We start from the raw sequence: 115,343 nt of genomic DNA, 5'->3' as shown, positions 1-115,343 counted from the left end.
CAGAATCGTCCCGTCATAAAACACCAGAATCCGGTCCGCCATCTCAATCGCCAGTTCCAGATCATGAGTAATCAGAAGCACCGCTGCCCCGTCCTGTGCCATCTCTTTTAAATGACGGATTACATGGCGCGCGGTCATCGCCTCCAGCCCCGGTGTCGGTTCATCCGCCACAATCAGCCTCGGCTCCTGCATCAGTGCCGCTGCCATCAGGACGCGCCGCGCCATGCCGCCCGACAGCTCAAATGGATAACATTTTTCCACTGATTCATCCAGCCCGTACCGCTTCAAAAGCTGGCGGCATTTTGCCCGCGTCGCTTCATCTTTTCTGCCGCCGCAGATCTGATCCCCGACCCGCATCAACGGATCGAGGTAGGAAACCCCCTGCGGAATCAGGGAAATCCCATTGCCCCGCAGCCCGGCAAGCCGCGTCTCATCCAGAACCTCTCCCTGATAGGAAATTTTTCCTTCCATCCGGCAGTTGTACGGCAAGATCCCCAGAATCGCGTGCGCCAGCAGGCTTTTTCCCGAACCACTCGCCCCGACCACCGCCGTCAGCTCCCCACTAAAAAGTTTGCAGGAAAGGTCGCGGAGCGGATGGAGTTCGCGCCGTCTAAGCCCACGCGCGTACTGCGTAAAATATAAGTTTAGATTTTGAATTTTCAATATCGGCATTTCCATGGAATCACGATTTTCACGCAATCTCCGTTCCTTGAGAACGTCTGTCTGTTCCAAATCTGATAGCCGCATCGTTTTTGATTGTTTTTGTCTTAATCGCATCATTTTATCAAAATATATGTTTTTCTGCCTCATTCCCAGCATCCTCTACTCATGCGCGCTCCCCGGATCCATCAGCCGCCCCAGGCTCTGCCCGATCGCCTGAAATCCCAGCGTTACCAGCACCAGTGCCGCGCCCGGAAAGAGCGCCAGCCACCATTTTCCGGTAATCAGGTACGACATACTCTCGGATAAAATAACACCGATCGCTGGTTGCTCGGAGGAAAGACCGAAGCCCAGAAAGGTCACGCCCGCCTCATGCAGAATCGCATGGGGAAAGAGAAGAATTAACCCGGTCACAAATTGCCTTGATACCTGCGGGACGATGTGGTTCCAGGCAATCCACCAGGGCTTTTTCCCCAGTTTTTCGGAGATCTGCACATACGGACTTTCCCGGATCTGTAAGATTTCCGCCCGCAAAAGCCTCGCCAGCGACGCCCAGTGCGTCAGGGCAATCCCGGCTGCTACACCCCGGAATCCCTTTCCCAGACTGTAGGAAATCAGGATCAGGAGAAGCATGTGCGGGATTCCCATTACCAGATTAATCAGCCCGCATACCAATGAATCCATCAGTCCCCCGCCAAGCGACGCCAGCAATGCAAGCGCCAATGCCACCGCGGCGCTGATCGCCGCGGTCAGAAGCCCCAGCCGGATGCTTAAAGAAAGCCCTGCAACCGTCCGTTTCAGCATATTCCGCCCCATCCAGTCGGTTCCAAACAGCCCGCCGGTTCCCGGAGGCAGGTTTTTTCTCGCAAAATCGACCTGCTGTGCGGCATCCTCCCAGACGATTCCAAGCACTGTCACCAGAATCAGGAAAAGGAGGGAAATTCCCAGCAGCCAGAGTGTTTTCTTTCTCATGCCCTGCCTCCTTTCCTAAGTCTCGGATCGACCAGCCGGTACAGCCCATCCGCCGCTGCATTTCCTGCAAATACAAGCACGGCACTGATGAGTGTAATTCCCATCAGAAGCGGGATATCGCTTCCCAGCCCCGCCGTGACCGCCGCCTGTCCGAGTCCCGGATAGGAAAAGACCTGTTCCACCAGCACCGAACCGCCGAAAATCTCGCTGATCGAGCCAAATTGGAGCGTAATTACCGGGAGAAGCAGGTTGCGGAGTCCATGCCGAAAAATCAGCCGCCAGCCGCTCTCGCCCCGCGCCCGCGCATAGAGTACGTAATCACTTTCCAGAATCTCAATCACTTTTTCGCGCGTGTGCATCGCAATCGAAGAAATCCCTGTCAGTCCCAGCGTACACGCCGGCAGAAATGCGTGATACAGGCGATCCGCCAGGCTGACCTCGTCCGCCGCCATTCCCACCGGGACACTGAACCCGATTGGGAAGACGGGAAGCTGCACTGTAAAGAGAAGCAGCAGCACCAGCGCCAGCCAGAAGGACGGCGTTCCCGCGATCACGATGCAATAGCCCGTAATCAGGCGATCCGCCCACTTGCCCCGTTTTGCCGCCGCTGCAATTCCTAAAAATATCCCCACGATTCCCGAAAACAGCCACGCAGACAGAAGGAGCCACACTGACGCAGACGCCTTTTCCGCGATCACCTCCAGCACCGGTCTGCGATACAGAAGGGAAATGCCAAAATCACCATGACAGATGCCCGAAATCCAGTTAAAGAAGCGCTTCCAGACCGGCACACCAACGCCCCAGTACGCCTGCAGCTTCTCGATCTGCTCCGGCGCCATCGAGCCGAGCGCCGTCTGCCCGACATTCGTCTGCAGCGGATCGACCGGAGACATCGACACCAGCAGAAACGATACCAGACTGACTGCCAAAAGCAGCAGAATCAGGTGCAGCAGACTGCGCCCAAACCATTTCATCCTACTCATAGTACCACCGATCGACATTGTTGACGATGGACCAGCCGTGACCGTGCGGATGCACCTTCTGCTCTGCGACATGAAGCCCGTCTCTCACCCAGTACAGATGATCGACATTCACCAGCCAGATCCACGGAAGATCACCCTCGGCTGAAACGCCCGTCTCGCCGTCCCACTGCGCCTTTTTCCACAATTCATACGAACTTTCCAGATCCGGTGCTGCCAGGGCCTCATCCATATAAGCGTCCACGGTCTCATTCGCATACGGCGAATATTCTGCCAGCCCCGTATCTGCCTTTGTATGGTAAATATTATAAAATTCCATCGGCGTGTGCGCGCCCCAGCCCCAGAGAAGCGGCTGCGACTGTGCCTCGTCATACGCAGTATCCCAGCCGGTGCCGCGGATCGATGTGTCAATTCCAATCTCTTTTAACTGCTGCGCCGTATCGGCTGCCAGCGCCTGACGCACCGAATCCCCGGTCGGATAGAGAAATTCCAGAATGGCTTTCACTCCACCCTTTTCGCGGATGCCGTCGGCATTTTTCTTCCATCCCGCCGCATCCAGCATCTCTTCCGCCTTCTCCACATCATAGGAAATTTTCTCCATTTCATCGTTGTACCACGGCATCTTGTCACAGACACTATATGCCGGGCTGCCATAACCATTTAACACATGATCGATCATTTCCTGCCGGTCAATCGCCAGGTTGATCGCCCGGCGCACCTGCACATCCGCGGTAAAATCATTGCCGATTTTTACGCCATCCCCCCGTACCGTCTCCGGCACTGCCGGGAGGTTAAATCCACGGTTGTCCACCGTCTCACAATCCAAAAGACTGAATTCTGGAACCGACTGGTCTGCATAGGACGCCGCCGTGTACGCCACATCCACCTGCCCGGCGCGCACCGCCGCAAATGCCGCATCCTCTTCCATAAAGAGAATCGTGACCTGCCGCATCTTCGGCGCATCCCCATAATAATCCGGGTTGGCTTCCAGAATCACCTGCTGCCCCTTGTCCCACTGTTTCAGGATATATCGCCCGGAACCGATCGGATGTGTGCCGTAATCCGTTCCATATGCATGCTCCGGCACAATTCCCGTCACCGCCATCGTGTATGACCAGATAGCAAACGGGCGTTCCATCTCAAACACAACCGTCACATCATCGATCGCCTCCGCCTGTTTCAGCATTGAAAAATCGTTGACGGAACTCGTCTCTTTCAATGTGTTATAAGTAAATGCCACATCCTCCGCGGTCAGCGCCTCGCCATCCGTGAATTTCGCATCATCGCGGATCGTCACCGTCCATGTCATTCCATCCTCGGAGGTCTCCACATCCGTCGCCAGATCATACCCGATACTCAAATCTGCTTCTGTCACCGTCAGGGTGCTCTGGATCAGCGGTTCATGCATATGCTCGCCCGCGCCCCAGCCATATGTCGGATCAAAGCCCGCCTTCGGCTCTGAAGTCGGCGGCATCGCGATAATAACGCTTGTTTGGGTATTTTCCGCTGCATTTTCGCCGTTTTCAACATTTTCCGTCTGTTCTGCGCCGGAACCGCCTTTCTGCGCCTGATTTCCAGCGTTTCCGCATCCGGAAAGCATGACTGCCGCCGCTAAGGCAGTGACGCCAAGTGCCCTGGCTTCTCCGAACACCTTTCCAATGATTTTGCCTGTATTTTCTCGTTTTTTCATATTTTCTGTTGTACCCCTATATTTTTCTTTATGAAACAAAAGGATATCAGAAAAGTGCGGTCCCTGCTGAACCGCTGTACCTTCCTGGTATCCTTCTCCATTTTTCTTATTTATCTCAGTTAAAAAAGAATGTGCCTTGGCACATTCTCGTGCCGAGCGCGGTCGCTTGCGACATGTTTCTTCTTCGCGCGAGTGCGCATCCCGCGGAGCGTTTTTTGTTTCATAGAACGCAATTTCCTATGAAACGAGAAGACTCCCACCTCTTTAGGTGGTGAGTCCTGATTCCTATTTTTTCGTTCCCCCGCTTCTGCAAGGCAGCATCTGCTTGTGCAGCGCTGTTTTCTTTTTCTTATATACATTTAGACTCATTTTAGATGTCTGTTATCTTATTATTATTCCGTCGGCGTCGTCTTTCTCACATTCGTCTCCAGGAAACGGTTATATCCGAGCCAGCCCGGATTCTCCCCGCCGCTCTTTAAGACTTCCAGCATCGTCTCCATCTTCGCATCGGTATTGTCCGCGAAATTCAATGCCAGCGCCTCCAGAAGCGCCGGTTTCTTCGGGGAACCGTACTCTAATTCGCCGTGGTGCGCAAGGATGCAGTGCTTTAACTCCGCCGCTGTCTTTGCCGGGAATCCCGGAATCTCCTTAATACGGTCTGCAACCATCATCGTGCCGATCACGATATGACCTAAGAGCTGACCGTCGTCCGTATAATCATTTTCCGGAAATGCGGATAATTCCTGCACTTTTCCGATGTCGTGGAACAGCGCCGCCGTCAGAAGCAGATCGCGATTCAGCGCCGGATATGACTTCGTGTAGAAATCACAGAGTTTCATAACACTTAACGTATGTTCCAAAAGTCCGCCCACAAAACCATGATGCACACTCTTCGCCGCCGAATGGAAGCAGAATTTCTTCACAAATGCCTTATCTTCCAGGAAATAGCTGGATGCCAGCTTTTTCAGGTACGGATTCTGGAAAGACTGCACCAGAGCCGTCAGCTCCTGATACATTATCTTGATATCCTTTGAGCTGACCGGAAGGTAATCGCTTTCCTGATACTCGCCCTCGTCCGCCTTGCGTATGCGCTTGATATTTAACTGGTTGGAACCCTGGAAAACCGTCACATCGCCGTCCACATAGACGTACTGCAACGGCTCAAAATCATTGATGCCCGGGGAACTTAAATCCCAGATTTTGCAGTCTACCGTGCCTGTTTTATCCTGAAGCAGCACGGAAGCGTACTCTTTTCCGTTTTTCGTCACCGCGTGCTGTTTCGTCTTACATAAATATACGTCCGAGACTCTCATTCCTTCCCGGAACTGTTCAATATATCTCATTCTGCCTATATCCTCCTGAATTTCTATCTGGCGCGCAGAGATACCAAAAATGGAATTTCCGTGTAGCCGTCGCGCCCTTTCCGCATCACATTTACCGATACAGACACGCCGCTCGCGGAATTTTCAATCTGCGCCTGGAGATCTTTGAAACTTCCGATCTCCTTTGTGCCAAATTTCACAATAATATCGCCGGGCTGGATGCCAGCGTCATATGCCGGGCTGCCGGAGACTGCCTCCGTCACGTAAACGCCCGCCGGAATGCCGCTCCCCTGCATCGCACGGCTCACATCCTGTCCCAGGATGCCCAGATATGCCGCCGAAGCGCCATTCGTCAGCCGCTCCAGAATCGGCTTGTAGCTGGAAATGGTGTACGCCGCCGTCCGATCCGTACAGCTCTCGCTGCGGCAGGACTCCGATGTCCAGCCGACCATCTCTCCGGCTGTATTGATCAAAAAGGTACCCGTCTGCGAATTGCTGCTGATATCCGCATACAGGATCCGCGTCAGTCCATCTGTAATCTGCACATTGCGCGCCACGTAGGATACCGTTCCGAACGAAAGCGAATGCACCTGTCCGGACGGACCGCCGATACCTACGAGGACATCGCCTGCCTTGACCGTATATGAATTGGCAAGTGAAAGCACCTGCACCTTTTTCCGCTCTTCTTCCGGCAGATTGCCGGACGGCACCGCCACAACTGCCATTCCGAGCACTTCGTCAATCTGGCGCACTGTACCAGCGATCTTCGTTCCATCCGAAAATCTCACATTGATCGAATCTGCCGCCCGCACCGCATCGGCGTAAGTAAAGATCAGAAATTCTCCATCACTCTCCGCGATGACTGCACCTGCATAATCACCCGTATTTTCCACCGGATTTCCAAATATATCCGTATCCTGTTTGCCGGAGCTGACCGTCACGATCGACTTATCACCCTGTTCCCCGATTCCACGCAACACCGACGTCATCGAATTGAAATTGTCTACGGAAAACTGATAGCTGGAAAGCGCCTCGCTGACCGCCTCATCAATCTCCTGCTCCATTTGTTCCGGCTGCGCTGTCATATCCGCATCTGCACCGTCCGACGGCGAAACAGAGTCCGGATCGTCCTTGGAAAACTCGACTGAGGATGTCTCCTGCATCCCATTTTCCTGAAAACACCGATCCGCAAACGGCTTTACCGCCGCAAACGAAACCGCCGCGACTCCTCCAAATGCGGCTGACGCGCATACAAAGAGAGCCACCCGCTTCGCAATCTGTTTTCTGGTCAGCGGCGGCTTCACTATCGTTTCTCTCATGAATTCCCGTTTTTCCTTTTTTTCAAGTTCTTCTGAATCCGGCATTTCACTTTCCCCTTTGCATAACATATCCTAATTATACTTTCCTTCTTAAGGTTATGCAAGAAAAAAGTGCGAATGCTTGGCTAGACGGCGGGGAATGTGATATAATGTGAACACTTGACGAGGTCTTTTCGAGTCTAGTGAGAACTTATACCTGACCACTTAATGAGGTCTTTCACGAATTTAGTGGTCACGGTATCATGTGAACACCATTTAAATAAGAGGATTACCACAACATGAATGAAAAAGCATTAAAAACTCTCGAATATACAAAGATCATCGACCAGCTCACGGAGTACGCCTCCACGGAGATGGGAAAACAGATGTGCCGGGAACTGCAGCCGTCCTGTGATCTGGGGACGATCCGGCAGAGCCAGACGGAGACGACCGATGCCCTGACGCGCGTCCGCATGAAGGGAAGTCTCTCCTTCGGCGGCGTGAAGGATGTGCGTGGTTCCATGAAACGTCTGGAAATCGGAAGTTCCCTGGGGATCCCGGAGCTTCTCTCTGTCAGCTCCCTGCTGACAGTCGCTGCCCGCGCGCAGAGCTACGGACGCCATGAGAAATCCGAAGAATTTCCAGATGATTCCCTTGATGAGCGCTTCCGCGCCCTGGATCCGCTGACGCCGGTCAACAATGAGATCAAGCGCTGTCTGCCATCCGAGGATGAGGTCAGCGATGACGCAAGTCCGGGACTTGCCAAAGTGCGCCGCTCCATGAAGATCGTGGGCGGACGCGTCCATACCCAGTTAAATTCTATTTTAAATTCCAGCCGGACCTATTTACAGGATGCCGTCATCACAATGCGCGACGGGCGCTATTGCCTGCCGGTCAAGGCTGAGTATAAATCCCAGGTTCCAGGCATGGTGCACGACCAGTCCTCGACCGGTTCGACTGTATTTATCGAGCCGCTCGCGATCGTCAAGCTGAACAACGAACTGCGCGAGCTGGAAATCCAGGAAAAACGGGAAATTGAGTTCGTTCTGGCAGCTCTTTCCAGCCAGCTTATGCCTTACACCGACGCGATCCTCTCGGATCTTTCGATTCTGGCAGAGCTCGATTTCATTTTCGCAAAGGCAGCTCTTTCCCGCCACTATAACTGCGTGGAACCGAAATTTAACAACAAACGGTATATCAATATCAAGGACGGACGCCATCCGCTCTTAAATCCGAAACAGGTCGTTCCGATCAACATCTGGGTTGGCGATTCGTTTGACCTTCTGATTGTGACGGGTCCAAACACGGGTGGTAAAACCGTTTCTTTAAAAACCGTCGGACTCTTTACCCTGATGGGGCAGTCAGGACTCCATATCCCGGCATTTGAGGGATCCGAGCTGGCTGTTTTTGACAATGTATTTGCCGACATTGGCGATGAGCAGAGCATTGAGCAGAATCTGAGTACATTCTCCGCCCATATGACGAATATCGTTTCGATTTTAAACGAGGCGGACGCCAATTCGCTCTGTCTCTTCGATGAGCTCTGTTCCGGTACCGACCCGACTGAGGCGCGGCGCTGGCGATTGCGGTTTTAAATTTCCTGCACAACATGACCTGCCGGACGATCGCAACCACGCATTACAGCGAATTAAAAGTCTTTGCGCTGACCGCGCCAGGCGTTGAAAATGCCTGCTGCGAGTTCAACGTCGAGACTCTCCGCCCGACCTACCGCCTGCTCATCGGTATTCCAGGAAAAAGTAATGCATTTGCCATTTCCCGCAAGCTGGGGCTGCCGGATTATATCATCGACGAGGCGAAAAACCAGATGGAGCAGAAGGACGAATCCTCGAGGATCTGCTTGCCAATCTGGAAAACAGCCGCGTGACCATTGAAAAAGAGCGCGAAGAGATCGCCTCCTATAAACAGGAGATTGAAACGCTGAAGAACCGCCTCCAGCAGAAGGAAGAACGTTTCTCCGAGCAGAAGGAAAAAATGCTTTCCAAAGCCCGCGAGGAAGCTCAGAAGATCCTTCAGGATGCGAAGGACACCGCCGATCAGACGATCCGCAACATCAACAAGCTTGCCAAGTCTTCCGGCGTCAATAAAGAACTGGAAGCTGAGCGGACCAAGCTGCGCGGCAAGATCCAGGATGTAGACAAGAAACTGGCAGTTAAGAAAACCGCCGCACCGAAAAAAGCCGTTTCCGCGAAAAAGCTGCGTCTCGGCGATACCGTGCGCGTTCTCTCGATGAATTTAAAGGGAACCGTCAGCTCCCTGCCGAACGCCAAGGGCGATCTGTATGTACAGATGGGAATTCTGCGCTCCCTCGTCAATATCCGCGATCTGGAAATGGTCGAGGAAGCATCCATCACCGGACCGGGACTTTCCGGCACGCATACGGGCGGTTCCCGCGGATCCGGAAGCGGAAGCAGCAAGATCAAGATGTCCAAGTCCTTCAGCGTATCGCCGGAGGTCAACCTGATTGGCATGACCGTCGATGAGGCGATCCCGGTACTAGACAAATACCTGGATGATGCCTACCTGGCGCATCTTCCGCAGGTCCGCGTCGTACATGGTCGTGGAACCGGCGCTTTGAAAGCGGGCGTACACCGCCACTTGAAGAAATTAAGCTATGTCAAGGAATACCGGCTTGGCGAGTTTGGCGAAGGCGATACAGGCGTTACAATCGTGACATTTAAATAAGAAATATCCATAACTGTGAAGGTACTGAACAGTTACAAATATCCAAAAAAACAGGAGGAATCAACATGGCTGAAAAGCAGCGCATTCTCATCGTAGATGACGACTACAACATTGCTGAACTAATCTCACTTTACCTGACGAAAGAATGTTTTGAAACGAAAATTGTCGGAGACGGGGAAGAAGCTCTCCGGGTATTTCCCGAATTTCAGCCCAACCTGATTCTCCTTGATCTGATGCTTCCGGGCATCGACGGCTATCAGGTCTGCCGGGAACTGCGAAGCACCTCCCAGGTGCCAATCATCATGCTCTCCGCCAAGGGCGAAATCTTTGATAAGGTGCTGGGGCTGGAGCTGGGCGCCGATGACTACATGATCAAACCATTCGATTCGAAAGAGCTGGTTGCCAGAGTCAAAGCCGTTCTGCGGCGCTACCAGCTGCCGGCGCAGATGCCTGCATCGTCCGTGACCGAACAGCATGGCAATTTTGTCGAATATCCGGATCTCATCGTCAACCTGACGAACTACTCCGTCATTTACAACGGACACTCGATCGAGCTGCCGCCGAAGGAACTGGAACTGCTCTATTTCCTCGCGTCCTCACCAAACCAGGTATTCACAAGGGAGCAGCTTCTCGACCATATCTGGGGATATGAATACATCGGTGACACGCGGACGGTAGATGTCCATATCAAGCGGCTCCGTGAAAAAATCAAGGGCAACGACAAGTGGGCGCTGACGACCGTCTGGGGGATTGGATATAAATTTGAGGTAAAACGGTAACTGTTAGTAAAGGAACTGAACTGTTGCGCGAAGAGGTAACCGGAGGTTTACCATGAAATCAAACCACTACACACATTCTCTTTATTATAAACTGCTGATCGGCTATCTCATCTTCGGTCTGCTTGGATTCATCACGATCGCGACCATCTCATCTGAGATGACCTACCACCATCTGGTGGAACGCGAATCGGAGGTTCTGTATGACGAGGCGACAATGATTGCCGATCGTTGTAGCAAAGCCTACGAGGGCAAAACCATCAATCTCGACTCGGCATACCCACAGATCGAGGCGGTTTCCGCCTATCTGCAGTCGGATATCTGGATCCTGAACCATGAGGGCACCATCGTTGCGGACAGCAGCGACAGTCGTACCGGCATCGCAATCGACGATTTCGACCCGACCGCACAGGGCAACCGGCTCTATTCCATCGGACAGTATTACAACCTGTTTGACAGCAAAGTACTCTCCGTTTCCGCCCCGATCACAGGCAATATGAAGACCTACGGCTACATCGTGATTCATATGCCAATCCAGAACATTGAGGCGGAACAGAACGGATTTCTAAATATTATTTACATAACATCGATCATCCTGTTCTTCCTATCCCTGGTGGTGCTTCTTGTTTTTACAAAAGTGGTCTATTTCCCGCTCAAAAAGATTACGGTCGCAGCCAATGAATATGCAGCCGGAAACCTGGCACACAATATCCCGATTACCACCCACGACGAGATCGGCTATCTCGCCAGCACATTAAACTATATGTCCAGCGAGTTAAATGAAATGGAACAGTACCAGCACAATTTCATCGCGAACGTATCGCACGATTTCCGCTCGCCGCTGACCTCCATCAAGGGCTATCTCGAGGCGATTCTCGACGGCACAATCCCGCAGGAACTCTATCATAAATACCTGCACATCGTCATTTCCGAAACCGAACGCCTCAACAAGCTGACCCAAGGCATGCTGACACTCAACTCCTTGGACAGCAAAGGCTACTTAACCCGGACAAATTTCGATATCAACCGGACGATCAAGGATACCGCCGCAACCTTCGAGGGCACGTGCAGCGCGAAAGGCATCACGTTTGACCTGACCTTTGCGGATAGCATCCAGATGGTCTACGCCGATCTCGGAAAAATCCAACAGGTTCTCTACAACCTGATCGACAACGCGATCAAATTCAGCCACGAGGATTCGATCATTTACATCCAGACCTCCATCCGGTATGAAAAAATCTTCATTTCCGTCAAAGACACCGGCATCGGCATCCCGAAGGACAGCCAGAAGAAAATCTTTGAACGTTTCTACAAGACCGACTTATCGCGCGGAAAAGATAAAAAGGGGACCGGACTGGGGCTTGCGATTGTCAAAGAGATTGTTCAGGCACATGGGGAAAATATCGACGTTGTCAGCACCGAGGGCGTGGGGACGGAATTTATTTTTAGTCTGCCGAAGGCGACTGCGCTATAGCAAATTGAAACTGTCCAATTCCTTCGCAATTACAGCAAATCTTCCATCTGGCATCCCAGTGACCGTGCAAGCGCACGCACGGTTTCTGCGGATGCTTTTTGAATCTTCTTTTTTCCCTGTTCATACTGCTGAATACTCCGCAGCGTAACCCCCGATTGCTCTGAAAGATCCTTTTGGGTATATCCCGCCATCTTCCGGATCCGCCGCAACGCGTTTTTCCCCTGCTCTTTTCTTCGAATGATTCTGTCTGCCGCCTCAACAAATTTATCCTCCGGAGCTTCATGAAGTGCCGGATACATTTCCACAACCTCCCGGACCGGAAGCCCTGCTTCAATTTCCTTAAATTTCTTCTCACTGTACCACTGATAATACGCCAGTATCCAGCCACTCCAATACTCTCTGGAACAGGTAAATTCTACCTGCGGTTCCGGCAGTTCGTCCTTTTTTCCCGCTTTTCGAAGCACTTCCTCCGCAAGCTCCGTTCCAGAAAAGCCGCTCACTACTCTTGGTACACCTTCCCCAAATTTTTCTGCATACCCGGTTGTAAGAAACAATTTCCAAAAATCTTCCAGATCCATCCCACAGGCATTGACCGCATAATCTGTCATTTCCCCCAGATTCCTCATCGCATCATCCAGATATTCAATCCCATAAGCGCTCATCCTCAGCCGACACCTCCCCTCGAATCAAATCCCGCATATAAATACCGTCGATATCATCCTCTTCCACCTTTTTCCGGTATGCATTTCTAGCTTGCTCATCTCTGGCTCTTCGTTTTACATAATATTCCACTGAATCTACTCCTTCATAAGAAAGAAAGTGTATCGCCTGAAATGCCTTCTGACTCTTTAATACATACTGCTCTCCCAATTTTCCCAGCCGCATCGCATACGAAAGCTGCTCTAACGATATTTCATTATTTACAAACGCCCTTGCAAATGAAAAATACGAATCATCCGCCCGGTACCCAATCACCACATCATATCCGTCCACATCCGGGAGGAAATGTTCCAGCAGCCACTCTCTTCCCCGTTTCATGACCGCCGAAGAAAGGCGGATTTTCCGGTATTTCATCAAAATCGCCAGCCAATGAAGAACGCTGTAGTGCTTCTCCATCAAATTTAAAATCAAAAGACCGGTTTCATCCATTTCATACTGATTCACATAGCCGTCCTCCCGCTCGGCGCACGACCACTCCTTCGCCAGCTCCAGACTCTCCGTACAATAAAAGCCCTGTCCGTAGTCATTATAGACCTTTCCCTGACCATACATAGGAGTAGAAATAATTTCCAAGGAACCGTGATATAAAATTTTTCTCATTCTGAGGAACCTCCTTATCTATTATGGGAGCAAGTAGAAACATGTGGTATATAAAAAATAGATTCGTTTTAATGGAAATAACTCTATAGAGATATTTTTATTAATATTATATCTCTATAGAGTTATTTAATCAATTTTTATTTCAGATCTTAAAAAGATATGCCACCTTACAGTACGCACCTTACACAAACTGTAACTGTCCTTTCACGATGTTTCGAATTACACCTACCGCGCCTCTTCCCCCGGAAAATGCGCGTCGGACCGCTTCAGAATCTCCCGGGCAGTCTTTGTCTTTCCAAGACCACCAAAGGTACAACGCAGTTCCAGCGGCAGCGACAGACCGATCTCATAGATCGCGCCGATCGTCTCATCCAGCGGGATCACCTTGTCGTAGCCTGCCAGAATCATATTGGCGCTGGCGAGCGCATTGCTTCCGCCCATGATATTTTTGCCGAGGCACGGCCATTCAACACGGTTTCCAACCGGATCGCAGGCAAGTCCTGTGATGTTCTGGAGTCCTACAGACGCCGCATCCATACAATTTTCGATGGTTCCGCCCATCATCGCCGTGAGTGCCGCCGCTGCCATACCAGAACCGGCACCGCACTCTACCTGACATCCTGCTACTTCCGCCGAAAACGTCGCTTCCTCTGCGAAAAAGACACCGACCAGACCCGCAACCAGAAGCCCCTGTACTACCGTTTCTCTCGGAAGTAACAGCGCCCGCGCCAGTCCGATGACCGTTCCCGGCAGGCATCCGCAGGAACCACAGGTCGGTGCCGCTACGATCACGCCCATGGAGCTCTTGCTTTCCATCACCGCCGTGATACAGCGGATGATCTCATTAACAATCGGATCCGGAATCAGGCGTCCTGCCTGCTCGGCTGCTGCCACCTTGCTGACCTGCTCGCCCAGAATACGGTCCTGATATTTCGTCCCGGCTAATCCCGTCTCAACCGCCTGTTCCATGACCGACAGAATCTGTTCCATCTGATGGTAAACCGCTTTCTTCGACTGACCGCCCCGACAGGCCTCATATTCCAACGCATACTCCCAGGAATCCATCGGATGCTCTTTCGCATAATCAACCAGGGCGGCTGCCGTCGAAAATGGAACCTGACACGTACTGCTGGAATGCGTCGGAAGCACCGGTTCAAGATAGCACGCCTGACCGACACCCGCCACACCGCGGACGGCTTGAATCACCTCTTTTGTCAGCGGAACAGCTAATTTCCAATTATATAAAATCTGACCTTCCTTCTGATCGCTCTGGAAAAATTCAACATCCGGCAAAAGTGCTTCTATCTTTTCCCTAATTCCCGGTGCCACCTCCGCAATCACCAGAAGCTCATAGAAATCTCCGGCTATCTGCACCGAAAATTCCTCGTATTTCTGCATCTCGACCATACCGCCGCCGACTGCGATCGCCTCCCAATGCACGACATTTCCATTCTGGTCCCAGACCTCTGCCCGGTAATTGCCCGGATGCTCTGCCCCATAATCAAGGATCCGGTATTCGATCTCCAATCCCCGTTCTTTCGCAATCGCCTCATACTGTGCGACATCCGGCGCATCCAGCTCCATATTCAAAAGCCCGCTGGCAAATCCCATATCCGTTCCGTGTCCCGTGTGCGATGCCGCCAGCGCACCATTGACATCAAAATCAACAATCGCTTTTTTCACCGGTGCATCCAGAGATTGCCGGATCATGGAGCGATCCGCGCCGCCCCCGCCACATGGGAACTGGAAGGTCCGCGCATCACCGGACCGAGTACATCATTGAAGATACTGCAGGGTAGTTTTTCCATGGTTTGTCCTCCTTTTTGTATCAATCATTCCATGTTTTTTATTCATCATTTTTGATTCGTGTTTTTGTAAAGGAAAAGGGAACGTCCAACTTCAACGTCCCCTCTCGTTTCTATCGTCCCATTAAAATAAATGGAATTCTGGATACTACCGGAACATTCGTAATAATCGCTAATGCTGCCAGCATCGCTACCAGGAATGGTATTGCATTTCGAACCGTATCTCCAAATTTACATCTTGCAATATTGGTTGCCGTGTATAAGCAGACACCTACCGGCGGAGTTGCCAGACCGATGGTCAGGTTCAGGCAGACAATCATACCAGTCTGAATCGGGTCAACGCCCAGGCTTGCCATCGCCGGTGCCAGAATCGGCGCTACCAGCATGATTGCCGGAGCACTATCCATAAACATACCAACAACCAGAAGAACCAGATTGACCAGTAACAGTTTCACTGCTAAAGAAGTATGAAGACCAACCAGCATATTCGTTACAGAAACTGCCCATCTCTCATTGGAGATAACCCATCCAAACAGATAGCAGCCGCCGACAATCAGCATAACCGTACCACTGTCGATCGCGCTGTCGATAATCGATTTCCAGAGCTCTTTCCAGCCAACGGTCCGGTATACAAATGCCGACAAAATCAGGGAATAAAGAACCGCTGCCGCCGCTGCCTCGGTCGGAGTAAAGAAACCACCCATGATACCGCCAACAACGATGATCGGAAGTCCGATACATGGAAGTGCCTGTCTGGTTGCTTCCCATTTTTCCTTCCAGCTTGTCTTAGGACCTGCTGAAAAATCACGTTTCACTGCAAATACATAAACAACCAGCATCATGATAATACCCATCAGGATACCCGGTACTACTCCGGCGATAAACATATCGCCAACGGATACCTTCGCTGCCGCACCGTAAATAACGAATGCCAGACTCGGTGGGATAATCGGGCAGCAGCAGGATGCACACGCGGTCAGACCTGCTGTAAACGCCGGATCATACTTTTCATCCTTCATTGCCGGAATCATCAGGCATCCAACTGCCGCCGTACCAGCTACCGCCGAGCCTGAAACTGTACCAAACATCATACATACCAGGATGTCTACCATCGCCAGACCACCCTTGATATGTCCAACGAATGCCTGTGCGAAACGAACCAGACGCATGGTAATACCGCCGTGATTCATAATATTTCCTGCCAGAGCGAAGAATGGAAGACAAAGCATGGTAAAACTATTAATACCATAGATAATTCGCTGCGGAACCAACGCCAGGTTGGCATCACCGGTACTTAAAAGCGCATAGGAGACCGTCGCTACGATCAATACAAAAGCAATCGGAACGCCTAATGCAAGAAACAAGAAAAAGCTTCCAAATAAAATTATACTGCTGAACATATTGACCTCCTACTCTTCATCCCCCGGAAGAGGAATCTTTTTCGCTTCCCCGTAACATATATTTTCAAGAAGCTGCACAAATGTATAATAAATCATAATGAGACCGCTGACCGGAAGGGCTGCATAAAAGAGCGCCAGCGAAACCTTGATCGTCGTTCCCAGATGTGGAATCTGTGCAACTGTATAGTTCCAACCTGAAATTGTAAATAAAACAAGTGCAAATAATAAAATCACATCCGCCAGAACCAGCATAAACTGACGTGTTTTTCCATGGCACAAGTTAATTACCATGTCAACACCGATATGAAGCAGATGACGGCTTGCTACGGCACTGCCAAGCATCGTGGTCCAAACGAAGATATAACAGGAGAACTCCGTTGCCCATGGCATCGTAGCTCCAAACCATCGCAAAATAAACTGGCCGATTACCGCGATACATAAAGCAATTGACGTAACCCCTAATGCAACTCTGGCAACCGTATTGATCACGTCGCCAATCTTGTGAAGTTTTTCAATCAATCCTGCCATTTTTCTCCCCTCTTTGTAAATGTACTCCCGAAAACAGGCTCCGGGAGTACATGATAGTTCAAAAATTATTGTACTTTATTTCGCTGCGCGAACCATCTCAACCAGACCTTCCCAGGTCGGATGTGCCGCGTACATTTTATCATATACCGGAGCAACTTTTTCTTTCCATGCATCAATATCAGTCGGACGTGTTACGGTATAACCTTTTTCTTCATACTCAGTAATCTTTGCCTCGTCATTTTCCAGGAACCAAGCTCTCTGCTCTTCGCCTGCTTTTATAGCTGACTCTTTCACGAGTTTCTGGTCTTCTTCGCTTAAACCCTCATACCATTTTGAAGAAGCAACAATGATACCGCTGGAATAGTAATGATGAATATCGCAGATATTATTAACAACCTCAATATAACCATCTGCTACTGCATATAATGCACTATTGTCTGTTCCATCTACAACGCCATTCTGAAGTCCTGTGAACTGCTCGCCAGATGCCAATGCAACCGGTGTAGCACCAAGTGCTTCGTAGGTTGCCACGCAAACTTCATTCTGCATGGTTCTCATACGAACGCCCTTCATATCATCTACGGTATTAATTGTCTTATCTTTAGTCAGGATATTTCTCCAGCCATCCTCATGGAAACCAAGTCCTGTAATTCCATCAACCGCGCTTAACTGTTCCAGAAGGGAATTGCCAAATTCTCCCTCCAGCGCTTTATTGACATTATCCTCATCCTCAAACAGGAATGGAAGCTCAAAAATGCCTAAATCTGGTACAAATCCGCCCAGTGCACCAGTTCCTACCCAGCCGATTTCCAGGTTATTATTCTGAACCATCTCAACACACTCAACCTCGTCGGTTGTCATATCGCCTGCATAAACCTCTACTTTAATCCGTCCGTTGCTGCCCTCCTCGACCAGCTTTTTAAAAGCATTCGCACCGTAATCATACGGAGAACCGGTTCCACATACATGTGCTACACGGATCGTCATCTCCGCTCCGGAAGTATCTACGCTGGAACCACTATCTGCTGCTTCGGTTCCGGCTGCAGATGCGGATGAAGAAGAATTTCCGCCTGAACACCCCGCCATTGCCATCGCTCCGATTACCAATGCCATCGTACCGCAAAGCCATCTCTTTTTCATAAAGTATCCTCCTTTATACTGTTTTTATGTGAACTCCCGAGGTACTTCTTTCCCTCAGAAGTACCTCCCTGTACCTTTAAACTCTTATTTTGTTTCTATCAATTTAGCCTAATAAGAAACCTTCCGGGAATGGATCGTCCGGATCGAATAACCATGTACTCTCTCCCATCACAAACGCCCGTCCGCTGATCTCCGGTACTACTGCCGGAATTCCTGCCACCTCTGTCTCTTCAACGATATGGCAGTGGAATAAACTTCCAATCAGGCTCTCATGCACAAACGGCTGTCCGACTGCCAGCTTTCCTTCCGCATGAAGAAGTGCCATCTTCGCTGATGTACCGGTTCCGCAAGGGCTTCGGTCAATCGCTGACGGGGGAATGACAACTGCATTTTTTACATCCGAAACCCCTTCTGTACCCGGTTCGAAAAATTCCACATGCGTTACCTGGTTCATGATTTCCAGATACGGATGCTTGACTGTTACCTGCTCATTGATAAACTTTTTAAGATAATTTCCTTTTTCGACAATCTCTTTTGCATTTTCTTTATCCAGCTTTAAGCCCATTGCCGATGCCGGTACTAACGCAAATACATTTCCGCCGTATGCGATGTCTAACGGAATCTCACCATATCCAGGAACCTGTACCTTTACATCCCGATTCATCACAAATGCCGGGGCATTTTTAAAGGATACCCGCACCGCCTTGCCATCTTTCACCTCAATTTTCACTTTTACCAGTCCAGATGGTGTATCTAAGGTCGCATATGTATACGGTTCCTCCGCTTTTAAGAGTCCGCTTTCAATCAGTGCCGTTGAAACTCCGATCGTATCATGTCCGCACATCGGCATCCAGTTTCCAACCTCGTAATATAAAACACCAAAATCTGCCTCCGGATTGCACGGCTTGGTAACAATCGTTCCGGACATTACGTCATTTCCACGCGGTTCAAAACAAATTGCTTTTCTCATCCAGTCCTGTTCCTGCATCATATAGAGCATCTTTTCTTCCATCGTGTTCCCCGGAATTTCCGGAAATCCCGATAAAATGGTTCGGGTTGGCTCTCCCTCTGTATGTGTCTCGATACAGGTTACTGCCTTTCTCCCCTTAATCTCCTGCAAACAAAATTCATTCTTTTTTTCCATAGGCTCCTCCGTATTAAAAATTTTGTCCGTTCTCTTTCAGTTTTCTGAAATCTCGTTGTTAAAATCATATCATGATGAAACTTTCAAAAAACATCATTTTTAATACAAAGTTTTTTGTGTTTTGGTTATTATGATGCATGACGTCAGTTAACGGTAGATACTTTCGGTTCTATCATAGTATACTTTTGGATACTTTTTCTATTTTCAAAGTTTTTCCACTTGCAATAATCATAACAACATTTTATTATGCTTTATATATTATCAGTCTATTAAAAATAGTTTAAAACAATAGTTGGACTATAGTCTAGTATTGATTCCATTTTGTTTTCACTAATTGAATACTCACGGGAAAGGAGGCATCTTCATGAGTGCTGAAAATCTTTTTACAACATCACGAATTGAAAACGTCAATCAGATCATTGCTGAACTTTACGACGATTCAATTCTTCTTGAAAAACGGATGGAGAGTTTTTTCCTGAACCTGAACAATATTGTTTTCTTTGAAAAAGCAAATTTTTTGTTTTACCAAAAGCAGGGACAGAATTACAAAACCCATTCCATCTACACCATCAACTGGAATGATGAACAGAAACGGCGGTATCAGGAAGAATACTGCCATATGGATGATGTTCTGTCGATTCTGGACTCCGACAGCAATGTAACTTTCCTGACTAACCAGCTGTTCAATCAGGAGGTTCGAAAAAATTCTCTTTATTTTCAGGAATTTCTACTTCCCATGGGGCTGCATGATTCCATTGAAACGAATTTTTCGATTCGGAACCGGGATCTGCGGGGTGTGTTTTCCATCCACCGATCCAACGATAAAAAAAATTTCCTGCCAAATGAATTAAGCCTTGTCCGGTTATTCCAGCCGCATTTCTGCAACGTATTTAAAAATTACGGGCGGGAGCTCAACATCGGACGGGCATTTCATGTACTGGAAAATTACAACTGCATCGGAATCGGCTGTTTTGACGATAAACTGAATTTTATCGGGTGCAACACAACCTACCATACATACATGGAGAATCATGGATTTGCAGATTTATCCAACAACCCCATTTCCAATTGTTTTCGCTCTCTTTGCCGTCAGCTGCTCCGTTCTGGAAGCATTACCGGACAAAATATCGAATACAAGATGGAAAACAGCCCTTTGTTTCTGGAGGTAAGCCGCTCCCATCTTAAGGAGGGACCAGACAACGACTGCTTTGTATGTCTGTTCTTCGATTTATCCTATGTGATGGATCGTACTCTTTCCCAGATCAGCCGGGATTTTTCCCTGACGGACCGAGAAGTAAATGTTTTAAGCCTTTTACTGCGCGGCTATTCCAACGATCAGATATCTTCCACCCTCTTCGTCAGCATCCCTACTGTCAAAAAGCATCTGGCTTCCATTTATTCCAAAATGGAAATCAAAAGCCAGAAGCAAATTCTGGAACGCCTTCATTTCTACGACAAATATTTTTCGCATTAATCTTGTTTAACCACGAAAAAAGGGAGTCCGCTCATCCTGCAGACTCCCTTTTTCGTGCCCCTTTTTACTCTAGCTTTCCTCCTTGCTCTTCCTGGGTTTCTCTTTTTTCGTTCTTGATCTCCCAATGAATCAAAAATGTAAGCATTGCCCGAAGGACAATGATGGCTCCCAAAATTCCAAGTTCCGACCATTCCCGTACCACAACCGTCCTGAGTACCTCGCCGCCCATCTTAAATTCCAACGCCAGCGCAATTCCCTGTGCCAGATTCAGGCGGATCAGCTGACGCTTGTTTCGTATCCACTGAACAAAGCAGGATACCGCTGTCGAAACCAGCACAATGATTCCAAACAATTCTAGCACGACCGTGCATATCTGTACCAAATTCTCTAACAACCAGTCTAATACTTTAATTACTTCTCCCATTACCCCTTCCTTTCCAGGTATTCTTCCTTTCTCGCTTGTACTAATTTTATCCATTTCCTGTAGCTCAGTAAATGCATAAACCCACTGAACCGCTACAATTTTCTTTACTATACACGCCCCATTTCAAATATGCAACTTGATTTTTATTCTGTTTTCATCTTGACAATGAAACGTGAAACTGCTACAATCCAGCTATACAAACCACATTTGATTTGTGATAAATCTATTTTTAGTATATATGTTTTATTTCATTCATAAATATTCAGGAGGTTTTGATATGTTATTTCTCAGCGAACAAGAAATGTGGCAGTCCGTCACCTTAGAGGATGTCATGGACGCGATCGAAGATGCGTATGCGATTCACAAAAGCGGCAATTATAAGATGCCGGATCGTTTTATCGCACAGCGTGATAAAAATATGATGCTCTATATGCCGTGTTTTCTGGATTCCGTCATCGGTACAAAGATGTTATCCGAATTTCCGGACAATCCCTCTCTGGGAATTCCGTATCTGAACGGACTTATGATTTTAAATAACGCAAAGACCGGTCTGCCGAAGGCGATTATGAACGGAAGTGTCCTGACCGCAATGCGGACCGGTGCGGTCGGCGGTGTCGCACTGCGCTATCTGGCTCCAGAGGATGCTGCCTCAGTTGGTCTGGTTGGCTGCGGTATGCAGGGACTACACCAGCTTCTCTACGCCTGCGAGGTGCGCCCGATCACAGATATTTATCTGTATGACGCATACGCTAAGGATCTTTCCGGCTTTATCGAGCGCTTATTGGCGCGTCTGGCATCGTTTGGAAAAAACGCCATCCAGATTCATACCTGCGCGGATACCCGTGAACTGGCTGAGTACAGCCGCGTCCTGATCTCCGCCACCCAGGCGGTCGATCCGGTCTACCCGGATGATGAAGAGCTGCTTCGCGGCAAATGCTTTGTTGCCATCGGCTCCTGGCGTCCGGAACGGCGCGAACTGCCGGATGCGGTGTGGAAACTCGTCAAGAACGTGTACACCGAGCTTCCGTATGCCTGCGAGGAGAGCGGCGATCTGAAAATTCCGCTGGAAAAGGGCGTTCTGACACAGGAGCGCGTCCACTTTATCGAGGATCTGATCGAAGATACCAAGCAGGGACATCCGCATGAGCAGAACGAGACCCGCTGCTTTAAATCAGTCGGCATGGGACTCTTTGATGTGCGGACGGCACAGCTTATCTATGAAAAAGCATTGGAAAAAGGAATTGGACAAAAACTTAATTTCTAGAAAAAATGGTTGGTATAGAAAAGGCTGTATCACCTACCGCGCACTTCCATGCGGCAGGCAATACAGCCTTTTTCTTATTGTTATATGTGCATTAATTTTCCAGCATTTTTCTGAATCTATAGACCGGCAAATTTTTCGCTCCATATTCTTCTCTACTTATTTATATAACGGATACTTCTCACACAGCTTCGTCACTTCCGCACGGATGTAATCAGCCTTGTTCTCAAAGTCGGTAGCTGCCAGCCAGATGCACTCTGCAATCACTTCCATGTCCTCTTCTTTCAGTCCACGGGTGGTAACAGCCGGAGTACCGATGCGGACACCAGAAGTAACAAACGGGCTTCTCGGGTCGTTCGGAACGGTGTTTTTGTTCAGGGTGATGTATACTTCATCGCAGCGGTTCTGCAGCTCTTTACCGGAAATATCCATGCCGCGCAGATCAACTAACATCAGGTGGTTATCGGTTCCGCCGGTTAGAATCTTGAATCCCTGCTTCTGAAGTGCGGCTGCCAGCGCTGCTGCATTCTTCTTTACCTGAAGCTGATACTCTTTAAATTCTGGTTTCAGCGCCTCGCCGAAGCAGACTGCCTTGCCAGCAATGATGTGCTCTAACGGACCGCCCTGGGTTCCCGGGAAAATCGCCTTGTTGAAGTTGAACTTCTCAGCTGCTTCCTTATTTGCCAGAATCAGACCACCTCTCGGTCCGCGCAGTGTCTTATGAGTGGTTGTCGTAACAACATCTGCATACGGAATCGGGCTCTGGTGAAGACCGGCTGCTACCAGACCAGCGATATGAGCCATATCGACCATCAGGTATGCGCCTACTTTGTCTGCAATTTCACGGAAACGTTTGAAATCAATCTCTCTTGCATAGGCACTTGCACCTGCAATGATCAGCTTCGGTTTTGCTTCCAGTGCAATGCGCTCTACCTCTTCGTAATCAATCACGCCATTGTCATCGACACCATACGGCACAATGTTGAAATATAAACCGGAGAAATTGACAGGGCTTCCGTGTGTCAGATGTCCGCCGTGATCCAGATTCATGCCCATAACAGTATCACCCGGTTTCAGCATTGCGATAAATACCGCCATGTTTGCCTGCGCGCCGGAATGCGGCTGTACGTTTGCATAATCACAGCCAAACAGTTTTTTCGCTCTCTCGATCGCGATGGACTCTACAACATCGACACACTGGCATCCGCCGTAGTAACGTTTTCCCGGATATCCCTCCGCATATTTGTTGGTTAATACCGATCCCATCGCCATCATAACCGGCTCCGATACAATATTCTCCGACGCGATCAGCTCCAGGTTTCTTCTCTGACGGGCTGCCTCTGCTTCAATGGCTTCTCCCACTTCCGGGTCTGCCTCTGTAATGAACTTCATTACCTCATCTACCATGTCTGTTTCTCCTATTCTTTTTCTGTCATCCATACAAAATCATCAAGTGGATTTTTCATATATAAATATAAAACCACACTTTTGTCTCTCCGGATTTTTTATTTAAAAAAGCCTTTTTCAGGTCTCATTAAATACTGTCACCAGACGCTTCTTATGCCAGCAGCGCTTCCGCCATCTGCTCCAGCGACGGAATATCGCTCTCCTTGAGCGCCCCGCGAACCGTAACGATCGGTTCAACCACCGTGATCTCCTTCATCGCATCCAGCATTCCCTTCATCGTGCGCGCTGCACTCGGCGCCCAGGAACCGTTTTCAATCAGGGCAACGGTGCGTTTCTGGTAATTCTTGCTCTGTAAGTGGTGCAGGAAATCTGCCATAACCGGCATCACACCCGCGTCATAGGACGGTGCTGCCAATACAATTTTTCCATACCGGAATGCATCTTCCAGCGCCTCCGCCATATCACCGCGCGCCAGATCCGCGATTGCCACCTTCGGGCATCCTTTTTTCTCAAGAATTTCCTTGCATTTCTTCGCCGCATCCTCGGTGTTGCCATGCAGGGACGCATATGCGATAAATACACCCTCAGACTCAACGCCGTAGCTGCTCCAAATCTGGTATTTTTCAAGCACATGACCGATCGTTTCTTTCAGAACCGGTCCATGCAGCGGGCAGATAATCTGGATCTCAAGACCGGCTGCTTTCTTAAGAAGTGCCTGCACCTGCATTCCATATTTTCCTACAATATTGAAATAATACCGTCTCGCCTCGCAGTCCCAGTCCTCATCCACATCAAGCGCACCGAACTTGCCGAAACCGTCGGCGCTGAACAGCACCTTGTCGAAGGAATCATAGCTTACCATAACTTCCGGCCAGTGTACCATCGGTGCCATGATGAACGTCAGCTCATGGCGCCCCAGTTTCAGGGTATCGCCCTCCTTGACCGTCAGCGCACGGCTGGTATCAAGATCAAAGTACAGTTTCAGCATCGGAAATGTCTTCGCATTGCCTACCAGTGTGATTTCCGGGTACCGTTCTACGACTGCCTGGATACTTGATGCATGATCCGGCTCCATGTGGCTGATTACCAGATAATCCGGGGTTCTTCCAGCCAGTGCGGTTTCCAGATTTCCCAGAAATTCCGTCTGTTTGCGCTTGTCTACCGTATCCATGATCGCGATCTTTTCATCCATAATCACGTATGAGTTATATGAAATACCATTTGGCACCTGATGCTGCCCCTCAAACAAGTCAATGTCATGGTCGTTTACACCGATGTAGCGAATATCTTCTGTGATCATTTCCTGCTTCCTCCTGTTCTTTTCGCAGCTGCTCCATCTCTTTACAGCTGCCTCTTTTTGTTCTCACAGGCATCCCGCATCCTGCTGTCAGCCTGCCTTATGATTTCATCCGTTACCTCTGACTCTGAATCAGTCTTTCTCCTCAATCGCCATAATCATATCCACGCGTCTCTGATGGCGTCCGCCCTCAAATTCTGCGTTGATCCACTCGTCAACGATCATCTTCGCAAGCTCACTTCCTACCACGCGGGCGCCGAAGCAGAGTACATTGGCATCGTTGTGGCGGCGGGACATCACCGCTGTGTACGGCTCGCTGCATACGCAGGCGCGCACGCCTTTTACCTTGTTAGCTGCCAGTGAAATACCAAGACCGGTACCGCAGATTGCGATACCCAGATCGGCTTCGCCGGAAACAACTGCACGGCCTACCTTCTCTCCGTAAACTGGATAATCACAGCTCTCGCTGCTGTCTGTACCCAGATTTAACACTTCGATTCCTTTTTCTTTCAGGAAATCCACAATAATGTTCTTCAGTTCTACCGCCGAATGGTCATTTCCAATCGCAATTTTCATCTCATCTTCTCCTCATCTGACTGACTTCCGGAACAAATGATATAGTCCGGTCATTATGGAATCATTTTAGTAAAGTTGCCGGGCAATGTCAAGACTGTGAAAATCTCAGAAATACATAAAAAGAGCGCAGAGGAAGCTCTTTCGCACTTCTCCGCGCCCTATTGTTTCTTCTATATAATAGTTATAAATCCGCCGTAAGACGTTTTCCGCTTACGCGCTATGGACAGCCGAAGCCGTCAGCTTGCCATCCGAAAGCCCGATCTCTATCGTATCGCCCGCACGGACGCCGTCCGCCAGAATCAGCTTCGCTGCCAGTGTCTCAACGTTCTTCTGCAGGTACCGTTTCAGCGGTCTTGCACCGTAAACCGGATCGTAGCCATTTTCAATGATGAAATCCTTTGCCTCGTCCGTCAGGGCAATCTTTAACTCCTTATCCGCCAGACGTTTGTTGACATCTGCAATCAGAAGCTCAATGATGCCTCCGATGTTGCCTTTCGTCAGCGGCTTAAAGAGAATAATCTCATCCAGACGGTTCAGGAACTCAGGACGGAAGTGAGCTCTCAAGTCATGCATAACGGAGCTTTCCGCCTCCGGCTTGATCTGTCCCTTTTCATCGATGCCGTCCAGCAGATACTGGGAACCGATGTTGGAGGTCATAATCAGGATCGTATTCTTGAAATCGACAGTTTTGCCGGTCGAATCCGTGATACGTCCATCATCCAGAACCTGCAGCAGGACGTTAAATACATCCGGGTGCGCTTTCTCAACCTCATCGAAGAGGACAACAGAATACGGTTTGCGCCGTACTGCCTCGGTCAGCTGACCGCCCTCGTCATATCCGACATATCCTGGCGGCGCTCCGATCAGACGGGAAACGGAATGTTTCTCCATGTATTCACTCATATCGATACGAACCATGTTGTTCTCATCATCAAACAATGCCTCCGCCAGCGCTTTTGCAAGCTCTGTCTTGCCGACACCGGTCGGACCTAGGAACAGGAACGAACCGATTGGTTTCGTCGGATCCTTGATGCCCGCTTTGGAACGGATAATCGCCTCCGTTACCTTGGTAACGCCCTCATCCTGTCCGATGACACGTTTATGCAGCAGTTCGTCCATATGCAGGGTCTTGCTACGCTCGCTCTCGGTCAGTTTGGCAACCGGAATACCGGTCCACTTCGAAATAATCCGGGCAATCTCATCCTCGGTGACACTCTCATGTACCAGACTGAGATCCTGATTTTTCACTTTCTCTTCCTCTTCCGCCAACTGTTTCTGCAGTTCCGGCAGCTTGCCGTACTGGAGTTCAGCCGCTTTGTTTAGGTCATATGCCTGCTGCGCTGCCTGAATCTCGCCATTTACATGCTCAATCTCTTCACGCAGTTTGGACAGCTTATCAACGGAAGATTTTTCATTCTCCCACTGGGCTTTCTGGGTCGAAAAGCTGCTCTTGAGCTCTGCCAGTTCTTTCTGCAGTTCTGCCAGGCGATCCTGACTTAAGCGGTCAGTCTCTTTCTTAAGCGCAGCCTCTTCAATCTGCAGCTGCATGATACGTCTCGACAGTTCATCCAGCTCCGCCGGCATTGAATCCATCTCTGTCTTGATCATCGCGCACGCTTCATCAACCAGATCGATCGCCTTATCCGGAAGGAAACGATCCGTGATATAACGATCCGAGAGAATTGCCGCCGATACAAGCGCAGAGTCGGTAATCTTGACCCCGTGGTAAACCTCATATCTCTCTTTCAGACCACGCAGAATGGAAATCGTATCTTCCACGGTCGGCTCATCAACGTGAACCGGCTGGAAACGACGTTCCAGAGCTGCGTCTTTTTCGATGTATTTACGGTACTCATCCAGGGTCGTCGCACCGATACAGTGCAGTTCACCTCTCGCCAGCATAGGCTTCAGCATATTCCCGGCGTCCATCGCGCCCTCGGATTTGCCCGCGCCGACGATCGTATGCAGCTCATCGATAAACAGAATAATCTGTCCCTCGCTCTTCTTGACCTCGTCAAGCACCGCTTTCAGTCTCTCTTCGAACTCGCCGCGGTACTTCGCGCCCGCCATCAGAGCTCCCATATCCAGAGCAAACAATTTCTTGTCCTTCAAGCCCTCCGGGACATCGCCGCGCACGATACGCTGTGCCAGTCCTTCGACAACGGCTGTCTTACCGACGCCAGGTTCACCAATCAGAACTGGGTTGTTTTTCGTCTTTCTGGAGAGAATCATAACCACATTACGGATCTCACCGTCACGGCCGATGACCGGATCGAGCTTCTGATCTCTCGCACGTTCCACCAGATCGTAACCGTATTTATTTAAAGTGTCATACGTTGCCTCCGGATTATCGCTGACAACACGCTGGTTGCCGCGCACTGTCGAAAGCGCCTGCAAAAAGCTCTCTTTCGTAATGCCGTAGAGACGGAACAGTTCTTTGACCGCCTTATTCGGCTGTTTTAACATCGCCAGAAATAAGTGCTCGACGGAAACATACTCGTCCCCCATCGCCTTGGCTTCGTCCTCCGCGTTCACCAGCACCTTGTTGGCATCGTTGGAGAAATACACCTGACCGCCGGATACCTTCGGCAGCTTTCCAATCGCCTGCTGCACCTCATCACGGAACTGGTCGCCCGAGATTCCCATCTTTGTTATTAATTTAAAAATCAAGCTGTCTTCCACAGTCAAAAGACTGTACAGCAAATGTTCCTGATCAATCTGCTGGTTTCCATATTCATACGCCAGCTTTTCCGTATTTTGAACGGCTTCCAGAGACTTCTGGGTAAATTTACTGATATTCATAAACCTGCCTCCTTTCGAACAATCTGTGAAAACCTTTTGGTCTTCTTTTGTTCTAGCAGTAATATAACACTTGTTGTTAGCACTGTCAAGTGTAGAGTGCTAATTTTTTATGAAGAATTTGTGAAATTTTTTTTTAAAATTTTCATGTAAGCATATCTTTCTTGCTGATTTACCTGTTTTATGTTACATTTATTATCAACAACTCGATCTGTTTTTTAACTATAAACCCTGCATTTACATGAAAGTTGAATCTAACTTATGAACCATCCATCCAACGAAAATATCCCATCAAGAAGCTTTTCTTATCATGCCTTTAACTTTACCTTTTTGCTTCTTCTGGCAATATTTTTCATTTCCTTATACACCGTTGCACTGCTGAAAAGCAACAGCCGCATCACCCTGACCGCCGCCGTAGAACGGAATATTTCCTGTTCGGACGCGGTTCACCGGGCGATATCGAGCCGGCTGACGCGGGCAGATTTTGAACAAATCAACACAAAATCCGATATAGCTCCGCGCAGTATCGAAGCCTGCAGTCTTATTTAAATGAGCTTCGCAGCCTCAATTCGACGCGCTACTTATACACTGCCAAGCGTGGACCGGGCGGAAAACCCATCTACCTGATCGATGGCCTGGATCTGGAAGCACCTGATTTTGCTTATCCGGGCACCTACCTGGAAGAGGAAATGGTTCCGTATCTGGAAGCTGCCCTCTCCGGCAAAACGATCCACTCACAAAAGATCATTGATACCACATGGGGGCATATTTTTACCGCCTGCTATCCGGTCATTGCCTCCGACGGAACCAATGACATTCTCGGTGCCCTCTGTATCGAGATTGATATGGAAGACACTTACCGATCGATTGAGGCGATCAACCGTTCCTCCTTTGGAATCGCCGCTGCCGCGAGCATGATAGCACTTCTGCTAATTGTTATTTCCTATTTTTATACAAAGAAACAGAAGTCCAGAGAACTCACCCAGCAGCAGCTTCTGGAACAGACCGCAAAAGCAGCAGAGGCAGCCAACAAGGCGAAATCGACCTTCCTGTTCAATATGTCGCATGATATCCGGACACCGATGAATGCGATCCTCGGTTACGCAGAACTTGCCAGAAACCATCTGCAGGAACCGGAAAAAATCGGTGAATATATGGACAAGATCCATATTTCCGGTGAAAAGATGCTCTCTATCATCAACAATATTCTTCAGTTTTCACAGATTGAGAATAACCAGATACACATTGAAGAAACCTCCATCCAGACTGAGAAAAGTTTTGATTCCTGTATCGTCATGGTTCAGACTGCCCTGGAAGAAAAACAGCAGCATTTTCATGTGACTAAGGACATTTCGTACCCATATATCTACATTGACACGACGTATATGTCCGAAATTGTATTGAATATTTTGAGCAATGCGATCAAATATACCGCAAAGGGCGGGACGATCTCCTGTGCCCTCCGCCAGGAGCCTGGTGAAACGGACGGCTGGTGTATCACAGAAATCGCAATCACCGATACCGGCATCGGCATTTCCGAGGAATTCCAGTCGCATATTTTTGAATCATTTTCACGGGAGCGTTCTTCCACCGTCAGCGGCATTGAAGGCACCGGGCTTGGCATGGGAATCGTGAAAAATCTGGTGGATCTGATGCATGGAACGATCGAGGTAAAGAGCAAGCTCGGAGAAGGTTCAACGTTTACCGTCCGGATCCCATGCCGGATTTCCTCGCGGGAGGAAACAGAGCCTACCGCATTCGATGAAACAGCTGCCCAGACTCTATCCGGCTGCCGGATTCTTCTTGCGGAGGATAATGATCTGAACGCCGAAATTTCCATCGAACTTTTGACCCGCGAGGGGCTTTTGGTCGAACGGGCAAATGACGGGGTTGCCTGCCTGGAAATGCTGCAAAAAGCGCCGGAAGATTATTATGATTTGATTCTGATGGATATCCAGATGCCGATCATGGACGGCTACAAGGCAACGCGGGCGATCCGGCGGTTTTCGGATAAGAAGAAGGCTGGCATTCCGATCGTTGCGATGACAGCGAATGCATTTACAGAGGATAAAGAGCGGGCGCTGGAATCCGGAATGAATGATCATATGGCGAAGCCGATTGATATGAAGGTGCTGATGAGTGTGCTGGAGGAGCAGATTTGTGGGCATAAAGGTTTATAAATGATGAAAAACGGCACACCGCATTCTCATCACTAAGTAACGAGAATGCGGTGTGCCGTTCTTCAAATCCTATTTTGTAAAATATTTCTCTTTAATGATCTCCACCGGCATCTGCTGTCCTGTCCAGAGTTCAAAGGATGCAGCTCCCTGATAGAGAAGCATGTACATACCGTTGCTGGTCTTGCAGCCTGCCGCTCTTGCTTCGCGCAGTAAACGGGTCTCCTGAGGATTGTAGATGACATCGAATACGAACAGGTCTTTGTGGAACATCGTTGTATCAGTAATGATCGTGTTGTCTGTCTTCGGAGCCATGCCGACGGAAGTACCATTTACCAGAATCGCGCTGTCTGCGATGGACTGGCGCAGGATCTCCGGATCGGAGTAATCATGCAGGGTTACCTTGCACCCTGTGCGCTCGTTCAGTTTCTTTACAATCTCCTCGGCTCTCGGATAGAACGCGTCCTTGACGTTAAATACGTTAATTTCTGCCACGCCGTCTAAAGCTGCCTGTACAAGAATCGCGGTTGCGGCGCCGCCAGCACCTAAAAGCGTCATTTTCTTGCCAATGATGTCTACACCATTTTCTGCAACTGCACGCATAAATCCGACACCATCGGTCGTATAAGCAGTCAGAACACCGTCGTCGTTGACAATCGTATTGCAGGCGCCGGAAATCTCGGAAGCCGGTGAAACCTTGTCTGCCAGCTTGCACATGATATTTTTGCCCGGCATCGTGATATTCCAGCCGCGCGCGCCCATCGTCCGCAGTCCCTCAACCGCCTGCGGCATCTTCTCTTCCGGCACATCAAACGCCAGATATGTATAATCCAGACCCAACTGGCTGCACGCCTCGTTGTGCATCTCCGGCGAAACACTGTGTGCGACCGGGCTTCCCAGTAAACAAAGTAAACCTGTGTGTCCTGTGATATGATTCGACATCTTTTTTCCCCTTTCGTTTTCTCTGTCAGAACTTTCTGAGCAGTCACATTATTTAAACTTCTTCACCTGTGCAATGATCTCCTCGCAGATCTCATTCGCTGATTTTCCATCGGTCGCGATCACAATATCCGCTGCCGCTTCATACGCCGGTCTGCGCTTCTCCATCAGTTCGGAAACATATTCCACTGTCTTATTATTTTCCAGAAGCGGACGGTCATGGTTCTCTTTGACACGCTCCAGAATCGTCTCCGGCTTCGCGGTCAGAAGTATAATCTTGCCGCTCTTTCGCATCTCCTGTACATTGATCTCGCGCATCGCTACGCCGCCGCCGCAGGATACAATCTTGTTCTTCTCGTTTCCTACCTCTTTGAGCAGGTTTGTCTCCTCGTTGCGGAAATATGCCTCGCCGTGCAGATCGAAGATCTCGGAAATGCTCATGTTGTTCTTTTTCGCGATCATTTCATCCATTTCCAATACATCCATCGCAAAGGTATTCTGCAGTGCATTCGAAACGGTGCTCTTTCCGACTCCCATAAATCCGATCAGGAAAATATTGAACCCAAACAGCTCATGGGACTGAATCCGTTTGCTCCGGTAGAGGACGCTGTCGTAAACTGCCATGATTGATTTTTTGTATTCATAATCATCCAGCTTCGCAAGCATCTTGCTCTTCTTGCGCTCTTCTTCCTCTGCCTGGTAAATCGGAAGTCCGTTTTTCTGTTTATAATTTGTAATCTCCTGGATAATCTGGCAGCGCATCCGCAGGGCGTCGATCAGAATCTCGTCGCACATGTCCAGATCATTTCGCAGCTTCTTTAATTCATCCATCTGTCTCATCCTTCTCCACTTGTATTCATTCAGATCACTTTTGCACTTTACATTGAAAGTGTGTTTTATTATTATACCCGAATCAGGATATGAACGCAAGTGCTAATGCGGAATAGCAGGTATAACTGTGGGGGATAGGTGTTGCTGTTCGAGCTATATTTTTATTAGATTCCCAGCTTCTCCTTCATGTAATCCACCGGTGTTGATTTTCCTGTATACAGTTCAATCGCGATCAGCGCCTGGAACAGCATCATGCTCATACCGTTGTATACACGGGTGCAGCCAGCTTCTTTGGCCTGCTTCATCATCACGGTCTCACGCGGTGCATATACCGTATCAGTTACGATCAGATCCTTGCGGAAATAGGACGGATCCGGGATATTGGACAGATCCTCCAGCGGGTGCATACCAACGCCGGTTGCATCACAGAAAATGTCTGCTTCGTGCATTTTCTCTTTTAAGAGTGCCAGATCGCCCAGGTCATGCATCTCGGCCTTGCAGTTAGAGTTCTTGTTGATGATGTCAACGATCTCCTCTCCGCGTGCATAGAACTTATCTTTGATATTGAAGATATGCAGCTCTGCAATGCCGTCCAGTGCGCCGCGTACTGCAATGGCGGTTGCTGCGCCGCCGGTACCGATGAGAACCATCTTCATTCCCTTGAAATCAATACCTTCTTCCTTGATTCCCTGCCAGTAGCCCATACCGTCGGTGTTGTAACCCTTCAGGTATCCGGTTACATTGCCGTCTTTGTCACGGGTGTTGACTACAGTGTTGATCGCGCCGCACAGCTTTGCAGCCTCGTCTACCTCATCCAGATATTTGTGAACGACGGTCTTGTTCGGCATGGAGATGTTGGAGCCCAGCATCTTCAGCGCACGGATACTCTCAACCGCTGCTTCCAGGGTATCGTTGTCTACCTCGAACGCAAGCTGGATAACATCGTCTCCATTTTTGTCATAGGCAAGGTTGTGGGTGGTCGGAGACTGTGTATGACGGATCGGGTAAGCCATTAATCCTACTAATTCGGTATGTCCTGTAATGTTTGGCATGATAATTTCCTCTTTTCTTCTCTATTTTTATAATCAAATAAAACGATATCATTCGTTCAGCGAACAGTCAGAATCTTTCAAATGCAATATTCAATTTCTTACTCCAACGGTGCCAGCTCTAAAAATCCTCTCGCTTCCAGCACGTTCAGAATCGCACGTCCTTCCATCGTTCCCTCCATGATACGGCGGGCGCGGACGGAATCTCCGATCGGGTAAATGAATGTATCTGTGTTGTCAAATGCCTCTTCGAGCTGTGCCAGAATCGGATTGTTGGCGCGCATTCCCAGGCAGTTGAAACCGAGGTCAAAGTTCAGATCCTCGATCGTACCATCCGGCAGCTTCACGGTAAATGCGTTCTCTTTGACTTCCTGCAGCGCAGTATTCACATACTCTTTCACATCGTATTTGTCGTGTGTCTCACGCATGGAACATTTCGTAATCGGATCTGCCATCATACCAATCTGCGGAAGCTATCCACGATGGTACACTTCGCGCCGCGCGGTGCGAAATACTCCACAACATCCAGACCAACGGAGCCGCCGCCGACTACAACCACTTTTTTGCCCTTGCAGAAATCATCCGGGTATTCTCCGGCTTTTACTTTCTGAATCATCTCGAAAATGGTATCGACATGACCGGCTGCGATGTTTTCCTTGAGTCCCTTGATCGGCGGAACGACTGGAACGGAACCGGTTGCGTTGACAATGATATCCGGCTTGAACTGTTTGATCTTGTCCACGGTTGCCTCGCAGTTCAGGAATACATACAGATTTTTCAGTCTCTTCGCACGTGCTTCCAGATATTTCGGGAAGTCTTTCATACGGTTCTTGCTTGGCAGGTCGGAGATAAAGGTGGAAAGTCCGCCTAATTTACCACTCTTTTCTAATAAGAATACGTTGCATCCAACCTCGGCTGCCGTGCAGGCTGCTTCCAGACCGGCTGTACCGCCGCCTACTACAACTACGTTGCAGTTTTTATTGACTTTCAGCTTCTTGTAGATATCGCCCTCCGGAACAGCCGGGTTGACGGTACAGCGGATCGGACGGTTGACGCCAATTCGGTTGCCCGCACAGCCAACGTTACAGGAGATACATTTACGGAGAATCTCTTCCTCGCCGTTCTGCACCTTGCTGACCCAGTTCGGCTCTGCAATGAGTCCGCGTCCCATGCCGACAATATCCACATCGCCGCTCTCCAATACTTTCTCAACGACCTCCGGATCGCGGTAGTTGCCCGCATTGATAACCGGTTTACCAAATTTATCCTTCACGCTCTTGCCATGTAGGAACGCCAGCCATCCGGCAGGAAGTTCGAGTCAATCTGATACTGTAAGGACGGGTTCAGACCGCAGGATACATCGTACATATCTACGTACTCATCCAGATATTCGAGGTATTCCAGTGCGTCTTCCAGCGTGTTGCCGCCCGGCACGCGCTCTTCCGCAGAGATACGGACGATGATCGGGAACCACGGACCTACATTTTTCCGCACCTCTTCCAGAACCATCTTCGGGAAACGGAGACGATTCTCGACGGATCCGCCGAATTCATCGGTTCTTTTGTTGTAATACGGGGAAATAAACTGACTCATCAGATAAGAATGACCACAGTGGATCTCAATCGCATCAAATCCGATCGCCTGTACACGTTTTGCCGCCTCGCCGTATTTTTTTACGGTCGTCAGGATCTCTTCCTTTGTCATCGGACGCGGAATCTCACCGCCTGCCTTGGTCGGGATATTGGAGGAAGACACCGTCTCCATACCGGTTCTGGCAGAGGATGCAGAAGCGCCCGCATGGTTGACCTGAATCGCTACCATCGCGCCATTCTTGTGAAGATTCTCGACTAACTGATAGTAACGTGGCATAAAGCTGTCGTGATCGATGCGGATCTGGCTTGTGCCATTGGAACCAACCGGATATTCGATATTGGCATTCTCCAGAATAATCAGACCAGTTCCTCCCTTGGCACGCAGGGAATAATAATTCATATGGCGGTTGCTCATCTCACCGCTCGTCTCGCCATAGTTAGTACCCATCGGCGTCATGGCAACACGGTTTTTGATCGTCATGCGCTTAATGGTAATCGGTTCAAAAATTTTCGGGTATTTGCTCTTCATGATGAAATTCTCCTTCTCCATTGCATGAGAGGCATCCCTGTGTTTGTGACACTTTTATCTTAACCGTTTTGCTTAAAAATTAACAATATCTTTCAAGTAAATTTTCAATACGTTTTTGCTATCGGTTTCCCGTTCCGCCTGCAGACCGTCCTGACGCGCCTGCTGTTTCATATATTCAATAAAGCGTTCCACCGCCGGAAGCCGGTAGCGTTCTTTCATCCAGAACATAAAAATCTGGTGATAAATGTCCAGATTTTCAATCGGGTGAATGCAGACTCCCTGAGAAAGCTCCAGAATGTCCGTGCGCGGCATCAGTGCGATGCCAAAACTCTCCCGCACCAGTGCGACGATCGAATATTCGTCCGGACACTCCACTATGATGTCCGGCTGGATGTTGTATTTCGCATAGAGCGCGCGGGTGCGCGTCCCCATCCAGGAGTCCTTATCGTATCCAATTACCGGATACCGGTTCAGCTCCGCAAATGGAATACTCTCCCGCTCTGCCAGCGGATGATCCTTCGGCGTGATGATGACAAGCTTCTGGTTCGCCACCGGGAAAAATTCCATGTCATCCTTTTCCAGACAGCCGCCAAAGCCTACATCTAATTCACCCGTTTTTACCTTTTTTGCAATCGCCGGTGTGTGATTCTGCCAGAAATTAAACACAACCTTTTGATTTTCCGGCTGTTCTAAAAAGAGCTTGACCCGGTGCGGGATATAGTGACCGGCCAGCGGAAACACGTAACCGATGTCGATCTTTCCCCCATTCATCGAAATTTCCCGCATTTTCCCGACCGCGATGTGGCAGTCTGTGAGAATCCGGTCCGCGTACTCCAAAAACATCCTCCCCGCCTTCGTCAGGGTCACCCCGCGTCCTTCTTTTTCAAAGAGCGTCACGCCCAGCTCATTTTCCAGTGATGCCATTGACCGGCTCAGGGATGGCTGTGATATATATAATTCCTCCGCCGCCTGATGATAATTTTCCAGATTCGCTATCTTCTGAAAATATAAAATCTGATTCAATGTCATTCCTAACGTCCCCCATCTTTATGTATCCTAGTATTAACTCTTCGCAATATCAACCGTAAATGCATCGCACCAAACGTTCATAATCGTTACTGTTCACGCATACGTGCCCAGTAACGGAATTTGCCGTGGCTTCGCATTTAAATACGGCAAATTCCTGCTGCCACCACGTTTTCTTACGGCACTTTCGGTTCCAAAAGTGCCTACCCGTGAACAGTAACCCATAATCATATTTATAACACATTAATGCTTAAAATGCATTGTTTTTTTGCTATAAAAGTATTAGACTTCGGCTATAATAATTATTAGAATAAAGGCATCAAACGTGTTATTTTTCTAACACTAAAACAGAACTTTTTATATCGGCATCTCCTTTGTGTTTGTGACAGAACATCAGCCATCATCCGCCCGGTTTCCGAAACGGCAGCACGACAGGCGGATCTTGAATTAAGGAGAAAATCATGAACAAGAAATATCTGCCAAGTGCACTTATCATGTACTTAAACTACTTTATCCATGGCGTCGGCTGTTCGATTCTCGGACAGGCAGTCATCAAGGAAGCGCTTGCCGCAGCCTGGGGCGTTGAGGCAATGGCGATCACCGCGATTTCCGCTGCTTTAGGACTCGGACGTCTGATTGCACTTCCATTTGCCGGACCACTTTCCGACAAACTGGGACGCCGCATCTCAACCGCGATCGGCAGCGCCTCCTACGCGGTTTACCTGATTGGACTTGCTTTCGCTTTCAGCGCCGGACAAAACGGCGGCTATCAAATCGCTTATGTATGTGCAATCATCGGAGGTATCTCCAATTCGTTCCTTGATACCGGTATCTATCCGGCGGTTGCCGAGATTATCAGCAGCGCTCCGGGTGTCGCTACCATGGGAATCAAATTTTTCATTGCGATCGCGCAGATGCTTCTGCCGTTCGTACTCGGTGTTGCTGTGACAACCACCGCCACCGGCATGGTATCTTACAATCCGTTATTTATCGGATGCGGTATTATTTACGCTGTTTTATTTGTACTTATTTTCCTGTTCCCGCTGCCAGATTCTGAGCAGAAGGCAGAGGGCAAATCCGAGGGACTCATCGCCAGCTTAAAACACACAAATTTTTCGTTTGAGTCCATCGCCATGATCGTGATTGGTTTCACCTGCACCGGTACCTTCCAGCTATGGTTAAACTGCGCGCAGAACTTCGCAAAAGAAAATGCAGGCTGGGCGAACCCGTCCATCATGCAGACCTACTATTCAGCAGGTACCCTGATGGCGCTCGTTGTCACCTCCCTGCTGACCCGTAAAATCAAGGATGTACGTTTCATCCTCGTTTACCCGGTTATCTGCCTCGTTACTTTGGTTGCCGTACTCATCGGTCACAGCCAGACCCTTATGATTGCAGGCGCTTTCATCATCGGCTGGGCAGGCGCGGGCGGTCTGTTACAGATTGTAACCTCCGTCTGCAACATGCTGTTCCCGAAGATCAAGGGAACCGTAACCGCACTGGTTATGATTGCTTCTTCCTTATGTAATTACACAATTTTGACTGCCGCTTCCAAAATGGCACCATCCCATGTTATGATAATGAATATCGTACTGACTGCCATCGGCGTTCTCTTAGGACTCTTTGTCAATGCCCGCTACGCGAAAATGGTGTCTCTGGCAGAAAGCGACGAATAAATATTTATTGATAAAATGAAAGGATTCTCTGATTATGAATACTATCAAAGTTAGAAATATCGAAATCGGCTCCGGCACACCGAAGATCATCGTTCCGATCGTAGGCGTTACCAAACAGGAAATCATCGACGAGGCCAAAACGTTTGATTCTATTCCGGTTGATGTGGTAGAATGGCGTGTAGACTGGTTCGAAGATGTCTTTGATTTTGAGAAGGTAGAAGACGTCTTAAAGGAACTGCGTGCCGTTCTCGGCGAGACTCCGATTCTGATGACCTTCCGTACCTCCAAAGAGGGCGGCGAGAAATCCATCGAGCCGGAGGATTACGCAAAGCTGAACATCAAGCAGCTCAGACCGGCTATGTCGATTTCATTGACGTAGAGATCTTTACCGGCGACGCGATTGTAACCAAGATCATCGACGGCGCACATGCGGCTGGCGTGAAAGTCATCGCTTCCAACCACGACTTCCACAAGACGCCGGAGAAATCCGACATCATCTACCGCCTGCGTAAGATGCAGGATATGAATGCAGATATCCCGAAGATCGCAGTTATGCCGCAGAACAAGAAAGATGTTTTAACACTTCTCTCTGCCACTGAGGAAATGACTTCCCTCTATGCGGACCGTCCAATCATTACCATGTCGATGGCTGGCACCGGCGTTATCAGCCGTCTCTGCGGCGAGGTATTTGGTTCTTCCATGACCTTCGGCGCTGCCAAGAAAGCATCCGCACCGGGTCAGATGGGCGTAAAGGATCTGGAGACTGTACTGGGACTGCTTCACAGTGCGATGTAATATCTGGCTTATCCGGTTATTCGGTTACTGTTCACGCTAACGTGCCCAGTAACTGAATTTGCCGTGGCTTCGCATTTAAATACGGCAAATTCCAGCTGCCACTACGCTATCTTACGGCACTTTCGGTTCCAAAAGTGCCTATATTATACTTTTAGCCACCTATTTTTTTACTCCCGGAAATCCCTGTACCTGCGGGTACGGAGGGATTCTCCGCGAGACACTCAAGACCTGCTACCTCCATCGCAGGTCTATTATTGTTATCAAGCGGCACATCCGTTTTCAAACGTGCCTGCATAAACAGCAACCTATTATCCGTATTTACAAGGGGATTATTCATGAAAAAAACACTTCACTGGCTGGATGAAAACCTGGAAGAATTTCTGCTGGTTGTCATGCTGGCTGCGATGACACTCATTATGGGAATCCAGATATTTTCCCGCTACGCGCTTGGGCAGTCTCTGTCCTGGTCCGAGGAGGTTACCCGTTTTCTCTTTATCTGGAGCGGTTTTTTAAGCGTCAGCTATTGCAGCAAAAAGTGCCTGTCTATCAAGATCGAACAGTTCGTCGCTGCCTTTCCACGCAGAGGTAAGGCTCTTTTTAAGGTTGTCAACCACACCTTTGAGCTGATTTTTTTCCTCTATATGATCCCATTTGCATACTCTTACATGATGTCCGCCATTCACAGCGGACAGTTATCCCCCGCCTGCGGGATTCCGATGTACTATATTCAGGCAGCGCCGTTTGTTTCCTTTCTTCTGGTAACATTCCGCATTCTGCAGCGCTGGATCATCGAATTTAAGGTTGCCCGCGGCGAAGATGTCTACGATCCGGCCCACCCAGAGCGCAATACACCGGAATCCTTTATCCATGCAAATGCAGATATACCGGAAACGGAATCCAATGAAATCGAATCGCTCATCGAGGCAAACACACCATCTGGAAAGGAGGAACACTGATGCCTGCTGCTCTCTTATTTGTTATCTTTGTCGTGCTGCTTGTCATCGCAATCCCGGTATCGATCACGCTCGGTATCGCCTCGGTTCTCCCTTCCGTTTTTGACCCGTCCTTCACGGTCGGCGCTAAGTATCTGATCCGCGCCATGTTCGGCGGACTGGATTCTTTTCCCCTGCTCGCCGTGCCGATGTTCGTCTTATCCGGCATCATCATGGCAAAAGGCGGTATTTCCAAGAAGCTGTTTGACGTATTCGCCTTCTTTCTTGGCAATTTTACCGCCGGTATGCCATGCGCGGTCATCGTGACCTGCCTCTTCTACGGCGCTATCTCCGGCTCTGCCCCGGCAACCGTCGCAGCCGTCGGAAGCATGACGATCCCGATTTTAAGCGCCCTCGGCTATGACCGGACTTTCTCTACCGCGATCGTGGCAGTCGCAGGCGGTCTGGGCGTTATCATTCCGCCGAGTATCCCGTTTATCATGTATGGCATGGCGTCCGGTGCCTCTGTCAGCAGTCTGTTCTTAGCCGGCGTCATTCCGGGTCTGATGATTGGTCTGCTCCTGATGCTGTATGCCATCTATCACTGCCGACGTTACGGTGAAGATAGAGAAAAAATCCACGCTGAAATCCATCTGCTGCACGAAAAAGGACTGTTCCGGGTGCTGCGCGAAAGCTTTTTCGCTCTCTTAAGCCCGGTCATCATCCTTGGCTGTATCTACAGCGGCATCGCCTCCCCCACGGAAGCAGCAGTTATCTCCGTTTTCTATGCCTTGTTTGTCAGCCTGTTCCTCTACCGGACCATGAAATTTCGGGATATCCCGCCGATTTTTGTGGAAGCGATCCGCACATTCACACCGATCCTCTTTATTCTGGCAGCTTCCACGGCATTTTCCAGAGTCCTGACCCTGATGCAGGTGCCGCAGGCGGTCAGCAGCTTTATCCTGGAACATTTCAACAGCCCGGTCATGATCCTGCTTGTCATCAACCTGTTCCTGCTTATCGTGGGAATGGTCATGGATACAACCCCGGCGATCCTGATTCTGACCCCGATCCTGCTCCCGATCGTGACAGCGATCAACATGGATCCGGTCCAGTTCGGTGTGATCATGGTTGTCAATCTGGCTATCGGCTTCGTAACCCCGCCGATCGGCGTCAACCTCTTTGTTGCCAGCTCCCTCACCGACGTCCCGATCATGGCAATCGCCAAAAAAGCGATGCCGATGATCGGCTTGTTTCTGGTGGCGCTGCTGCTGATTACGTTTATACCGGCTTTGTCGCTTGGATTGTTATAATACTGAATGGACGCTTGGAAATGTTGAAGTTCCGGAAGGTTTCATATAACGACTTGCTTCACGCTTTCAGGCTGTGAATAGAATATTTCACGTATGAAATGGATGTTTTTAACTTTGAAAGGATCTCTCATTATGATTTGTATTTCAAACCTAGTGTCCCGCCGATGCCGGACTTCTTTCGTTACTGTTCACGCATACGTGCCCAGTAACGGAATTTGCCGTGGCTTCGCATTTAAATACGGCAAATTCCTGCTGCCACCACGTTTTCTTACGGCACTTTCGGTTCCAAAAGTGCCTACCCGTGAACAGTTACCTTCTTTCCGCTACGCTGCGGCGCTCATCTCCTCCTCACTTCTTTTATTCGGCGCTTCATTCGCACTGGGTGGATGCGCTTCGAATCAGGAGGAACAGCGCTATTCCTGGCCACTGGCGACCGCCAGTCCGGAGGACACGGTAACGCAGCTGTTTGCCGAAAAATTTGCGGAGGAAGTACATGACTTAAGCAACGGCGCAATGCGGATTCAGGTTTACGCCAACTCCACACTCGGCGGTGACCGCGACCTGCTCGAAACGTGCGCGGACGGCGATATCCCATTTGTCGTGCAAAACACCGCCCCTCAGGTTTCTTTCATGAAGGATCTCGCCGTTTTTGACCTTCCATGCGTCTTTGATTCGCTGGATGACTGCCGCAAAAAGCTGGATGATCCGGATTTTTACAATCTCATCAGCCAGGTGTACACCGACGGCGGTTACCACCTGCTCGGCATGGCAGATCAAGGATTCCGCATCATGAGCACAAATAAACCAGTTTACTCCCTGGCAGATTTCAAAGGGCAGAAAATCCGTACCATGGAAAACAGCTATCATCTCGCATTCTGGAAAGCAATCGGCGCCAATCCGACGCCAATGACCTTCAGCGAGGTGTATATCGGTCTCCAGCAGCACACGATCGACGCGCAGGAGAACCCGTATGAGGTCATCGTCTCCAACCGTCTCTACGAACAGCAGGATTATGTGGTCGAGACGAACCACCTGCCGCATCTGATCTCCTTGATTGTCAATGACGATTTCTTCCAGAACCTGACTCCAGAAGAACAGGAAATCATGACGCAGGCAGCCAAAACCGCGACCGAGTATGCCAGAGAACAGTCCGACGCGCGCATCTCCAACCGTATCGCTACGATCGAAGCGAGCGGCACCGCGATTTTAACTCTCTCGGATGAAACGCGCGATGCCATCCGGGAGGTGGCTGGAAGCGTATATGAGAATATCCGCGAGAATATTGATCCGGAAATTTATGACGCATATATGGAGCCATAACCTCATCCTCTTTTACCGTCTGCAAAAAAAGTTCATACAAAATTCAAAAGCGGATATACCGACCATCTGGTCAGTACATCCGCCTTTTCTCATGTTTCAATCATTCCGCGAAACTTTTTATCTGCCTTGCGGACAGCATCCCGTTTCGCTTCATCCTGGCACTGCGCTTCAATTATTTAGCTTCTTCTGCGTCAGCCTCTTCATCGGTCTCCGGTACATTGTTGTGAACCGCTGTGACGGTAGCAACTACTGCCTCCAGATCGGTCAGAATATCAACGTCTTTATCTTTTGCGATCGAAAGGTCTTTGACACGAATTGTATCACCAATCTCCATCTCACCAACATCAACTTTGACTTTCTCAACCAGTGCAGCCGGTAATGCGCGGTACGATACTTCTTTCAGTACCTCCTGCAGAACGCCAGTTTCTACCTTGTCGTGGTTCTCAAAGATAATCTCAGCAACGGAATGAACCTTCTCATTGCTTACCAGCGCCTGGAAATCTATCTCTACAACCTGATTTGCCATTGCATCATAGTCAACTTCCTTGATCAGGACATCGTAGACTTCACCTTCTACATCCAGCATAATCTGTCCGCCCTTGGTCTCGGTCTTCAGCAGACGATCCACGTCTTTCTTTTCCATCTTAACAGGAATGGAGCCCTGAATCTTCTTGCCAAATACGTTGCCTGTTACATAGCCTTCTCTTCTGAGTCTCTTTGCCTTAACATCCATGCTTCTTTTTTCAGCTTTTAAAGTAGTCATTTGTCTTTTCCTCCAAAAATCTGATCTGCGCCTTCCGCACACTCTGTGTGGAAAACACATTGTGCTTAGCAGCCCTCAGCCATGGGGTTTTGTTAAGTATCTATCTCCTTGTTACGGCTCATATTATAGCAGGGTTCTCTGAAAACGATTCACTAAAAATAAAAATATTTTGGCTTTATTTTCAGCATTTTTAAGGTTGAAATTTAGAATTTGTATATTTTTCTTTCTGTCTTTTTTATACAAGAAGTATCTCCCTAAATCCGCCCCCCGGGTTCAGGGCACACACACTTTTAAATCCACACGCCACCGCCAGCTCCTGCGCCTGCTTAAACCCATATCCGATCGTGTAGGCACTGTGGCTGTCGGAGTTGATGAGGATACGTCCGCCGCAAGCACACAGCTCTTTTAACAGGGCTGCGGACGGGTACGGCGCACTCCGGTAGCCGCGGGACATGGCGCCTGTGTTGATCTCAAACGGAATCCCCAGAGCCGCCAGTTTGTGCATCGCCGTGATCGCCGGTTCCAGATAGGCGTCTTTCGTCTCATCAAAATGTTTATATCCCTCATTAAATTTTGTCAACAGGTCAAAATGTCCGATGAAATCGCATTTTGTCCGGTCATAAATCTGAGCCTCTGCCTCGAAATACTCCCGTGCAAACGCGTACCAGTCACCATGCCACAGCGTCTCGACTGCTTTTACCAGTTTCTCTTCCGTATCATCCACACAAACATACCCGCCATCCTTGATGAGCGCATGGGTCGAGCCGATCGCGTACTCTGCTTTCTGCACCGGTCCCAGTCCATCCAGCTCGATCCCGATATAGAGATTCATCTTTCCCCGGTATTCCTCCCGGAGTTCTTGAAGTTCTTCGGTATACTGGCGAAGCTTCTCGTCGTCCATCCCGAATCCCGGCTCAAACATCGAAAAATCAGCATGTCCTGAAACGCCCAAATCGGTCATTCCCATCCGGTATGCCGCCTCCACCATCTCCCGCGGCGTACTCTTTCCGTCGCAGAACGTGGTGTGGGTGTGAAAATCCGTATGAAGCATCGGTAATCTCCTTTCTTATTTCACTCTGTCAAAACGGTTCAGCCTCTTCACAGCTGCGGGCAAACATCCTTGCGGATTTGTCTTCAACAAAGGATTTATCGCAAACTCCGCTCCGCCATCTGCATCCGCTTTTCAAACTGCTCGCAAAAGTCCTTCTCTCCATCATACGGAAGCAGATAGAACAGTTTCATAATCAACAGATTGCGCCGTTTTTCGCGCTCGGCTGCCGCAGCGGCACGGTTTTTCTTCTGTATCTCCTGTTCCTCCGGCGTTCCGATGCATGATTCTGCCAAAAGGTTCTGCGCCGCCTCCGTTTCCGCCATTCTTATATCTTTTAAGAAATAATGCCACCGGCTGATATACGCCTCATACCGCTTTAAATCTGGCGTATCGATCCATTTTTTCACTTTGACTTTCGTCCGGTTTTCCTTTTTACACTCATGAATCTGGAGAAAATACTGGAAACTTCCATTTTCATAAAAGCGCCCCAGTGGAAACAGGCGGCAGATGCCCGGCCGGTATGCATGGATCCGGCAGCGCCCTGCTTCATCAAGAAACCCACAGGCTTCATCCGCCCCGCTCCGGAGCGCCAGATTCGGCAGAATCTGTCCGTCCACGACGTTCCACTCCACCTTTTTCTCCTCCAGCAGATGTTCCAGCGTGTCCCCGCGCAAGGTGGTCAGACGGTACACATCATATGGATCCAGCACGATCGAATTACCCATTCCGTGGCAGCACGCCGAACAGCCCCGGCAATCATCGCATCCGACTTTTACCATATCGTCCCGGCTGTACAGCTTTCCATCTGAAATCTCCGCCATCGTTACATTACGTTCCATCTCTACTTCTCTCTTTCTGCCTCAATCCGATCTAAAATCTCCCACAAATGTTCCAGATCCGCCTCTCTGGTCGCCCAGCTCGTCGCAAAACGGACAACGGTGTGATCCTCGTCATACCGCTCCCAGAAGCTCACGGAAACCTCTTTTTCAATCTGCTCCATCCGATCATTTTCCAAGATCACAAACTGCTGGTTGGTCGGGGACTCACGGAAAAACGTATAACCGCGCTGTTTTAACCCTTTCTTTAAAGCTGCCGCCATCTCTACCGCATGGCGTCCCAGGCGCTCGTACAGCCCGTCTGTAAACAGCACATCAAACTGGATTCCCAGCAGGCGTCCCTTTGCCAGCAGCGCGCCCTGCTGCTTGATCCGGGTAATAAAATGCGCCGGAACATTCTTCTTCTCACCAAATACAACTGCCTCTCCGCAGAATGCGCCAACCTTCGTGCCGCCGATATAAAATACATCACACAGATGCGCGATCTCCGAAAGACTCAGGTCATTTTCCTCTCCCGCCAGACCATATCCAAGACGCGCCCCGTCCAGATAGAGCGGGATTTCATACGAACGGCAGATCTCCGAGATCGCCTGCAGCTCCTTCCGGCTGTATAAGGTTCCGTATTCCGTCGGATGGGAAAGATACACCATTCCCGGAAATACCATATGATCATGGTTTGCGTCCGCCTCGAAATTTTGCAGATATTCCTGCAGATCCGCCGGATCAATCTTCCCATCTTTTTCCGGAAGCTGCAACACCTTATGCCCGGTGTACTCGATCGCCCCGGCTTCATGAATACTCACGTGCCCTGTCTGCGCTGCCACTACGCCCTCATACGGTGCAAGCATGCTACTGATCACGGCCGCATTCGTCTGGGTACCGCCCACCAGAAAATAAACCTCCGCCTCCGGGCATCCGGTCGCCTCCTGTATTTTTCTGGCGGCACTCTGGCAGTAGCGGTCCATGCCATATCCCGGCAGACTCTCCCGGTTCGTCTCCGCCAGCTTCTGAAGTATCTCCTCGCAGGCGCCCTCTGTATAATCGCTTGCAAATGAAAGCATCGTAGTATCTCCTCCTGTTCTTTCTTCGAGCAAACACAATCCTGCGTTCTCGAAATTGTTTGTATTTTTATGTCCTCACCAGTGCCAGAGAAGCCCCCGCATCAGCATCGCCGTCAAATTTGCTGCACTGTGAAATAACACAGGTTCCCACAGACGGTTCTTTTTTTCATACAACCACGCCAGTATAAGTCCCATGAGCGCCGCATAAATCCCCTGCGCCCAGTTTCCATGCACCAACCCGAAAAATGCCGCCGACCCAAGTGCGCCCAGAAAAATGGGAGCGCCATACGCAGGCGCTCAAATATAATGCCGCGAAACAGCAGTTCTTCGGAAAGTGGGGCGGCAATGCCCATGAGAAAGAACTGCTGCCACAGGGCGCCGGAAAATAAAGCGGCGGTGCCCTCCGACGCACCTTTTCCCAGAGCTGCCGCAAGCATATCCCCCTGAGGCATTTTCAAACACAGAGACACCGCTTCAGCTGCCTGCCCAGTCATCCGAACCTTTTGCACTGCAATATGCAGCACTCCCAGGAAAATCTCCTTTTTTTCTAATGCCCAGAAAATCATGTTAAACACAGCACTGAACGCAGCTGCCCCCAGCAGGATTTTCCACACATCCGACACTTTTTCCCAGAAATATCCACATTTCTCTTCCTTTGTCGTCTTTATCTGTGGAGAGACCTGCTCTTTCATCCCGTCTGCCTCTGCTATGCGCCTGTTTTCTTTCTTTTTCTGGATCCTCCGCCAGTAAAATGGATAAATCACGGCAAATGTAAGAAACGACGACACGGTTCTTCCCACATTTCCCTCCAGATGTCCCAGCACCTCCACACATCCGCCGATTAAATCGCTGATGACGCACGGAAAAAACATCTGCCAGACGATACGCCAATCCGCTGTCTCCTGCCGTTCTTCGTCCATTTTTCTGCCTCCTGTCATCCTTTTCCTATCTGCATCTGTTTCCATGACTTTTTCAGACTTTCTACTCCACGTCTGCCTTCGCGCAGATATCCTGCAGACAGCACTTGTCACAGTACGGCTTCGTCCGCGCCGTACAGACTTCACGCCCGTGATACACCAGGCGGTGGCAGAAATCGCTGCCTTCCTCCGGTGGAATCAGCTTCCAGAGTGCCATTTCCACGCGCTTCGGGTCCTTGATTCCTTCCACCAGCCCTATCCGGTTTACCAGGCGGATGCAGTGCGTATCCGTGACAATCGCCGGTTTTCCAAACACATCCCCCATAATGAGGTTGGCGCTCTTTCTGCCGACTCCCGGAAGCTTTAACAGAGCGTTAAAATCATCCGGCACATGCCCGCCGTACTCGTCGCGCAGCATCTTCATACAGGCGCTGATGTCCCGCGCCTTGCTGTGTCCCAGACCGCACGGCTTCACAATCGCCTCGATGTCTTCCACCGGGGCATCCGCCAATGCCGCCACATTTGGATATTTCTCAAACAATCCCTTAACTACCACATTGACACGCGCATCGGTACACTGCGCCGCCAGACGGACACTGACCAGCAGCTTCCACGCCTGATTGTAGTCCAGCGTACAACCCGCATCCGGATATTCTTTTTTCAGGCGGTCAATTACCTCTAATGCAAGCTCTTCCTTTGTCATATTCCTGTCTCTCCTATCTGCTATCCTTCACTTTTCAATTTACAGTCTGTCTTTGTAACAGCTGACACAACACTACAACCACTGCTGCATTCTTCCAGCCTCATACGAATCACCGCCGCTTCTGCAACTTTTTATTCTCATACGAACCGTATATGCTTACTCTTCTTCCGCGTCCGCATCCTTCTTCCGTTTTCCGCCGCGCCGTACCTTGGAAAGTACCGGCTTTTCTTCTTTCTGCTTCACGCGCACATAGATGATCGACAGAATCTTATTGTGCGGATTGCGCGCTGACCGAACCTCAACGGAATCAAACCGCTCGATAAACTGCTTTAACTTCGTGCATTTATAATTTCGCGGGTCAAATCCCGGCACACGCTTTGGAAGATTGTCTCCCAGCTCCGATAAATCCACCCAGCCATCGTCGTCCGCATGCGTGTTGATGATTGAGATGATCTCTTTCTCCATCTCCTGCATGTTCGGAATATTGCTGACTGCATTCGGATCGCTTTCTTTCTCTGCTTCTTTTCTGGAACCATCCACATCACTCTCCTTGCGCGTCTGCGGCAGGGACGGATTCTGCGACGGATTTTCATCGTTTAATAAAATATCCAGGAATTTAAATGTCTCACACGCCGAAACAAATGCATTCGGCGTCTTGCGCTCTCCCATGCCGATCACCGTCATGCCTGACTCACGCAGGCGCAGCACCAGCTTCGTAAAATCACTGTCCGAGGTGACGATACAGAAGCCATCCACATTGCCCGAATATAAAATATCCATCGCATCGATGATCAGCGCCGAATCGGAGGCATTTTTCCCCTGCGTATAATTGTACTGGAAAACCGGCGTGATCGCATAGTCGCGCAGGTTCTTCATCCACGCCCGCACGCTCGGCGTCTGAAAATCGCCGTAAAGGCGCTTGTATGTCGCACTTCCATAATTGCTGACCTCATCTAAAATCAGCTTGATATACTTGCCGGACACATTTTCCGCATCGATCAGTACGGCTATTTTTTTGTCATCCATCTCCTGTTTCCTTTCTCAAATACCGCTCAAAATATTCTCTGCCGCTTTCATCAGGGCGCACTTTCCTTTGAAATAAAAAGGCACCGGAACTTTCGCACGGTCGCATGATCGTGACTCTGAAAGCCTCCGGTGCCGGAATTTCTCATTTTCACACCGCCGAAACGGTCGTGATCGACAGCCGATACAGCTTATCTATAAGTGTATCACGTTCATGAGAAATCAGCAAATATTCTTTTTATTGTATTATGGTTTCACTGCATATCCGTCGTTCTCTTACATCACTGTCAAAATCAACAACAGGGTAGAACTCTCACGAATCCTACTCCAAAATTACTAACATAAAGCCAGCTACGGCTTAAACCATAGCTTAATGTCAAAGAGGAAAAAACAAACTCTTGAATATTAAAATTCTTCAACAAAAATCCTCTAAGACAATAGATATTTCACTATCTCTTAGAGGATATTTCTTCAAAACTTGTTCCGCTGTATGAATCATATCATTACCTCCACATACATCATCACTTCATCCCTTACTCCAAGTTTAACCGCATACTCAATCAATCTTGAAAGATTCTTTTCCTTCGAGGACATATATTCCTTGATTGCTGTCTGATATAACTGAATTTCATATTTCTTTCGATCTTTAATCAAATCACAAATACATCTTTCCTTGTCATACACTTTAACCAAATTACCGCTGCTTGACGGGATTTCACAGGTCCCCATATCAAGAATCTCTGGGTTTGCGTAACGAACTTTTTTGTTTTTCTTTTTGATACGTGTTGCATTATATCCGGTAGGAACAGTGAAACAAATATGACTGTATTCTCTGTCGATAAGACCATGCAAATAAAGGGCGGTCTCGCCCGAATAAATAATATTCTTATTTCGTTGCTGGAGTACAAACAACTCATCTGGCCACACATTATCTAAAATATAAATGCCATGTGCCACTTTTTCCATATCATGCTCTCTGACGTATTTTGAGACAGATGGCTTTGATACACCTGATTCAACGGCCTTCGATGTAATCAAATATCCATTGTCTTTTTCAATTAGCGATTCCAAAATATCTGATATTGACATAGTTGTCCTCCTTATCCTTGATATTTGCTTTTGTGCTTAAATTATATTATATTTAAGCGTAAAAGTAAATTCAATCCTTATATGCTTGCAGAAGTAAAAGATAACGCAGCCGAATAATTTCACAAAAAAGCGACAGTCTGATTTACATTTTGTATTTCAGGAAACTGCCGCTTCTTTTTCTTCCTTATTCTGTTTTTCTTCCTCCAACTCTCGGAGGACTTCATCGCCGTACTTATCAATCATCCGTACCAGAAAATCAATGCACCGTTCAAATTCAATATTCTGTTGCATAAGCTCCTCCCGTCATTGTTTTGATCTGAGCTTATTTTACAGAACCTACCGGAAAACCACATTGAATAGAAATTGATTGTAAATTGACACAATCACTTTAAAAATATCCGCATTTTCTTGAATCAAATATATGTTCGTGTTATGATAGATATACTCAATCTTAACTAGCTATGACGGAAAAACCAGCCTTCCAAAATTTAGAAAAGATCACTTGCTATAGAATTGTAATTTGCTTCTTCTTTGACCCCTTATAAACACAAAAGCTGAACAAACAGGATTTTTCGTCCTACTTGGCAGATTATAGTTCTCTCCTACTTCGATTCCACATTTCCTTTTGATTTGAGAAATATATAAATTTGAAACCTTCAAGCCAAATTCTTTCAGCACATAATCTTTGATTTCCTGATAGGTCGCTTTCGGCTCTGCACTGGTTGCATCCAGCTCGTTCAGGTCTAAATCGATCTCTATCGTGTCATCTGGTTTTTGCGCGAGCAACGAGGCAAGCCGAGATGCTTGCATCTCGATTTGCCGACTGCCGCGTTCATCGAGACAAGTACTCTTGTCTCAATGTTGGGACAAAAGAACTACCGTCTCCACATGCCCGCTCATCCCGAACATATCACAGCATCTCACGCGCTCCACCGCGTATCCTCTTTCATTCAGATACTTCACATCGCGCGCCAATGTGGCGGAATCGCAGCTGACATAGACTACCCGCTTTGGCTGCATCCGGACGATCGTGTCGAGGCAGACGCTGTCACAGCCTTTGCGCGGCGGATCGACGACGATGACATCGGCATAGACCTGATTTTTTTCATACTCCCTTGGAAGTACCTCTTCAGCCTTTCCGACAAAAAACTCGACATTTTCCATGCCATTTAATGCCGCGTTCCGGCGGGCATCCTCGATCGCCGGAGGGACGATCTCTACACCGTACACTTTCTTCGCTTTCTGCGCCAGAAACAGGGAAATGGTTCCGATTCCGCAGTACAGATCCCATACAGTCTCCCCACCGGTCAGCCCCGCGTATTCCAGCGCCGTTCCATAGAGTTTTTCCGTCTGCACCGGATTGACCTGATAGAAAGAAAGCGGCGAAATCTGGTACGATACATTTCCGATTTTATCTGTGATATAGCCCGGTCCGTATAAGTTTACAAGCTCCGCACCAAGAATCACGTTTGTTTTTTCCTGATTGATGTTGTAGGAAATACTGGTCATGCCAGGGACTTCTTTTAAGCGTTCCACAAAAATATCCGCGTGCGGCAGCTTCTTTCCATTGATGACGAGACAGACCATCAGCTCGCCGTTTGAAAATCCCTTCCGAATCAATGCATGGCGAATCAGACCCTTATGCGTTTCCTCGTCATATGGCGCAATCTGGTATTCTTCCATGATTTTCTTGATAATATCCAGAATTACCGCATTTTCTTCGACACCCAGCAGGCAATCCTCCGCTTCCACAATATGGTGGGTGCGTCCCGCGTAAAATCCGGCAATGATTCTTCCATCCTTATCGCGTCCAAACGGAAACTGTGCCTTGTTGCGGTAGCGCCACGGGTGCTCCATCCCCAGGATCGGCTCCATGGTGATAGTTTTATCCACACCTTCCCCGGCACTTTTCCCCGACACGTTCTCTGCTTTCACCCCCGCATCGGTTGTCTCCATCCTTTCGGATGTATTTCTTTCAGATACATTCTCAGGCACACTCACTTCATCCGCCCGCTCCGGCAGCCGCAGATTCTCCATCCCGCCGATCCGGCGCAGGTTATTGTAGACCTTGCGCTCCTTAAAATGAAGCTGCGCCTCATAACTCATCATCTGAAGCTGGCAGCCGCCGCACTGTCTTGCGACCGGGCATTCCGGCATCACACGGTCTTTGGATGCTTCCAGCACCTCCATCAGACGGGCAAAGCCATAATTTTTCTTCATTTTCATCGCCCGCGCCCGGATCCGATCCCCGATCACGGCATCTTTTACAAACCAGATATAACCGTCCTGCTTTCCGATCCCGGCTCCATCCTCGCTCATATCTTCGATTGTCAGTTCAAATTCATCATTTTTCCTGATTTCCACGTTTTTTTTTACTCCTCATTTTCTTTATTTCGCATCCAGATAATGCGCCCGCTCTCCGCCAATATATTTCAGCCTCGTTCTCGCACACGTCACATGGGCGCCGCCGATCGCACGGATCGAGGTCCGCACCGGAACTGCAACCGGGCGCAGGTGCATACCGATGAAAGTGTCTCCGATATCGATGCCCGCGTGTGCCTGAATCCGCTCTACGGCTGTCGGATGTTCAAATCCCGCATAGGCTGCCGTTGCAAAGGAACCGCCTGCTTTTAGCTGCGGCACGACGTTTACTATCTCCAGACCATATTTTTCCGCCGCTTCTTCTTCCACAATCAGCGCCCGGTTCAGATGTTCACAGCACTGTGCCGCCAGATAAAGCCCTTGCGACTTGGTGACTGCATACAGCTCCTCAAACACCGCTTTTCCGATCTCGGCGCTGGAATAGGAACCGATCTTATGCGATGCAATCTCGCTGGACGAGCATCCGACCACCAAAATCTGTCCCGGCTTCATATTTGCCGCACTGAGAAGTTCCTCTGCGGCAATCCGTACCTCCTGGCGCAGCTCCTCTAACTGTCCTGCTGTCTCTATTTCTTTTGAAATTCCTGTTGCACTCATCCTGCTGCCTCCTGATTTAATGCCAGAAAAAGCCGCGGACCAAACAGGCTGAGCCCGCCGCAGCTTTTCCAAAATTTTTATTTACATTCCCTTACTTCCGGTAAAACTCCTGAATCCGATCCAGCCGCGCCGTCATGCCGCCCAGCAGCATATCCGCCGCCGCAAATGCCGCCATCGCCTCAACCACGACAACCGCTCTCGGCACAATGATCGGATCATGGCGTCCCTTGATGCTGATGCCGATCTCCTCGCCGCTCTTATTGACGGTTCTCTGCTCTGCGGCAATCGACGGGGTCGGTTTAAATGCCGCACGGAACACAACTTCGCTTCCATCCGTCATACCGCCTAAAATGCCACCTGCATGGTTCGTCGCCTTGCCGATGCCTCCATCCGGATCCATGACAAATGCGTCGTTGTTCTCGCTTCCTGCCATCTGCGCCGCATGGAAACCCTCTCCGATCTCGAAGCCTTTAACAGCACCGATCGAGCAGATTGCCTTTGCCAGGTTCGCATTAAATTTATCAAAAACCGGTTCACCAAGCCCTGCCGGAAGACCGGCAATCACGCATTCCACGATACCGCCAGCAGAATCTTTCTCCGCCATCTTCCTTTCCAGATACTGCTCTGCCTCTGCGGCTGCGGCAGCATCCGGCATATACAGCTTATTCTTTTCACATTCCGCCAGATCAAACCGATCCGGCGCCACTTCCACCGGTCCGATCGCTTTCGTGTATGCTTTTACCTGAATGTTCAAGGATTCCAGCAGCTTTGCCGCGATAGCGCCTGCTGCCACGCGTCCGATCGTCTCGCGTCCCGAAGAACGTCCGCCGCCCCGGTAATCCCGGAAACCGTATTTTTCATCGAAGGTATAATCCGCATGTCCGGGACGGTAATAACTGGCGATCTCACTGTAATCCTTCGAATGCTGATCCTGGTTCCGCACCAGCATCGAGATCGGCGTGCCCGTCGTCCGCCCTTCAAAAACGCCTGACAGGATCTCCACCGTATCGCTCTCGCTGCGCTTCGTCGTAAAACGGCTCTGCCCCGGTTTGCGGCGGTCCAGATAACGCTGAACGTCTTCCTCACAAAGCGCAAGCCCCGCCGGACAGCCATCTACGACCACGCCCACGCCTGCGCCGTGGGATTCGCCCCACGTTGTCATTGTCAGTATTTTTCCGTATGTTGATCCTGCCATTCTCGCTATTAACTCCTTCTGCCATTTAGTCTGCTTTCTTTCCTCTCGTAGGTACCTTTGTAATCACACAGCAGTTTGGCTCATTCACCGAAATACTGCGTCCGCTCATCACCAGCAGTTTCTCCTTATATTCCACCTGGAAGAAAGAAATGCTGTTACTGCCGTGGTTGATCGACGCCAGATGGTTTCCATCCGGAAAAATCGCGATATCCTTCGGGTAATCTCCACTGATCGGAAGACAGCAGAGCAGCTTCAAAAGCCCCGTCTGTGCATCGCGCTCGTAGACACTGACTGAATTATCGCCCGCATTGCTGCAGAACAGATGTGTCTCGTCCTCGGACATCCGGATCGTGCACGCTGCAGTCAGCTGGCTGGTGCGCTCCGGTGCGGTCGATGGAATCGTCTGGATCTTCTCGATCTTCGGCACACGATCGCCCGTTTCATACGTGTATACATCAATCACATTTTTGATTTCATACATCAAATATAAGAATTTTCCATCCTTGCTGAACATGAAATGTCTCGGACCAGATTCCAAATCACAGCGGATCGCGTCCACCAATGAAAGGGTTCCCTTCTCGCCATCAAACCTGTAAATCTTGACCTGGTCAATTCCCAGATCGGCTACCAGCAGGAATCTGCCATCCGGCGTGCGCTCCGCACAGCTCACATGCGGGCGGAACGTGCGCTCTGCCACGCTTCCAAGTCCCTTGTGGTAAACGCCGTCGGTCACTTCCCCGATAGAACCGTCCGGTTTCAGGCGGACCACCGTCTCCTTGCCGTCATGATAGCCGGATACGAAGATAAACTTGTCCTCCGCATCGGTCGCAATATGGCAGCCGCGCATCGCCTTGATATTTGCGCTGTTCACACGGCTGAGTGCGCCATTTTCCAGAATCCGGAACGCCACAACGCCCTCGTCCGCGATGGAATAGAGCATCCGCCCGTCATGTGAAACAGTTAAATAGGAAGAGTTGTCCACTTCCACCTCGCACCGGTAGATAAATTTTCCCTTTTTTACATCCACATCATACACGGTAATTCCCTTTGCCTGACCGTTGTATGAGTAAGAACCCACATATGCCATATATTTATCCTGCATGAAATGTTCCTCCTTTGATCCCCCAGAACCGTTATAACGGTTTCTATCAAATTATCTGCCCCTATTTTATCATCATACCGCCATTTTTGCACCCTTTTTTCACACAATTTGAGAACCCCCGGATTTTCCCGTTTTTTTCCTTGACACCTTCCCCACATTCTGTATAATAGATACTCGGAAGCAAGTTTATTATTTCTAAACAAAAAGATTAATTTTACATTCATTTTAGAATTTCTAAACTTTCATCTTACTTTTGCATGTTTCTAAAAAACGCCGGACGGATGGTTTTCCCACCCGGTTTTTATAAAAAAGAATGTGCCCTAGCGCATCCTCGCGGAGCGTTTTTTGTTTCATAGGACGCAATTTCCTATGAAACCAGGAAAGGAGGTTCCCTCTGTTGAGTATAGGAGGAAAATTAAAGGAACTGCGAATTTTAAAGGGTCTGACGCAAGAAGAGCTGGCTGACCGCGCAGAGCTTTCGAAGGGATTTATCTCCCAGGTAGAGCGCGATCTGACCTCCCCGTCCATCGCTACTTTGATGGATATTCTCCAGTGTCTCGGCACAACCATAGGGGAGTTTTTCAACGAGGCTCCGGAAGAGCAGATTGTATTTGAAAAAAACGACTATTTTATCAAGGAAGATCCGGAACTGAAAAATGAAATTCAGTGGATCATCCCGAACGCCCAGAAGAACACGATGGAACCAATCCGCCTGACACTCGGTGCCGGCGGCTCCACCTATCCGGACAGCCCACATGAGGGTGAGGAATTTGGCTATGTTCTTTCCGGCAGCATCCTGATTCATCTGGGGAACCGGACGTACAAAGCCAAAAAGGGCGAATCTTTTTACTATACGAGCGACAAGACGCATTACCTTGAAAGCCGCTCCGGCGCGACGATCCTCTGGGTCAGCTCGCCGCCAAGTTTCTAATACTACACATTATTTTACTATTTACGGAGGAAACGCATGAGCCAGCCATTAATCGATTTACAGCATATCTCGAAACGCTTTGACGACACCCTGGTCCTGGATGACTTGAGCCTTTCAGTAAAGGAAAATTCCTTTGTAACGCTCTTAGGTCCCAGCGGCTGCGGCAAGACGACCACGCTCCGCATCATCGGCGGATTTGAATCCCCAAATACAGGAAAAGTAATTTTCGGCGGCGAAGACATCACCAAACTTCCGCCAAACAAGCGCCAACTAAACACCGTATTCCAGAAATACGCACTGTTTCCGCATATGAGCATCGCAGATAATATCGCATTTGGGCTAAAAATTAAGAATAAATCAAAAACATATATTGATGACAAAATTAAGTACGCTTTAAAGCTTGTAAACCTAGACGGCTTTGAGCATCGCAGCATTGACTCTTTGAGCGGCGGCCAGCAGCAGCGTATCGCCATTGCGCGTGCGATTGTCAACGAGCCAAAGGTCCTGCTTCTCGATGAGCCGCTCGGTGCCCTAGATTTAAAACTGCGCCAGGATATGCAGTACGAGCTGATCCGTCTGAAAAATGAGTTAGGCATCACTTTTATCTATGTTACCCACGATCAGGAAGAGGCATTGACGATGTCCGATACCATCGTTGTCATGAACCAGGGTTATATCCAGCAGATGGGTTCCCCGGAACAGATCTACAACGAGCCGGAAAACGCATTCGTTGCCGACTTCATCGGCGAGAGCAACATCGTGGACGGTCTGATGATCCACGACGAGCTGGTTGAAATCTTCGGTGCGAAATTTGCCTGCGTCGATAAGGGATTCGGAACGAACCAACCGGTAGACGTTGTCATCCGCCCGGAGGACATCGACCTCGTAAAACCAGAGGAAGGCACGCTGCAGGGCATTGTCACCCACCTGATTTTTAAGGGCGTCCACTATGAGATGGAAGTCACCACACCGGACGGCTATGAATGGCTGGTTCACAGCACGGATATGTTCCCGGTCGGCGAGAAGGTCGGCATCCATGTAGACCCGTTTGACATCCAGATCATGAACAAGCCGGCGTCAGAGGACGAGGAAGCTGTGGGCGTCAATGAATAGAAAGGAGTCGGACTTAGCATGAAATCAAACGTGAAACGGCTCTTCGCCGGTCCTTATATTCTCTGGATGATCGGTTTTACCATCATCCCGCTCCTGCTGATCGTATACTACGGTCTGACAACCAAAAGCGGGGCATTTACACTGGCAAATGTCTGTTCCATCACGACACCGGAGCATATGAAGGCGCTGCTCTTATCCCTGGGTCTGTCTCTGGCTGCGACCGCCATCTGCCTGCTTTTGTCCTATCCGCTGGCTTTGGTGCTGCGCCGCCGCGGCATTGGGGCAGGCAGCTTCATGGTATTCGTCTTCATCCTTCCGATGTGGATGAATTTCCTGCTCCGCACCCTCGCGTGGCAGACGCTCCTGGAGAAAAATGGCGTTATCAACGGCATTCTTTCCTTTCTCCATCTGCCAAATATTGCCATCATCAATACCCCGTGGGCGATCATTCTGGGCATGGTATACAACTTCCTGCCTTTCATGATTCTCCCGATTTATAATGTGCTGGCAAAGATCGACGACAATACCATCAACGCCGCCAAAGACCTGGGTGCAAACAATTTCCAGACACTCATTCACATCTGGATTCCACTCAGCATCCCGGGCATCATCAGCGGCATTACCATGGTATTTGTCCCGGCGCTGACAACCTTCGTTATTTCCAGTCTCTTAGGCGGCAGCAAGATCCTGCTCATCGGAAATGTCATCGAGCAGGAGTTCACCAAGGGAAGCAACTGGCACTTAGGTTCCGGTCTCTCGCTGGTTCTGATGATTTTCATTTTACTGAGTATGGCGCTTATCGCCAAATACGATAAAGAAGGGGAGGGCAATGCGTTCTGATGAAACATAACCGCTTAAAACAGTTTTTCCAGGACTTTTACCTGGCGCTCATCCTGCTCTTTTTATACATCCCGATCGTGACCATGATCGTTTTGTCCTTTAACAACACAAAATCGAGAACCGTCTGGGGCGGTTTTACCACCCGCTGGTATACGCAGATGTTCCAGGATTCCGCCATCATGAATGCCTTAAACAATACGCTGCTCATCGCGTTTGCGTCGGCTCTGATCGCGACCGTCATCGGCACGATCGCCGCCATCGGCATCAACAGCATGAAACGGATTCCGCGCACCATCGTCATGGGAATCAACAACATCCCGATGCTGAACTCCGATATCGTAACCGGTATCTCCCTGATGCTGGCATTTATCGCGTTCGGTATCTCTCTCGGATTTAAAACCGTGCTGATCGCGCATATCACATTTAATATTCCATATGTGATATTAAGTGTCATGCCGAAACTCAAGCAGACGAACCGGTACACCTACGAAGCCGCTCTGGATCTCGGCGCCAGACCGCTATATGCTTTCTTCAAGGTCGTATTTCCGGACATCGTCCCGGGTATCCTCTCCGGCTTTTTGATGGCATTTACGATGTCCCTCGATGATTTTATCATTACGCACTTTACAAGAGGTGCCGGTATGGATACCTTATCCACCCTGATCTACAGCCAGGTGCGCCGAGGCATCCAGCCGACGATGTACGCCCTGTCCACGCTGATTTTCGTGGCAGTCCTGGTGCTCCTGCTGATCACCAACTTTGCCCCGGAGAAAAAATCCACCGGCAATGCGACTGTGATTGACACAGAGACCATCAAGCGCCGCAAACGCAACAACCAGATCAAGAACGGCGTTCTGGGACTTGCCTGCACGCTGATTCTGCTTGTCGTTGGTGTCAGCACCTACAGCCGCTACACCACGACTCATTCAAACGAACTGTACGTCTACAATGCAGGCGAATATATTGATCCGGACCTGATTGAGGAATTTGAACAGGAAACCGGAATCAAGGTTACCTACGACGTATTTGAGACACTGGAAGAAATGTATCCGGTCATCGAAGCCGGCGGCGTCAACTACGATGTAGTCTGCCCATCCGACTACATGATTCAGAAAATGAAGGAAAATGACCTGCTTGCCGAACTCAACTTTGACAACATTCCAAATGTCAAAAACATTGACCCGCAGTACATGGAAATGTCCAAGCAGTTCGACCCGGAAAACAAATATTCCGTGCCATACACCTGGGGAACCGTCGGTATTCTTTATAATACGAAGCTCATCGAAGAAAAAGGACTTCCGGTTCCGACCAAATGGTCCGATCTCTGGAATCCGGCTTATAAAGGCGAGATCCTGATGCAGGACAGCGTCCGCGATGCCTTCATGGTAGCGCTCAAAAAAGACGGCTTCTCTGCCAACTCGACCGACGAAACCGAACTCCAGCAGGCAAAGCAGGATCTGATTGACCAAAAACCGCTCATACAGGCTTACGTCATCGATCAGGTACGTGACAAGATGATCGGCGGCGAGGCAGCCATCGGCGTCATCTACTCCGGCGAGATCATGTACATCCAGGATGAGGTAGCCGCACAGAACCTCCCATTCTCCCTGGAATACGTAATCCCGGAAGAGGGAACCAACGTCTGGCTCGATTCCTGGGTAGTTCCGAAAAATGCGAAAAATAAGGAAAACGCAGAAAAATGGATCAATTTTCTCTGCCGCCCGGATGTCGCAGTCAAAAACTTTGAGTACATTACCTACGCGACGCCAAACAAGGCAGCCAAGGAAATGCTGGACGAAGAAATCCAGAACAACAAAGCCGTCTTCCCAGATGCGAAGCAGCTGAAAAACTGCGAGGTTTACCGGTATCTTGGGGATGAGGCGGACGAGCTTTATAATAGTTTGTGGAAAGAAGTTAAGTCGGATTAAGGGGTTTGCTGCTTCAAATCATAATTGCAAAAAAGAGTCAACAGAAGTGCATTCTGCTGGCTCTCTTTTTCTATCAAAGATATTACACTTCCAATGCCACTTTTAAGTCTTCCATACTGGAATATCTCGGTGCGTTTGGATCTTTTACAATCGTTCTTCCTTCTTCGATTGCTATCAGTAACACATCCTTCTTTTCATTCTTCTCAATATTTACTCCATCCATACAAGCCACCTCCATATATGTCTATTATATATTTTTTCATAAATAACATATACATTTATATTGATTTTTCAATTCTAAGCGCTATACTATCTCTAAAAAAGGAGGTCACTCATGAAAATTGCAGTCCCTTATGAAAACGGAGAAATCTGCTCCCACCTGGCTCAGGTGAAAGAATTTTTAATTTTTGATGTAGTTGACGATGAGATTATTTCCACCAAAATCGTGAAACAGACCTATGCAAACGATCCCGGCGCGCTGGTCGAGTTTCTGAAAAAAGAAAATACTGCCGTCCTCCTCTGCGACGCCCTTCCGATCCCGATGATGATCGCCCTGCGCGAAACCAGCATCCAGGTTCTCGGCGGCGCCAAAGGCGCTCCTAAAGACCGCGTCGAAGACTTCTTAAACGGAATGCTTCACTTTGACCGGAGCGGAAATAGCGGACCATCCTGCGGCGTCCACCTGCCGGACAACAATAAAAATGGCACTGACTCCGACACCGAATGCGACGGAAATATCAGTGCCTGTGGGACTTGGTGCCACTAATTCCTGTTTCATCTGAGACGTTGATGACGCACGTGTGGGAGAGAATCCACCTTATTTCCACTGGAGGTGATGCAGATGCCCCTCCGTATTCATCTTCTCAAACCCATTCTGCCGCAGCGCCTCATACAGAATGATCGCCACCGAGTTTGACAGATTCAGGGAGCGCGTCTCACCCCACATCGGGATGCGGACGCAGCGCTCCGGGTCTTCGATCAGGAGTTCTTCCGGGATGCCGCGGCTTTCCGGTCCGAACATGATATAGCAGTCCGGATCGTAGTGAACGTCCGTATACACCTGCGTCGTCTTCGTGGTCGCCATATACGGGCGCGCGCCGGATTCTTCTCCAGAAAATCTTTAAAATCGCTGTAAACTGTCACGTCCAGATGCGGCCAGTAATCAAGACCCGCTCTTTTTACCATTTTATCATTCAATTTAAAACCGAGAGGCTCGATCAGATGAAGCCGCGTGTTCGTTGCCACGCAGCTTCGTCCTATATTTCCTGTATTCATCGGCATCTCCGGTTCATAGAGTACAATATTTAACATTTCTTCTCTCCATCCAGCCGTGCCACAAACCGCTTGATGCGCTCGATCGCCTTCTGCAGATCCTCCAGCGAATACGCATAGGAAACACGCAGATAGCCCTCGCCGCAGTCTCCAAACGCGGTGCCCGGCACAAGCGCCAGCTTCTCTTCCTGTAACAGGCGGTTTGCGAATTCATCCGAGGTCATGCCAAACCGTTTGATGCACGGGAACATATAAAATGCTCCATACGGCTCGAAACAGTCCATGCCGAGCCCCCGGAACTCTCTCAAAAGATAGCGGCGGCGCTCATCGTAGGCTTTCTTCATGCGGGCAATGTCCTCATCGCCATTCCGCAGGGCGTCAACCGCTGCATACTGGCTGGTGGTCGGCGCACACATAATCGCAAACTGATGGATTTTCAGCATCTGTTTTAAGATAAGCGCTGGAGCCGCCGCATAGCCGAGACGCCACCCGGTCATCGCATATGCCTTGGAAAATCCGTTGATCAACACCGTGCGGTCACGCATCCCGGAAATCTCCGCGATGGAAACGTGCTTGCCACTGTAGGTCAGCTCGGAATAAATTTCATCACTCAGCACAAACAGATCCTTCTCCTCAATCACCTTCGCGATCGCCTCCAGATCGGTGCGGTTCATGATCGCGCCCGTTGGATTGTTCGGGAATGGAAGAATCAGCACCTTTGTTTTCGGTGTGATTTTCTCCAGCAGCTTCTCCGGCGTCAGACGGAACTCATCCTTCTCCTCCAGCTCGATAATGACCGGCGTACCGCCCGCCAGCACCGTACACGGCACATAGGAAACGTAACTCGGCTGCGGAATCAGAACCTCATCGCCCGGATTGAGCATCGCGCGCAGGGCGATATCAATCGCCTCGCTGCCGCCGACCGTTACCATCACTTCTGTATTCGGATCATACTCAAGACGCTGACGACGTTTCAGATAATGGCAGATCTCCTGGCGCAGTTCCTTTAAACCAGAGTTCGACGTATAGAAGGTACGTCCTTTTTCCAGCGAATAAATGCCCTCCTCGCGGATATGCCACGGTGTATCAAAATCCGGTTCGCCCACGCCCAGGGAGATCGCGCCCTTCATCTCGCTGACAACGTCAAAAAACTTCCGGATTCCGGACGGCGGAATATTTACAATCGTATCTGATAATGGGTTTCTCACGGAACAATCAACATCCTTTCATCCTGAGGACCGTCGCAGAGAACGGTACCATGGTCTTTGTATTTTTTAAGAATAAAATGGGTCGCGGTACTCAGCACAGAATCGATCGTGGAAAGCTTTTCTGCCACAAACTGTGCAACTGCACGCATGGTTTTCGCCTCGATCATAACGGTAAAATCATAGCCGCCGGACATCAGGTATACCGAGGTCACCTCGCTGTACTGATAGATTCTCTCGGCAATCTTGTCAAAGCCCATCTCGCGCTGCGGCGTTACCTTTACTTCGATCAGTGCAATGACCTTCTCCTCATCTGTATTATCCCAGTTAATCAGGGTATGGTAACCGCAGATGATATGTTCATTTTCCATTTCGGCGATCTCCGCCGCGACCGCAGCTTCATTTTCCCCGAGTAAATCCGCCAGCTCTTTGACGCTGATGCGGCTGTTTTTTTCAATGACCGCTAAAATTCTCTCTCTCACTTTACTACCTCCTGTTAATGGGATTTTGGTAAGTCTTTCATTTTATCTATCTCATCCGGTTTTGGCCGGTCAAGAAAGCTATGTACTTCGCCGCTGTAAATCTCGCGTCCGATCGCTGTGCGCGTCCGACCGATGAGCGCCGCCGGAATGCCCTCTCTCTCCAGATTCTTTAGCAGTTTCGGACCGCTAGACGCCGTCAGCAGAATGCAACCCTGGGACTGTAAACGGTATGGATTGAGGTCAAATACCTCGCAGACCTCCACCGTCTCCTGGCGGATCGGAAGTTTCCTAAGATCCATCTCAAATCCGAGTCCGAATCCATCAAAAAAATGCCACAGCGCTGCCATGACGCCGCCCCCGCCCGCCGGATACCACGCAGATGCGCCGAGACGGGTCAGCACTTTCCGCTCTTTATGTGCAGCAAATGCCTCCAGAAGCGGAGACGGATTCCATTTCTCATAGAGATTCTGGCATTCTCTCACATACCGTGCAGAAAATCGGTTCAAAAGCGCCGCCTCGCCGCTTTTTGCCGCCATCGAGGTACCAAGAAGCGCGGTGTAACCGACCGCCAGAAGATCCTGCTCGGCTTTCATCTCCCCGTATGCCTCGAAAATTTCATCTTTTATGTTCATTCTGATTCCTTTCCCAGCTTCACATTCAAGTACAGTAATTTTCTGCGTTTACCACGCCATGTTACCACAAATCTCTGCTCTCATACCATCACTATATATGATCCGATATAAGCTATCACTCCATCGGCGGCGCTGCTTCCTGCGCCGGACCGGCTGGTCCCTGCGGCTGTGCCGGGGTCGGCTCCTGTGCTGCCGGTGCTTCCGTCGGTGCCGGAACCGGATTTTCCGGCTGTGGCGTCTCAGGCTGCGGTGTCTCAGGCTGCGGTCCAGCCGGAACCGCCGGTGCCGCAGCTGCAACGGCCGGACCTACACGGTAGATTGCCTTCGATGCCATATAGGTATCCGTCTGCAGCAAGGTTTTCTCCGTCTCCACGCCGTCCACGTAGACGTATTTCCAGAGCCGTGACTGCAGCCCATAGTGCGCCGACTGTTCCTTCACCCTCGCACCCGGCTTCAAAGATGCGTCCACCTTTGTGATCGGCTCGCCCGGATCCTTCTTCGACAGTGTCTCCGAAACGTATTTGATCGTCCGGTTTGCCGGCCGTGTCTCTTTTCCATATATCGTAAATGAAATAGTTCCGCCGTTCACTGCCCCTTCCATATAGATCGGGGTATCGTATGGATTTTTAAATTTCAGATCCTTATAAGTACCCGCGATCGCCGAATCCTGCGATGCCGGAACATAAGTAACAATCATCGAATGATTCTGGCGCTGGGTGATATCCATCTCCGCCAGAAGCGCTGCATTGTAGAGCGTCGTGCAGATCTGGCAGGCGCCACCGCCGACCGTATCGACTACCTGACCGTTCGCATAGGAACCTGCCGATGCATAGCCATTTTCCACCGTAAATGGGGTCAGCCATGTATAAGCCGAAAATTCTTCTCCCGGCATCAGAACCGTGCCGTTGATCTTCGCCGCACCGTTCCGCAGATTCTTGGAACGAGACACATTTCCCGGGTTGAATCCGGTACTGAATGTTCCAAGTGCATCCTGAATCGTAGATAATGCCTCTGTCGTGCGGGTCGGCTCTGCATTTTTGACTGTTGCATCCACCGAAACCGGTTCCGAAAGACCGCCCGCGAGCGCCTCATTCAGTGCTTTTGTCGTCGCATCTATGTCCACTTCCTGTCCCGCCGAAGACTGGCTGACCTGAAAGACTCCATTTTCATGCGTGATCACAGCGTCCTGCGGCGCTGTCGTAAATTCCGCGCACCGGGTCTGCACAAACTCGGCAACCTTCGCTTCATCGACCGCTGTCTCAATCTGCAGATCCACACCGGACTGCTCTAATTCCTTCTGATTCAGATACCGGCGCAGAAGATTTCCGCCGGAAAGTTTCTCCACTTCCTCATCAATCTCGTTCTGGTTGACCCAGGAAAATCCCAGCTCCGCCGCCGTCGTCTGAACCTCATGACCTTCTACCCGGATCGAAATGGTCTGATTTTCCATCTCCCCGATCGATTTCTCAATCGTCTGATCCGCCTCTTCCCGTGTCATCCCGGAAAGATCAAACCCACCGACCTGAAAGCCCGTGGGAATCGTCCCCGCTGACGCGGTGCCCGTACCGGCTATAAGCAGTCCCATCACTGCCGCACCGCATACGCCTGCCATCCAATTTCTTTTTTTCATCATCTACCGAACCTTTACATCATAAGACCTGCCAAAATGGTTCCCGCTACCATCGCTACTACTACGATTATAATAACAACCGCTGATACGATCTGGCGTGTTTTCTGATTTGAAAATTTAAACATATCTCTCACCTCTTCTGCATTCTGCCATGCTGCGCGATAATCTGATCCGTAAGTCTCGAAATCTCATTTTTCGAAAGCGTATCAATCTGCGCAGATAAATTTATTCTATGATATTTTAGTAATTCCCGCAAGACTTCTTTTTGCTTTTTTGACGCGGGCTGTTCGCGTTTTACCTTGTAAATCAAAGGCTGCGGTGCAAACACCTCCGGCACTTCCAGAAAATACCTGTTTTTAAGCTCCTGATACAGATGGTGCGCCGCCAGCGCATCCGAAAGCGCCCGATGGCTCTCGCCCGGATCCACCGCAAAATACCGGCACGCGGCTGCCAGATTCTTTTTTTCCTCCTCTGGCATAAAATGGCGGCAGATTTTCAAGGTATCAAGCCCCGCATGCTCAAATGTATACTTCCGGTTGACCGCCGCCCGCTTGAGAAAGCTGAAATCAAAGATAACATGATGCCCCAGAAGCGGCAGCTCCCCGCAGAATGCCAGAAGTTCCGGCAAAACTGTATCCAGCACCGGCGCATCCTTCAAATCATCGTCACAGATTCCCGTCAGCTCCCGGATGCGCGCATCCAGTTCCCGCTCCGGGTTGACAAACGTCGAATACGTCTGCACCACGGTTCCATCTTCCACCCGCGCCGCGCCAATCTCGATGATCCGCTCGGTTTTGGGATTTAACCCTGTTGTCTCCAGGTCAATCGCTATATAAGAATTGTCTGTTTTTTCCATTTTATTTATCCATCGTAACTGTTCAGTACCTTCACAGTCACGCGCAGTAAATGCACAGACCTACTGAACAGTTTACTATCCATCTAATTTAAAATATGGCTATCTTACATTTCTTCCCATTCTCAGATGTTCAGACTGCCGCCATCCGCAATTTCTTTTTCCTGTCTTTCTCTGGAAAATCCCATTTCTCACTATATTTCATCTTGGGAAATGGAAAATGCCGCCGCATTGCCAAACAGAGCATCCCGGTTTTTGTAATCAAACAGCACAAAGCTTCCGTCTTCCATCCGCTCTAAATGCGCCATTTTCGCCATCTGTCTGGAATCGTATGCCTCGTAGCCCTTCAAATAACGGCGTTCCTTCGCCTCGCGCATGAAAAACTGCTTCGTCTCGTTCTTCCACTCCGACGGATCCGGGGCAAAAGATGGACGGCTCTTGACGTTTTCACGGAGGTAGAGGTCATAAATGAGAAGATCCTGATAGGAAATTTCTTTGTTCCCCCATTTCTGAATAAACAGATACAAAATCTCATACCGTGCCAGCCGGTTATGGCTCACTCCATTCAGTCCCTCTTCCTCATAAAATGCCGCCAGGCGGTCATACAAATCAAACGCATCGCCCCATTCCTGCGACAGGCATTTCATCGTGCGGCGGAACTGCCCGCTGTTGTAATAGACCTCGACCATCTCTTCCACACCCTTGAGACGGATCACCTCTTCATAGGAAAGCCAGTTGGTTCTAAGCACCTCATACGGCGGCTTGCTCTGGCTGAGCAGACCGTATTTCTGCTTCATTTCTTCCATATAGGAACCTTTCAGCACCTTCAGAAAGCCAAGCTGAAGCTGTTCCGGCTCCATTTTGTATACATCGTTGAAGGAACGATGAAAGCTCTCGATATCCTCATACGGAAGCCCCGCAATCAGGTCGAGATGCTGATGGATGTTGCCAAAGGTGTTGACCTGCGCCACACGGCGCGCCACCTTGTCTAGATCCATCGTCCTCCGGATCTCCTTCACAACCACCAGGTTCGTCGTCTGCACACCGATTTCCAACTGAATCAGCCCCGGACGCATCTGTTTCATCAGCGCCAGCTCGTCATCATCCAGAAGATCCGATGAAATTTCAAAATGGAAGTTGGTAATTCCATTATCGTGATCCAGCAAATACTGCCAGATCGCCATCGAATGGCTCTTTTTGCAGTTAAACGTCCGGTCTACGAACTTCACCTGCGGCACCTTCCGGTCAAGGAAAAACTGCAGTTCCTTCGTCACCAGCGAAAGGCTGCGGAACCGCACTTTTTTATCAATCGAGGACAGACAGTAACTACAGGAAAATGGGCATCCACGGCTGCTCTCATAGTAGATAATGCGGTGTTCCAGCCCGCTTAAATCTCCGTAGGAAAATGGAATGTTGTCCAGATTCATGAGCGGCGCCGGGCGATGGACCTCGATGGTGCCATCCGAACGGCGTAGGACAATGCCTGGGAGCTCTGAAAAACAAACCTCCGTCCCGCACTCACACGCCTCCACCAACCGCGTAAAGGTCTCCTCGCCTTCGCCCTGCATGATCAGCTCGACCTCCGGCAGCTCATCCATCAGGTGAACCGCGTCATACGAAGCCTCCGGACCTCCCATCCAGATGCGGACCTGCGGAAGAACCTTTTTCAAATCGTGGACCAGTTCCTTCACGTAAACGATATTCCAGATATAACAGGAAAATCCCACCACATCCGGTTTTCTCCGGTAAATATCCTGCAGAATCTGATCCATCTGGTGGTTGATGGTGTACTCGCCGAGATCGATCTGGATTTCCGACACGGTTTTCGTTCGATTCGCGCCTTCTGCTGCCTCCGAAACCATTTCCATTCCAACAACCGCACCCTGCTCATCCTTCTGTCCCAGCCCCAGCCGCTCCATCGCATACCGTCTCAGGCTGTAAATTCCCAGATTTGAATGTATATATTTGGCATTAATCGCCGCCAATAAGTACCGCATCGTCTCACACCTTCAAAATATGATAGCCAGCCGCCTTATTGAGCCGGTTCATAATCGCCCGTCCTAAATTGTCTTCCGAAAATCCTTCCGAAAAGATATATTCCGCGCCACGATCGTCGAAATCGCGCAGAACCGCATACAGGTTGTGTGCAACAGTCTCCTGACGCGCCCGCGCACCGATGCTTTCCAGCATCCCCGCCGGGTAACGGTCTTTCGTCTCGTCCGTGCAGATAATTCCAACCTTGCGCCCTTCTGCCAGCTTTTCGCCTGCCAGGCGGTTGATCGTCTCCACAACTGCCTCCGTCTCGCCCTCGACCAGTGTCAGATCGGCTTTCGGTGCATAATGGCGGTATTTCATTCCCGGTGCTTTCGGGCGCACGTCCGCGCTGACTGGTCCTAAAATCGCCGGATCAATGCCGACTTCCCCGACCGTTTCACGCAGCATCTCCACGGTAATCGCACCCGGTCTTAAAACCATCGGCATTTCCTCCGTAACATCCACGATCGTCGATTCCAGACCAATTCCAACCGGACCGCCGTCGATGATCGCATCAATCTTTCCGTCCATATCCTGAAGCACGTGATCCGCACGCGTCGGGCTTGGGCGTCCCGATGTATTCGCACTCGGAGCCGCGATCGGCACGCCGGACAGACGGATTAACTCTGCCGCGATCGGATCAGACGGCATCCGGATTGCCACCGTGTCAAGCCCGCCGGTCGTTCCATACGGCACGATCGCGCTCTTAGGAAATACCATCGTCATCGGTCCCGGCCAGTATGCCTTTGCAAGCTTTTTGCCATTTTCCGGCATATTCGATACCAGCGGCGCGATCTCCTCCAGACAGGACACATGCGCGATCAGCGGGTTGTCAGACGGGCGTCCCTTCGCCGCATAAATCTTCTTCGCTGCCGCCTCATCCAGCGCATTCGCCCCCAATCCGTACACCGTTTCCGTCGGAAATGCCACCAGACCGCCCGCGCGGATGATCGCTGCCGCCTTCTCAAGCACCTCCCGGTCATGCGCCGTAAAGTCCTTTGGATTTTCTATCTTCCACATCTGGGTGTGAAGTTCTTTTTTGGTTTCGTTTTGCATATTGATTCTTCTTTCTACTATCTTACAATGAATAAATCTATCTTCCGTACTAAGCTCGAAAATACCTCGCTAAGTACTCCTAGTATGCGCGGCATGACTCGTACTAAGCTCGAAAATACCTCGCTAAGTACTCCTAGTATACACAAGATTCCTCGCCAGTTCAAGGTTTCAGCGCCCATTCAGATACTCCATAATCCCCATATGTAGCGTATACGCCACGCGGTCCTGATATTCTTCTGTTTTCAGCAGTGCCGCCTCTTTCCAGTTAGACAAAAATCCGCACTCGACGATGACAATCGGACATTTGACGTGGAGCAGGAGATAATAGCTGTCATTCGGTTTGGCTTTTCTGCGGTTCTGGTCTCCCAGCGCATAGTCGAAGCGCTTCTGCAGTATTTCCGCCAGCCGTTTCCCCTTCTCTGACTTCCGGTAATAAAATACCTGCGCACCGGATACGTCCTCCTGGTGGTAGCTGTTCTGGTGGATGCTGACGACCAAATCCGCGCCGGATTCCTCGACGCGGGCGCAGCGGTTTTTCATGTCGGACATTTTCCGGCTTCCGGCTGACGTATCGTAAAGTCCCCGGTCATCCTCCCGGCTCATCACGACCTCCACATCCGACTGCTCCAGATACCATTTCAGGCGCTTCGCGATTGCCAGATTGATGTCCTTTTCCAGGCTTCCGTCCACACTCACCTTTCCCGGATCAAAATCCCCATGCCCGGCGTCCAAGAAAACAACCGGCTTTTTCTTTCCAAGCACAGCGTCCGCCCCCGCTGATGCCAGCCCCGCATACCGTGCCGCCAGAAAGACGCCGCAAAATAAAAGAAGGCAGACTGCCAATTCCACTGACAGCCGCCTTCGCATTTGTTTTAGAAACGGGTGTGTTTCAAACCATTCGTTCAAGTGCACCGCTCCTGATGCATTCTTATAATATCTATATTCGCCTTGTTCGCGGCATATCCCGCTATTTTCTAATTCCAATCCCGGCTCCTACTGCTGTGCCTCCGCTACATCCTTAAACCCAAGTCCAAAAATGCCCGAGGTTTCCTTCACAATCACAAACGCATTCTCATCCGTCTCCGCAATAATGCGTTTTAAACGATTGAACTCCGTTTTGCGGACGGTACATAAAACCACCGTTGTGTCCTCGCCGCTGTAGCCGCCCTTGCCCGGAAGCAGCGTTACCGTACGGTCAATTTCCTTAATGACACGTTCTGCGATTTTCTGCGGGTATTTCGTCACGATCGACGCCTCGCTTCCGGCATCATTTCCGTAGATGATCATGTCGATGACCTTCGTCTGCGCGTACAGGGAAATCAGTCCGAACAGTGCCGCATCGACATTTCCAAAGACGAAGATCGAGGTGGAGAGGATGATTCCATCGATCATCATCAGGCGCGCCCGATCGAGACATGCGGATATTTCTTCTGGAGCAGGTAGCCGACCACATCGCTGCCGCCCGTCGTCGAACCGGACAGAAAGATGAACGCCATGCCGACGCCGACCAGAATGCCGCCGTAGAGACTTCCCATAAGCTGGTCGCCCATATAAACCGGAAAGACCGGGGCGATCACGTAGTCAAGCACCACCGAACAGATTCCGCACGCAAACGCCGTCCGCAGCGCAAAGGCACGGCTCAAATGAAACCACGCCAATATTAAAAGCGGCACATTGACCATCAGTGTCAGCCGTCCGACCGGCAGGTTCGTCACATGGTTTAACATCAGTGCCACGCCGACCGCACCGCCCGGCGCAATATTCGCCGTCTCAATAAAGCTGTGCGTGCCGATACTGTAGATAAATGCGCCCAGAATCAGATATAAAAAATCTTTTACAGAATATTTTCCAATGTATTTCTCCATTTCTGCATTTCCTCCTGTTATTCTGTCTGAGCGTTCCATCCTTTCCGGGCTGATTCTGCTGGTTCTGCTTCCCGCATCGTCCTCAATTTTCCGTATCTATCCTCCATCGCTCAGATTTCTTTTTCCTGTTTTTCCTTCGCCTTTTCGCCCCGCAGCTGGCTCGCCTTTCTCTGCAGCGTCTGCCTCGGCACATCCAGAATCCGCGCTGCCTCAGATATATTTCCGTGCGCCGCCTCCAACGCCTGCCAAATCAGTTTTTCCTCATAGGCAGCCACCGCCTCACGAAGCGACGAGCAGAGTTTTGGAACTTCTTCCAGGCTTTCCGGCGCCTTTTTCCTGTCCGCCTGCTTCTCCAGCAGAAGCTTTCCCTTGATGTCTTTATACTGGAGCAGGGCGCTCGTCTCGTCCACCATGCTCATGCCGTAAACGATCACGTGTTCCAGCTCCCGGACATTGCCCGGCCAGTCATATTCTTCCAGTTTTTTTAGCAGATCCTTTGACACATACTGAACCTGCTTGTGGAACGTGCCATTGTGTTTGTTTACATAAAACTTGACAAAATGTCCAATATCCGCCTTCCGTTCCCGCAGCGGCGGAATCCGGATCGACATCATGCTCAGACGATAATAAATATCGCGCCGAAGCTGTCCTTTCTCGATCGCCTCAAGCGGTTCCACATTGGTCGCCGCAATGATCTTCACATTCGTGCGTTTCGTCTCACTGCCGCCCAGGCTGCGGAAACTGCCGTCCTGCAGAACCCGCAGAAGCTTTGACTGCAAAAACAGAGGCATCGAATTGATCTCGTCGAGAAACAGTGTTCCGCCGTCCGCCAGCTCAAAGAGTCCCTTATTTTCCATTGCCCCGGTAAACGCGCCCTTGGACGTTCCAAATAAGATACTTTCGAGCAAGGTATCCGGCAACGCCGCACAGTTCTGCGCGATAAACGGTTTATCCCTCCGTTCACTGGCATTGTGGATCGACTGTGCAAACACCTCTTTTCCGGTTCCCGTTTCCCCATAGATCATAACCGGCAGATCGCACGCCGCCACCACCGGTATATAGTCTCTGGCATTTTTCATTTTTTCATCCACTGCGATGATATCTTCCATCGTAAAAGATGCGCCGCTGTGTTTTTTCAGCTTTCCAGCGCCGCCGACCGGGATCTGTTCCGAAGTCAGTTCCACACTCTCCGGCTCTTCCTCGCCGTCTGTCATCTCCTCCATCGACAGATCGATCGCGCCCACCACGGCGCGCCCGCTCTTGATCGGAATCGAAAGAGAGCTGATATGGATGCCCTCCTGCCCCTTGGTCTGAAGCAGTTGATTTTCCACGTAAACCGGCAGTCCGACCTCCATCGCCCGGATCATGCTGCTGTTCTTAGCGTTCAGGTTTTCAAATACATCGAAAAAATTTTGTCCCACCAGCGCCTGGTAAGCTTCTCTCTCTTTCCGGTTTGAAAATTTACTATTTAACTTTGCTGAAAACAGAATCTCGCCATCCAGGTTGATGATCGTGATTCCGTCAATATATCCTTTTCCATGAAATAACTGTCTTAAAAACTCCATGCATTTCTCCCCTGTCTGAAACACCGCTGACCGGAATCACGCGCCAAGTCTCACGGACGTTCGACTTGAATCTGCGTTCATCCGGCCTGACAACGGTGTTATGTTTACACCTGTTCCAAGTGTATCAGAGGAAACAGGCAAAGACAAGTTTATCCGATCTCCTCCACACCTGGGCGATCCAGCGGAAGTTTCAGCCACCACCATTTAAATACGATATTTGCGATGATGCATGCTGCCATGATTACCAAATAGATGCCGATAAACTTCCAATGGCTGCCATTTAAGAGCATCATCGGTCCCATCGACCACGCAAACATCTCTGCCGGAGTTGTAAACGGCGCTGCAAATGCAGTATCGTTCAGCGTCTTGGAGCGGTTTTCCGGATCAACGATTCGAAGAAGGATGAAGCCGATCGCAAAAACGCCCGTTGAATAGCCAAATACGAAGATCGCGCGCTCAAACCAGCTGCCGCGGTTCATCGCCGGACCAAAGAACATCAGGGTTGCCACTACGATTACAATACCGCAGAGCAGAAGAAGTGCCAGCGGAGCTGCATATTTAACGATAACTGCCAGTTTGATGGAAGCGATTCCGAAAAACACCAGATAATCCGTCGCAGTACCGGAGATACGTCCCACTACATTTTCATCAATATAATCACCGACGCCGACTTTTCGGAAAACGAGGAACATCACGATCGCGGTCAAAAATGCCATCAGGTAATTCGGCAGATCCAGACCGATCGCTGCATAGATTCCCTTGCTGAGTCCCACACCGATACCGGATGCGATCAGCATCACTGCCAGATGCCATGCCAGCGGATCCAGGACGTTGGATGAAATAGTTTCCTCGCCCATCGACTTGCGCTCATTTTTGGGCACCAGACCACAGCGCAGATCATCGGAGATCTGATTGAAGCCTTTCATATATTTGGTCCAGCCCTTTTTCGTTCCCAGCTTGATGAAGAACAGACCGCCAAAGATACCCGATAAAATACCAACAGTTGCACAGGTCATCGCGATATCCATTGCATCCAGATCACCCAGTCTCTCAAACGCGGTACCAACAGCCGCTGCCGTTCCGTGTCCGCCGGAGAAACCAGCTGCCAGCAGCAGACCGAAGCCATAGTTAATGTTCGGGAATAATTTCGAAATTACTAAAATACTAAACAACGGTGCCAGTGAGAACTGAATCGCCTGTGCCAGCACTTTATAGGAAAAATAAGAACCAATCCGGTCAATTTCCGCTTTAAAATCTTTCTTATTGAAAGAAAATCCATTAATTCCGACACCTGCGAAAATCAGGATAATCAGAACACTTGCATAAGAACCAATATTTTCAGAAAACAGCAGGATTCCCAGTCCCTGCGCCCCGAGTGCCAGCGCGATAAATCCGGCAATCATGCTTGGCGGAATGAAAAATTTCTGTACCAACGGCACTTTTGCACGTAAAAGCTGACCAACCGCGATAAAAAACGATGCGATCGCAAAGTCCACTAAAATGTCTGTAACACTCACAGATACCCCTCCTATTCTTCTGTATCAAATGCGCCTCCAGCTATTTCCCATCCGGAAGCGCTTCTATTCTCCCCTCAAATGGCAGAGCGCTTTTCATCCGTATCCCCATACGTTTCACGAAAAGCGTTCTGCCGGTATCCTTTATCTGAAAAATCACTTCTCTAATTTGATAAAGTTATCCGAATGGCTCTTGGTTGCCGACGGAGCCAGATCCAGTTTCTGATCTGCGATCTCTAAGATGTCTTCCGGACGAACCCACGGTCTGCCCTGGATAGCACTTGTCTCCTCATGGGTTAAGTATCCCTTGTAGGCAGTTAAGCTGCGGCGCAGGAAACCATCCTTTGCACACGCCTGCGCCACACCATTGTTGATGATGCTTCTGAAGTGCGGCAGTACGGATGCTGCGTATGCGATCGAGGTAGACTGGGAAATTGCGCCCGGAATGTTGCTTACGCAATAATGTACGACACCTTCTTCGATGTAGCGCGGATTTTCATGGGTGGTCTCATGGAATGTCTCGATTGCACCATAATCGTTGCTAATATCTACGATAACGGAACCTTTCTCCATCGAGCGGACCATCTCGCGGTCGATCATGTATTCTTTGGCATCCTTCGGCCATCTAACACAATTATATACGACATCTATCTCTGGTAAAATCTTTTTCAGATTATAACGGTTGGAAATCTGGGTGTTGACTTCCTCATTGAACTGTTTTCCGATATCACGCAGGGTTCCGATATTAATATCCATAACCGTTACCCACGCGCCCAGCGCATGAAGAACAGAGATTGCTGCGCGTCCTACCACGCCGCCTCCAATGACCAGCGCCTTAACGCCCGGAGCACCGCCGAGACCGTTGACGAATTTGCCCTTGCCGCCGTTGATGGAAAGCAGGGATTCCAAGCCAAAGAGTGCACCCGCCTTACCAGCTGCCTCACAGTTCGGTGAACCGTAACGGTGGGAATCTTCTGCGGTAAATGCAATACACTTGCTGTCGAGAAGTGCCTGTACCTCTTCCGGATGTGCTGCTGGATGGATGCAGGTAAATACGATCTGGTTTTCACGGAGCAGTTTGTACTCGCACGGTTCAAACTCTTTTACCTTTGCGACGAAATCGCAGGTTGCATAAATTTCTTCCTTTGTATCAACCAGCTTCGCGCCCTCTTTCACATATGCCTCATCCGAGAATCCAGAACCTTCGCCCGCGCCCTTCTGAACGTAAACCTCATTGCCGTCACCTACCAGCATGCTTACCTCTGCCGGGGTTGCGATGACACGGTACTCGCCTACTTTGATGTCTTTCAATACGCCAACTTTCATAATGTGTTCCCTCCATGTAATATATTTTTCTTTTTGCTTGATACTTTTGCTTGATACTCATATATACAGCAAGTTCCGTGCCAACTTTTACGTTTTTCGATTTTATTTAATATTTTTCTTTTTTATTTTCCAAAAAATTCGAGGTTTTCCTTGTAAATACAAGGTTTTTGTCGAATTAAAATTTTTATTTATTTTTTTGATAACCTTCCAGGAATGACTCGTTCTTGTCTCATTTTTTTCATAATGCAAAAAATGACCCATTTATGAGCTTTTATGTGCTCATAAATGGGTCATTCAAATTTTATTTTTAAGTCATATGCCGATTTTTGAGTCCTACTGCCCAACTTCCGCCGCTGCCAGCTTTCGCGACTCCGTCAGCATCTTTCCCTCGCGCAGATGAACCGCCACGCGCTCCTCGCGCTTCGCGATCCGGGAGGCAGATTCGTAGACTTCCGCGATCTTTCCGGACGGAACCACAACTACGCCGGTCCGGTCCATCACGACCATGTCGCCCGGAAAAATCAGGACGCCGCAGAGTGTCACCGGCACATCCACGCCGACTGTCTCGATATCGTAAGCGCTCTTGTTCGGTGCAGTTCCGGCGCTATATGCCGGAAAACCAAATGCCGCGATGTCATCGGTATCGCGCAGGCAGCCGTCGGTCAGCTCGCCCTGCACGCCGCGAAGCTGTGCCCGGAGTGCCAGCAGGTCACCGCCCGTCGATACATCCATGATACCGCCCATGGAAATCACCAGCAGGTCGCCCGGTTCCGTTTTGTCATCGATCACTTTTCCGTGCTTTGCCAGGTTCACGCCGTCCCACGGTGTACTCCGGCGCTTCTGCAAAATCGTGCGGGCAAATCCGGCTGCACGCTTCTGGGAGGGATCGATCGGATGAAGTCCCAGCACACTGCCGCGTTTTAAACCAAGTCCGTCCATGGCATCTGCCACATTTCCGGTCGGGAGGGCGCTATAGCGCTCCACCCACATCATTCTCTCTTCTGCTGTCATATTTTCCTCTTCCTATTCTCAAACCATATCTTTACAGGCTTCTGCCCGGCTCTTTCATCTATCCGATATGATGCTTTTTTTCCACTATACAAACAGATGGTAAATACCCAGGAAAGAAAATACCGCTACCACTGCCAGTGCCAGGAAGGAAACGGCAAACAGCTCTACAAACATACGGTTCTGCGGGAAACGTTCTTCCGCATTCTCCTGCTGAGAAACACCTGCCATGATGAGCGCGCCGGTTGTGGAAATCGGAGTAAATCCTACGATCGTTCCACCGATTACAATCACCGATACCAGTTCGATGGCATCTGCTCCCAGCGTTGAAGCCAGTCCGCTTGCTGTCGGAATCAGGGTCGGGAATACAACTCCAAGACCGGAACTGAAGAAGGACATAAACCCAGAAGTAATACCCATGATCATCGCAGCAGTCCGTTTGCTCATAACGTGCTCCAGCGCCGCTACCATGATATCGATACCGCCGGACAGGGAGATAACATTCATTAAAATGCCAACGCCCAAAACCATAATAATCACATTCCACGGCACCATCTGAACTGCTTTCTTCTCATCACCGCAGCCAAAGATAATTAACAGCGACCCCATTAAAAATCCCATCAGACCGACATTCCAGGAGAAGAACAGAACGCCGACTGCCAGACCAGCCAGTGCTGCCAGGGAAAGGAGCTGTTTTCCGGTAAATTTCGGAAGCTCTGCTTCTTTTCCGACTGCCTTTACATCCACTTTCCAGCCTTTATAGTAAATGTAGACAAGTACCATGGTTGCCAACGCCGTCAGAATCAGGCAGAACATGATCGGAACGGTGTCTGCCTCCAGTCCCTGTGCTGCCATCAGTTCACGGACAACGGCTGCCTCCGGGGTCAGCGGACTCATACGTCCGGACATAACGCCCAGGTCACCGATGATCGCCGTCATAATCGGGTTGATGCCTGCGGATGCCGCAACCGGGATTGCGATAACCGGGATGATTGCCAGGCTCGGGATTGCGCCCGGTCCTACGGCACTGATGATAAATCCTAAAATATAGATAACAAACGGAATCAGACGTTTCTGTTTGCCAACCAGCGCTACCATCTTGCGTGCTAAAAGTTCCAGGGTTCCGTTTCCGTTAATAATCGCAAACAGATAAGTAATACCGACCATCTGGATGCACAGGGATGCACTGAATCCCTTGATGATATCGGACGCCTTGATGCCGAATACCAGCGCCAGCACGGCAGCGATACCGGTACAGAGAATACCGACGTTACAGTTTTTCACAAATCCAATCACAATGGCTGCCAGAAGGCAGATTAAAGAAATAAGACCTAAGTTCATAGCAACCTCCTATCGAAATGTAATGCAGACCGGACTCTCGGTGTGGATGATCCGTCCCGTGTATTCCATGCGGCCTGTTTCCTCGCAGAGACGCATCTCTACGATGGTATCGCTGTCCTCATTTGCCGCATAAAACAGGCTGTAATCGCGGTTGAAGGAGATAAAACGTGGTGTCAGACCCAGAGTCGGGTAATAGCCCAATTCCTTCATATATCCAGTGTTCTGGTCGATGCGGTAGAGCACGATAGACTCATGGATGCGGTTGGAACCGATGAGAATCTCGCCATTTTTGCTGAGCAAGGATGCACTCGCCTGTCCCTCGCCCGTATAGGTATCTGGCAGAGTCGGAAGTACCTGCAGCGCCTTTAATTTACCGTTTTTTTCATCAAATGAAAGGTAGGTCATCGAATTTCCTTTTTCATTGATTAAGTAAACAAAGCGGTTGTTCGGGTGAATCGATACGTGACGCGGCTCATCGTACTCGCGTCCGCGGTAGCAGTCAGTCTGTGTCAGGCTGCCGTCCACCGGATTGAAATGGAATACGACGATCTGGCCGTAGCCCTGCAGTCTCGCCTGGCATACAACAAAAAGGTATTCTTTCTTCTGATCCCAAATACACTGGTGTGCAAAGGAGATAGCGCCTTCTTTCTTCCCTGCCATGTGCGCAGTGTGGACAATCTCTCCCAGACTTCCGTCCGCATTGCGGCGGATGACATAGACAGCGCCGCCCTGCAGAGCTGCCACTACCATGTACTGGTTGGTGCGGTCCGGTGTGATGAAGACCGGATTCTTGCCGCCGATCTCGATGGTGTTTAAGGCAGATAAGGTTCCGTCTGCCTCGATCTTATAGCTGCTGACCTGCGTATTATCGCCGTGTACGGAGTAGAGATATTTCTCCTCCAGATCCATCGCCTGATAGGACGGATTCGGCAGCGTCTCTAAGCACTGAATCTCTTTCCATTCGCCGGTTGCCTCCGAAATTTCGTAAACCTTTAAACCCTTGCCGCGTGCATTTCTCTCGCGGGTGGTACGGCATCCTACGTATGCGTAACTCATGTTTGTTTCCTCCTGACCCTTTTAATGCATTTTATTTTTACCCAAAGAATCCGCGTTCCCTCGAATATGCGGATTCTTTATTTCTTGGTTTGATAAAATTGTAACATGGAGAATTGACAAATGGAAATTCAGGATTTGAATGTAGGGGTATTCCAGAATGGAATGGTGCGGGTGATGGATGAGATCGCGAGAGGGACGGCGCAGTCCCAGGGATATTCTTCCAGAAAATGCTTGCGCTCTTGGGTCTGCGCTTGTTATCATATTTATTTCCGTTCTATCTTATTGATGTGATAATACTCTTCTGTAAAGGATATAAAATCCATGATATCCTGGTTCCGATAGCAGGAATCGGAAAGCATCATCCAGACGCGGCGGGAGACAGGTTCCTGTTCTTTATTGTAGATCGGGATGAGCTGGAAACGGCTGCGGTCAAACGCCCAGTCGGAGCCGAAGAGGAAGCAGATGCCAAGTCCATTTTCTACCATCTCGATCGCGATATCCGAATATGGAACGAAATGAGCGGCATGGAGGGATTCTCCAAAGTGATCCTTCCACCACTGGTTGAGCAGCAATTTTACCATCGGATTTAAATACGATTCGATGATCGGCAGGTGCTCGACATCCTCCAGTGCCGTCCCCATCGGTGCCATGATGTAAAGTTCTTCCTCAAACAGGCAGATTTTCTCCCCGAGAAATGGGTAATCGCCGCAGACGATCGCGATATCGATCGTTCCGTCGGTAATCTGGCGGATCAGCATATCGCTGGAGTTTGGAAATGTCTTAAACTGAAGGCGGTTGTACGCGTCCACATAACCTTTCAGCAGTTTCGGCATATGGAGTCTTGCAAAGGAGTTCGGGACACCGACGCGCACCAGCTCCTTGACGCCGTGGCGCTCAGAGAAATGTTCACGGATCTCACCGAGGAAATCCAGCATGATCCCCGCTTTTTTGACAAGGTAGCGCCCATCCTCCGTGAAGGTCACGCCCTGGTTGCTCCGTTTCACAACCTCCACGCCCCATTCCTGTTCGATCGTCTTGACGCGCTTCGTCAGGGCGGACTGCGTCACGTACAAATCCTCCGCCGCCTTGCTGATGCTGCGTTTTTCATATAATTTTCTAAGAATCAGCCAGTCTAGTTCCCGCATTTCTTCCAGTTCTCCTTTATCTCAACATTTTAATTGCATATTGCTTTGTACTTGTTAAATGAATGAAAAAAGCACCCATTTGTGGTAAAATTATTGAACGGATCATTTTTTCGATTTATGGTGCAATTTTTAGGTTAGAGATTGCTTCGTGAATAACTCAGGATGAATTTTATTTTCTATTTTTCCCAGTTTTCGCACCTTCCGCCACATACTCCACAAACTGCGAAAGCGCCGGGGACAGCCGCTTACTCTTCGGATAGAAAAACCAGGTATTCCGTTCCACCGGCGTCCCATCTTTCCAGAAAAGCGGGGTCAGACACAGGTTGTGTTCATTGGCAAAATGTTCTGGAAGAAAACAAAGTGTATAACCAAACCCTCGTTCTATCATCTGCCATGCCACATCAATATAACCAACTGGCATACCATTCCCAACCGGGGTGCTGAAATTTTCATTCCACCAGCGCTCCAGAATCTCTCTTGTCCGATCATTTGTCTTATACTCGATTCGATCTAACCCCGGCAAATCTTCCATCTTAACCGGTTCCTTCGTCACCAGACAGGCAGCGCTTTTACCGACCCGGATGCGCTCCAGCGCCCCCTCATAATCGCCGCGGATAAATCCGACATCCACCGTCCCGTCAAGCAGCTTGCGAAACAGCGCATCGCTCTGATCCGTCACAACCTCAAACTGCACACTCGGATGTTCTTTCCGATACTGGAATAAAAGTTCCGAAAGCATGTATTTACTGTATGTATAGGAAGAACCGATCACGATCGTCTCCTCCGTGCTCTTCTGCATTGCCGCCAGCGTCTCCGTCGTCTCCTTCATAAACACCAGATACCGCTCCGCCTGATCGGCAAGGTAGCGTCCCTCCGGTGTAAACGAAAGCCCCTTCGGCGTCCGGTTGACGATCGTCACGCCAAATTCCTCCTCCATCTGCTTGAGCCGCTTGGTCAAAGACGGCTGCGTCATGTAAAACGAATTGGCAACCTCGTCATATTTGGATTTTTATAAAGTGCCTGTAAGATCTGCCAGTCTGTATCTCTCACGGAACATCCCCCATTTTATCACTTAAATTGATTCTGTCGTTATTTTTCTTTCTCTTCTGCCGCTTTTGGATACGCTGTTTCTTCCTGTGTTATCCTTGTTGAATCCGCATATCCAAAAAGCGCTCCAAACAATGTCTTTTTCTCAATTTCTTTCACAATCTTCACTCTTATTCTACCACAAGATTACTACAAATGTCTTTCTTCCGTCAAGTCGCGCGAAAAAGCGCCTGCACATTTGCACAGGCGCCTTTTTCTAAAATAAATAGGTTGGTGAATAAGTAGTTATTGTATATAAAAATATAATGGAGGCATAATTAATAAATGACTACGCTTCTTTCTCTGCTTCCAGCTGTTTTTTCAGTGTTCTCAGCTGTCCGCCATTTAAGACAACTTCGATTTCTTTATCCGTCAATTCTAATTTAGCCCAGAAGGAGAATCCTTTTGTCTTATCGGTAATCTGTACACGGCGTGCTGCAATCTGCTCCCGCAGGTTATCGATATGAAGTTCATCTGTCTGCTCCAGGCGGTCATAATCAGCTCCATCCTCAAACAACATTGGAATTACGCCATGATTTACCAGGTTTCCCTTATGGATACGGGCAATACTCTTGGCAATGACCGCTTTTACACCCAGATACATGGGATTAATAGCCGCATGCTCACGGGAGGAACCCTGTCCATAGTTTTCACCGCCGATGATAACGCTCTGTCCCATTTCTTTTGCGCGAGCTGCAAATTCCGGATCATATCGATGATAGCAATACTGGGACATCAACGGAATATTGGAACGCATACTGCTGAACTCAGCACTTGCCGGTGTAATATCATCGGTGGATACATTATCACGGGCTTTTAAGCTGATAGGAGCATCCAGTGTCTTCTGCGGCGGCTCCGGAACCGGAAGAAACTTGATGTTCGGTCCGCGGACAATCTCCACCTTCGCAGCTTCCTCCGGAGACAGCGGCGGAAGAATCATCGAATCATCAATATCGTACTGATCCGGCTCGTGAATTGAATCCAGGATCTTCACATTTTCACCCATAATATCTTCTGCCGTTGCGAAGGTCCCCATAATCGCTGTCGCTGCAGCACTCTCCGGGCTTACCAGATAGATCTTGGCAGTCGGATTCCCGGCACGTCCCTTGAAATTACGGTTGGAGGTGCGGACTGCCACACCGTCGGTCGCCGGAGTCTGACCGATTGCGCAGCACGGACCACAGGCAATCTCCAAAAGACGGACACCTGCATCCAGAAGCATCTCCACATATCCATCGCGCATCAGCTGACGGTACACCTGCTTGGAAGAAACCGCACAGGTACAGCTTACATCCTCATTCACATGATGTCCCTTAAATACAAGTGCTGCTTTTGCAATATCGGCATAGCTTGCATTGGTACAGCTTCCGATAAATACCTGCTGTACTCTCTTCTTTTCCGCCTGATGCAGCGGCATAACATTGTCCGGCTGGTGCGGACATGCGATCAACGGCTCTAACTCGCTTAAATTGATATCGATCGTCTCGTCGTACTCGGCGTCCTCATCCGGAAGAAGCTCTGTGTATGCTTCCGGACGTCCCTGTGCAGCCAGAAATCTCTTTACCTGTGCATCTGCCGGGAAAATGGAAGTGGTCGCGCCCATTTCCGCACCCATGTTTGCGATAGTCGCACGTGCCGGAATCTCCATCTCGGCAACTGCCGGTCCCACGTACTCATATACATTTCCCAGACCGCCCTTGATGGTCACGCGGCGAAGCATTTCCAGGATAACTTCCTTCGAGTTGCAGCCCGGTCTTAATTTACCGGTCAGGTTGACACGGACGACTCTCGGCATCGTCAGACGCATCGGAACACCCGTCATCGCCGTTGCTACATCCATGCCACCGACACCGATACACAGCATACCGATCGCGCCGCCATGCGGTGTGTGACTGTCTCCGCCCATCGATACCTTGCCTGGCACACCAAAACGGGATACATGAACGGTATGGCAGATGCCGTTGCCCGGTCTGGACACATACACGCCGAATTTCTTTGCTGCGGACTGCAAATAAATGTGGTCGTCCGGCGTCTTATTATCTACATATAATAAATTGTGATCGAGGTAGCTGACGCTGCACTCCGTGCGGACACGGTCCAGCCCGATCGCCTCGAATGCCAGATAAGTCATAACGGCATTGATATCGTGTGTCAATGTCTGATCCACCTTGATAAAAATTTCTTTGCCCGGCGTCATATCGCCCGATACGAAATGTGACTCAATAATCTTTCTGGTAAGTGATTTCCCCATGTTTTGATTTCCTCCATTTGGTTTGTCATATTCTCTCGGAGTCTTTCCTGCACTCCGCCATCTCTATCAGCCCCGCAGCCTTGACCCGGCTGCCCGTCTGTTTTTTCCGTCCTTATTGTAACGCCTGCCTGCGGGGAAAATCCAATTAAGAAAGAGAATGAAGGTATAACTTTCTGTTATCAGGGCTTTTCCCCGTACTCCTCCCTACTCAATTCTTCGCTTCCATTTACGCCTCCTTATTTTCGCTCATTTTTCGTATATCTACAAAATTATATTATATCTTTTAGGTAGCATTAAAAGTTATTTTATTTTATTTTGTAATTTTATGTATCTTTTTGTATTTTTCTGACTGTTTTATGTTAGAATCCAGCCATGTTTGGGAGGACAATTTGTATTAGGGAGGAAATTCGAATGAGAAAAATTAAAATGATGACCAGTGCAGTGCTTCTTTCTTTATCCCTGGCTTTTTCTTTAACAGCTTGTGGAACAAAGTCTGAACCGGCAGCCGATACAACAGCGGCTGAAGCCGAAGTAACCGAGACAGAAGTCGAAGCAGAGACTGCCGAAGAAGCGGCGAATGACGAAGAAGAGAAAGTCAAAGTCGGCGTTTCATGGAATGCAGACGAAATCGACGAAGATGCACAGTTATATATAGATGCCGTTACCAAAGCTGGCGGCGAAGCAATTTATCTTTCTCAGATCAAAACCGAGGATGACGCGAAAAATGCTCTGGCAGAAATCGATGCTCTGGTTATGACCGGCGGCGAAGATATTGATCCGAGCTACTACGGCGAAGAGCCAAACGAAAAATTAGAGACTGTAAACGAAGTTAGAGATACTTCTGATTCTCTTTTAATCAAGGCAGCTCTCGATGAGGATATCCCGATGCTCTGCACCTGCCGTGGCATGCAGTTCTTAAACGTATTAAGCGGCGGTACCTTATATCAGGATCTTCCGACTCAGAATCCGTCCGATATCGAACATCGCGATCCGGACCGTAAGGTATTCGCAAAACATGAGATTACCGTAGACAAAGATAACATCGTTGCTGCCGCATTTGGCGGAGAAGGCACCTACACTGTAAACTCCTGGCATCATCAGGCAGTCGATCAGTTAGGTGACAACCTGAAAGTCGTTGCTACTGCTCCAGATGGAATCATCGAAGCAATCGTCAGAGAAGATAAAGACTACGTGATGGGCTTACAGTTCCATCCGGAAGCTATGATCGCTGAAGGTGATGACAGTTTCCTTGCTTTCTACACCAACCTGATCGATCAGGCAAAAGAGGCAGAATAATCACATTTCTCCCAGACAAAACAATATTTTTGATGTTTTAATAACCTCCAGGCGGATGAATCAATCTTTCCGCCCGGAGGTTTTTTGTCCAAGACGCTCTTTTTTATAAAGAAGAATGTGCCTTGGCACATTCTCGCGCCGAGCGCGGTCGCTTGCGACAAACTACATCTTCGCGCGAGTGCGCATCATTGGCACGTTAGTGCCTTTTTGTGTAATAGGGGATTCCAAGGAATTTCCTATTACATAAAAAAGCAGAAGCCCCACGCTCCCGCATGAGACTTCCGCCCTACTTTGAATCTTTGAATCGTAATTAAATTGCCTCTACTCCCAGCTAATCACATCCCAGACGTCGCTGGTTTCCAGCCCCAGCCGCCATCCGGCTACGCCTGCCAGGTCGTATTTCTTGATTAAATCCATCTTGAGTCCCAGGGACTTTGTCTCCTCCATCCAGAGCTGCTGTTCGCCGTTCTGGCTGTCCAGCCTGCCGTAATACTGACCAGCCGAATCATCCCAGGTCAGATCCATGCCGCTCTCCGACACCCATTTTGTCGCCTCGGAGATTCCCATCGCACGGGAGGACGCATTGTCGCCGCTTCCCGTCCAGAGCCTTGTGTAGAACGGGACTGCGTTGATTACCTTTCCTTCGGAACCAGGGAAAGCATATCTTTGATGCCGTTTTCGACATATCCGATCGAAGAAACAGAACCGGCTTCGCCGCCTGCATAGTGCTCATCATAACCCATGATAATCACATAATCTGCGACGTTGCCCTGCTCTTTCTGGTTGTAGAAACGGTTATATACCGCCGGAACATAGTTATCGACCGACAGCACCAGCCCTTTCTTACGGCAGGAAACCGACAGCTCGCGGATAAACTCAATGTAATGGACACCCGCCGCCGTCTTCAAACTCTCAAAATCCAGATTGATACCGTCAAATCCATAACGGTCCGCCTCTGTCATCATATTTTCAATCAGTTTTTCGCGCACAGACGTCCTGGAAAGAAGCACCTCCGCCTGCACGTTCTTGCTGCATTCGCGGCTGAAATTGTCGAGTACCGCCCAGACCTGCAGACCTTTTTCATGCGCCCGATCCACATAGGACTTATCTGCCAGAGATTCATACGCGCCGCTGTTGCTGCTAAGCGTAAACCACGTCGGCGCGATGACATTGACACCTTTCGTCTTTGCAATCAAAGAATCCATCGCCTGGTTTGCCGCCGCGATCGTTACCTGATGCCAGACCATCACAATCTTCTGATCCAGTGAAATATTCTGGTAGACCGGAGCAGTAAAATCACTCTTTAACGTCTCCTCATGCAGATTTTTCATCTTCCACTTGTGCATATATCCGATATGACCGTCCGGTGTCATGACTCTCGCCCAGTTGTCATACTGTTCCAGCACCGTCACTGTCCCGCCGCGCTTTATCTCAGTCACAATCGGGCTTTTCAAGCCGCCTCTTAAGCGGATCTTGGCGCTCCACGCCGCATCTGCCACCGTGACCGGATCCCAGTTATTTTCCACGAAAACCCGCTTCTGTGCCTCACCATCATACGCCTGCAGACGCACATCGGTGTATTTCTGAATCAGAGCCAGTGAAAGATAAACTGCATCGCCATCCCGGTAAAGGATCTTTTTTCCGTCCTCATCCACTGTCGTCTCGTCGCTTTTCACGATCTCCTCCGGCAGGGCGTACACCAGTATTTCCTCATTGGCATCCCAGTAAAAACGTTCATTTAAGTTCGCATCTACCCACGTAGCCGGCAGATACGTCTGCCCGTCCACGTAGACACCGCTCTCCTCCTGACGTTCATAGTTCAGATACAGCGCCACCCGGTCGCTGCCGCCCGCCGCGTACAGAGCATCCAAATCCGCCCTCTCCCGGCTTGGCATATATTTGACCGCTGCAATCACACCAACGGCTGCCACGATTAAAAACAGCACAAACCCGAAAATCCGTCCCAGACAGCCCGAACGTGCTTTCCTTGATCTTCCTCTTTCCATGTTTTCCTCCGGTGTATGTTAAGGTAATACCATAAGCACTAAGCTCAAAAATACCTCGCTAAGTGCCCTTATTATATCACACCAGCTCCATGGAATGTTGACTTTTTTCTTAACTCCTCTTTCATTTTCCCTGTAATAGGTTACTGTTTACGCATACGTACCCAGTAACTGTAATAGCACCATCTAAACAGTTCTCACCATTTTCTCCGAAAGAAAAATCCGGCGGACTGTCCAGATACGGACAAAACGGCACCTCTCTTATCACCGGTTGTAAACCCGGTCAAAATGTATCTCTGTCAGCACTCCTGTCTCCGCTCCGACGTAATCAGCCATATAAAACGAGCCGTCCTCCCGGAACTCACACAGCTTCCTGTACTCTTCTGGTCTGCACTCCCTCCCATCAATTAAAATCTGGATTCCTTTACTCTTATATCGCTGTAATCCCTCGACAAATATTCTCTGCTGTTCCCTACGCCTCCTCTCCGCTTCTTCTTTTTTACTTTTTCTTACTACCATTCCACACCTTCTCCATTCCGCGAAAACAGACCATTCTGCCTTTTCTGACCTTTCGGAGATAATCGGTAATTTATAACCCCTGGTCTGCCTCGCTTATCGTAGGAATTTTCCAAAAAAAGTCATGGACTCTCCCGTAACCATCAACGCGTTCTTCTGCAGTGGGATTTGCCGGATCCGGATATCCAGATATTGCTCTGCCATTTTTACAGCTTCCTCTTCTCCAAATGAGACGAAATACTCACACCATTTTTTCCATTTTTGCTTTTCTGCTGTCAATGCCGCAAAATCTGCCAGCTGCCATCCGCTGACCGAACCGACCAGAAAACAGCGGCTGCATCGAAAAAATGCATCCTGATTCTTCTGTGTCAAGGCTCCGAAGTCGATCACCATCGCCTCCATCCCCCTTTCCGAACAATCGTACCATTCTGCACGTTCAGCCTTTTGATAGAAAAAAATCCCCCTAATTTCAAACGGCTGTCCTGCCCCGTCTATAACCGGTTTTTCCCTTCTTTTTCCCGTCCGGAATATCTTTTCAAGCTGTGCAAATGAGCCGCTCTCGCTTTGTTCCAGAACCGCCGTTCGCCGGCACAGCACCCCGGACAGATATGCTGCCGTCATGAGTGAAAAATGAGTCACCCCAACCGATGGTCCGCTCCCGGCTATCCCGATACATTCCAGGCGTTCTGTCCCGGCCTGCTTTGTGTCTGGCACTGGTTTTTGCCTGAATTTTCGCCCCACTTTTGAGCTTTCGCCCCGTTTTCCGATTTTAATCTGTATTTCCTCCTATTTCCACTGCCACGGGAATCCACCCATAAAGCGCTCCCACCTTCGCCGGATGTTCCGCCAGAGTCCCCCTTCTTTTGCTGCCTGCCTGGTCCCCCGTCCTTTTTTGAGAGCTTCCTCCCGGAAAATCCTTTCAAAAAATTCTGTCTCCTCCGCTGCCTCATTTTCCTGCCCCCCGCCTTCCGCCTGCATCGAACGGCGGGGTTAAAAACGGAAGCCGCAGATACCTAAGATGCCGGACCTCCTCCGGAAGATAATCCCGCCCGCATTTTCTGTGATTTAATAAAATCTGGAGTCCCTCTTCTGCTCCCAGAAACCGGATCGCCCGCAGAGAATCTTCTTTCTCCCACGGCTGCAATCCACAGACGAAAAGAATCAAATCATACTCCCCATCCAGAACCGTCTGGAGCCTGGTTCCGCAGTCATCTAAAATCACTTCAAACACCGGCTGTTCCAGCTGCACCACATCGCTGTATCTGGGTTTCAACGCCAGACCGTCCATGTAATAAATTCCATGTTCATCCGGCACCATCCCATACCAGGATGCCAGCCTGCGGACTGCCCCCGTGTCATTCTGCTCCCTGTAAAGGCAGGAAACTCCTTTCTGCCGCAGATATCGGACCGCGCCAAGTGCGGTATGTGTAACCCCGATTCCGCTCCGGCTGCCTGCTACGGCAATCCTGAGAAGTGGTATATGACGTTCTGCAAATATGCGCGCCTCCAGTTTTTCCAATGCCTCTAACACTTCCCGGACACTCTGGCAGCGCTCTTTTTTCTCTATTCTGAGACATCGCCCCATAAGAATGTACAGATCTCCCCGACAGCTTCCCTGTCCTGCTTTTATCTCCCCCTCTGGGGCATGCCCTGTCCCCATATAGTACAGGAGGGCGCCAATGGCATAGATGTCGGTCCTCTCATCCAGAGTCCCTCCCTCGTACTGTTCGGGGGCTGCAAAGCCTTTTGTTCCATAGCAAACAGATCGTTCCTGGCTCAAAGACGCCAGTGCCGCCTGATCAAAATCAATCAATTTTAATTGTTCCCGGCAGATTAGAAGATTCCCGGGGTGGAGATCTAAATATAAGATTGGATTTGGTTTGAATGAATGCAGATAATTCATGATCCGGCAAAGCTCAATTCCCAGACGGATAAGCTCTCCCGTTTGCAGACTGCCCGTTCTCTCAATTCGGGCATACAACGACTCACCGCACAGATATTCCTCGATGAGATAATAATAATTTTCGTCAATTTCCAGATCGTAGATGATCGGGATTCCCGGATGGCGCAGCCGCTTCAAAAGCGCTGCTTCCTGAATGAAACCGCTCTCTGTCCGCCTGACACGCTTAATCGCTCTCTCTTCATCAAGCCCCAGATGCCTGGCTAAAAAAACAGTTCCGCTCCGACCGCGTCCGATCACACGTTCCAGCTGGTATTTTCCAAATAGAACGGCTGTTTCCGTACCGCGCCTCCTTTCGGTCTATACCACCTCTCAAGATTCATTGTATACGATCCCCTCGGTTCCCGCAACCGTTTTTAGAAAGATTTTATGCTTTTTTTTCATATTCAAATTGCCAAGTGATTATATTATATAGTATGATGAATACCAAGGTTCCAAAGTCCAAAACATGAGTAAGCAGCCTTTTTCCGCAGAAAAATGAGCGGCTTACGAATGTCTTGCAAAATTGCGGAAGTGCGAAGCACGAAGCATTCGGTATCTTAACCACCCAAAAGACAAGGAAGTGAAAATCCATGAAAATAGAACGCATCAACGAAAACCAGATCCGCTGCACCCTGACAAGCAGCGATCTGAGCGCCCGCAACTTAAATCTGGGCGAACTCGCCTATGGCACGGAAAAGGCGAAAAAACTGTTCCATGAAATGATCCAGAAGGCATCGAATGAAGTCGGCTTCGAGGCGGACGATATTCCTCTGATGGTGGAAGCAATTCCGCTCTCCAGTGAGAGCATCATGCTGATCATTACCAAGATCGAGGACCCGGAAGAGCTGGACACCCGCTTTTCACGCTTTTCCCCGGGAAACGAGGACGAGCCTCTGACAGCACTTGCCAACGAGCTTTTAGAGGGCGCGGACGGGCTTTTAAGCCTATTTACTGACAATGGCAAAAATACCGCCGCAAGCCCGCTGACCGGTTCGGACGCGCCTTCCACTGAAAATGCAGAGCCAGGTTCCAAACTGCCGGCAGCGCGTATTTTTACTTTCGGCTCCCTCGATGAGGTCTGCCGGGCAGCGCGCATCGCAGCTCCAGTCTGCGAAACACCGAACACGCTTTATAAACACCCGTCCGATGGTCGTTACTACCTTGTTGTCCGCCAGACAGCCGACAGCACCGACGCATTCAACCGCCTGTGCAATCTCCTGTCCGAGTACAGCGAACCATTAAAGACTGCCGCTGCCCCGAATGCATTTGAGGCATACTATGAGGAGCATTATGAGACGATCGTCCGGGAGCACGCGCTCTCAACGCTCTCGACCCTGTAGGAATACTGACTTCCAGAAAAATCGGTTTTTTCCATTGCTTTTATTTTAGAACATGAAAACCATCAATTTCTCCTTGAATATTTCGCATTTTTAGTATAGAATATAGCCAAACGCATAAATATAAAAGGAGGATTTTATCATGGCATTTGTAATTACTGATTCTTGTGTAAGTTGTGGTTCCTGTGCTGGCGAATGTCCAGTTGGAGCAATCTCTCAGGGAGATGGCAAATACGATATCGACGCTAACAGCTGCATCGACTGCGGTACATGTGCAGGCGTATGTCCGACCGGCGCTATCGAGCAGGGCTAATTAAACACAAACAAAAACGAAATATCTACATAAAAAAGCCTGTCGTTTCCGACAGGTTTTTTTATGCCCTTTTGCAGAACTTATCACATCTTATTCCCATTCCGTCCAAATTTCTTTTTCTTTACACGGGACCGGAAAAATGGAAACCGCCCTGGCGCAGCCGCTGCTGCTTCCGCTCGCCCCTGGTTTTCCCGCTGATACGCGCGGATGACCTCGTCGAGGCGCTTGAAGCGCTCTTCCTCCCGCTCATCAGAGACCCGCATCAGGTATTCCAGCTCCTTCATCAATTTATCATGCACCAGATAGCTGACGTCCTGGCTCAGTTTTTCACTGTTTTCCTCGATCGCGCGCCCGATGACCTGGTTCATGATCTCCTGAAACTGGCGCATTTTCTCCCCCGCCAGAGGCTGGGAAACCTCTGCCTGCGGCAGTTCTGTTTCCTTGTTTTCTACCTCTGTATTTTTTTTCATTTCCATATTTTCCTGCCTGCTCATGTTACGCTCTCCTGTTCCCGTTTCCCGGAAAACCGCCTGTGCCTGCGCTTCCAAAAGCGCTTCCGGTTCTGTTTTCTGATTTTCTTCCACTTTTCCGAGGATTCCCCGTATGGCTTTCAACTGGTACCCCTGTTCCTTCAACTGCTTGATCTGACGGAACAGCTGGATATGAAACTCCGTATAGTACCGATGCCCCAGTTCATTTCTCGGAATCGGAATCCCCAGCTCGTCCTCCCAGTACCGGAGCACGTGAGCCTCCACCTGCACCTGTCTGGAAGCATCCGAAATCAGGTAATGCTTGTTCTTATTCATTCTGCTTGTCCTCCCCGGTACCTTACTACTACTATATGCGGGGTTCAAACTAAATATGAATAGCATTTACATAAAAAACAAGTTCCGGAACTCCTTCTCCATCGATCGGAACGATTACCATATCGTAGCTAAATGCCATCTCGCTGACGGTAGAAGGCGAATGAATGACATAAATAAAAAGAGGGGATTAAATTTCCCCTCTCCATTCTACAGCTTCTTCTCAAAGCACCAGTAATCATGCCCCTGCAGCACATACTCACCGACCTTCTCAAAGACCAGCTTCTCGTACGACCGCAGCGCTTTCACATTGTCCTTCGCCACCAGCATATGGGCACTCTTGCAGCCGCGTCTTCTAAGTTCCTCCATCGCGCCTGCCAGAAGCTCGCGTGCGATGCCTCGGTTCTGGTACTTCTCCGCCACACCCAGTCTGGAAATTTCTGCCGACGGCTGCAGCTCCTCCGACCAGCACGGAATCGATTCCACCTCCGGATCATCATCGATCGAAACCAGCCCCGCGATCTCCCCCGACACATCATCCCGGATACAAAAAAGCGAATCCCTAGAAAAATCCGACTGTAGCTCCGGCTCCCCTGGATAGATGTCCGTCCACGCGCAGAACTCGGTTCCAGCTAAGGCGCGGTAAAAATGGCGGACGGTGTCCAGATCCGATTCTTTTATCAATTCAAACATTTCTCATATTCCTTTTTACATAATAATCTTTTATCAATCATATATTTATCCGGTCCCGTCCCTTACACGATTCTATCGTTATTTCGCCAAATTCGCAAACTTCGTCAGCTCCGGTCTCCACATCAGCTGCACCGTTCCAATCGGACCATTACGCTGTTTGGCAATGATTACCTCCGCGATATTCGGCGTATCCGTATCCTTGTTATAATAATCATCACGGTACAAAAACATAACCACATCGGCATCCTGCTCAATCGCACCAGACTCACGCAGATCCGAAAGCATCGGGCGGTGGTCCGGACGTGTCTCGCAGGCACGGGAAAGCTGCGACAGGGAGATAACCGGCGCATTCAGCTCTCGCGCCAGCGCCTTTAGTGAACGGGAAATCTCCGAGATCTCCTGCTGGCGGTTCTCTCCGCTCTTTCCGCTGCCGCTCATCAGCTGTAAATAGTCGATAATGACAAGGCTTAAACCGTACTCCAGCTTCACCTTGCGGCATTTCGAGCGCAGCTCCGAGATCGAGATACCCGGCGTATCATCGATGATCAGCTTGGAACTTCCGATCGTGCCGATGCCTTCCACAACGGCATCCCAGTCGGAATCCGTCAGCGTACCGGTACGCAGCTTCTGGGAATCGACATTCGACTCCATCGACAGCATACGGTTGACCAGCTGTTCCTTCGACATTTCCAGGCTGAATACCATGCACGGAAGCCCTTTTTTGACCGCCACATGCTCGACGACATTCAGAACAAACGCCGTCTTACCCATCGAAGGACGCGCCGCAATCAAAATAAAATCGGACGGCTGGAATCCCGACGTCCGGTAATCCAGATCGATAAATCCGGTCGGAATACCCGTGACGGTGCTGTTGCTCTTCGACGCCGCCTCAATCTTTTCCAGAACATTCAACGCCACCTGGCGGATCGGCACAAACTCTCCGCCTCCGCGGCTCTGGAGCAGGTCAAACACCGATTTCTCCGTGTGCGCCAGAATATCCTCCAGCTTGTCCCTTCCGCCGTAACAGAGATTTTCAATCTCCTCATTCACTTTTATCAAACGGCGCAGGACTGCCTTTTCCCGCACGATATTGGCATACGATTTGACATTGACCGAGGTCGGCACAGATGTCATGATATCTCGGACAAAGTCCAGGCTGCTGACCTCCGGCGGAACATCTTTTTCGCGCAGCCGATTTTGAAGCGTCACCAGATCGACCGGCTTTCCTTCATTGAAAAGCTCGACCATCGACTCAAACATGACGCCGTACTGGTGCTGGTAAAAATCGGCGCCTGTGATAATCTCAGACGCCGCGATAATTGCTTCCCGATCCATAAGCATGGATCCGATGACTGACTGTTCCGCCTCTACACTGTGCGGGAGAACCCGCTTTATCAGGGCTTCCTCCATGATTCAGTCCTCCATATTAAGCTTCTACAACCTTTACTGCCAGTTTTCCGGTTACTTCTTTGTGAAGCTTGATCGGAACTTCGTGTGTGCCAAAGGTCTTAATCGGCTCCGGCAGAACCAGTTTCTTCTTGTCAATATCCAGATTTAACTGATCTTTGATCGCCTTTGCAATCTCCTTGGAAGAAACAGAGCCGAATGCTTTTCCGCCCTCGCCTGCCTTGATGGACAGGGTGATGGACTTATCCTCCAGATGTTTTGCCAGATCCTTCGCTGCTGCCAGGTGCTCTGCCGCGATCTTCGCCTCATTTGCCTTCTGCAGCTTCAGATCATTTAAGTTCTTCGGTGTTGCCTCGATTCCCAGTTTCTTTGTCAGAATAAAGTTGCGTCCATAGCCGTCGCTTACCTTTACAATCTGACCTTTTTTGCCAAGTGCCTTTACATCCTCTAATAATACAACTTCCATCGTTATATTTCTCCTTTCTCCATCATATCCGTAATGAGATCTTTTAATTTCTCTCTGGCTTCATCGATCGTCGCACCCTTAAGCTGTGCACCCGCAATCGTGCGGTGTCCGCCGCCGCCCAAGCGCTCCATGATAATCTGCACGTTGATCTCATCGATCGAACGCGCGCTGAAATAGATCGTGTCGCCCATCTGCGTCAGGATAAATGACGCCTTGATGCCTACAATATCCAGCAGCTCATTTGCCGCCTGTGCGCCAACCACGGTAGGACTTTCAAGTCCTTCGGACGGACACACGGAAATCGCAAATGCGCCGTGATAAATCTCTGCTTTCTGGATCGCCTCAGCTCTCGCCCGGTAGTCCTCCAGCCGGTCGCGGAACAGCTTTCTCACACGCACGACATCCGCGCCGTTTCTACGCAGGAACGCCGCCGCCTCGAAGGTGCGGACACCTGCCTGGTTCATGAAATTGTTTGTGTCAATCACGATACCGGCGTACATCGCATCCGCCTCCGCCGGCTTGATCTTGATGCCGTCGTCGCCGATGTACTGCAATACCTCGGCTACCATCTCACACGCCGAAGATGCATACGGCTCGACATAAGATAACACTGCATTATCAATGATCTCGCTGCTCTGGCGGTGATGGTCAAGCACCACGATCGTTTTGATCTGCTTGAGCAATTCCGGTGCCTCCGTGATACTCGGGCGGTTGACATCAACCACAACTAACATCGTGTTGGAATCCGCCCACTCTGCCGCTTCCTCGCCGGTTAAGAACAGATCCTCCGGGTAATCAGAGCTGTTTTCAAACCGCGCCATCATCGGTTTCACGGAAGAATTGACCCCATTGATGACGATCCGCGCCTTTTTATTAAAAGAGGTCGCAATCCGCCAGATACCAATCGCCGCGCCAAAGGAATCCGTATCGCCGATCTTGTGTCCCATGATCAGCATCTTATCCTTCGTATCCATCAGCTCGCGCATCGCATGCGCTTTGACACGCGCCTTGACACGGGTCGTTTTTTCCAGCTGCTGCGATTTGCCGCCGTAATAGCGGATCTTCGTGCCATCCTTGACAACCGCCTGATCGCCGCCGCGTCCCAGCGCCATATCAATCGCCGTTCTCGCATACTCATAGTTGCGGATGTAGCTGTCGCCATTCATACCCATACCGATACTCAGCGTGACAGCCATATCATTTCCGATATTAACCGTCTTGACATCCTCCAGGATCGAAAAGCGGCTCTCCTGAATCTCTTTCGTGTACTGCTGCTTGATCACAAACAGATACTTGTCATTTTCCAGCTTCTTGACGATACCTTCCATCGCCATGAAATACTTCGTAATTTTCCGGTCAATCAGGGCAACCAGCAGGGAACGGCGTACCTCCTCGACACTCTCCAGCGCCTCGTCGTAGTTGTCGAGATAGATAAGTCCCGCCACCAGACGCTGATTGTTGATCTGCTGCTTGCAGCGCAGAATCTCCGTCTCATCGCAGAGATACAGCACTAAAAGCATCTCGCCGCTGTCCTCGTCCACCGCGCCAAGCTTCATACCTTCCGTCTCGCTCAGCGCCACCTGCTGGATATCGATCCGGTAAAATCTGCCGTCAAATGAAGAATGAACGCTCGTTTTTTCGTCCATCTCATCCAAAAATTCCCGCGTCAGTTCCGGAAAGACCGCCGCGATATTCTTACGGCAGTTTTTATCTTCCCCGACGATCTCCGAAAAGGAGTGGTTCAACCAGAGGAAATGTCCCTCTGTGTCCGCGATGGCATACGGCACCGCCATCTCATAGAGGAGCTGTTTCTGCACCCACGCATACTCCGCCGAAAACTCCACCAGTCCGCCCATCAGACGTTTTCTCCGGTATATGAACAGCCAGAGTGCCACCAGCACATATATAACCGTAAATCCGGACATCACAAGACCGGCAGCCGGGCTCACAATCCCAACTGCCAGGTTCGCCGCCAACAGGAATACCGACAGTATGATCGGCCACTGCAGATACGTCCGCAGCTGACCTCGTATTTTCATATTTTCTTTCATCTCATTCTCCCGTGCATACAATGTTGCTGTCCATGTGCCGGTTTTCAAAATACCTGCCATGAGCAGTAACGATAAAGCAACCAAAATGACTTGATGCCCCTTATTATAGCATAGTGAGGGGGATTCGTCCAGACAATCCCCCATTGACAAACCAGAGCCGCCGTGCTAGTTATTGTGCACGCATACGTGCCCAGTAACCTGCGCTCGTATATCTTTTACAAAATGCTTTATATGCTTTAGTCTCGGCTATAAAGTTGGTCGAGCTAGTAATAAGACACAAAAATAACCGCCCCGGTCCTGCAAACTTGAGCGGTTATTTTTAACTTATCATTTAAGGGTCCAACCGTCTATCGGTGAGATCCTTTATATATAGATAACATAACTACAAAAAATTTCAATCATCTTCTTTGCATTTGTTATCTTAGATATCCTCATATCGACTGCATGAAACTATAAATGCCACTCTTCTTTTACTTCACCGCCTGGCAAATCAACTCCACGCACCTCTCAATTCCCAAATCTCCACTGTTCAGCATCAGATCATAGTTTTCTCTGTCGCCCCAGCGCTGATTCGTATAGTTTTCATAGTAGATCCGGCGGCGTTTGTCGGTCTGGTGCATAAATTCATCAATATGCTCTTCCAGATCCCCGTACTCATCAATCGCGCGGCGAAGCCGGATATCACGATCCGCATAAACAAAGACACGCAGTACATCCGGACGGCTTTTCAGAATATAATCAGCACATCTGCCGATGAATACGCAGCTTCCGCGCTTTGCCGCCTCCTCGATCGCCTTCTTCTGCGCCACATAGATCTGCTCTGTCAATGGCAGTTCACTGAGCTTCGGCTCCTTCGGATAGGAAAGTCCATACAAAGTTCCCATCGCGAAATTGTAAAGCAGGCTATTTGTCAAGCGCTGCTCACGATCCGCAATAATTTCCGCTGGAAAACCGATCTCCTTCGCAGCAGCATCGATCAATTCCTTATCATAAAATTCCATTCCCAGTTTTTTAGCGGCTGTCAGACCAATCTGACGACCTCCGCTTCCATATTCACGACTGATAGTGATAATCTTTTTCTCCATACAACTGCCTCCTCCCTGTTCCTCCGGGGACTCCCTCTTTTTCTGTCTTTAGTATAACATATGCCTCAAAATTGTTCAAGTTTAGTCGCATATCCTTCTTATTTTTCTGCATCTTATTCCATATATGTAATTATTTCTGTTTTCTTTTGCTTTTATTTTTCTCTTTTCTTCTTACTTTCTATAAAATTTCAACTAACTTCTTCGTTTCATTCACAAAAAAGATGGGTGAAAGCGTTTTATGTATTCCACTTTCACCCATCTGGCCTTCATTTTAAATTATCATTTTATCTAAACTGTCGTTTTTACAGCCAAACGCTTTTTAGTCTCCTAACCGGTAAATTTCCCGGCGCAGCTTCGGTCCGATCAAAGCTGTGAAAATGATTTTGACTGCATCGCCCGGCAGATACGGGATAACGCCCACACCCAGTCCGGCTACAAAGGTCATGTTAAGCTGACCTGCCAGCCATACCGTTCCGAAAATATAGCAAATTGCCAGTCCCAATACCATGCCTACGATATGCAGGGCTACTTTGCCCGGAAAATGATCTACGAAAAATCCAACAATCAGCGCCATCAGGATAAATCCGACGAGATAGCCGCCGGTCGGTCCTGCCAGTTTACCGACTCCTGCCGTAAATCCGGAAAATACCGGAATGCCCACCATGCCAAGCAGCATATAAATCAGGTAACTGATCGTGCAAGCTTTCATTCCCAGCACATATGCCGCCAGATAAATAGCAAGATTTGTAAAGGAAATCGGAACCGGGCTGAATGGAAGCGGAATCGAGAGCGGTCCCAGAATACAGGTTACCGCCGTCATCACGCCAATCAGCGCCATCCGTTTAGTTGTAAAGTAAGGTCTGTGCTCCGCTTCTGCAGAAAGTATTTTACTCATGATATGAATGCTCCTTTTTTATAATGTGAAACCCATCGCCGCCAGCATCTCCTGGTCCTCGCTGATGCGGTTTCCGGAGGTTGTCAGCATATCTCCGGTGATGGCTGCATTCGCGCCGGAGCGGAATGCCCGTTCGCCGGAATGTTCCATTGAATTTCGTCCTGCTGCCAAACGGACCATCGCAGTCGGATTGATATAGCGGAAAATAGCAATCGTCCGCAGGATCTCATCCTCCGAAAGCGCTGCCTGATGTTCCAGCGGCGTGCCCGGAATCGGACGCAGGATATTGAGCGGAATTGACTTGATTCCAAGCTCGCTCAGCGTGATTGCCATGTCGATCCGGTCTTCCCAGGTTTCTCCCATGCCGATGATACCGCCGGAACAAACGGAAAGTCCTGCCGCCTGCGCACGCCGGATGACCTCCAGCTTGTCCTCAAATGTATGTGTGGTACAGATATTCGGGAAATTTCTCCGGGAAGTCTCAATATTAGCATGATACCGTCCCACGCCCGCCTCTTTCAGGCGGTTGAAATCTTCCTGTGACAGAAGTCCGTGGGAGGCGCAGAGCTCTACCTTACATTCCTTCTTCATAGCGCGGTATGCCCGAAGCGCCTTCTCCATCTCCGCTCCCGTCAGCGCACGTCCCGCCGTCACGATGGAGTAACGATGTACCTTCTTCGCCTCATGACGCTTGCAGTCCTCCAGAATCTCCTCTGGCTCCAGAAATGGATATTCTTCCACCTTCGCATGATGACAGGCTGACTGCGCGCAAAACTTGCAGTCCTCGCCGCAGCGTCCGCTTCGTCCATTAATGATAGAACACAGATCCACATGGTTGCCGCAGAGCTCCTTTCGGATTTTATCAGCCCCCGCACAGAGCTCATCCAGATCCTCACTCAATAAAAAGCTTAAATCCTCGCCCCGTTTCAGACGGCGTCCCTTTATAATCTCTTCTGCCAGTTGTAAACTCATATCTTCTACTCCTTATCAAAATCAAAACACTTTTTTTGGTTATCCTTCGGTCCAACTTAAAAAATATCCTATTTTTCTCATTTAGCTAACTTTCGCTATTATAAACCGTTGATTTTTAAATGTCAACATGTTAGATTGATATAGTTTACATTCTGACATCTGCGAAATCAAAAAACTGCTTCACGCGAGTGCGCATCCTCGCGGAGCGTTTTTTCATAGGTCGCAATTTCCTATGAAAAAAGCTGCTGTCCGACAGGCATTTCCATCGTCCAGCAGCTTTATCCGCCTTTATTTCTAAGTTTCTAATTATTTACGCTCTTTCCGTTCATTTCTCCGCCCAAATTTCCTACCTGATCGGCTCCAGTGCCCCATGCTCCGTTTCAAAATTCCCTTCATATAGGCAATCAAAATCCCATAATTGGTCATCGGGATCTCCTGATCGACAGCGCTGCGAAGACGGCTCTTCATCTCCCGCGCATTCAGCATACAGCCGCCGCAATGAACGATCAGCTTATAGCCGGACACATCCTCTGGAAATTCCGTCCCCGATGTAAAATGAAACTCCGGCGCTTTTCCCGTGTACTGACGGATCCAGGCCGGCAGCTTCTCCGTGCCGATGTCACCGCACTGGCGATGATGCGTACAGCCCTCGGAAATAAGGATCGGATCTCCGTCCTGTATCATTTCCAGCGCTTTTGCGCCCTCTGCCGCCTGTTTCAGATCCCCCTTATACCGCGCAAACAAAATGGAAAAGGAAGTCAGACGCACCTGCGGCGGCGTCAGCCGGTCTACCAGCGGAAATACCTGGCTGTCCGTGATTACCAATGCCGGAGCTTCTTTCAATTTTGCAAACGTCTCCGAAAGTTCACTTTCCCGGCAGACAAACGGCATCGCACCGATGTCCAGCAGATCCCGGATGACCTGCTGCTGCGGCAGAATCAGCCGCCCCTTCGGCGCCGCCTTGTCAATCGGAACAACCAGAATTACCGTATCAAACGGTTTTACTAGATCCGCAGCCAGCCGTTTTTCATCCGTCTCCTGTGACGTAAGACGTGCCATTTGCTCTTTTAACTGCTGGATTCCTTCTCTCGTCCGAGCACTCACATAGGCGCTATGTTCCACAACCGGTTCCTGTTCCGATTTTCCCGTCAGCAAATCCATCTTATTGTAAACCACCAGATACGGGATTTCCTTCTTCTCAAACAGCCGGATCATCTCTTCTTCCCAGCTGCTGATTCCTTCCACCGCATCCACCACCAGGACTGCCAGATCCGCCTTATTTAAGACTTGACGAGTCTTGCCAACTCTCTTTAAGCCCAGCTCGCCCTCATCGTCGATTCCAGCGTGTCGATGATAACCACCGGACCGAGCGGCAAAAGCTCCATCGATTTATAGACCGGATCGGTCGTCGTTCCCCGGATGTCCGACACGATCGCCAGCTCCTGCCCGGTCACCGCATTGACCAGACTCGATTTTCCCGCATTTCTCCGTCCAAAAAACGCGATATGTACCCGCTCGCCAGACGGCGTCTCATTCATTCCCATTTTGATCCTCCTGATTTAGCTAAAACCTGAAATCCCGCTGCCCCTTTTCAATTTCAACCAGATTTTTCCGCACAATCTCCTGCACTTTTTCTTTCGGAATCGAACCGATCTCCGCCTGAATCAGCTTCTCTCCAATCTCTTTCGTCCCCGGTGCCGCATAATCTTCCAGATACTCCTTGAGCGTCATCAGCGCATTCGGATGACAACAGTTCTGAATCTGCCCGCTCTTGCAAAGGCTCATAAAGCGGTCGCCCGTCCGTCCTTCCCGGTAGCACGCCGTACAGAAGCTTGGAATATAGCCTAATTCCATCAGCCAGCGGACCACCTGGTCGAGTGTCCGGTTGTCGCTCACATCGAACTGCGCCGAATTTTCCTCCTCCGGCTCTTCCTCTGCATATCCGCCGACACTGGTGCGGGAACCGCCACTGATCTGCGATACGCCCAGCCGCAGCACCCGCTCCCGACAGGCTTTGCTCTCTCTCGTTGAAATAATCATGCCCGTGTACGGAACTGCCACCCGGATGCAGGCTACGATCTTCTCAAAAATATCGTCGCTGATGCCGTTGTCAAAGGTCGATGGGTCGATATCGTCCGCCCGGCGGATGCGCGGCACGCTGATGGTGTGCGGACCAACGCCAAAAACTTCCTCCAGATGTTCCGCGTGCATCAAAAGTCCTGCAAATTCATACCGGTACAACTCCAGACCAAATAAAACGCCGATTCCCACATCATCGATGCCGCCCTCCATCGCGCGGTCCATCGCCTCCGTGTGATAACAGTAATTGTGCTTTGGTCCCGTCGGATGCAGGCGCTCATAGCTCTCCTTGTGGTACGTCTCCTGGAACAGGATATATGTTCCGATTCCCGCCTCTTTCAGTTTCCGGTAATTCTCCACCGTCGTCGCCGCAATATTGACATTGACTCGGCGGATCGCCCCGTTTTTATGCTTGATGCTGTAAATTGTCCTGATACTGTCCAGCACATATTCGATCGGGCTGTTAACCGGATCCTCGCCCGTCTCCAGCGCCAGACGTTTATGTCCCATATCCTGAAGCGCAATTACCTCCTGCCGGATTTCCTCCTGCGTCAGCTTCTTTCTGGCAATGTGCTTGTTTTTCATGTGGTATGGACAGTACACGCAGCCATTCACGCAGTAATTCGACAGATACAACGGTGCAAACATGACGATCCGGTTTCCGTAGAAATCCTGCTTGATCTGACGTGCCAGTTCAAAGATCTCCTCCACCTTTTCCGGAATCTCACAGTCAAGAAGCACTGCCGCCTCACGGTGCTCAGCCCTTTTCGAAGCCGCGCCTTCGCCAGAATCCGATCGATCAGTTCCACGTTGTTTTTGTTCTTCTCGGCATAGGAAAGAGTCTCTAAAATTTCCTCATGGTTGATAAATTCCTCTGCCTTTTTGGATGATGGGTTGTAATTGTAACTCATAGTCTCTTCTCCTTCTCTTACAGGTCAGGATGATAGCTATCATGTTTTCCTCCGGCATTTTCAATTTCAAAAATGCCCGCATAACCAGCCGCCAATCGCGTCCTTCCCCGTCAGTTTATTTATCTGTAAGCATCTTTCGATGCCAACAAACCAAATTGCAGGCTTTTACCCCTTATAATCTCCCCGGTCGACGACTACCTCGTACCCGATGCTTTCCATGCGCCGCTTCATGCAGCTGACGCACTCCGCCGCCTCGTCTCCCGTGCAGATTTTATTGTCATAAAGCATATATTTGGCGCGCACCCCGACCGGAGACAGGTTCGGCATCACGACGTTTCCGCCTGCCAGAATTCCCAGTTCGCGCCCCATCGGGTGAATCGTTCCGAGCGCCGTCGTCGCCGGAAGCAGCACTTTCGGCTTCAGCAGGCGAAGCAGCCCTAAAAGAAACAGTGTCTCTTCCAACGTTCCTGCTGCCTCCCCGCCAAACGGAGTGTCGTGCTGCGGAATAAACGGACCGATTCCCACCATTTCCGGATCCAGTTCTTCGATAAAACGCATATCTCTCGCCAGACAGTGCGTCGTCTGGTGCGGCGAACCGACCATAAAACCGCATCCGGTCTGATAACCAAGCGCCTTTAAATCACGCAGGCACTGCATCCGGTGTTCAAATGACATCTCTGCCGGATGCAGGCTCGCGTAATGGCACGCGTCCGCCGTCTCATGGCGCAGCAGATACCGGTCCGCCCCTGCCTCTTTCCAGCGTTTCAACGTATCATACTTCTTTTCTCCGAGCGACAAAGTAATCGCACAATCTGGAAATCCTGCCCGGATCGCCTGCACCATCTCCATCACCCAGTCATCCGTCATCGCCGGATCCTCACCGCCCTGCAAAACAAAGGTGCGGAATCCCAGCTGATAACCATTCTCACAGCAGGAAAGAATCTCCTCCCGACTCAGGCGGTACCGGCTTGCATTTCGGTTGCTCCTTCGGATGCCGCAATAAAGACAGTCGTTTTTGCAATAATTGCTGCACTCAATGAGTCCCCGCACATACACCGCTTTTCCGTACTCTCTTTCCCGGATGCAGCGCGCTTTTTCAAAGAGGTAGTCCGCCAGCTCCGGTGAACGTCCCTCGATCAGACTGACCCACTCATCCTCCGTCAGGGACTCCCCCGCTTCCAGACGGTCAATCAATCTCTTTAATTCTGTAATCGTTTCTATCTGTTCAGCGCCTGGACGGACCGCCTCCCGCCACCAGTCAAACGGTCGAAGCCCCGCGCGTGTAAAATCTGCCATTCCGCCACCTCGTTTTCATTCCTGTGCTTCCGGTGCCTTCGAATACAGCGCCTTCGAAGAAATCCCCCGCAGCATCCCCAACTTCCCGGACAGCGCACTGATCACATCACCCGGCGCGTCAATCACGACGCTGATAATATTCACGTTCCGTTTGTGGTAAGGAATCCCCATCCGCCCTACGATATACTGCCCGTACTGGTGCAGCACCTTATTCAACTCTTCCGTATTTCCCGTCTGATCGACCACAATACCAATCACGGCAACTCTTGATTCTGTCTCCATGTTTTTCCCTCATATCTTCCTGTTTATCTGTCCAAATTTTTCTCTACAACAGATACCATTTCAAATATCTCTGCTAAAAACCATGCTGCGATCCTGTCCTGCAAAATCTTCCATCCACAGGCACCACTTTTCCAGACCCGCCTTTCTATAAAGCAAATGGATCAAAAAGAGCCCGCGTAGACGCGGACTCCATCCATCTCAAAAAGGGTATACGAATCTCCATGAACCGCTCCCCTTTCCTTCAAGACCCGTCTCAAACGTCAGCATCGCTTTTCACCACTTCCAGCATCGCCGGAACACTCGATTATTTCTGTTCCATTCCTTTTTGAAAGGTATCTACTGCCTCGCAAATCGGAATACTTGGTAAAAGCGTATCACATTTACTGTAAAATTGCAAATAACACTTATATGCTTCCCCATAAAAAACGGGCGTCGCCGACTTTCCACTCCAAAACCAGCAACGCCCATCTTCCATTTTCCTAATTATTTCTTACAGAATCTTCCCATACCGTCCCAAAAAGCTCTTCGTTCTCTCATTATCCGAAGCAAACACCTTCTCCGGCGCGCCCTCCTCGACGATGAGTCCGTCTGCCATGAAGATCACGCGGTGGGAAATATCTTTCGCAAACGCCATCTCATGGGTAACAATCACCATCGCGATGTGCAGATCCGCTAACGACTTAATAACCTTCAATACTTCTCCCGTCAGCTCCGGATCCAGTGCGGAGGTCGGCTCGTCGAAAAACAGAATCTTCGGATTCAGTGCCAATGCACGGGCGATCGCCACACGCTGGCACTGACCGCCGGAGAGCTGGTACGGATAATAGTCCTCCTTATCCTCCAGCCCCATTTTTTTCAGAAGCTCGCGCGCCTCTTTATAAACCGTCTCCTTGTCGCGCTTCTGCACATGGATCGGCGCGTCTGTGATATTTTTCAGCACAGAATAGTGCGGAAACAGGTTAAAATTCTGGAACACCAGACCGTACTGGCTGCGGATCTCCTTCATGTCCTTCTTATCCGCATAGCTGACCTTGCCATCCGCGCCCGTCCAGGCTGCTCTCTTTCCTAAATATACGATCTCGCCGTGGTCCATCGTCTCCAGCATCGTCGCGCAGCGCAGAAGCGTCGATTTACCCGAGCCGGACGGTCCGATGATGGACACGATCTCGCCCTCGCTCACACTCAGTGAAATATCCTTTAAAACCGACAGATCGCCGAATGATTTTTCCACATGATTTAATTCTAACAGGTTCATTTTCCACATTCCTCCCGCTTCTATCGGTAATAATCCAGCTTTTTCTCAATCCATTCCATTGCAACCGCCACAACCAGATTGAAAATATAGTAAAAGACGGCTGCTGCCACAAACGGCATCATATTCGTCTGGGATGCCGCCAGCGCCTTGGCGATTGAGAACATCTCCGCCACGCTCAACGTAAACGCCAAAGACGTATCTTTTACCAGCGTGATGACCTCATTCGTCACCGACGGAAGAATCCGCTTGATTACCTGCGGCAGGATGATCTTGAAGAAGGTCTGTGCCTTTCCATAACCCAGAATCTCCGCTGCCTCATACTGTCCGACCGGCATCGACTGGATGCCGCTGCGGTAAATCTCGGCAAAATATGCCGCATAGTTAATGACAAAACCGATGAAGGTAGCCCACAGACGGTAACTGCTGCCGACTTTGATGCGGAACAGATAATACGGTCCAAAATACACCACCATGAGCTGCAGCATCAGCGGCGTGCCTCGCATAATCGAAATATATACTTTTACAATCGTCTGGATCAGCTTGTTCTTCGACATACGCCCGAACGCGATCACGAGTCCTAACGGAAGTGAAAATAGCAGTGTGATCACAAAAATCTGTGTGCTGACTGCCATACCACCCGCAAGCTGTGTAATCATCTGCTGGAGTGTCATCTTACCCATAATTATTCCATACCTGCTTTCTAAAATGTAGATTCGTTACTGTTCACGCATACGTGCCCGGTAACGGAATGTGCTGTGACTTCACAGTTAAACACATAAACCGCGAATGGGGACTGCCATGAAATCATTCACAGCCGTCCCTATTCCTATTATTTAATAATGTTTCGTTTTTACAATCAACGATTAATTACTATTTGCCGACGGTAGTTACGTCCTTGCTAAACCATTTCTCAGAAACTTCCTGTAAGGTTCCATCCTCTGCCATCTCTTCCAGAGTGCTCTGAACTTTATCTCTTAACTCGGTGTTGCCCTTCTTGAAGCCTACGCCGTATTCTTCCTCAGAAAGGGAATCGTCCAGAATCTTGAAATCAGCGTTTCTCTGCTGAATCTGATAGCCAGCTACGATTACGTCCATCGCAATGGCATCAACGGCGCCCTGCTCCAGATCCATGAATGCGGTGTTGTAATCAGCGGTTGTCAGAAGCTCCTTGAAAGTAGCGGTCAGTTCCGGTGCCTCTTTTAAAGCTGCCTCTGCGGAAGAATCTGCCTGAACCTCTACGATCTTGCCTGCCAGATCCGCCTGGCTGTTGATATCCGAATCATTGGCTACGACAAATACCTGCTGGTTTGCCATGTACGGCTCAGTCCAGGTGTAATCATCCTCACGACCCGTCATCGTAAATCCATTCCAGATGCAGTCGATATTGCCGGACTCAAGCTCCATATCTTTAGAATCCCAGGCAATCGGCTGTGCCTTATATTCCAGACCCAGACGTTTTGCAACTTCCTGTGCCAGCTCCAGGTCAAATCCGGTGTACTCGCCGTCATCGCCTACAAATCCCATCGGCGGGAAATCCTGATCGAAGCCAACAATCAGAGTGCCGCCGTCGGTTGTCTTCGCCTCTTCTGCGGTGGTTTCCTCTGCCTGGCTCTCAGCCGCCTCTGTGTCTGCTGCGGTTGTCTCTGCTGCGCTGTTGCTGCTGCCACATGCGGTCATGGAAAGTGCCATTACTGCAGCCAGCGCTGCGCTCACAAATCTCTTTTTCATAATTAGTGTCCTCCTCATTTTCAGACAGTGGAAGCCGTTCTCCCTTTGCCGGTTTCCGTCTCGCTTTTTAATATGCTACCATATTAGCATACTAAAGCGTCTTTGTAAAGCACTTATTTTTGAAATTTGTCTTTTTGTGTAATAGGGAATTCCATGGAATTTCCTATTATACAAAAAGGGATCCCACATGATCTCTCACATGGAATCCCAATCATTTTTATCCTCAATAATTGAGTGAAATTTGAGTAAAAATCTTCTTTTACCCTTAAAAAAACCTTATTTTACAAGGATTACTCGCAAACATACGGCATCAGGGACAGATGTCTTGCTCTCTTGATAGCTACAGTCAGAGCTCTCTGATGTTTAGCACAGTTGCCAGTGATACGTCTCGGAAGGATTTTTCCTCTCTCGGATACGTATCTCTTTAATTTATTTGTATCTTTGTAATCGATTTCGCCGTTCTTCTCGCCGCAGAATACACAAACTTTTTTTCTTCTACGCATACCGCCTCTTCTGATCTTGGAAGCGTCTGTTTTATCGCCTTTATTGAATGCCATTGGTCTTTCCTCCTTCACACACATCAGCCTGATGGCGCTCTCGCGCACTCCGTCCGCCGGGGGACCGATTCCCGAACCTAGTTGAACGGAAGGCCTTCGTCTTCTACTCCATCAGGAATATTCATGAATCCATCGCCGATTGCGCTGGACGGAGCCGGGCGCTCTGCCGGACGGTAACCGCCGTCGCTGTTGCCAGATGCCGCATTCTTGCTCTCTGCAAATTCCTGATCCTCTACAATCACTTCTGTCGTATATACTTTCTGGCCGTCACGATTGGTATAGCTGCCAGTCTGAATTCTTCCGGTTACTACGAGCTTGGTTCCCTGATGAAAATACTTCTCAGCGAATTCGCCTGCTCTGTCAAATGCAACACACGGAATGAAATCCGCTGTCTGTGCGCTGTCGTCTCCGTTTCCGCCTCTGCGGCCTCTGCGGTCTACTGCCAGCGTGTATCTGGCGATTGCCATAGCTCTCTCGCCCTGAGAGTATCTCACTTCCGGATCTCTCGTTAATCTGCCCATCAGAATTACTTTATTCATACGATCACTCTTTCTTTATCTACTCTTACGCATCCTGTCTTACGCATAAGTATCTGATAACCGGCTCCATGATGCGGATGTGGTTCTCCACCTCATTCGGGCATACGGAATCAGACTCGAAATGTACGAAGTAGTAGAATCCTTCTTTCATTTTCTGAATCTCGTAAGCAAGTCTCTTCTTGCCCCATTCATCAATGTCAGTTACTGTACCGCCGAAACGTGTGATGTAACCTGTTACTTTCTCCATCGCTGCGGCTCTCTCTTCGTCCTCGAGTTTTGCGCTAAGAACAACTGCTAATTCATATTTGTTCATGCTCTTTCTTACCTCCTTGTGGTCACTGACCCCCTGACTCCAGCAGGGAGTAAGGATTTTTGTGTTATATATTACCGAATATCTATGATACCAAAAAAGGAACGGCTTGGCAAGCACTTTTTCGAGATTTTCTATGTAAATTTTCTCGTTTTTTCCGGGCTTTCTGCCCCTTCTTACTGCATTCTTTTACTGACTGCCAGATCATGAAGCTGCCTGCATCTGTACGCCCACCCGCCGCTCTTATTCGGACTTCTCTCCCGCTTTTTTCAGTCCTCTGGTACTCTTTTCTACCAATGGTCGTGCCATCATCACCTGATGCCCGCAGCCGGCACATTTCAAACGGAAATCCGCGCCGACCCGCAGGATCTCCCACTCATGGCTGCCGCACGGGTGCGGCTTTTTGAGTTTTACAATATCTCCAACCTCGTATACCATTTCCTCTCTCCCCTGTTACTACCTTATACTCCGACCGCGTCCCCCAGCACCTTCCCGATGCTGTCGCTGATAACCAGATCCGCCTGACCATCGCGCGAGGTCGCTGATTTATTGATCAGAACCAGTTTATTTCCATGATAATAATCAATCAGCCCCGCTGCCGGGTACACCACCAGCGAGGTGCCGCCGATGATCAGCATATCTGCCTTGCGGATATGGGCAATTGACCGCTCAATTACCTCATTGTCCAGTCCTTCCTCATACAGCACGACATCCGGCTTGATCACGCCGCCGCAGCCGCACTTCGGCACGCCCTTCATCTTCAAAATATCATCCAATCCGTAAAACCTGCCGCAGCGCGTACAATGGTTGCGGAGCACCGATCCGTGCAGCTCCAGCACCTCTTTGCTGCCTGCTGCCTGGTGCAGCCCGTCGATATTCTGGGTAATAACCGCTTTCAGCTTTCCTTCCTGCTCCAGCTTCGCCAGCGCCAGATGCGCCCGGTTCGGCTTTGCATTCGGGAACAGCATCTTATTGCGGTAAAACCGGTAAAATTCCTCTGGCTTTCTCATATAAAAGCTGTGGCTTAAAATCGTTTCCGGCGGATAGTCATACTCCTGATGGTACAGCCCGTCCGTGCTTCTAAAATCCGGGATATTGCTCTCGGTCGAAACACCCGCCCCGCCAAAAAATACAATATAATTTGACTCATTAATCCATTTTTTTAATGTGTCTGTCTCTCCCATCTGACGCACTCTCCTCTCCTTTTTCTGAAAACATAAAAGCGGTTGCTATTAGTTTACATGAAATCAGCACATTCTCTATCCTATACAATTACAGCACGCACTCTACACGATCTCATCCAGATACACGCCGTTCACCGTATCCACCTGTGCCAGAATCTCTGCCAGCCCCTTATTTTCAAGCTGTCCGCCCCAGATTTCTTCCGCTTTCCGGCAGCCAAACAGCCAGCTCACCAGCTCTTCCGGCTTCGTCTCCAGCCATATGGAAACATTTTCCGTGCAGCCGCAGGTATCCGGCTCCGGTTTCCGCGCCTTCAGGCTGGAACCTGTCTCCCCAATCGTCCAGACAAATTCACCGTTGTTCATTTCCAGAATCGGATCATTCATACGGATGCCCAGTGTGAGCATACGTTTTTCTTCTCCCTGCTGCTCTGCCTGTTTTAAGCCAAATGCCGCCAGCAGCGCCCCGATATTCGTCAGGCGCGCCATATTCCACGGCTTCTCACCCGTCTTGACCGTGTATGCGTCCTCCGCATACAAAAGCCGGTGTTCACGGACTTCCCAGCCCCAGTAGGCATCCAGCCAACCAGTCTGCCGTCCTGTTCCAGGAATTCCAACGTGCCATTTTCAGAAGCCAGCTCCTTGATGAGACGGCTCACATACGCCGCATCCCGGCGCGTATACATCTCATACCGTGCGCCCAGCCACTGTTCCATATAGACAGCAGCCCGCCCGCAGTCCTCCGGCGTATCCTGGCACACCGTGCGCGTCAGCGTCTGTTTCGCCTCCTCGGTCAGCTCATAGAATGCCACATTTCCGATGAAGGTAAATCCCATCGGCGCATACACAGCCGGGTTGACTGGAACCAGATACGTGATCGGCTTTCCGGCTGCCTCCTCGTCGTGAAGCATTTTCACAAATACGTCCCGGAAATGTCCCTCGCGGCGGCGGCTCTCCTCGGTTGCTACTCCGACCAGATAATCGAGCTTCCAGAGGCGTCCACGCAGCTTCACCGCATACGGATTGTACTGCACCATCGAAATCAGAAGTCCATTATCCTTTTTCACCAGAATCTCGTTATCCTTCGTCTTTTCCTTATAATAATACTCGATAAAACTCTCCGAATCTTCCGGGAAACACATATGCCAGAGATGCTTCGTCTCGTCCTTATCCTCCGCATCCAGATACGTCAGCACACTTCCCGCCGTCGTATTGGCGATCTGCTCCGCCCAGTGATAGCCCTTGCTGCCGTTTAACAGCTGTTCTACCAGATATTTGCGTGCATAATCCGCCGGATAATACGTCATTTTCGCCTTCCGGAGTCCCTCTAAGCCCATATCGTCCTCGCGGTTGACCCACTCAGCCTCAGGAAATTCCTCTATCAGGAACTGTTGGTTGATAAACTGGTACAGACCGTTGATCTCCGGGTTTGCCTTCTCAATATGGATAACCGCCATATGTTCCACCGGATTGTAGCTTCCGATCGTAAATGCCTCCATCTGACCGTCGATATACACGCCGCCCATGTGGATGCTGAATTCTGAACAGTTTTTCAGAATATCGTGAATGCCCTTTACCTCATAATCGAGATGTTCCTCGACCTCCTCGCCCTTCTGCTGTCTCCAGCGGTCCAGAAAAACCCAAACATCGTGGCTGTCCGAACAACACAGACGGCGGTACTCATAGCGCCCCTCATATTCGCGCTTAAATGCGTTGACGCGGTTTTTCTTCTTATGCAGTTTCTTTCCCGCCAGGGAACGCATCGCATCGCCGTTGTAGAGATAATCCCTCGAATCGACCTGCTCTTCCACCAGATATTTGTCCTCCGGCAGATTTAAATATTTCACTGCATACTCATCCGCCAGATTGATAACCAGCGGATATCCCAGTTCTTCATTAAAATACTCCTCAATCGCCGCAAACGCCCCCGGCAGGTCTTCCTCCCGGCACAGCGGCATCGCGGAAAAACAACGTCCTCATTCTCCATCAGCCATAAAAGCGCCTTATTTTCCCAGATTGCATAACGGACATTATAATAATCTTTCCAGACATAGCTCTCCAGAAATACGCTGTCGCACGTCATATTGTGGCGCCTCGCGTAAAACGGAAGCATCTCCTGGATACTGTTAACTTCAATTTTTTTAAACTCTAAACTCATGAAACCTCCTGTGTAAAATCAAAGTGGGTTTTATTTGCCTTCTCATATTATACCATAAATACTAAATTCAGCTATCGCCTTTGGCTCTGCTTCATTAAGTATTTAGGTATGACTCGCACTAAGCTCGAAAACACCTCGCTAAGTGCTCATATTATACCACAAATTTCCTACTTAAAAACAAGGATTTTCTTCCCTTGACTCTATAATTATTGTAGACATTATAGTTATTTCTGATAAACTATACTCAGAAAATGATTTCTGCGGCGTTTTCTTTCTGACGGCCGACGGCAGAGTCATCTATTTTTACCAGAAAGACGAGGATTTATTCATGGAAAAGAATCTCACCTCCGGCAGTGTGCTGAAAACAGTTATCTATTTCTCCTTGCCATATTTGTTATCTTATTTTTTACAGACACTCTACGGCATGGCGGATCTGTTTATTATCGGGCAGTTTGGAGGCGTGGATGGGACGACGGCGGTCTCGGTCGGCAGTCAGGTCATGCATATGCTGACGGTTATGATCGTTGGTCTGGCGATGGGCGCAACGGTTCTCATCGGACGCGCGGTCGGCGCGGGTGACCGGAAGCTTGCGGCGCGCGGCATCGGTAACACGATTTCCTTATTTGCAGGTCTGTCCATTCTTCTGACCGGACTTCTGCTGACGGCGGTTCACGGCATTATCAGGCTGCTGTCTGTCCCGGAGGAAGCGGTAAACGGCACCGCGGCATATCTGATGATCTGCTTTGCCGGCATCCCGTTCATCACCGCCTACAATATCATCAGCTCTATTTTCCGCGGCATGGGAGACTCCAAAAGTCCGATGTATTTCGTTGCAATCGCCTGTATTATCAATATTGCGCTTGATTACCTTTTAATGGGCGTGTTTTCGCTCGGTCCGTCCGGCGCGGCGCTCGGCACGACCCTGTCACAGATGAGCAGTGTCCTGATCGCTCTGGTCGTAATCATTAAAAAACGGATGTTTCCGGGTTTTCGTCTCCGTGACCTCCATCCACATAAGACTATCATAGCCTCCATCCTGCAGGTCGGAATCCCAGTTGCAGTTCAGGACGGCTTTATACAGGTTTCTTTTCTGGTTATTACCATGTTTGCCAACCAGCGCGGATTAAATGATGCGGCGGCGGTCGGAATCGTTGAAAAGCTGATCGGAATCCTGTTTCTGGTTCCATCCTCGCTTCTCTCCACGGTTTCCGCCCTCTCCGCTCAAAACCTGGGTGCTGGAAAACCTGAGCGTGCCCGTCAGACGCTGCGCAACGCGATCTGCATCACATTTTCTTTCGGGCTGATCATCGCAATTGCCATGCAATTTGCTGCCGGTGCTGCCGTCTCCCTCTTTACTGATGAGGCAGAGGTTGTCCGGCTCGGAACCCAGTATATGAAGAGCTATGTGCTGGACTGCATGATCGCCGGTATCCATTTCTGCTGCAGCGGTTTCTTCTGCGCCTGCGGACTGTCCGGGCTGTCGTTCCTGCACAACTGCATCTCGATCGTGGTAGCGCGCATCCCGCTGGCATGGCTTGCCTGCCGCTATTTCCAAGAAACACTGTATCCGATGGGACTCGCCGCGCCGATCGGATCTCTCATCTCCGTTGCCATCTGCCTGATTGCATTGCGGTGGATTAGACGGCATCCGGAAAAGCTGGTTATGAATTTACATCCAGTTGAAACTGAATAAATGCTGCATTCCCATCTGGATCTTGAAACTTCCATCCGCCAGTTCGACAAGTCTCAGACTGAAACAGCTGTCTGACCTGGAAAGGTCGATGTCGGCATTTCGCCGGAGGCTCCCTCCGTTCCGGGCACAGACAAATGGCAGGAAACTACCTGCATGGTTGTCCGCTTTCGCGGCAGCCATCAGGAAGCTCCTGCCCCCATATAAAACTCTTCTGCAATTTATCCGGGAGCATTCTCTCCCCATCACCGGATTCTACCGTGATCTCACCCGCTTACTTTTCCCACATCTCCAGCAGTCTCCATGCCTTCTTATTCTGGACTTCCAGCACAGAACCACAATATTCACACTTTTTCAACCCCAGCTTCTGAATCGGTGCACCGCAGTTTGGACAGATAAGCGAAACCGCTGCCCCTGCTGTTTTCGCATCCTCATAGACATACACCAGTTCCGTCTCATAAACTGTCTGAATCAGATTCGAATGCAGTTCTGACTGCATCTCAGGCGTTTTCTCATATTCAGTCATTTTCTCATACTCGACCGCCGACTCACACAAAATCCGGCAGAGTCCTTTTTCCTTCTGATAGCGGCTGATGACCGTCCGGTGGATATGTACCTTCTGATACTCTTTTTCCAGTTTTTTTCTCAATTCTGTCTCGATCTGAGCCTTCCACTCGCTCCAGTTAAACTCCGGGAAATCTTTTGCAATCTGCGGCAGGCACAGCCGGTCCATTCCCGCCAGCGAACGCGGTTTGGATGCGTCTGGCTGCGTCAAATCACCTTCCGATAAATGCTTTGCCACATACCGAAGCACCTGTACCTCCGGCGTACTCGCCAGTTGCCGCATTTTCCTCTTAATTTTGCGGTAAATCCACCAGACAAGCGCTGCCGCAATCAAAATGCCAATGATCCACCCTATCGTTTCTGTCCGCACCGCTGCCTCTCTTTCTATGTTACTGCACACACACGTGACCAGTCACTTTTCTTTATCTCCGTGCATGATACTTAAACCTGATACTCCTTATTCCGCCTTGCTCGCAGCCTTGTCGCTCATCGCCTTTGAATTTACCATGATCCGCAGATGGGACCCTTCGCCGCATTTGCCCTTCTCATCGTTTACTTCAATATCAAACCACATTTTCCGGCGCTCAATGCTGCGGAGTTTTGCAGTCGCTGTTACCTTCATTCCCACCGGCGTCGGCGCCAGATGGCGGCAGTGAATCTCCGCTCCGACCGTCGTCTGTCCTTCCTCCAGATACGATTTCGCCAGTTCCAGCGCTGCCGCCTCCATCAGGGCCACCATATTCGGAGTAGACAAAATTTGGGAACCTGCGCTTCCGATTCGCTTTGCCGTCATCTCATCCGTTACTTCCCAGGTCAGGCTGTATTCCTGTAATTTTTCTGCCATTTTCGCTTCCTCCATATTATAAAATGATTTTGTCGCGGCTATTTAAAATGCCGTTTCGTGAATGATTCTATTATAGCAGAAGATGTGAAAATCGGATAGCGCCATCTTACTTCACAGCTAATCAAACAGTTAAAATTCCGAAAATTCTTGTAAAACAAAAAAAGGAACCATCTTTCGATGATTCCTCAGAGGCGACAACCAGATTTGAACTGGTGATCAGGGTGTTGCAGACCCACGCCTTACCACTTGGCTATGTCGCCATAAATGACCCCAACGAGATTCGAACTCGTGTTACCGCCGTGAAAGGGCGATGTCTTAACCGCTTGACCATGGGGCCAGATATTAAATTAAAACTCCCCGAGTAGGACTCGAACCTACGACAGCGCGGTTAACAGCCGCGTGCTCTACCGACTGAGCTATCGAGGAATAAAAGGTATATACCTTCAAACTGCACACTGAATTTCTTCTACTCTCTATCTTTCATCCTTCAGGAAATAACTTCCTCTTACCTATCCTTAACCATAACCTTTTGGTTAAGCCCTCGACCGATTAGTAACAGTCAGCTTCACGTATTACTACGCTTCCACCTCTGCCCTATCTACCTCGTCGTCTTCAAGGGGTCTTACTACTTGCGTATGGGATATCTCATCTTGAGGGGGGCTTCACGCTTAGATGCCTTCAGCGTTTAT

General features: G+C 49.7%; 102 protein-coding genes, 3 tRNA genes, 1 rRNA gene and 7 pseudogenes (1 of these 113 running past the window's edge). 20 read left to right on the top strand and 93 right to left on the bottom strand.

Annotated features, from left to right (window positions below; translation table 11 throughout):
* The 6 genes from DW085_RS11415 to DW085_RS11390 all read right to left on the bottom strand — a co-directional run.
* Window positions 1–810, bottom strand: partial view of an ABC transporter ATP-binding protein gene (locus DW085_RS11415; protein WP_243034008.1) — the 5' portion only. The gene continues 108 nt to the left of window position 1, outside the view; 810 of the gene's 918 nt are visible here — the first part of the coding sequence; its start codon is at window positions 808–810; its stop codon lies off the left edge, out of view.
* A gap of 12 nt (window positions 811–822) precedes the next feature.
* Complete coding sequence (locus DW085_RS11410) at window positions 823–1,632, bottom strand: ABC transporter permease (protein WP_107001864.1); 810 nt, start codon at window positions 1,630–1,632, stop codon at window positions 823–825.
* Entirely contained in the window at window positions 1,629–2,615 is a 987-nt protein-coding gene (locus tag DW085_RS11405) for an ABC transporter permease (RefSeq protein WP_333493393.1), read from the bottom strand. Before DW085_RS11405 ends, DW085_RS11410 begins: the two co-directional genes overlap by 4 nt.
* Window positions 2,608–4,302: an ABC transporter substrate-binding protein gene (locus tag DW085_RS11400; protein WP_118492871.1), complete on the bottom strand. Its 1,695-nt coding sequence runs from the start codon at window positions 4,300–4,302 to the stop codon at window positions 2,608–2,610. The genes DW085_RS11405 and DW085_RS11400 overlap by 8 nt, the downstream gene beginning before the upstream one ends.
* A 392-nt stretch (window positions 4,303–4,694) precedes the next feature.
* Window positions 4,695–5,645 carry an HD domain-containing protein gene (locus DW085_RS11395; protein ID WP_022358800.1) on the bottom strand — a complete coding sequence of 317 codons (951 nt, stop codon included), beginning with the start codon at window positions 5,643–5,645 and terminating at the stop codon, window positions 4,695–4,697.
* 23 nt (window positions 5,646–5,668) lie between these two features.
* Window positions 5,669–6,988, bottom strand: a complete 1,320-nt coding sequence (locus DW085_RS11390) for a S1C family serine protease (protein WP_118492837.1) — start codon at window positions 6,986–6,988, stop codon at window positions 5,669–5,671.
* A gap of 233 nt (window positions 6,989–7,221) precedes the next feature.
* Here DW085_RS11390 and DW085_RS11385 point away from each other — a divergent pair.
* The 3 genes and pseudogenes from DW085_RS11385 (at window position 7,222) to DW085_RS11375 (ending at window position 11,875) form a co-directional block, all read left to right on the top strand.
* A pseudogene (locus tag DW085_RS11385) lies at window positions 7,222–9,625 on the top strand (endonuclease MutS2).
* 65 nt (window positions 9,626–9,690) lie between these two features.
* On the top strand, window positions 9,691–10,404 hold the full coding sequence (locus DW085_RS11380; protein WP_118492835.1) for a response regulator transcription factor: 714 nt from the start codon (window positions 9,691–9,693) through the stop codon (window positions 10,402–10,404).
* 52 nt (window positions 10,405–10,456) lie between these two features.
* Window positions 10,457–11,875: a HAMP domain-containing sensor histidine kinase gene (locus DW085_RS11375; protein ID WP_118492833.1), complete on the top strand. Its 1,419-nt coding sequence runs from the start codon at window positions 10,457–10,459 to the stop codon at window positions 11,873–11,875.
* A 29-nt stretch (window positions 11,876–11,904) separates the two neighbouring features.
* Here the strand turns inward: DW085_RS11375 and DW085_RS11370 are convergent, their stop codons facing one another.
* The 7 genes from DW085_RS11370 to DW085_RS11340 all read right to left on the bottom strand — a co-directional run bounded on the left by DW085_RS11370 (window position 11,905) and on the right by DW085_RS11340 (window position 19,212).
* On the bottom strand, window positions 11,905–12,537 hold the full coding sequence (locus tag DW085_RS11370; protein WP_022358806.1) for a helix-turn-helix domain-containing protein: 633 nt from the start codon (window positions 12,535–12,537) through the stop codon (window positions 11,905–11,907).
* Window positions 12,518–13,195 carry a DUF3990 domain-containing protein gene (locus DW085_RS11365; protein WP_107001858.1) on the bottom strand — a complete coding sequence of 226 codons (678 nt, stop codon included), beginning with the start codon at window positions 13,193–13,195 and terminating at the stop codon, window positions 12,518–12,520. Before DW085_RS11365 ends, DW085_RS11370 begins: the two co-directional genes overlap by 20 nt.
* A 225-nt stretch (window positions 13,196–13,420) precedes the next feature.
* Window positions 13,421–14,905 carry an L-serine ammonia-lyase, iron-sulfur-dependent, subunit alpha gene (locus DW085_RS11360; protein WP_207663894.1) on the bottom strand — a complete coding sequence of 495 codons (1,485 nt, stop codon included), beginning with the start codon at window positions 14,903–14,905 and terminating at the stop codon, window positions 13,421–13,423.
* A 208-nt stretch (window positions 14,906–15,113) separates the two neighbouring features.
* Entirely contained in the window at window positions 15,114–16,400 is a 1,287-nt protein-coding gene (locus DW085_RS11355) for a TRAP transporter large permease (RefSeq protein WP_118469282.1), read from the bottom strand.
* 9 nt (window positions 16,401–16,409) lie between these two features.
* On the bottom strand, window positions 16,410–16,928 hold the full coding sequence (locus DW085_RS11350; RefSeq protein WP_118469284.1) for a TRAP transporter small permease: 519 nt from the start codon (window positions 16,926–16,928) through the stop codon (window positions 16,410–16,412).
* A gap of 75 nt (window positions 16,929–17,003) precedes the next feature.
* Window positions 17,004–18,068 carry a TRAP transporter substrate-binding protein gene (locus tag DW085_RS11345; RefSeq protein ID WP_118492831.1) on the bottom strand — a complete coding sequence of 355 codons (1,065 nt, stop codon included), beginning with the start codon at window positions 18,066–18,068 and terminating at the stop codon, window positions 17,004–17,006.
* A gap of 103 nt (window positions 18,069–18,171) precedes the next feature.
* Window positions 18,172–19,212 carry a proline racemase family protein gene (locus DW085_RS11340; RefSeq protein ID WP_207663893.1) on the bottom strand — a complete coding sequence of 347 codons (1,041 nt, stop codon included), beginning with the start codon at window positions 19,210–19,212 and terminating at the stop codon, window positions 18,172–18,174.
* A gap of 364 nt (window positions 19,213–19,576) precedes the next feature.
* On the opposite strand from DW085_RS11340, the gene DW085_RS11335 reads away from it, so the two are divergent.
* Window positions 19,577–20,686 (top strand): helix-turn-helix transcriptional regulator, encoded by a 1,110-nt coding sequence (locus tag DW085_RS11335; protein ID WP_118492829.1) that lies wholly within the window; start codon window positions 19,577–19,579, stop codon window positions 20,684–20,686.
* A 64-nt stretch (window positions 20,687–20,750) separates the two neighbouring features.
* Here DW085_RS11335 and DW085_RS11330 read toward each other — a convergent pair whose 3' ends face one another.
* Window positions 20,751–21,110 (bottom strand): DUF1622 domain-containing protein, encoded by a 360-nt coding sequence (locus DW085_RS11330; RefSeq protein ID WP_118472544.1) that lies wholly within the window; start codon window positions 21,108–21,110, stop codon window positions 20,751–20,753.
* 277 nt (window positions 21,111–21,387) lie between these two features.
* Between DW085_RS11330 and DW085_RS11325 the strand changes: the two genes are divergently transcribed.
* Window positions 21,388–22,374, top strand: coding sequence for an ornithine cyclodeaminase family protein (locus tag DW085_RS11325; protein ID WP_182430874.1), 987 nt, complete (start codon window positions 21,388–21,390; stop codon window positions 22,372–22,374).
* Between the two features lie 156 nt (window positions 22,375–22,530).
* On the opposite strand, the gene glyA is transcribed toward DW085_RS11325, so the two are convergent.
* From glyA to clpB, 4 genes are all read right to left on the bottom strand, one after another.
* Window positions 22,531–23,778, bottom strand: a complete 1,248-nt coding sequence (gene glyA / locus DW085_RS11320) for a serine hydroxymethyltransferase (protein WP_022358816.1) — start codon at window positions 23,776–23,778, stop codon at window positions 22,531–22,533.
* Between the two features lie 151 nt (window positions 23,779–23,929).
* The gene (locus DW085_RS11315; protein WP_118492825.1) at window positions 23,930–25,078 is read right to left on the bottom strand and encodes an FprA family A-type flavoprotein; all 1,149 of its coding nucleotides are present in this window, start codon (window positions 25,076–25,078) and stop codon (window positions 23,930–23,932) included.
* A 129-nt stretch (window positions 25,079–25,207) separates the two neighbouring features.
* The gene (gene rpiB, locus DW085_RS11310; protein ID WP_022358818.1) at window positions 25,208–25,651 is read right to left on the bottom strand and encodes a ribose 5-phosphate isomerase B; all 444 of its coding nucleotides are present in this window, start codon (window positions 25,649–25,651) and stop codon (window positions 25,208–25,210) included.
* A 210-nt stretch (window positions 25,652–25,861) separates the two neighbouring features.
* Window positions 25,862–28,453 (bottom strand): ATP-dependent chaperone ClpB, encoded by a 2,592-nt coding sequence (gene clpB, locus DW085_RS11305; RefSeq protein ID WP_107001854.1) that lies wholly within the window; start codon window positions 28,451–28,453, stop codon window positions 25,862–25,864.
* A gap of 686 nt (window positions 28,454–29,139) precedes the next feature.
* Between clpB and DW085_RS11295 the strand changes: the two genes are divergently transcribed.
* Window positions 29,140–30,630: an ATP-binding protein gene (locus DW085_RS11295; RefSeq protein ID WP_118492821.1), complete on the top strand. Its 1,491-nt coding sequence runs from the start codon at window positions 29,140–29,142 to the stop codon at window positions 30,628–30,630.
* A gap of 69 nt (window positions 30,631–30,699) precedes the next feature.
* Here the strand turns inward: DW085_RS11295 and aroE are convergent, their stop codons facing one another.
* The 5 genes and pseudogenes from aroE to DW085_RS11270 all read right to left on the bottom strand — a co-directional run bounded on the left by aroE (window position 30,700) and on the right by DW085_RS11270 (window position 36,596).
* Window positions 30,700–31,569: a shikimate dehydrogenase gene (aroE, locus tag DW085_RS11290; RefSeq protein WP_117796709.1), complete on the bottom strand. Its 870-nt coding sequence runs from the start codon at window positions 31,567–31,569 to the stop codon at window positions 30,700–30,702.
* A gap of 48 nt (window positions 31,570–31,617) precedes the next feature.
* Entirely contained in the window at window positions 31,618–32,397 is a 780-nt protein-coding gene (locus DW085_RS11285; protein ID WP_107001851.1) for a shikimate kinase, read from the bottom strand.
* A 164-nt stretch (window positions 32,398–32,561) separates the two neighbouring features.
* Entirely contained in the window at window positions 32,562–33,449 is an 888-nt protein-coding gene (locus DW085_RS11280) for a shikimate dehydrogenase (RefSeq protein WP_022358823.1), read from the bottom strand.
* 98 nt (window positions 33,450–33,547) lie between these two features.
* Window positions 33,548–35,567 (bottom strand): annotated as a pseudogene (locus DW085_RS20200) (FAD-dependent oxidoreductase).
* Between the two features lie 72 nt (window positions 35,568–35,639).
* Window positions 35,640–36,596: a LysR family transcriptional regulator gene (locus DW085_RS11270; RefSeq protein WP_118492819.1), complete on the bottom strand. Its 957-nt coding sequence runs from the start codon at window positions 36,594–36,596 to the stop codon at window positions 35,640–35,642.
* 458 nt (window positions 36,597–37,054) lie between these two features.
* Between DW085_RS11270 and DW085_RS11265 the strand changes: the two genes are divergently transcribed.
* The 5 genes and pseudogenes from DW085_RS11265 to DW085_RS11240 all read left to right on the top strand — a co-directional run bounded on the left by DW085_RS11265 (window position 37,055) and on the right by DW085_RS11240 (window position 42,629).
* Window positions 37,055–38,269 (top strand): MFS transporter, encoded by a 1,215-nt coding sequence (locus DW085_RS11265; RefSeq protein ID WP_107001849.1) that lies wholly within the window; start codon window positions 37,055–37,057, stop codon window positions 38,267–38,269.
* Window positions 38,270–38,300: 31 nt separating this feature from the next.
* Window positions 38,301–39,064 (top strand): annotated as a pseudogene (gene aroD, locus DW085_RS11260) (type I 3-dehydroquinate dehydratase).
* Window positions 39,065–39,399: 335 nt separating this feature from the next.
* Entirely contained in the window at window positions 39,400–40,020 is a 621-nt protein-coding gene (locus tag DW085_RS11250; RefSeq protein WP_118492817.1) for a TRAP transporter small permease, read from the top strand.
* Complete coding sequence (locus tag DW085_RS11245) at window positions 40,020–41,309, top strand: TRAP transporter large permease (protein ID WP_118472534.1); 1,290 nt, start codon at window positions 40,020–40,022, stop codon at window positions 41,307–41,309. Before DW085_RS11250 ends, DW085_RS11245 begins: the two co-directional genes overlap by 1 nt.
* Before the next feature lie 291 nt (window positions 41,310–41,600).
* Window positions 41,601–42,629: a TRAP transporter substrate-binding protein gene (locus tag DW085_RS11240; RefSeq protein WP_347475070.1), complete on the top strand. Its 1,029-nt coding sequence runs from the start codon at window positions 41,601–41,603 to the stop codon at window positions 42,627–42,629.
* A gap of 172 nt (window positions 42,630–42,801) precedes the next feature.
* Here the strand turns inward: DW085_RS11240 and DW085_RS11235 are convergent, their stop codons facing one another.
* The 14 genes from DW085_RS11235 to DW085_RS11170 form a co-directional block, all read right to left on the bottom strand.
* Entirely contained in the window at window positions 42,802–43,392 is a 591-nt protein-coding gene (locus DW085_RS11235; RefSeq protein ID WP_118492815.1) for a 50S ribosomal protein L25, read from the bottom strand.
* 235 nt (window positions 43,393–43,627) lie between these two features.
* Window positions 43,628–44,443 carry a histidinol-phosphatase gene (locus DW085_RS11230; RefSeq protein ID WP_118492813.1) on the bottom strand — a complete coding sequence of 272 codons (816 nt, stop codon included), beginning with the start codon at window positions 44,441–44,443 and terminating at the stop codon, window positions 43,628–43,630.
* Window positions 44,444–44,538: 95 nt separating this feature from the next.
* Window positions 44,539–45,282, bottom strand: coding sequence for a YkgJ family cysteine cluster protein (locus tag DW085_RS11225; protein WP_118492811.1), 744 nt, complete (start codon window positions 45,280–45,282; stop codon window positions 44,539–44,541).
* A 2-nt stretch (window positions 45,283–45,284) separates the two neighbouring features.
* Window positions 45,285–46,340, bottom strand: a complete 1,056-nt coding sequence (locus DW085_RS11220; protein ID WP_118492809.1) for an aminotransferase class I/II-fold pyridoxal phosphate-dependent enzyme — start codon at window positions 46,338–46,340, stop codon at window positions 45,285–45,287.
* Window positions 46,341–46,453: 113 nt separating this feature from the next.
* Window positions 46,454–47,260, bottom strand: a complete 807-nt coding sequence (locus DW085_RS19830; RefSeq protein WP_243034007.1) for a CPBP family intramembrane glutamic endopeptidase — start codon at window positions 47,258–47,260, stop codon at window positions 46,454–46,456.
* Window positions 47,261–47,321: 61 nt separating this feature from the next.
* Window positions 47,322–47,960: an endonuclease III gene (nth, locus tag DW085_RS11205; RefSeq protein ID WP_118492805.1), complete on the bottom strand. Its 639-nt coding sequence runs from the start codon at window positions 47,958–47,960 to the stop codon at window positions 47,322–47,324.
* A gap of 156 nt (window positions 47,961–48,116) precedes the next feature.
* The gene (locus tag DW085_RS11200) at window positions 48,117–48,986 is read right to left on the bottom strand and encodes an NYN domain-containing protein (RefSeq protein ID WP_118492804.1); all 870 of its coding nucleotides are present in this window, start codon (window positions 48,984–48,986) and stop codon (window positions 48,117–48,119) included.
* A 492-nt stretch (window positions 48,987–49,478) separates the two neighbouring features.
* A complete protein-coding gene (locus tag DW085_RS11195) occupies window positions 49,479–50,072 on the bottom strand; it encodes a type IV toxin-antitoxin system AbiEi family antitoxin domain-containing protein (RefSeq protein ID WP_118492802.1) in 594 nt (197 codons plus the stop codon).
* A 156-nt stretch (window positions 50,073–50,228) separates the two neighbouring features.
* A complete protein-coding gene (locus DW085_RS20195) occupies window positions 50,229–50,363 on the bottom strand; it encodes a hypothetical protein (RefSeq protein ID WP_255646893.1) in 135 nt (44 codons plus the stop codon).
* Between the two features lie 207 nt (window positions 50,364–50,570).
* Window positions 50,571–50,882, bottom strand: a complete 312-nt coding sequence (locus DW085_RS19825; RefSeq protein ID WP_227589665.1) for a hypothetical protein — start codon at window positions 50,880–50,882, stop codon at window positions 50,571–50,573.
* Between the two features lie 45 nt (window positions 50,883–50,927).
* Window positions 50,928–52,430, bottom strand: a complete 1,503-nt coding sequence (rlmD, locus tag DW085_RS11185) for a 23S rRNA (uracil(1939)-C(5))-methyltransferase RlmD (RefSeq protein ID WP_118492866.1) — start codon at window positions 52,428–52,430, stop codon at window positions 50,928–50,930.
* Window positions 52,431–52,460: 30 nt separating this feature from the next.
* Window positions 52,461–53,051 carry a TIGR01440 family protein gene (locus DW085_RS11180; protein ID WP_118492800.1) on the bottom strand — a complete coding sequence of 197 codons (591 nt, stop codon included), beginning with the start codon at window positions 53,049–53,051 and terminating at the stop codon, window positions 52,461–52,463.
* Between the two features lie 91 nt (window positions 53,052–53,142).
* Entirely contained in the window at window positions 53,143–54,246 is a 1,104-nt protein-coding gene (aroC, locus tag DW085_RS11175; protein ID WP_118492799.1) for a chorismate synthase, read from the bottom strand.
* 25 nt (window positions 54,247–54,271) lie between these two features.
* A complete protein-coding gene (locus DW085_RS11170; RefSeq protein WP_107001837.1) occupies window positions 54,272–55,348 on the bottom strand; it encodes a lactonase family protein in 1,077 nt (358 codons plus the stop codon).
* A 397-nt stretch (window positions 55,349–55,745) separates the two neighbouring features.
* Here DW085_RS11170 and DW085_RS11165 point away from each other — a divergent pair, with 397 nt between their 5' ends.
* From DW085_RS11165 to DW085_RS11150, 4 genes are read left to right on the top strand one after another with little or no spacing between them, the layout of a single operon-like run.
* On the top strand, window positions 55,746–56,279 hold the full coding sequence (locus DW085_RS11165; protein ID WP_022358843.1) for a helix-turn-helix domain-containing protein: 534 nt from the start codon (window positions 55,746–55,748) through the stop codon (window positions 56,277–56,279).
* A gap of 36 nt (window positions 56,280–56,315) precedes the next feature.
* Complete coding sequence (potA, locus tag DW085_RS11160; protein ID WP_118492797.1) at window positions 56,316–57,392, top strand: spermidine/putrescine ABC transporter ATP-binding protein; 1,077 nt, start codon at window positions 56,316–56,318, stop codon at window positions 57,390–57,392.
* Between the two features lie 18 nt (window positions 57,393–57,410).
* Window positions 57,411–58,232, top strand: a complete 822-nt coding sequence (locus DW085_RS11155; RefSeq protein WP_022358845.1) for an ABC transporter permease — start codon at window positions 57,411–57,413, stop codon at window positions 58,230–58,232.
* Complete coding sequence (locus DW085_RS11150; protein WP_118492795.1) at window positions 58,232–60,160, top strand: extracellular solute-binding protein; 1,929 nt, start codon at window positions 58,232–58,234, stop codon at window positions 60,158–60,160. The genes DW085_RS11155 and DW085_RS11150 overlap by 1 nt, the downstream gene beginning before the upstream one ends.
* A gap of 82 nt (window positions 60,161–60,242) precedes the next feature.
* Here the strand turns inward: DW085_RS11150 and DW085_RS19170 are convergent, their stop codons facing one another.
* Entirely contained in the window at window positions 60,243–60,383 is a 141-nt protein-coding gene (locus DW085_RS19170) for a hypothetical protein (RefSeq protein WP_182430873.1), read from the bottom strand.
* 111 nt (window positions 60,384–60,494) lie between these two features.
* Between DW085_RS19170 and DW085_RS11140 the strand changes: the two genes are divergently transcribed.
* Complete coding sequence (locus tag DW085_RS11140; RefSeq protein ID WP_118492793.1) at window positions 60,495–60,926, top strand: NifB/NifX family molybdenum-iron cluster-binding protein; 432 nt, start codon at window positions 60,495–60,497, stop codon at window positions 60,924–60,926.
* 51 nt (window positions 60,927–60,977) lie between these two features.
* Here DW085_RS11140 and trmL read toward each other — a convergent pair.
* The 21 genes and pseudogenes from trmL to DW085_RS11045 all read right to left on the bottom strand — a co-directional run bounded on the left by trmL (window position 60,978) and on the right by DW085_RS11045 (window position 83,481).
* A pseudogene (gene trmL, locus DW085_RS11135) lies at window positions 60,978–61,471 on the bottom strand (tRNA (uridine(34)/cytosine(34)/5-carboxymethylaminomethyluridine(34)-2'-O)-methyltransferase TrmL).
* Window positions 61,465–62,640, bottom strand: coding sequence for an aminotransferase class I/II-fold pyridoxal phosphate-dependent enzyme (locus DW085_RS11130; RefSeq protein WP_118492791.1), 1,176 nt, complete (start codon window positions 62,638–62,640; stop codon window positions 61,465–61,467). The pseudogene trmL and the gene DW085_RS11130 overlap by 7 nt, the downstream one beginning before the upstream one ends.
* Window positions 62,637–63,119, bottom strand: a complete 483-nt coding sequence (locus tag DW085_RS11125; RefSeq protein WP_022358850.1) for an Lrp/AsnC family transcriptional regulator — start codon at window positions 63,117–63,119, stop codon at window positions 62,637–62,639. The genes DW085_RS11130 and DW085_RS11125 overlap by 4 nt, the downstream gene beginning before the upstream one ends.
* Window positions 63,120–63,133: 14 nt before the next feature.
* Window positions 63,134–63,751: an AIR synthase-related protein gene (locus DW085_RS11120; protein ID WP_243015256.1), complete on the bottom strand. Its 618-nt coding sequence runs from the start codon at window positions 63,749–63,751 to the stop codon at window positions 63,134–63,136.
* A 115-nt stretch (window positions 63,752–63,866) separates the two neighbouring features.
* Window positions 63,867–65,384, bottom strand: a complete 1,518-nt coding sequence (locus tag DW085_RS11115; protein WP_243017806.1) for a VanW family protein — start codon at window positions 65,382–65,384, stop codon at window positions 63,867–63,869.
* A gap of 127 nt (window positions 65,385–65,511) precedes the next feature.
* The gene (locus tag DW085_RS11110; RefSeq protein WP_118492789.1) at window positions 65,512–66,237 is read right to left on the bottom strand and encodes a 3'-5' exonuclease; all 726 of its coding nucleotides are present in this window, start codon (window positions 66,235–66,237) and stop codon (window positions 65,512–65,514) included.
* 191 nt (window positions 66,238–66,428) lie between these two features.
* Window positions 66,429–68,231, bottom strand: coding sequence for a B12-binding domain-containing radical SAM protein (locus tag DW085_RS11105; RefSeq protein ID WP_118492780.1), 1,803 nt, complete (start codon window positions 68,229–68,231; stop codon window positions 66,429–66,431).
* 4 nt (window positions 68,232–68,235) lie between these two features.
* Window positions 68,236–69,288, bottom strand: a complete 1,053-nt coding sequence (locus tag DW085_RS11100) for an L-threonylcarbamoyladenylate synthase (RefSeq protein WP_181357271.1) — start codon at window positions 69,286–69,288, stop codon at window positions 68,236–68,238.
* A 204-nt stretch (window positions 69,289–69,492) separates the two neighbouring features.
* Complete coding sequence (locus DW085_RS11095; RefSeq protein ID WP_333489847.1) at window positions 69,493–70,230, bottom strand: N-acetylmuramoyl-L-alanine amidase; 738 nt, start codon at window positions 70,228–70,230, stop codon at window positions 69,493–69,495.
* Window positions 70,231–70,317: 87 nt separating this feature from the next.
* Entirely contained in the window at window positions 70,318–70,719 is a 402-nt protein-coding gene (locus tag DW085_RS19820) for a DUF2179 domain-containing protein (protein ID WP_284525737.1), read from the bottom strand.
* Entirely contained in the window at window positions 70,719–71,189 is a 471-nt protein-coding gene (locus DW085_RS11090) for a YitT family protein (RefSeq protein WP_284525736.1), read from the bottom strand. The genes DW085_RS19820 and DW085_RS11090 overlap by 1 nt, the downstream gene beginning before the upstream one ends.
* 110 nt (window positions 71,190–71,299) lie before the next feature.
* Window positions 71,300–72,754: a sigma 54-interacting transcriptional regulator gene (locus tag DW085_RS11085; protein WP_107001825.1), complete on the bottom strand. Its 1,455-nt coding sequence runs from the start codon at window positions 72,752–72,754 to the stop codon at window positions 71,300–71,302.
* Window positions 72,755–72,903: 149 nt separating this feature from the next.
* Window positions 72,904–74,271: a sodium/glutamate symporter gene (locus tag DW085_RS11080; RefSeq protein WP_118492778.1), complete on the bottom strand. Its 1,368-nt coding sequence runs from the start codon at window positions 74,269–74,271 to the stop codon at window positions 72,904–72,906.
* A gap of 153 nt (window positions 74,272–74,424) precedes the next feature.
* On the bottom strand, window positions 74,425–75,594 hold the full coding sequence (locus DW085_RS11075) for an alanine dehydrogenase (RefSeq protein ID WP_118472522.1): 1,170 nt from the start codon (window positions 75,592–75,594) through the stop codon (window positions 74,425–74,427).
* 333 nt (window positions 75,595–75,927) lie between these two features.
* Window positions 75,928–76,605: an RraA family protein gene (locus tag DW085_RS11070; RefSeq protein WP_118492776.1), complete on the bottom strand. Its 678-nt coding sequence runs from the start codon at window positions 76,603–76,605 to the stop codon at window positions 75,928–75,930.
* An 84-nt stretch (window positions 76,606–76,689) separates the two neighbouring features.
* Complete coding sequence (locus DW085_RS11065) at window positions 76,690–77,943, bottom strand: SLC13 family permease (RefSeq protein WP_118469331.1); 1,254 nt, start codon at window positions 77,941–77,943, stop codon at window positions 76,690–76,692.
* A gap of 9 nt (window positions 77,944–77,952) precedes the next feature.
* Window positions 77,953–78,999: a beta-propeller fold lactonase family protein gene (locus DW085_RS11060; RefSeq protein ID WP_117796734.1), complete on the bottom strand. Its 1,047-nt coding sequence runs from the start codon at window positions 78,997–78,999 to the stop codon at window positions 77,953–77,955.
* 263 nt (window positions 79,000–79,262) lie between these two features.
* Window positions 79,263–80,144, bottom strand: coding sequence for a LysR family transcriptional regulator (locus DW085_RS11055; protein WP_117796735.1), 882 nt, complete (start codon window positions 80,142–80,144; stop codon window positions 79,263–79,265).
* A gap of 169 nt (window positions 80,145–80,313) precedes the next feature.
* Complete coding sequence (locus DW085_RS11050; RefSeq protein ID WP_284525739.1) at window positions 80,314–80,943, bottom strand: LysR family transcriptional regulator substrate-binding protein; 630 nt, start codon at window positions 80,941–80,943, stop codon at window positions 80,314–80,316.
* Window positions 80,944–81,021: 78 nt separating this feature from the next.
* A pseudogene (locus tag DW085_RS20190) lies at window positions 81,022–81,123 on the bottom strand (LysR family transcriptional regulator); the annotation flags it as partial.
* Window positions 81,124–81,519: 396 nt separating this feature from the next.
* Window positions 81,520–83,481, bottom strand: a complete 1,962-nt coding sequence (locus DW085_RS11045) for an aconitate hydratase (protein ID WP_118492774.1) — start codon at window positions 83,479–83,481, stop codon at window positions 81,520–81,522.
* 411 nt (window positions 83,482–83,892) lie between these two features.
* Here DW085_RS11045 and DW085_RS11040 point away from each other — a divergent pair, with 411 nt between their 5' ends.
* Complete coding sequence (locus tag DW085_RS11040; protein ID WP_182430872.1) at window positions 83,893–84,777, top strand: gamma-glutamyl-gamma-aminobutyrate hydrolase family protein; 885 nt, start codon at window positions 83,893–83,895, stop codon at window positions 84,775–84,777.
* A gap of 321 nt (window positions 84,778–85,098) precedes the next feature.
* On the opposite strand, the gene DW085_RS20185 is transcribed toward DW085_RS11040, so the two are convergent.
* The 5 genes from DW085_RS20185 to DW085_RS11015 form a co-directional block, all read right to left on the bottom strand.
* Complete coding sequence (locus tag DW085_RS20185; RefSeq protein ID WP_284525738.1) at window positions 85,099–85,410, bottom strand: hypothetical protein; 312 nt, start codon at window positions 85,408–85,410, stop codon at window positions 85,099–85,101.
* Window positions 85,410–86,783: a glycosyl hydrolase family 18 protein gene (locus DW085_RS11035; RefSeq protein WP_284525735.1), complete on the bottom strand. Its 1,374-nt coding sequence runs from the start codon at window positions 86,781–86,783 to the stop codon at window positions 85,410–85,412. The genes DW085_RS20185 and DW085_RS11035 overlap by 1 nt, the downstream gene beginning before the upstream one ends.
* A gap of 261 nt (window positions 86,784–87,044) precedes the next feature.
* Complete coding sequence (locus tag DW085_RS11030) at window positions 87,045–87,299, bottom strand: hypothetical protein (protein ID WP_022358865.1); 255 nt, start codon at window positions 87,297–87,299, stop codon at window positions 87,045–87,047.
* Between the two features lie 93 nt (window positions 87,300–87,392).
* Window positions 87,393–88,010, bottom strand: a complete 618-nt coding sequence (locus DW085_RS11025) for a hypothetical protein (RefSeq protein WP_147353951.1) — start codon at window positions 88,008–88,010, stop codon at window positions 87,393–87,395.
* A 232-nt stretch (window positions 88,011–88,242) separates the two neighbouring features.
* Window positions 88,243–89,505 carry a serine/threonine-protein kinase gene (locus tag DW085_RS11015; protein ID WP_118492766.1) on the bottom strand — a complete coding sequence of 421 codons (1,263 nt, stop codon included), beginning with the start codon at window positions 89,503–89,505 and terminating at the stop codon, window positions 88,243–88,245.
* A 323-nt stretch (window positions 89,506–89,828) separates the two neighbouring features.
* Between DW085_RS11015 and DW085_RS11010 the strand changes: the two genes are divergently transcribed.
* Both DW085_RS11010 and DW085_RS11005 read left to right on the top strand, forming a co-directional pair.
* Window positions 89,829–90,578 (top strand): adaptor protein MecA, encoded by a 750-nt coding sequence (locus DW085_RS11010; RefSeq protein ID WP_107001812.1) that lies wholly within the window; start codon window positions 89,829–89,831, stop codon window positions 90,576–90,578.
* A gap of 139 nt (window positions 90,579–90,717) precedes the next feature.
* Window positions 90,718–90,888 (top strand): 4Fe-4S binding protein, encoded by a 171-nt coding sequence (locus DW085_RS11005; RefSeq protein WP_107001811.1) that lies wholly within the window; start codon window positions 90,718–90,720, stop codon window positions 90,886–90,888.
* 83 nt (window positions 90,889–90,971) lie between these two features.
* Here DW085_RS11005 and DW085_RS11000 read toward each other — a convergent pair whose 3' ends face one another.
* The 22 genes and pseudogenes from DW085_RS11000 to DW085_RS20595 form a co-directional block, all read right to left on the bottom strand.
* Window positions 90,972–91,694: a helix-turn-helix domain-containing protein gene (locus DW085_RS11000; protein ID WP_118492764.1), complete on the bottom strand. Its 723-nt coding sequence runs from the start codon at window positions 91,692–91,694 to the stop codon at window positions 90,972–90,974.
* A gap of 207 nt (window positions 91,695–91,901) precedes the next feature.
* Window positions 91,902–92,384 (bottom strand): GNAT family N-acetyltransferase, encoded by a 483-nt coding sequence (locus tag DW085_RS10995; RefSeq protein ID WP_118492762.1) that lies wholly within the window; start codon window positions 92,382–92,384, stop codon window positions 91,902–91,904.
* Window positions 92,385–92,462: 78 nt separating this feature from the next.
* Window positions 92,463–93,794: a replicative DNA helicase gene (dnaB, locus tag DW085_RS10990; RefSeq protein ID WP_118492760.1), complete on the bottom strand. Its 1,332-nt coding sequence runs from the start codon at window positions 93,792–93,794 to the stop codon at window positions 92,463–92,465.
* Between the two features lie 16 nt (window positions 93,795–93,810).
* The gene (gene rplI / locus DW085_RS10985) at window positions 93,811–94,257 is read right to left on the bottom strand and encodes a 50S ribosomal protein L9 (protein ID WP_022358874.1); all 447 of its coding nucleotides are present in this window, start codon (window positions 94,255–94,257) and stop codon (window positions 93,811–93,813) included.
* Between the two features lie 2 nt (window positions 94,258–94,259).
* Entirely contained in the window at window positions 94,260–96,308 is a 2,049-nt protein-coding gene (locus DW085_RS10980; RefSeq protein WP_118469339.1) for a DHH family phosphoesterase, read from the bottom strand.
* Window positions 96,309–96,778: 470 nt separating this feature from the next.
* Window positions 96,779–97,393 carry a cytidylate kinase-like family protein gene (locus DW085_RS10975; protein ID WP_117796743.1) on the bottom strand — a complete coding sequence of 205 codons (615 nt, stop codon included), beginning with the start codon at window positions 97,391–97,393 and terminating at the stop codon, window positions 96,779–96,781.
* Window positions 97,394–97,712: 319 nt separating this feature from the next.
* Window positions 97,713–98,288, bottom strand: coding sequence for a biotin transporter BioY (locus DW085_RS10970; protein ID WP_107001806.1), 576 nt, complete (start codon window positions 98,286–98,288; stop codon window positions 97,713–97,715).
* Window positions 98,289–98,306: 18 nt separating this feature from the next.
* Window positions 98,307–99,260: a biotin synthase BioB gene (bioB, locus tag DW085_RS10965; protein ID WP_118492758.1), complete on the bottom strand. Its 954-nt coding sequence runs from the start codon at window positions 99,258–99,260 to the stop codon at window positions 98,307–98,309.
* 306 nt (window positions 99,261–99,566) lie between these two features.
* Window positions 99,567–100,804 (bottom strand): annotated as a pseudogene (hydF, locus tag DW085_RS10960) ([FeFe] hydrogenase H-cluster maturation GTPase HydF).
* A gap of 19 nt (window positions 100,805–100,823) precedes the next feature.
* A pseudogene (gene hydG / locus DW085_RS10955) lies at window positions 100,824–102,250 on the bottom strand ([FeFe] hydrogenase H-cluster radical SAM maturase HydG).
* A gap of 165 nt (window positions 102,251–102,415) precedes the next feature.
* Window positions 102,416–103,471 (bottom strand): [FeFe] hydrogenase H-cluster radical SAM maturase HydE, encoded by a 1,056-nt coding sequence (gene hydE / locus DW085_RS10950; RefSeq protein WP_233430296.1) that lies wholly within the window; start codon window positions 103,469–103,471, stop codon window positions 102,416–102,418.
* Window positions 103,472–103,561: 90 nt separating this feature from the next.
* Window positions 103,562–103,828 carry a TM1266 family iron-only hydrogenase system putative regulator gene (locus DW085_RS10945; protein WP_118472508.1) on the bottom strand — a complete coding sequence of 89 codons (267 nt, stop codon included), beginning with the start codon at window positions 103,826–103,828 and terminating at the stop codon, window positions 103,562–103,564.
* Between the two features lie 490 nt (window positions 103,829–104,318).
* A complete protein-coding gene (locus DW085_RS10940; protein ID WP_022358890.1) occupies window positions 104,319–105,083 on the bottom strand; it encodes an amino acid ABC transporter ATP-binding protein in 765 nt (254 codons plus the stop codon).
* A gap of 20 nt (window positions 105,084–105,103) precedes the next feature.
* Window positions 105,104–105,754: an amino acid ABC transporter permease gene (locus DW085_RS10935; RefSeq protein ID WP_333489850.1), complete on the bottom strand. Its 651-nt coding sequence runs from the start codon at window positions 105,752–105,754 to the stop codon at window positions 105,104–105,106.
* Window positions 105,755–105,953: 199 nt separating this feature from the next.
* Entirely contained in the window at window positions 105,954–106,811 is an 858-nt protein-coding gene (locus DW085_RS10930; protein ID WP_118293963.1) for an amino acid ABC transporter substrate-binding protein, read from the bottom strand.
* 290 nt (window positions 106,812–107,101) lie between these two features.
* Entirely contained in the window at window positions 107,102–107,368 is a 267-nt protein-coding gene (gene rpsR / locus DW085_RS10925) for a 30S ribosomal protein S18 (RefSeq protein ID WP_022358893.1), read from the bottom strand.
* 77 nt (window positions 107,369–107,445) lie between these two features.
* Complete coding sequence (locus DW085_RS10920; RefSeq protein ID WP_022358894.1) at window positions 107,446–107,907, bottom strand: single-stranded DNA-binding protein; 462 nt, start codon at window positions 107,905–107,907, stop codon at window positions 107,446–107,448.
* A gap of 25 nt (window positions 107,908–107,932) precedes the next feature.
* Window positions 107,933–108,220, bottom strand: coding sequence for a 30S ribosomal protein S6 (gene rpsF, locus DW085_RS10915; protein ID WP_107001800.1), 288 nt, complete (start codon window positions 108,218–108,220; stop codon window positions 107,933–107,935).
* Window positions 108,221–108,460: 240 nt separating this feature from the next.
* Window positions 108,461–108,655: a DUF951 domain-containing protein gene (locus DW085_RS10910; RefSeq protein WP_022358896.1), complete on the bottom strand. Its 195-nt coding sequence runs from the start codon at window positions 108,653–108,655 to the stop codon at window positions 108,461–108,463.
* A gap of 23 nt (window positions 108,656–108,678) precedes the next feature.
* Window positions 108,679–109,401 (bottom strand): NAD-dependent protein deacylase, encoded by a 723-nt coding sequence (locus tag DW085_RS10905; protein ID WP_117796749.1) that lies wholly within the window; start codon window positions 109,399–109,401, stop codon window positions 108,679–108,681.
* A 102-nt stretch (window positions 109,402–109,503) separates the two neighbouring features.
* Window positions 109,504–109,887, bottom strand: coding sequence for a hypothetical protein (locus tag DW085_RS10900; RefSeq protein ID WP_118492754.1), 384 nt, complete (start codon window positions 109,885–109,887; stop codon window positions 109,504–109,506).
* Window positions 109,875–111,356 carry a GNAT family N-acetyltransferase gene (locus tag DW085_RS20595; RefSeq protein WP_347475069.1) on the bottom strand — a complete coding sequence of 494 codons (1,482 nt, stop codon included), beginning with the start codon at window positions 111,354–111,356 and terminating at the stop codon, window positions 109,875–109,877. The genes DW085_RS10900 and DW085_RS20595 overlap by 13 nt, the downstream gene beginning before the upstream one ends.
* 528 nt (window positions 111,357–111,884) lie before the next feature.
* Between DW085_RS20595 and DW085_RS10890 the strand changes: the two genes are divergently transcribed.
* Window positions 111,885–113,249, top strand: coding sequence for an MATE family efflux transporter (locus DW085_RS10890; RefSeq protein ID WP_118492752.1), 1,365 nt, complete (start codon window positions 111,885–111,887; stop codon window positions 113,247–113,249).
* Here the strand turns inward: DW085_RS10890 and DW085_RS10885 are convergent.
* The 7 genes from DW085_RS10885 to DW085_RS10855 all read right to left on the bottom strand — a co-directional run.
* Window positions 113,226–113,429 (bottom strand): hypothetical protein, encoded by a 204-nt coding sequence (locus DW085_RS10885; RefSeq protein WP_118492750.1) that lies wholly within the window; start codon window positions 113,427–113,429, stop codon window positions 113,226–113,228. The two genes, DW085_RS10890 and DW085_RS10885, sit on opposite strands and share 24 nt — an antisense overlap.
* 91 nt (window positions 113,430–113,520) lie before the next feature.
* Window positions 113,521–114,180, bottom strand: a complete 660-nt coding sequence (locus tag DW085_RS10880; protein WP_118492748.1) for a hypothetical protein — start codon at window positions 114,178–114,180, stop codon at window positions 113,521–113,523.
* Between the two features lie 87 nt (window positions 114,181–114,267).
* Window positions 114,268–114,654 carry a thioesterase family protein gene (locus DW085_RS10875; protein ID WP_022358901.1) on the bottom strand — a complete coding sequence of 129 codons (387 nt, stop codon included), beginning with the start codon at window positions 114,652–114,654 and terminating at the stop codon, window positions 114,268–114,270.
* 189 nt (window positions 114,655–114,843) lie between these two features.
* Window positions 114,844–114,914 (bottom strand) — tRNA-Cys (locus tag DW085_RS10870).
* A gap of 5 nt (window positions 114,915–114,919) precedes the next feature.
* Window positions 114,920–114,991 (bottom strand) — tRNA-Glu (locus DW085_RS10865).
* A 16-nt stretch (window positions 114,992–115,007) separates the two neighbouring features.
* Window positions 115,008–115,080: transfer RNA gene (locus DW085_RS10860), tRNA-Asn, on the bottom strand.
* Window positions 115,081–115,183: 103 nt separating this feature from the next.
* Window positions 115,184–115,343: ribosomal RNA gene (locus tag DW085_RS10855) — 23S ribosomal RNA — on the bottom strand; the annotation flags it as partial.

It is taken from the genome of Clostridium sp. AF50-3 (genome assembly GCF_003477445.1).
GTDB lineage: Bacteria > Bacillota > Clostridia > Lachnospirales > Lachnospiraceae > Otoolea > Otoolea fessa.
This window is presented reverse-complemented; position numbering and strand designations above follow the sequence as displayed.

Excerpts from the sequence above, each read along its gene's own strand:
- DW085_RS10945 (WP_118472508.1), bottom strand. The coding sequence starts at position 103,828 with ATGGAGACAGAATCAAGAGTTGCCGTGATTGGTATTGTGGTCGATCAG.
- DW085_RS19820 (WP_284525737.1), bottom strand. The coding sequence starts at position 70,719 with ATGATGATCGATGGAATCATCCTCTCCACCTCGATCTTCGTCTTTGGA.
- DW085_RS11010 (WP_107001812.1), top strand. The coding sequence starts at position 89,829 with ATGAAAATAGAACGCATCAACGAAAACCAGATCCGCTGCACCCTGACA.
- DW085_RS20195 (WP_255646893.1), bottom strand. The coding sequence starts at position 50,363 with ATGCAACAGAATATTGAATTTGAACGGTGCATTGATTTTCTGGTACGG.
- DW085_RS19170 (WP_182430873.1), bottom strand. The coding sequence starts at position 60,383 with ATGGATGGAGTAAATATTGAGAAGAATGAAAAGAAGGATGTGTTACTG.
- DW085_RS11120 (WP_243015256.1), bottom strand. The coding sequence starts at position 63,751 with ATGAACATAAAAGATGAAATTTTCGAGGCATACGGGGAGATGAAAGCC.
- DW085_RS10930 (WP_118293963.1), bottom strand. The coding sequence starts at position 106,811 with ATGAAAAAGAGATTTGTGAGCGCAGCGCTGGCTGCAGTAATGGCACTT.
- dnaB (WP_118492760.1), bottom strand. The coding sequence starts at position 93,794 with ATGGAGGAAGCCCTGATAAAGCGGGTTCTCCCGCACAGTGTAGAGGCG.
- DW085_RS11270 (WP_118492819.1), bottom strand. The coding sequence starts at position 36,596 with ATGACATTGAATCAGATTTTATATTTTCAGAAGATAGCGAATCTGGAA.
- DW085_RS11400 (WP_118492871.1), bottom strand. The coding sequence starts at position 4,302 with ATGAAAAAACGAGAAAATACAGGCAAAATCATTGGAAAGGTGTTCGGA.
- DW085_RS10935 (WP_333489850.1), bottom strand. The coding sequence starts at position 105,754 with ATGACACTCCAGCAGATGATTACACAGCTTGCGGGTGGTATGGCAGTC.
- DW085_RS11110 (WP_118492789.1), bottom strand. The coding sequence starts at position 66,237 with ATGGAAAAAACAGACAATTCTTATATAGCGATTGACCTGGAGACAACA.
- DW085_RS11380 (WP_118492835.1), top strand. The coding sequence starts at position 9,691 with ATGGCTGAAAAGCAGCGCATTCTCATCGTAGATGACGACTACAACATT.
- rplI (WP_022358874.1), bottom strand. The coding sequence starts at position 94,257 with ATGGAAGTTGTATTATTAGAGGATGTAAAGGCACTTGGCAAAAAAGGT.
- DW085_RS11085 (WP_107001825.1), bottom strand. The coding sequence starts at position 72,754 with ATGGAGTTTTTAAGACAGTTATTTCATGGAAAAGGATATATTGACGGA.
- DW085_RS11105 (WP_118492780.1), bottom strand. The coding sequence starts at position 68,231 with ATGCGGTACTTATTGGCGGCGATTAATGCCAAATATATACATTCAAAT.
- DW085_RS11170 (WP_107001837.1), bottom strand. The coding sequence starts at position 55,348 with ATGCAGGATAAATATATGGCATATGTGGGTTCTTACTCATACAACGGT.
- DW085_RS11030 (WP_022358865.1), bottom strand. The coding sequence starts at position 87,299 with ATGGTAGTAAGAAAAAGTAAAAAAGAAGAAGCGGAGAGGAGGCGTAGG.
- rpsF (WP_107001800.1), bottom strand. The coding sequence starts at position 108,220 with ATGAACAAATATGAATTAGCAGTTGTTCTTAGCGCAAAACTCGAGGAC.
- DW085_RS11360 (WP_207663894.1), bottom strand. The coding sequence starts at position 14,905 with ATGATCCGGCAATCTCTGGATGCACCGGTGAAAAAAGCGATTGTTGAT.
- rpiB (WP_022358818.1), bottom strand. The coding sequence starts at position 25,651 with ATGAAAATTGCGATTGGAAATGACCATTCGGCGGTAGAACTGAAGAAC.
- DW085_RS11340 (WP_207663893.1), bottom strand. The coding sequence starts at position 19,212 with ATGGAAAAAAAGAATGAATTTTGTTTGCAGGAGATTAAGGGGAGAAAG.
- DW085_RS11375 (WP_118492833.1), top strand. The coding sequence starts at position 10,457 with ATGAAATCAAACCACTACACACATTCTCTTTATTATAAACTGCTGATC.
- potA (WP_118492797.1), top strand. The coding sequence starts at position 56,316 with ATGAGCCAGCCATTAATCGATTTACAGCATATCTCGAAACGCTTTGAC.
- DW085_RS11330 (WP_118472544.1), bottom strand. The coding sequence starts at position 21,110 with ATGGGAGAAGTAATTAAAGTATTAGACTGGTTGTTAGAGAATTTGGTA.
- DW085_RS11315 (WP_118492825.1), bottom strand. The coding sequence starts at position 25,078 with ATGATCACAGAAGATATTCGCTACATCGGTGTAAACGACCATGACATT.
- glyA (WP_022358816.1), bottom strand. The coding sequence starts at position 23,778 with ATGGTAGATGAGGTAATGAAGTTCATTACAGAGGCAGACCCGGAAGTG.
- DW085_RS20595 (WP_347475069.1), bottom strand. The coding sequence starts at position 111,356 with ATGCCGCTGTGCCGGGAGGAAGACCTGCCGGGGGCGTTTGCGGCGATT.
- bioB (WP_118492758.1), bottom strand. The coding sequence starts at position 99,260 with ATGAGTTTACAACTGGCAGAAGAGATTATAAAGGGACGCCGTCTGAAA.
- DW085_RS10885 (WP_118492750.1), bottom strand. The coding sequence starts at position 113,429 with ATGGCTGCCGCGAAAGCGGACAACCATGCAGGTAGTTTCCTGCCATTT.
- DW085_RS10875 (WP_022358901.1), bottom strand. The coding sequence starts at position 114,654 with ATGGCAGAAAAATTACAGGAATACAGCCTGACCTGGGAAGTAACGGAT.
- nth (WP_118492805.1), bottom strand. The coding sequence starts at position 47,960 with ATGACAAAGGAAGAGCTTGCATTAGAGGTAATTGACCGCCTGAAAAAA.
- DW085_RS10975 (WP_117796743.1), bottom strand. The coding sequence starts at position 97,393 with ATGGAGAAAAAGATTATCACTATCAGTCGTGAATATGGAAGCGGAGGT.
- DW085_RS10905 (WP_117796749.1), bottom strand. The coding sequence starts at position 109,401 with ATGGGAGAGACAGACACATTAAAAAAATGGATTAATGAGTCAAATTAT.
- DW085_RS11345 (WP_118492831.1), bottom strand. The coding sequence starts at position 18,068 with ATGAAAAAGAGATGGCTTTGCGGTACGATGGCATTGGTAATCGGAGCG.
- DW085_RS10900 (WP_118492754.1), bottom strand. The coding sequence starts at position 109,887 with ATGGCGCGCCTGACGAATATCGGGGCGCTGCTGGCGGCATTTGGCTTA.
- DW085_RS11355 (WP_118469282.1), bottom strand. The coding sequence starts at position 16,400 with ATGTTCAGCAGTATAATTTTATTTGGAAGCTTTTTCTTGTTTCTTGCA.
- DW085_RS11060 (WP_117796734.1), bottom strand. The coding sequence starts at position 78,999 with ATGAGTTACGCATACGTAGGATGCCGTACCACCCGCGAGAGAAATGCA.
- DW085_RS11035 (WP_284525735.1), bottom strand. The coding sequence starts at position 86,783 with ATGGAAAGAGGAAGATCAAGGAAAGCACGTTCGGGCTGTCTGGGACGG.
- aroE (WP_117796709.1), bottom strand. The coding sequence starts at position 31,569 with ATGTCGAATCATATCACAGGACACACAGGTTTACTTTGTTTACTGGGA.
- DW085_RS11090 (WP_284525736.1), bottom strand. The coding sequence starts at position 71,189 with ATGGAGAAATACATTGGAAAATATTCTGTAAAAGATTTTTTATATCTG.
- DW085_RS11390 (WP_118492837.1), bottom strand. The coding sequence starts at position 6,988 with ATGCCGGATTCAGAAGAACTTGAAAAAAAGGAAAAACGGGAATTCATG.
- DW085_RS11350 (WP_118469284.1), bottom strand. The coding sequence starts at position 16,928 with ATGGCAGGATTGATTGAAAAACTTCACAAGATTGGCGACGTGATCAAT.
- DW085_RS10995 (WP_118492762.1), bottom strand. The coding sequence starts at position 92,384 with ATGTTTGAATTGATAAAAGAATCGGATCTGGACACCGTCCGCCATTTT.
- DW085_RS11040 (WP_182430872.1), top strand. The coding sequence starts at position 83,893 with ATGAGAAAAATTAAAATGATGACCAGTGCAGTGCTTCTTTCTTTATCC.
- DW085_RS11265 (WP_107001849.1), top strand. The coding sequence starts at position 37,055 with ATGAACAAGAAATATCTGCCAAGTGCACTTATCATGTACTTAAACTAC.
- DW085_RS10970 (WP_107001806.1), bottom strand. The coding sequence starts at position 98,288 with ATGAGTAAAATACTTTCTGCAGAAGCGGAGCACAGACCTTACTTTACA.
- DW085_RS11005 (WP_107001811.1), top strand. The coding sequence starts at position 90,718 with ATGGCATTTGTAATTACTGATTCTTGTGTAAGTTGTGGTTCCTGTGCT.
- DW085_RS11070 (WP_118492776.1), bottom strand. The coding sequence starts at position 76,605 with ATGACAGCAGAAGAGAGAATGATGTGGGTGGAGCGCTATAGCGCCCTC.
- DW085_RS11065 (WP_118469331.1), bottom strand. The coding sequence starts at position 77,943 with ATGAACTTAGGTCTTATTTCTTTAATCTGCCTTCTGGCAGCCATTGTG.
- DW085_RS11220 (WP_118492809.1), bottom strand. The coding sequence starts at position 46,340 with ATGCTTTCATTTGCAAGCGATTATACAGAGGGCGCCTGCGAGGAGATA.
- DW085_RS11230 (WP_118492813.1), bottom strand. The coding sequence starts at position 44,443 with ATGCTTCATACGGATTTTCACACCCACACCACGTTCTGCGACGGAAAG.
- rpsR (WP_022358893.1), bottom strand. The coding sequence starts at position 107,368 with ATGGCATTCAATAAAGGCGATAAAACAGACGCTTCCAAGATCAGAAGA.
- DW085_RS11295 (WP_118492821.1), top strand. The coding sequence starts at position 29,140 with ATGGTTCCGTATCTGGAAGCTGCCCTCTCCGGCAAAACGATCCACTCA.
- DW085_RS11280 (WP_022358823.1), bottom strand. The coding sequence starts at position 33,449 with ATGCCAAACATTACAGGACATACCGAATTAGTAGGATTAATGGCTTAC.
- DW085_RS11195 (WP_118492802.1), bottom strand. The coding sequence starts at position 50,072 with ATGTCAATATCAGATATTTTGGAATCGCTAATTGAAAAAGACAATGGA.
- DW085_RS11245 (WP_118472534.1), top strand. The coding sequence starts at position 40,020 with ATGCCTGCTGCTCTCTTATTTGTTATCTTTGTCGTGCTGCTTGTCATC.
- DW085_RS11115 (WP_243017806.1), bottom strand. The coding sequence starts at position 65,384 with ATGATGAAAAAAAGAAATTGGATGGCAGGCGTATGCGGTGCGGCAGTG.
- DW085_RS11225 (WP_118492811.1), bottom strand. The coding sequence starts at position 45,282 with ATGGAACGTAATGTAACGATGGCGGAGATTTCAGATGGAAAGCTGTAC.
- DW085_RS11235 (WP_118492815.1), bottom strand. The coding sequence starts at position 43,392 with ATGACTACTTTAAAAGCTGAAAAAAGAAGCATGGATGTTAAGGCAAAG.
- DW085_RS11285 (WP_107001851.1), bottom strand. The coding sequence starts at position 32,397 with ATGGATGAATTAAAGAAGCTGCGAAATGATCTGGACATGTGCGACGAG.
- DW085_RS11100 (WP_181357271.1), bottom strand. The coding sequence starts at position 69,288 with ATGTGGAAGATAGAAAATCCAAAGGACTTTACGGCGCATGACCGGGAG.
- DW085_RS10940 (WP_022358890.1), bottom strand. The coding sequence starts at position 105,083 with ATGAACCTGTTAGAATTAAATCATGTGGAAAAATCATTCGGCGATCTG.
- DW085_RS11045 (WP_118492774.1), bottom strand. The coding sequence starts at position 83,481 with ATGGGGAAATCACTTACCAGAAAGATTATTGAGTCACATTTCGTATCG.
- DW085_RS11200 (WP_118492804.1), bottom strand. The coding sequence starts at position 48,986 with ATGGATGACAAAAAAATAGCCGTACTGATCGATGCGGAAAATGTGTCC.
- DW085_RS11370 (WP_022358806.1), bottom strand. The coding sequence starts at position 12,537 with ATGAGCGCTTATGGGATTGAATATCTGGATGATGCGATGAGGAATCTG.
- DW085_RS11150 (WP_118492795.1), top strand. The coding sequence starts at position 58,232 with ATGAAACATAACCGCTTAAAACAGTTTTTCCAGGACTTTTACCTGGCG.
- DW085_RS11140 (WP_118492793.1), top strand. The coding sequence starts at position 60,495 with ATGAAAATTGCAGTCCCTTATGAAAACGGAGAAATCTGCTCCCACCTG.
- aroC (WP_118492799.1), bottom strand. The coding sequence starts at position 54,246 with ATGGCAGGATCAACATACGGAAAAATACTGACAATGACAACGTGGGGC.
- DW085_RS11410 (WP_107001864.1), bottom strand. The coding sequence starts at position 1,632 with ATGAGAAAGAAAACACTCTGGCTGCTGGGAATTTCCCTCCTTTTCCTG.
- DW085_RS10910 (WP_022358896.1), bottom strand. The coding sequence starts at position 108,655 with ATGGTATACGAGGTTGGAGATATTGTAAAACTCAAAAAGCCGCACCCG.
- DW085_RS11335 (WP_118492829.1), top strand. The coding sequence starts at position 19,577 with ATGAGTGCTGAAAATCTTTTTACAACATCACGAATTGAAAACGTCAAT.
- DW085_RS11365 (WP_107001858.1), bottom strand. The coding sequence starts at position 13,195 with ATGAGAAAAATTTTATATCACGGTTCCTTGGAAATTATTTCTACTCCT.
- DW085_RS10980 (WP_118469339.1), bottom strand. The coding sequence starts at position 96,308 with ATGAAAGAAAATATGAAAATACGAGGTCAGCTGCGGACGTATCTGCAG.
- DW085_RS11405 (WP_333493393.1), bottom strand. The coding sequence starts at position 2,615 with ATGAGTAGGATGAAATGGTTTGGGCGCAGTCTGCTGCACCTGATTCTG.
- clpB (WP_107001854.1), bottom strand. The coding sequence starts at position 28,453 with ATGAATATCAGTAAATTTACCCAGAAGTCTCTGGAAGCCGTTCAAAAT.
- DW085_RS11325 (WP_182430874.1), top strand. The coding sequence starts at position 21,388 with ATGTTATTTCTCAGCGAACAAGAAATGTGGCAGTCCGTCACCTTAGAG.
- DW085_RS11075 (WP_118472522.1), bottom strand. The coding sequence starts at position 75,594 with ATGAAAGTTGGCGTATTGAAAGACATCAAAGTAGGCGAGTACCGTGTC.
- DW085_RS19830 (WP_243034007.1), bottom strand. The coding sequence starts at position 47,260 with ATGGACGAAGAACGGCAGGAGACAGCGGATTGGCGTATCGTCTGGCAG.
- DW085_RS11250 (WP_118492817.1), top strand. The coding sequence starts at position 39,400 with ATGAAAAAAACACTTCACTGGCTGGATGAAAACCTGGAAGAATTTCTG.
- DW085_RS11000 (WP_118492764.1), bottom strand. The coding sequence starts at position 91,694 with ATGAATAAGAACAAGCATTACCTGATTTCGGATGCTTCCAGACAGGTG.
- DW085_RS11395 (WP_022358800.1), bottom strand. The coding sequence starts at position 5,645 with ATGAGATATATTGAACAGTTCCGGGAAGGAATGAGAGTCTCGGACGTA.
- DW085_RS11155 (WP_022358845.1), top strand. The coding sequence starts at position 57,411 with ATGAAATCAAACGTGAAACGGCTCTTCGCCGGTCCTTATATTCTCTGG.
- DW085_RS10920 (WP_022358894.1), bottom strand. The coding sequence starts at position 107,907 with ATGAATAAAGTAATTCTGATGGGCAGATTAACGAGAGATCCGGAAGTG.
- DW085_RS19825 (WP_227589665.1), bottom strand. The coding sequence starts at position 50,882 with ATGCAAGCATCTCGGCTTGCCTCGTTGCTCGCGCAAAAACCAGATGAC.
- DW085_RS11180 (WP_118492800.1), bottom strand. The coding sequence starts at position 53,051 with ATGAGTGCAACAGGAATTTCAAAAGAAATAGAGACAGCAGGACAGTTA.
- DW085_RS10890 (WP_118492752.1), top strand. The coding sequence starts at position 111,885 with ATGGAAAAGAATCTCACCTCCGGCAGTGTGCTGAAAACAGTTATCTAT.
- DW085_RS11055 (WP_117796735.1), bottom strand. The coding sequence starts at position 80,144 with ATGCGGGAACTAGACTGGCTGATTCTTAGAAAATTATATGAAAAACGC.
- DW085_RS11050 (WP_284525739.1), bottom strand. The coding sequence starts at position 80,943 with ATGCAGAAGAGCACGGAGGAGACGATCGTGATCGGTTCTTCCTATACA.